The 103,242-nt window shown below is 69.2% G+C and carries 86 protein-coding genes and 3 pseudogenes; 45 read left to right on the forward strand and 44 right to left on the reverse strand.

From position 1 onward, the window contains the following. Positions 1 to 201 precede the first annotated feature (201 nt). The 4 genes and pseudogenes from ACWCP8_RS25115 to ACWCP8_RS25130 all read left to right on the forward strand — a co-directional run bounded on the left by ACWCP8_RS25115 (position 202) and on the right by ACWCP8_RS25130 (position 1,735). Positions 202 to 441 (forward strand): DUF397 domain-containing protein, encoded by a 240-nt coding sequence (locus tag ACWCP8_RS25115; RefSeq protein ID WP_356003035.1) that lies wholly within the window; start codon positions 202 to 204, stop codon positions 439 to 441. Between the two features lie 8 nt (positions 442 to 449). Next, positions 450 to 692 (forward strand): annotated as a pseudogene (locus tag ACWCP8_RS25120) (tyrosine-type recombinase/integrase); the annotation flags it as partial. 276 nt (positions 693 to 968) lie between these two features. Further along, positions 969 to 1,609 (forward strand): annotated as a pseudogene (locus tag ACWCP8_RS25125) (FAD-dependent oxidoreductase); the annotation flags it as partial. Further along, on the forward strand, positions 1,607 to 1,735 hold the full coding sequence (locus tag ACWCP8_RS25130) for a hypothetical protein (RefSeq protein ID WP_451118381.1): 129 nt from the start codon (positions 1,607 to 1,609) through the stop codon (positions 1,733 to 1,735). The pseudogene ACWCP8_RS25125 and the gene ACWCP8_RS25130, both read left to right, overlap by 3 nt. A 21-nt stretch (positions 1,736 to 1,756) precedes the next feature. Here ACWCP8_RS25130 and ACWCP8_RS25135 read toward each other — a convergent pair whose 3' ends face one another. Beyond that, a complete protein-coding gene (locus ACWCP8_RS25135) occupies positions 1,757 to 2,350 on the reverse strand; it encodes a DUF1707 and FHA domain-containing protein (protein ID WP_352264857.1) in 594 nt (197 codons plus the stop codon). A 201-nt stretch (positions 2,351 to 2,551) separates the two neighbouring features. Here ACWCP8_RS25135 and ACWCP8_RS25140 point away from each other — a divergent pair, with 201 nt between their 5' ends. Both ACWCP8_RS25140 and ACWCP8_RS25145 read left to right on the forward strand, forming a co-directional pair. Continuing rightward, positions 2,552 to 3,511, forward strand: coding sequence for a GNAT family N-acetyltransferase (locus tag ACWCP8_RS25140; protein WP_451118268.1), 960 nt, complete (start codon positions 2,552 to 2,554; stop codon positions 3,509 to 3,511). A 178-nt stretch (positions 3,512 to 3,689) separates the two neighbouring features. Beyond that, positions 3,690 to 4,601: a GNAT family N-acetyltransferase gene (locus ACWCP8_RS25145; protein ID WP_352264854.1), complete on the forward strand. Its 912-nt coding sequence runs from the start codon at positions 3,690 to 3,692 to the stop codon at positions 4,599 to 4,601. Here ACWCP8_RS25145 and ACWCP8_RS25150 read toward each other — a convergent pair. Next, complete coding sequence (locus ACWCP8_RS25150; RefSeq protein ID WP_352264853.1) at positions 4,573 to 5,703, reverse strand: alpha-L-fucosidase; 1,131 nt, start codon at positions 5,701 to 5,703, stop codon at positions 4,573 to 4,575. The two genes, ACWCP8_RS25145 and ACWCP8_RS25150, sit on opposite strands and share 29 nt — an antisense overlap. Positions 5,704 to 5,811: 108 nt before the next feature. On the opposite strand from ACWCP8_RS25150, the gene ACWCP8_RS25155 reads away from it, so the two are divergent. After that, positions 5,812 to 7,038 carry an MFS transporter gene (locus ACWCP8_RS25155; protein ID WP_451118271.1) on the forward strand — a complete coding sequence of 409 codons (1,227 nt, stop codon included), beginning with the start codon at positions 5,812 to 5,814 and terminating at the stop codon, positions 7,036 to 7,038. On the opposite strand, the gene ACWCP8_RS25160 is transcribed toward ACWCP8_RS25155, so the two are convergent. Beyond that, positions 7,027 to 8,397 (reverse strand): GH1 family beta-glucosidase, encoded by a 1,371-nt coding sequence (locus ACWCP8_RS25160; protein WP_382829862.1) that lies wholly within the window; start codon positions 8,395 to 8,397, stop codon positions 7,027 to 7,029. The two genes, ACWCP8_RS25155 and ACWCP8_RS25160, sit on opposite strands and share 12 nt — an antisense overlap. A gap of 158 nt (positions 8,398 to 8,555) precedes the next feature. On the opposite strand from ACWCP8_RS25160, the gene treZ reads away from it, so the two are divergent. From treZ to ACWCP8_RS25175, 3 genes are all read left to right on the forward strand, one after another. After that, positions 8,556 to 10,316, forward strand: coding sequence for a malto-oligosyltrehalose trehalohydrolase (gene treZ, locus ACWCP8_RS25165; protein ID WP_451118273.1), 1,761 nt, complete (start codon positions 8,556 to 8,558; stop codon positions 10,314 to 10,316). Positions 10,317 to 10,660: 344 nt separating this feature from the next. Then, positions 10,661 to 12,289, forward strand: a complete 1,629-nt coding sequence (locus ACWCP8_RS25170) for an IS200/IS605 family accessory protein TnpB-related protein (protein ID WP_451118275.1) — start codon at positions 10,661 to 10,663, stop codon at positions 12,287 to 12,289. After that, entirely contained in the window at positions 12,256 to 12,468 is a 213-nt protein-coding gene (locus tag ACWCP8_RS25175) for a hypothetical protein (protein ID WP_451118277.1), read from the forward strand. Before ACWCP8_RS25170 ends, ACWCP8_RS25175 begins: the two co-directional genes overlap by 34 nt. Position 12,469: 1 nt before the next feature. Here ACWCP8_RS25175 and ACWCP8_RS25180 read toward each other — a convergent pair whose 3' ends face one another. Next, positions 12,470 to 13,597, reverse strand: coding sequence for a M24 family metallopeptidase (locus tag ACWCP8_RS25180; protein ID WP_451118279.1), 1,128 nt, complete (start codon positions 13,595 to 13,597; stop codon positions 12,470 to 12,472). Between the two features lie 71 nt (positions 13,598 to 13,668). Next, positions 13,669 to 14,304: a nucleoside/nucleotide kinase family protein gene (locus ACWCP8_RS25185; protein ID WP_352264844.1), complete on the reverse strand. Its 636-nt coding sequence runs from the start codon at positions 14,302 to 14,304 to the stop codon at positions 13,669 to 13,671. A gap of 77 nt (positions 14,305 to 14,381) precedes the next feature. Here ACWCP8_RS25185 and ACWCP8_RS25190 point away from each other — a divergent pair, with 77 nt between their 5' ends. After that, on the forward strand, positions 14,382 to 14,771 hold the full coding sequence (locus tag ACWCP8_RS25190) for a VOC family protein (RefSeq protein ID WP_451118281.1): 390 nt from the start codon (positions 14,382 to 14,384) through the stop codon (positions 14,769 to 14,771). Positions 14,772 to 14,895: 124 nt separating this feature from the next. Here the strand turns inward: ACWCP8_RS25190 and ACWCP8_RS25195 are convergent, their stop codons facing one another. Continuing rightward, positions 14,896 to 15,363 (reverse strand): winged helix-turn-helix transcriptional regulator, encoded by a 468-nt coding sequence (locus ACWCP8_RS25195; protein WP_352264842.1) that lies wholly within the window; start codon positions 15,361 to 15,363, stop codon positions 14,896 to 14,898. A 94-nt stretch (positions 15,364 to 15,457) separates the two neighbouring features. On the opposite strand from ACWCP8_RS25195, the gene ACWCP8_RS25200 reads away from it, so the two are divergent. Continuing rightward, positions 15,458 to 15,952 (forward strand): PaaI family thioesterase, encoded by a 495-nt coding sequence (locus ACWCP8_RS25200; protein WP_352264840.1) that lies wholly within the window; start codon positions 15,458 to 15,460, stop codon positions 15,950 to 15,952. Positions 15,953 to 16,118: 166 nt separating this feature from the next. Here ACWCP8_RS25200 and ACWCP8_RS25205 read toward each other — a convergent pair whose 3' ends face one another. The 4 genes from ACWCP8_RS25205 to ACWCP8_RS25220 all read right to left on the reverse strand — a co-directional run bounded on the left by ACWCP8_RS25205 (position 16,119) and on the right by ACWCP8_RS25220 (position 20,861). Then, on the reverse strand, positions 16,119 to 17,033 hold the full coding sequence (locus ACWCP8_RS25205; protein WP_451118284.1) for a LysR family transcriptional regulator: 915 nt from the start codon (positions 17,031 to 17,033) through the stop codon (positions 16,119 to 16,121). A 109-nt stretch (positions 17,034 to 17,142) separates the two neighbouring features. Next, a complete protein-coding gene (locus ACWCP8_RS25210; protein ID WP_352264837.1) occupies positions 17,143 to 18,336 on the reverse strand; it encodes a glycine C-acetyltransferase in 1,194 nt (397 codons plus the stop codon). 38 nt (positions 18,337 to 18,374) lie between these two features. After that, complete coding sequence (gene tdh, locus ACWCP8_RS25215) at positions 18,375 to 19,403, reverse strand: L-threonine 3-dehydrogenase (RefSeq protein WP_451118286.1); 1,029 nt, start codon at positions 19,401 to 19,403, stop codon at positions 18,375 to 18,377. A 459-nt stretch (positions 19,404 to 19,862) separates the two neighbouring features. Then, positions 19,863 to 20,861 carry an ArsR/SmtB family transcription factor gene (locus ACWCP8_RS25220; protein WP_451118288.1) on the reverse strand — a complete coding sequence of 333 codons (999 nt, stop codon included), beginning with the start codon at positions 20,859 to 20,861 and terminating at the stop codon, positions 19,863 to 19,865. A gap of 325 nt (positions 20,862 to 21,186) precedes the next feature. On the opposite strand from ACWCP8_RS25220, the gene ACWCP8_RS25225 reads away from it, so the two are divergent. Next, positions 21,187 to 21,309 (forward strand): hypothetical protein, encoded by a 123-nt coding sequence (locus tag ACWCP8_RS25225; protein ID WP_352264832.1) that lies wholly within the window; start codon positions 21,187 to 21,189, stop codon positions 21,307 to 21,309. An 82-nt stretch (positions 21,310 to 21,391) separates the two neighbouring features. Beyond that, positions 21,392 to 25,150: a S8 family serine peptidase gene (locus ACWCP8_RS25230; protein WP_451118290.1), complete on the forward strand. Its 3,759-nt coding sequence runs from the start codon at positions 21,392 to 21,394 to the stop codon at positions 25,148 to 25,150. Positions 25,151 to 25,410: 260 nt separating this feature from the next. Here ACWCP8_RS25230 and ACWCP8_RS25235 read toward each other — a convergent pair whose 3' ends face one another. Next, on the reverse strand, positions 25,411 to 26,628 hold the full coding sequence (locus ACWCP8_RS25235) for an erythromycin esterase family protein (RefSeq protein WP_451118292.1): 1,218 nt from the start codon (positions 26,626 to 26,628) through the stop codon (positions 25,411 to 25,413). Between the two features lie 58 nt (positions 26,629 to 26,686). Between ACWCP8_RS25235 and ACWCP8_RS25240 the strand changes: the two genes are divergently transcribed. After that, a complete protein-coding gene (locus tag ACWCP8_RS25240; protein WP_451118294.1) occupies positions 26,687 to 27,436 on the forward strand; it encodes a TioE family transcriptional regulator in 750 nt (249 codons plus the stop codon). Positions 27,437 to 27,723: 287 nt separating this feature from the next. Here the strand turns inward: ACWCP8_RS25240 and ACWCP8_RS25245 are convergent, their stop codons facing one another. Beyond that, entirely contained in the window at positions 27,724 to 28,356 is a 633-nt protein-coding gene (locus ACWCP8_RS25245; RefSeq protein WP_352264825.1) for a helix-turn-helix domain-containing protein, read from the reverse strand. Positions 28,357 to 28,500: 144 nt separating this feature from the next. On the opposite strand from ACWCP8_RS25245, the gene ACWCP8_RS25250 reads away from it, so the two are divergent. Continuing rightward, the gene (locus tag ACWCP8_RS25250) at positions 28,501 to 29,508 is read left to right on the forward strand and encodes an alpha/beta fold hydrolase (protein WP_352264823.1); all 1,008 of its coding nucleotides are present in this window, start codon (positions 28,501 to 28,503) and stop codon (positions 29,506 to 29,508) included. Here the strand turns inward: ACWCP8_RS25250 and ACWCP8_RS25255 are convergent. The 4 genes and pseudogenes from ACWCP8_RS25255 to ACWCP8_RS25270 form a co-directional block, all read right to left on the reverse strand. Next, positions 29,499 to 29,705, reverse strand: a pseudogene (locus ACWCP8_RS25255) (Tn3 family transposase); the annotation flags it as partial. The gene ACWCP8_RS25250 and the pseudogene ACWCP8_RS25255 sit on opposite strands and share 10 nt — an antisense overlap. 517 nt (positions 29,706 to 30,222) lie before the next feature. Next, positions 30,223 to 30,519, reverse strand: coding sequence for a hypothetical protein (locus tag ACWCP8_RS25260; protein WP_451118296.1), 297 nt, complete (start codon positions 30,517 to 30,519; stop codon positions 30,223 to 30,225). A gap of 294 nt (positions 30,520 to 30,813) precedes the next feature. Next, entirely contained in the window at positions 30,814 to 31,686 is an 873-nt protein-coding gene (locus tag ACWCP8_RS25265) for an alpha/beta fold hydrolase (protein ID WP_451118298.1), read from the reverse strand. Between the two features lie 96 nt (positions 31,687 to 31,782). Next, entirely contained in the window at positions 31,783 to 32,340 is a 558-nt protein-coding gene (locus ACWCP8_RS25270) for a Uma2 family endonuclease (protein WP_451118300.1), read from the reverse strand. Positions 32,341 to 32,713: 373 nt separating this feature from the next. Here ACWCP8_RS25270 and ACWCP8_RS25275 point away from each other — a divergent pair, with 373 nt between their 5' ends. Next, entirely contained in the window at positions 32,714 to 35,050 is a 2,337-nt protein-coding gene (locus tag ACWCP8_RS25275; protein ID WP_451118302.1) for a helicase C-terminal domain-containing protein, read from the forward strand. A 22-nt stretch (positions 35,051 to 35,072) separates the two neighbouring features. Here the strand turns inward: ACWCP8_RS25275 and ACWCP8_RS25280 are convergent, their stop codons facing one another. After that, positions 35,073 to 35,537, reverse strand: coding sequence for an ATP-binding protein (locus ACWCP8_RS25280; RefSeq protein ID WP_352264814.1), 465 nt, complete (start codon positions 35,535 to 35,537; stop codon positions 35,073 to 35,075). A 155-nt stretch (positions 35,538 to 35,692) separates the two neighbouring features. Here ACWCP8_RS25280 and ACWCP8_RS25285 point away from each other — a divergent pair, with 155 nt between their 5' ends. From ACWCP8_RS25285 to ACWCP8_RS25295, 3 genes are all read left to right on the forward strand, one after another. After that, positions 35,693 to 36,547: a helix-turn-helix domain-containing protein gene (locus ACWCP8_RS25285; RefSeq protein WP_451118304.1), complete on the forward strand. Its 855-nt coding sequence runs from the start codon at positions 35,693 to 35,695 to the stop codon at positions 36,545 to 36,547. Further along, positions 36,544 to 36,729 (forward strand): DUF397 domain-containing protein, encoded by a 186-nt coding sequence (locus tag ACWCP8_RS25290; RefSeq protein WP_451118306.1) that lies wholly within the window; start codon positions 36,544 to 36,546, stop codon positions 36,727 to 36,729. Before ACWCP8_RS25285 ends, ACWCP8_RS25290 begins: the two co-directional genes overlap by 4 nt. Before the next feature lie 243 nt (positions 36,730 to 36,972). After that, positions 36,973 to 39,393: a GTPase-associated protein 1-related protein gene (locus tag ACWCP8_RS25295; protein ID WP_451118376.1), complete on the forward strand. Its 2,421-nt coding sequence runs from the start codon at positions 36,973 to 36,975 to the stop codon at positions 39,391 to 39,393. A gap of 31 nt (positions 39,394 to 39,424) precedes the next feature. On the opposite strand, the gene ACWCP8_RS25300 is transcribed toward ACWCP8_RS25295, so the two are convergent. Next, positions 39,425 to 39,949, reverse strand: coding sequence for a hypothetical protein (locus ACWCP8_RS25300; protein WP_352264810.1), 525 nt, complete (start codon positions 39,947 to 39,949; stop codon positions 39,425 to 39,427). Between the two features lie 195 nt (positions 39,950 to 40,144). On the opposite strand from ACWCP8_RS25300, the gene ACWCP8_RS25305 reads away from it, so the two are divergent. The 3 genes from ACWCP8_RS25305 to ACWCP8_RS25315 all read left to right on the forward strand — a co-directional run bounded on the left by ACWCP8_RS25305 (position 40,145) and on the right by ACWCP8_RS25315 (position 44,082). Then, positions 40,145 to 42,526: a hypothetical protein gene (locus tag ACWCP8_RS25305; RefSeq protein WP_352264809.1), complete on the forward strand. Its 2,382-nt coding sequence runs from the start codon at positions 40,145 to 40,147 to the stop codon at positions 42,524 to 42,526. Positions 42,527 to 42,738: 212 nt separating this feature from the next. After that, positions 42,739 to 43,506 (forward strand): SDR family oxidoreductase, encoded by a 768-nt coding sequence (locus tag ACWCP8_RS25310; protein WP_352264808.1) that lies wholly within the window; start codon positions 42,739 to 42,741, stop codon positions 43,504 to 43,506. A 114-nt stretch (positions 43,507 to 43,620) separates the two neighbouring features. Beyond that, positions 43,621 to 44,082 carry a hypothetical protein gene (locus tag ACWCP8_RS25315; RefSeq protein ID WP_451118309.1) on the forward strand — a complete coding sequence of 154 codons (462 nt, stop codon included), beginning with the start codon at positions 43,621 to 43,623 and terminating at the stop codon, positions 44,080 to 44,082. 39 nt (positions 44,083 to 44,121) lie between these two features. Here the strand turns inward: ACWCP8_RS25315 and msrB are convergent, their stop codons facing one another. From msrB to ACWCP8_RS25335, 4 genes are all read right to left on the reverse strand, one after another. Next, on the reverse strand, positions 44,122 to 44,529 hold the full coding sequence (gene msrB, locus ACWCP8_RS25320; protein WP_352264804.1) for a peptide-methionine (R)-S-oxide reductase MsrB: 408 nt from the start codon (positions 44,527 to 44,529) through the stop codon (positions 44,122 to 44,124). 10 nt (positions 44,530 to 44,539) lie between these two features. Continuing rightward, complete coding sequence (gene murC, locus ACWCP8_RS25325) at positions 44,540 to 45,934, reverse strand: UDP-N-acetylmuramate--L-alanine ligase (RefSeq protein WP_382829759.1); 1,395 nt, start codon at positions 45,932 to 45,934, stop codon at positions 44,540 to 44,542. Positions 45,935 to 45,973: 39 nt separating this feature from the next. Beyond that, positions 45,974 to 46,426, reverse strand: coding sequence for an indole-3-glycerol phosphate synthase (locus ACWCP8_RS25330; protein ID WP_451118312.1), 453 nt, complete (start codon positions 46,424 to 46,426; stop codon positions 45,974 to 45,976). A gap of 150 nt (positions 46,427 to 46,576) precedes the next feature. Next, a complete protein-coding gene (locus ACWCP8_RS25335) occupies positions 46,577 to 47,341 on the reverse strand; it encodes a pyrimidine reductase family protein (RefSeq protein ID WP_451118314.1) in 765 nt (254 codons plus the stop codon). Positions 47,342 to 47,377: 36 nt separating this feature from the next. Between ACWCP8_RS25335 and zapE the strand changes: the two genes are divergently transcribed. From zapE to ACWCP8_RS25350, 3 genes are all read left to right on the forward strand, one after another. Further along, on the forward strand, positions 47,378 to 48,469 hold the full coding sequence (gene zapE / locus ACWCP8_RS25340; RefSeq protein ID WP_451118316.1) for a cell division protein ZapE: 1,092 nt from the start codon (positions 47,378 to 47,380) through the stop codon (positions 48,467 to 48,469). A gap of 39 nt (positions 48,470 to 48,508) precedes the next feature. Then, positions 48,509 to 48,934, forward strand: coding sequence for an OsmC family protein (locus ACWCP8_RS25345; RefSeq protein ID WP_030979282.1), 426 nt, complete (start codon positions 48,509 to 48,511; stop codon positions 48,932 to 48,934). A 127-nt stretch (positions 48,935 to 49,061) separates the two neighbouring features. Continuing rightward, complete coding sequence (locus ACWCP8_RS25350) at positions 49,062 to 50,441, forward strand: alkaline phosphatase PhoX (RefSeq protein WP_451118318.1); 1,380 nt, start codon at positions 49,062 to 49,064, stop codon at positions 50,439 to 50,441. A 199-nt stretch (positions 50,442 to 50,640) separates the two neighbouring features. Here the strand turns inward: ACWCP8_RS25350 and ACWCP8_RS25355 are convergent, their stop codons facing one another. From ACWCP8_RS25355 to ACWCP8_RS25370, 4 genes are read right to left on the reverse strand one after another with little or no spacing between them, the layout of a single operon-like run. Beyond that, positions 50,641 to 50,835, reverse strand: coding sequence for a hypothetical protein (locus ACWCP8_RS25355; RefSeq protein ID WP_352264793.1), 195 nt, complete (start codon positions 50,833 to 50,835; stop codon positions 50,641 to 50,643). A 14-nt stretch (positions 50,836 to 50,849) separates the two neighbouring features. After that, positions 50,850 to 51,518: an ABC transporter gene (locus ACWCP8_RS25360; RefSeq protein ID WP_356000879.1), complete on the reverse strand. Its 669-nt coding sequence runs from the start codon at positions 51,516 to 51,518 to the stop codon at positions 50,850 to 50,852. Next, positions 51,515 to 52,393, reverse strand: coding sequence for an ATP-binding cassette domain-containing protein (locus tag ACWCP8_RS25365; RefSeq protein ID WP_451118378.1), 879 nt, complete (start codon positions 52,391 to 52,393; stop codon positions 51,515 to 51,517). The genes ACWCP8_RS25360 and ACWCP8_RS25365 overlap by 4 nt, the downstream gene beginning before the upstream one ends. Next, positions 52,390 to 53,067: an AIM24 family protein gene (locus ACWCP8_RS25370; RefSeq protein ID WP_352264790.1), complete on the reverse strand. Its 678-nt coding sequence runs from the start codon at positions 53,065 to 53,067 to the stop codon at positions 52,390 to 52,392. The genes ACWCP8_RS25365 and ACWCP8_RS25370 overlap by 4 nt, the downstream gene beginning before the upstream one ends. An 82-nt stretch (positions 53,068 to 53,149) precedes the next feature. On the opposite strand from ACWCP8_RS25370, the gene ACWCP8_RS25375 reads away from it, so the two are divergent. From ACWCP8_RS25375 to ACWCP8_RS25395, 5 genes are all read left to right on the forward strand, one after another. Then, positions 53,150 to 53,917 carry a peptidyl-tRNA hydrolase gene (locus ACWCP8_RS25375; protein ID WP_451118321.1) on the forward strand — a complete coding sequence of 256 codons (768 nt, stop codon included), beginning with the start codon at positions 53,150 to 53,152 and terminating at the stop codon, positions 53,915 to 53,917. 163 nt (positions 53,918 to 54,080) lie between these two features. Next, positions 54,081 to 54,818, forward strand: a complete 738-nt coding sequence (locus tag ACWCP8_RS25380; RefSeq protein WP_356000919.1) for a DUF4142 domain-containing protein — start codon at positions 54,081 to 54,083, stop codon at positions 54,816 to 54,818. A 113-nt stretch (positions 54,819 to 54,931) separates the two neighbouring features. Beyond that, a complete protein-coding gene (locus ACWCP8_RS25385) occupies positions 54,932 to 56,305 on the forward strand; it encodes a DUF692 domain-containing protein (RefSeq protein WP_451118323.1) in 1,374 nt (457 codons plus the stop codon). Between the two features lie 5 nt (positions 56,306 to 56,310). Beyond that, on the forward strand, positions 56,311 to 57,324 hold the full coding sequence (locus ACWCP8_RS25390) for a TIGR04222 domain-containing membrane protein (protein WP_451118325.1): 1,014 nt from the start codon (positions 56,311 to 56,313) through the stop codon (positions 57,322 to 57,324). Positions 57,325 to 57,425: 101 nt separating this feature from the next. Next, the gene (locus tag ACWCP8_RS25395; protein WP_451118327.1) at positions 57,426 to 58,214 is read left to right on the forward strand and encodes a TIGR04222 domain-containing membrane protein; all 789 of its coding nucleotides are present in this window, start codon (positions 57,426 to 57,428) and stop codon (positions 58,212 to 58,214) included. A 300-nt stretch (positions 58,215 to 58,514) separates the two neighbouring features. Here ACWCP8_RS25395 and hemQ read toward each other — a convergent pair whose 3' ends face one another. After that, positions 58,515 to 59,228, reverse strand: coding sequence for a hydrogen peroxide-dependent heme synthase (gene hemQ / locus ACWCP8_RS25400; RefSeq protein WP_313939704.1), 714 nt, complete (start codon positions 59,226 to 59,228; stop codon positions 58,515 to 58,517). Between the two features lie 4 nt (positions 59,229 to 59,232). Further along, entirely contained in the window at positions 59,233 to 60,708 is a 1,476-nt protein-coding gene (gene hemG / locus ACWCP8_RS25405) for a protoporphyrinogen oxidase (RefSeq protein WP_451118329.1), read from the reverse strand. 127 nt (positions 60,709 to 60,835) lie between these two features. Between hemG and ACWCP8_RS25410 the strand changes: the two genes are divergently transcribed. The 3 genes from ACWCP8_RS25410 to ACWCP8_RS25420 all read left to right on the forward strand — a co-directional run bounded on the left by ACWCP8_RS25410 (position 60,836) and on the right by ACWCP8_RS25420 (position 63,566). Further along, positions 60,836 to 61,828: a DUF4349 domain-containing protein gene (locus ACWCP8_RS25410; protein ID WP_451118331.1), complete on the forward strand. Its 993-nt coding sequence runs from the start codon at positions 60,836 to 60,838 to the stop codon at positions 61,826 to 61,828. Between the two features lie 46 nt (positions 61,829 to 61,874). Beyond that, positions 61,875 to 63,257 carry an FAD-dependent oxidoreductase gene (locus ACWCP8_RS25415; RefSeq protein WP_451118333.1) on the forward strand — a complete coding sequence of 461 codons (1,383 nt, stop codon included), beginning with the start codon at positions 61,875 to 61,877 and terminating at the stop codon, positions 63,255 to 63,257. Positions 63,258 to 63,332: 75 nt separating this feature from the next. Next, positions 63,333 to 63,566: a hypothetical protein gene (locus ACWCP8_RS25420; RefSeq protein WP_451118335.1), complete on the forward strand. Its 234-nt coding sequence runs from the start codon at positions 63,333 to 63,335 to the stop codon at positions 63,564 to 63,566. 38 nt (positions 63,567 to 63,604) lie between these two features. Here the strand turns inward: ACWCP8_RS25420 and hemE are convergent, their stop codons facing one another. Further along, the gene (gene hemE / locus ACWCP8_RS25425) at positions 63,605 to 64,678 is read right to left on the reverse strand and encodes a uroporphyrinogen decarboxylase (protein ID WP_352264778.1); all 1,074 of its coding nucleotides are present in this window, start codon (positions 64,676 to 64,678) and stop codon (positions 63,605 to 63,607) included. Between the two features lie 92 nt (positions 64,679 to 64,770). On the opposite strand from hemE, the gene ACWCP8_RS25430 reads away from it, so the two are divergent. The 6 genes from ACWCP8_RS25430 to ACWCP8_RS25455 all read left to right on the forward strand — a co-directional run bounded on the left by ACWCP8_RS25430 (position 64,771) and on the right by ACWCP8_RS25455 (position 72,450). Beyond that, the gene (locus ACWCP8_RS25430; RefSeq protein WP_352264776.1) at positions 64,771 to 65,430 is read left to right on the forward strand and encodes a DUF3000 domain-containing protein; all 660 of its coding nucleotides are present in this window, start codon (positions 64,771 to 64,773) and stop codon (positions 65,428 to 65,430) included. Between the two features lie 258 nt (positions 65,431 to 65,688). Next, positions 65,689 to 66,351 carry a helix-turn-helix transcriptional regulator gene (locus ACWCP8_RS25435; protein ID WP_024488613.1) on the forward strand — a complete coding sequence of 221 codons (663 nt, stop codon included), beginning with the start codon at positions 65,689 to 65,691 and terminating at the stop codon, positions 66,349 to 66,351. 117 nt (positions 66,352 to 66,468) lie between these two features. Beyond that, positions 66,469 to 67,746, forward strand: coding sequence for an HRDC domain-containing protein (locus ACWCP8_RS25440; protein ID WP_451118338.1), 1,278 nt, complete (start codon positions 66,469 to 66,471; stop codon positions 67,744 to 67,746). A gap of 294 nt (positions 67,747 to 68,040) precedes the next feature. Then, positions 68,041 to 69,261 carry a thiolase family protein gene (locus ACWCP8_RS25445; protein ID WP_451118340.1) on the forward strand — a complete coding sequence of 407 codons (1,221 nt, stop codon included), beginning with the start codon at positions 68,041 to 68,043 and terminating at the stop codon, positions 69,259 to 69,261. Next, the gene (locus ACWCP8_RS25450) at positions 69,258 to 71,387 is read left to right on the forward strand and encodes a 3-hydroxyacyl-CoA dehydrogenase NAD-binding domain-containing protein (RefSeq protein ID WP_451118342.1); all 2,130 of its coding nucleotides are present in this window, start codon (positions 69,258 to 69,260) and stop codon (positions 71,385 to 71,387) included. Before ACWCP8_RS25445 ends, ACWCP8_RS25450 begins: the two co-directional genes overlap by 4 nt. 139 nt (positions 71,388 to 71,526) lie before the next feature. Next, positions 71,527 to 72,450 (forward strand): endonuclease/exonuclease/phosphatase family protein, encoded by a 924-nt coding sequence (locus ACWCP8_RS25455; protein ID WP_451118344.1) that lies wholly within the window; start codon positions 71,527 to 71,529, stop codon positions 72,448 to 72,450. A 31-nt stretch (positions 72,451 to 72,481) separates the two neighbouring features. Here ACWCP8_RS25455 and ACWCP8_RS25460 read toward each other — a convergent pair whose 3' ends face one another. From ACWCP8_RS25460 to ACWCP8_RS25475, 4 genes are all read right to left on the reverse strand, one after another. After that, positions 72,482 to 73,990 (reverse strand): hypothetical protein, encoded by a 1,509-nt coding sequence (locus ACWCP8_RS25460; RefSeq protein ID WP_451118346.1) that lies wholly within the window; start codon positions 73,988 to 73,990, stop codon positions 72,482 to 72,484. 82 nt (positions 73,991 to 74,072) lie between these two features. Beyond that, entirely contained in the window at positions 74,073 to 75,542 is a 1,470-nt protein-coding gene (locus ACWCP8_RS25465; RefSeq protein ID WP_352264767.1) for a hypothetical protein, read from the reverse strand. Further along, complete coding sequence (locus ACWCP8_RS25470; protein WP_451118348.1) at positions 75,535 to 79,326, reverse strand: bifunctional glycosyltransferase/CDP-glycerol:glycerophosphate glycerophosphotransferase; 3,792 nt, start codon at positions 79,324 to 79,326, stop codon at positions 75,535 to 75,537. The genes ACWCP8_RS25465 and ACWCP8_RS25470 overlap by 8 nt, the downstream gene beginning before the upstream one ends. 324 nt (positions 79,327 to 79,650) lie before the next feature. Then, positions 79,651 to 80,634, reverse strand: a complete 984-nt coding sequence (locus ACWCP8_RS25475; RefSeq protein WP_451118350.1) for a hypothetical protein — start codon at positions 80,632 to 80,634, stop codon at positions 79,651 to 79,653. A gap of 395 nt (positions 80,635 to 81,029) precedes the next feature. Between ACWCP8_RS25475 and ACWCP8_RS25480 the strand changes: the two genes are divergently transcribed. Continuing rightward, positions 81,030 to 82,130, forward strand: a complete 1,101-nt coding sequence (locus ACWCP8_RS25480) for an LCP family protein (protein ID WP_451118352.1) — start codon at positions 81,030 to 81,032, stop codon at positions 82,128 to 82,130. 39 nt (positions 82,131 to 82,169) lie between these two features. Next, on the forward strand, positions 82,170 to 82,577 hold the full coding sequence (locus ACWCP8_RS25485; protein ID WP_451118354.1) for an NTP pyrophosphohydrolase: 408 nt from the start codon (positions 82,170 to 82,172) through the stop codon (positions 82,575 to 82,577). 1 nt (position 82,578) lies between these two features. On the opposite strand, the gene ACWCP8_RS25490 is transcribed toward ACWCP8_RS25485, so the two are convergent. The 9 genes from ACWCP8_RS25490 to ngcE form a co-directional block, all read right to left on the reverse strand. Continuing rightward, positions 82,579 to 84,090 carry an amino acid permease gene (locus ACWCP8_RS25490; RefSeq protein ID WP_451118356.1) on the reverse strand — a complete coding sequence of 504 codons (1,512 nt, stop codon included), beginning with the start codon at positions 84,088 to 84,090 and terminating at the stop codon, positions 82,579 to 82,581. 192 nt (positions 84,091 to 84,282) lie between these two features. Then, a complete protein-coding gene (gene dxs / locus ACWCP8_RS25495) occupies positions 84,283 to 86,211 on the reverse strand; it encodes a 1-deoxy-D-xylulose-5-phosphate synthase (protein ID WP_451118358.1) in 1,929 nt (642 codons plus the stop codon). A gap of 175 nt (positions 86,212 to 86,386) precedes the next feature. Further along, positions 86,387 to 87,685 carry a sugar ABC transporter permease gene (locus ACWCP8_RS25500; RefSeq protein WP_327243776.1) on the reverse strand — a complete coding sequence of 433 codons (1,299 nt, stop codon included), beginning with the start codon at positions 87,683 to 87,685 and terminating at the stop codon, positions 86,387 to 86,389. Next, positions 87,682 to 88,470 carry an ATP-binding cassette domain-containing protein gene (locus ACWCP8_RS25505; protein WP_030979331.1) on the reverse strand — a complete coding sequence of 263 codons (789 nt, stop codon included), beginning with the start codon at positions 88,468 to 88,470 and terminating at the stop codon, positions 87,682 to 87,684. Before ACWCP8_RS25505 ends, ACWCP8_RS25500 begins: the two co-directional genes overlap by 4 nt. 231 nt (positions 88,471 to 88,701) lie before the next feature. After that, entirely contained in the window at positions 88,702 to 89,769 is a 1,068-nt protein-coding gene (locus tag ACWCP8_RS25510; RefSeq protein WP_451118361.1) for a sugar ABC transporter substrate-binding protein, read from the reverse strand. 123 nt (positions 89,770 to 89,892) lie between these two features. Beyond that, positions 89,893 to 91,092: an ROK family transcriptional regulator gene (locus ACWCP8_RS25515; protein ID WP_356000847.1), complete on the reverse strand. Its 1,200-nt coding sequence runs from the start codon at positions 91,090 to 91,092 to the stop codon at positions 89,893 to 89,895. Positions 91,093 to 91,290: 198 nt separating this feature from the next. Then, positions 91,291 to 92,208: a carbohydrate ABC transporter permease gene (locus ACWCP8_RS25520; RefSeq protein ID WP_451118363.1), complete on the reverse strand. Its 918-nt coding sequence runs from the start codon at positions 92,206 to 92,208 to the stop codon at positions 91,291 to 91,293. Beyond that, positions 92,208 to 93,131: a carbohydrate ABC transporter permease gene (locus tag ACWCP8_RS25525; RefSeq protein ID WP_352264751.1), complete on the reverse strand. Its 924-nt coding sequence runs from the start codon at positions 93,129 to 93,131 to the stop codon at positions 92,208 to 92,210. The genes ACWCP8_RS25520 and ACWCP8_RS25525 overlap by 1 nt, the downstream gene beginning before the upstream one ends. Before the next feature lie 50 nt (positions 93,132 to 93,181). After that, positions 93,182 to 94,630 (reverse strand): N-acetylglucosamine/diacetylchitobiose ABC transporter substrate-binding protein, encoded by a 1,449-nt coding sequence (gene ngcE, locus ACWCP8_RS25530; protein WP_451118366.1) that lies wholly within the window; start codon positions 94,628 to 94,630, stop codon positions 93,182 to 93,184. Positions 94,631 to 95,132: 502 nt separating this feature from the next. Here ngcE and ACWCP8_RS25535 point away from each other — a divergent pair. Then, positions 95,133 to 98,981, forward strand: a complete 3,849-nt coding sequence (locus ACWCP8_RS25535; RefSeq protein ID WP_451118368.1) for a GH92 family glycosyl hydrolase — start codon at positions 95,133 to 95,135, stop codon at positions 98,979 to 98,981. Positions 98,982 to 99,129: 148 nt separating this feature from the next. Here the strand turns inward: ACWCP8_RS25535 and ACWCP8_RS25540 are convergent, their stop codons facing one another. Then, on the reverse strand, positions 99,130 to 99,777 hold the full coding sequence (locus ACWCP8_RS25540) for a histidine phosphatase family protein (RefSeq protein ID WP_451118370.1): 648 nt from the start codon (positions 99,775 to 99,777) through the stop codon (positions 99,130 to 99,132). Positions 99,778 to 100,036: 259 nt separating this feature from the next. Between ACWCP8_RS25540 and ACWCP8_RS25545 the strand changes: the two genes are divergently transcribed. After that, positions 100,037 to 100,999 carry a hypothetical protein gene (locus tag ACWCP8_RS25545; RefSeq protein WP_451118372.1) on the forward strand — a complete coding sequence of 321 codons (963 nt, stop codon included), beginning with the start codon at positions 100,037 to 100,039 and terminating at the stop codon, positions 100,997 to 100,999. Positions 101,000 to 101,075: 76 nt separating this feature from the next. Here the strand turns inward: ACWCP8_RS25545 and hemC are convergent, their stop codons facing one another. Then, positions 101,076 to 102,011, reverse strand: coding sequence for a hydroxymethylbilane synthase (hemC, locus tag ACWCP8_RS25550; RefSeq protein WP_352264744.1), 936 nt, complete (start codon positions 102,009 to 102,011; stop codon positions 101,076 to 101,078). A gap of 453 nt (positions 102,012 to 102,464) precedes the next feature. Here hemC and xylA point away from each other — a divergent pair. Next, a partial coding sequence (xylA, locus tag ACWCP8_RS25555; RefSeq protein ID WP_451118374.1) for a xylose isomerase occupies positions 102,465 to 103,242 on the forward strand: 778 nt, incomplete at its 3' end.

Below are 103,242 nucleotides of genomic sequence, written 5' to 3' on the forward strand. Positions count from 1 at the left end.
TCACTGCAGTGGCGGTGCGGCCATTCGGGTGAGGGCAGGGGCGGGGAGCGGCCACCGAAGTACCAAGCGTCGCCCGCTCTGTACGGCCCGCGCCTTCAGGGCGGCGGGGCGGACAGCCGGCCAGGAGGGCGAGATGCACATCAGGACCATCAGAGTGATGCTGATACGGAGAACGTCCATCCGATAGCAACAGGAGATCCCATGATGGACGCAGCAAAGACTGAGCTGTACGCAAGAGACCTGACTGATGCGGACTGGGTCACGAGCAGCTACAGCAACAGATGGGACAAGACGTGTGTGGAGGTCGCAGACCTCGGCGGCGGAGCGGTTGCGGTCCGCGATTCACACAACAGGGAACTGCCGCCGCTGCGATTCACCGCAGAGGAGTGGGCGGCGTTTCGACTGGGCATGCGTGACGGCGAATTCGGCCAGAGACCTTGAAAGATGCCGATACTGATCTCACTCTGCCCGTCACCGGATGGGGGGCGGCCCTGCTGCACCGCACGCGCCCCAGCGTCGGGAAGCAGTGGACCGACTCGGGGGAGAGCCACGACGACCGCGGGCTGAAGAACCGGCCGGCCGAGGACGTGCGGCGGGTGCCGATTCCCCCGCAGCTGGTGGCCATATTCCGGGAGCACCTTGACACCTTCGGGACGGCCGGTGACGGGCGCCTGTTCTTCAGCGAGCGCGGGTGAGGTGTTCGCACACCGACCTCGGCTTCGCCGCAATCCGAGCGCGCGTCAATGAGCGTGATCACTCGTACTCGCGCAGCAGGTCCTCGATCCGGCGGTTCGCGCTTCTCGCTTCTCGCTTCTCGCTTCTCGCTGAAGAAGAGCCGTCCGTCGCCCGCCGTCGAAGGTGGACAGGCCGACCGACGGGCGAGTCCGGTGGCAGCAGAGCCGATGCGGCCGTGATCGGGTTTTCGCACAGCTTCCCCAGGTCGACCGCGTAATTGGCAGCGTTGACGAGTGGGCCTGCTCCGCTTTGACGAACTGGTGATCCGCGACGGCACCGGTGGCCACTCCCCCGCTCTGCAGGCCGCCTCCCTCGGGCTGAAGGTGCTCCTCGCCGAGCGCGACAAGGTCGGCGGTACGTGTCTGCACCGCGGCTGCATCCCCAGCAAGGCGATGCCGCACGCCGCGGAACTCGTCGACGGCATCGCGGAGGCGTGCGAGCGGTGGGGGGTGAAGGCGACCGTGGACTCGGTGGGCTGGTCGGCGCCGGTCGCCACCCGGGAAGACATCGTCTCCCGCAACTACAAGGCGCGGAGGGCCACCTGACCCATGTGGGGGTGGAAGTGGTGTACGCAGCGCCGAGTTGACCGGACAGCGCAGTGTCCGTGCCGCCGGGCACGGGGACATCGGCGTGCGCCGCGGCATCGTTCTCGCGACGGGGTCCCGGCCGCGCATGCTGCCGCGGTCGGCCGCCGACGGCCGTCGCGTCGTCACCGGCGACGACGCACTGTTCGCCCCGGGGCTGCCACAGCCCGTGCTGGTGCTGGGCGCTGGGGCGATCGGCGTCGAATACGCCTCGTTCCACCGGTCGATGGGCGCCGAGGTCACGCTGGTGGAGGCCGCCGACCGGCTCCTGCCCCTGGAGGATGCCGGTGATCGTCGGCCGGGATGCCGAACCGTCCGACGTGGCGCACCACATCCACGACCGTCCGGCGCTCTCCGAGGCGGTCGGCGAGGCCGTCCTCACCCTCGCCGCACGCGGCCTCCACCAACAGGCCTGATCCGCGGCTGCCCGGTCGGCGTCAGACCGGACGCCCGGGAATCCCGGGGGACTCGGGGGGCTTGAGTACGGGCGCGGAGAGCCGGAAGGTGATCCGGCCGAAGCTCACCTGGTCCCCGTCGCGCACCGACACCGCCCCGGTCACCCGCTGCCCGTTCACACACGTGCCGTTGGTCGAGCCGAGGTCGCGCAGGATCCATCGGCCGCCCTGCACCGTGAGTTCGGCGTGCATCCGCGAGACGGTCTCGTGGGTGAGTCGCAGTCCGTTCGCCGGGTCGCGGCCGATGAGCACGGGGTACGGGGTGGGCGCGGGCAGCAGCAGCTTCGGCAGCCGCTCGGCCTGCCAGGCCCTGCGCACCCGGGCGGGGAACCCGGAGACCGCGCCCACCACCTGGAACAGCCTTCGTGTCCAGCGGCCTTCGGTCCGCAGGTCGGCGGTGAGTGCCTCCAGCTCTTCCGAGCGGTGGGCGGACAGAGCCAGTTCCATGCGCCGCATGAACGTGTCATGGGACAGCTTGCCCTGGGCCGCGCCTTCTCTGAGTACACCGAGAACACGGTCGCGCTGGGCGTCGGAGACCCGCGCGGGATACGTGTGGAACTCGAAGGAGGACGTCACAGGACCGATTGTCGGGCCGACCGCCCCGGAGTGTCCAGAAGAAGCCTGCTTTCCGCCCGCCTGACCTGCGCGGAACGGCTGCGCAGAACGCCGTGCCGAAAGTCGGGGGCGATGTCCGGCGAACGTTGCTACCGTCTGCCGCCGCGTGCCGTGCCGTGAACACCGGGTGGCCGGCACGCCTCAAGCAGATTTGGAGACTTGGTGACCCCTGCACCACTGGAGCTGACCGTCCGTCCGCTCACCGGGCCCGACGAACTCGGGCTCTTCCGCCGTCTGTCGTACGTCCTCGACCACGAACTGGCCGACGACCTCGCCGTCGGGCGCCGCCGCCCGGAGTGGCTGTGGGTGGCGCTGCGCGGCGACCGGGTGGTGGCGCGGGCCGGCTGGTGGAGCCAGGGCGGAGACGTACCGCTGGCGCTCGACTTCTTCGACGTCGACGACACGCTGCCCGAGCCCGAGCGCACCGAGACAGGCCTGCGGCTGCTGGAGGCGGCGACGGCAGCCGTCGTTCCCGCCGGGGTCCCTCGGCCGGAGTACGGACGTTTCGTACCGCCGGACTGGCGCGAGGACCCGGTGGCCCTCGACATCGTCGAGGCCCGGATCCGGGTGATGGAGCGCACCGGTGCGCGGATGCTGGTCGAGCGGCTGCGCCTGGAGTGGCGGGCGGGTACGCCGGTCCCGGCCGACACCGGCCGGCTGCGCTTCCGTCCGGTGGCCGGGCGCGAGGATCTGCTCGCGCTGATGACCCCGGTGATGGAGGGCACTCTCGACGCGCACGGCCAGCAGGATCTCGCGTCGGGCCTGTCCGCGCGCAAGGCGGCGGAGAAGCACTACGACGAGGAACTCGCGGAGTACACCACCCCTCGGGAGTGGTGGCGGATCGCCGAACTCCCCGGCGGTGAGCCGGTCGGGTTCGTGATCCCGGCCCGCAACAACTACAACCCGATCATCGCGTACATCGGCGTGGTGCCGGCGCAGCGCGGTCGCGGCCATATCGACGAGCTGCTCGCCGAGGGCACGCGGGTACTCGCCGCGCAGGACGGCGTGGAGCGGATCCGGGCCGCGACGGACCTCGGCAATGTGCCGATGGCGAAGTCGTTCGAGCGCCTGGGGTACGTCAACTTCGAGAGGGCGTTCAACATGATCTGGGACCCGGCATAAATCGGTGGACCGTGCGCCGCGGTGCCGGTTACGGTGGTCACCCGCCCGAGGTTCGAGGAAGGAGGCGAGAGCAGTGCGTACCAGTACCACTTCATTCCCGCGCTCCCGTCCCGTTCGCCGGGCGGTTTCGGTTTCGGTCTGACCGGGAGCGCATCGCTTCTTCCGGAGGACTTTTTCCATGACCGATCTGGTCGTTCGCGCGCTCACCGAGAGCGACGCACATCTTTTCCACACCCTGCAGGACCCCGGTCTCGTCGGCCGCGCCGCCTTCGGCCACAGCTATGCCACGGTGCGCGAGGGCGGCGAGTACCGCCCCGAGTGGACCTGGATCGCTCTGCGCGACGGTGTCGTCGTGGCCAGGGCGGCCTGGTGGTCGGGGCCCGACGACACCGAGCCGGTGCTGCTCAACTGGTTCGACTTCGCCGACGGCGAGGACGAGGCGGGCAGCGAACTGCTGCGCCGTGCAGCGCTGTACGCCGAGTACGAGCTGATGCTGCCCGCCGACTGGCGGGAGCGGCCCGATGTCACGTCCGCCGCCGGGGCGAGGATCGCCGCCGCGCGCGCGGCCGGTATGAAGCCGCTGGTGGAGCGGTACCGGTACGAGTGGACGCCGGAGTGCGGGCTGCCCGAGCGGCCCGGGCGGCTCACGTTCCGCCCGGAGCCGGACGACACGGTGATCCTGGATGTGCTGCGCCGGGTCCACTCCGTCACGCTGGACGCCCACGCCCGGCGGGCTATCGAGGGCCCCGGCGGACTGGAGCAGGCGGCGCAGGAGGAGCTCGACTTCTTCCACTGGTGCCCCTCGCCGCGCTCCTGGTGGCAGCTGGCGTACACCCCCGACGGCGAGGTGGCCGGCATCCATGTGCCGGCCCGTAACCCGGGCGGTCCGTGCATCGGCTTCATCGGCGTCGTACCCGAACAGCGCGGCCACGGCTACGGGTACGACCTGCTCGTCGAGTGCACGCACTTCCTGGCGGCCGAGGGCGCCGAGTTCATCGCGGGCGCCACCGACCTGGGCAATGCGCCGATGGCGGCCGCGTTCGCCCGGGCCGGCCATCGGGTCATACAGGAACGCATCCATCTGGTGTGAGGTCCGGTGTGAGTTCCGCCAGCCAGTCGAGGCGGAGCTGCTGCGCGGCGGGGATGGTCGCATCCTCGCCGCGCGGCCCCACATTGAGCAGCAGGTTGCCCCCCGCGGCGGCCGTCCCGGTCACCAGCGTGGTCAGCGCGGTACGGCTGAGGAAGGCGTCGGGCGGCGAGTTGCGGTTGTGGCCGAAGCTGTGGTCGATGCCCCGGGTGATCTCGTGCGGGTCCGGCCCGATGTAGCGGGCGAATTCGGGTGTGCGGAAGTCGTAGTACGGGGGCTTGCGCGGCACGAAGCCCTCGCCCTGTGCGACGGTGCGGCGCTCCCACCGGTTGTACAGGGGCTTGGCGCCGGGCAGTCGCAACGCGCTCCACAGCGGTGCGCGGGGGAACAGCCGGTCGTTGACGACGCCGTTCGGGACGGTGAAGCGGTAGTACTCGATGAGCCGCTGCACGTCGGTGCGCGAGCCCGGCCAGGCGATGTCGTTCCACAGGATGTCGGGCCGGTAGCGGCGGATCAGCTCGCGCATCTGGGCGGCGGCGTACGCGGGGTAGCTGCCGCGCGGCACGGCGGAGACCATGTCCGCGCCGGTGCCGATGGGCCGGTCGTCGAAGGTCCAGTCGAGTCCGCCGGAGTAGTAGATCCCGAACCGCAGGCCCTCGGCCCGGGCCGCTTCGGCGAACTCGCCGACCACGTCGCGGGTGGTGTGCCAGCCGGTGCGGTGCGGGTTGCGGACCTCGGACGGCCAGAGACAGAAGCCGTCGTGGTGCTTGGTGACGAGGACGGCGTAGCGGGCGCCCGCGGCGCGGAAGCTGCGGGCCCAGGACGCCGGGTCCCAGCCCGCCAGGGCGTCGTTGAAGTCCTGGCCGAAGGCGGTGTACGGGCGGGTTCCGTAGGTCGCCCGATGGTGGGCGGAGACGGGGCTGCCGGGGAAGCGGAGCGCGTTCTCGTACCACTCGGCGTACGACGTCCAGCCGAGCGGCGTACGGCGGCCCGCGAGGGGCAATCGGTCCGCGGGAACGTACGGCGGGGCCCAGCCCGGTACGGACGCGGGTGTCCAGTGCACAAAGATCCCCAGCTGGGCCCGGGACCACCACGAAGCAACCATGGCGCGAAGTATTGATCACTGAGGGGGGCGTTCGTAAGATCCGGGCACCTCCGGGGCACCTCCGACCGTGATGGCTACGCGCACGACCGAGCTGATGGCGAGCGGCCGATGACCGTGGACGACACCCGAACGGAACCGCAGTCCCGCGTCGGCGGCGGCTGGATCAGTGGTCTGGTGCTGGCCAACCTGGGCCTGTACATGGCTTTCCTCACTCCGATCCAGGTGCTGCTGGCCGAGCAGATCGACGATCTGACGACGACCGGCAAGGAGGTGGCGCTCGGCTGGGCGACCGGTGTCGGGGCGTTGGTCGCGGTGGTCGCCAACCCGGTCGCCGGTGCGCTGTCGGACCGGACCGGCGGGAGGTTCGGGCGCCGTCACCCGTGGATCGTGGGCGGGGCGCTGGTGGGGGCGGTCGGTCTGGTGGTGACGGCGGCGCAGACGACCGTGGTCGGGGTGGCGCTCGGCTGGTGTCTGGCGCAGCTGGGGCTGAACGCGATGCTGGCGGGCACGAATGCGGTGGTGCCGGACCAGGTGCCGGTGCGGCAGCGGGCGGCGGTGTCCGGGTTCATCGGGATACCGCAGACGCTGGGGCTGGTCCTCGGCGTGCTGCTGGTGTCGGTGGTGGTGACCGGGATCGCCTCGGGGTATCTGATGCTGGCGGGTCTGGTGGTGCTGTGTGCGGTGCCGTTCGTGCTGCTGACCCGCGATCCGGCGGTGCCCGGGATTCCGGGGCCGGCGGTGCGGCTGAAGGACTTCTGGGTGAGTCCGCGGCTGCATCCGGACTTCGGCTGGGCGTGGCTGACCCGGTTCCTCGTCCAGCTGGGCAATGCGATCGGCACGCTGTATCTGCTGTATTTCCTCAAGGACGCGGTGCATTACCCGGACCCGGACATGGGTGTGCTGTATCTGACGCTGCTCTACACCGGCGGTGTGGTGGTGACGGCGGTGGCGGGCGGCATCGTCTCGGACCGGCTGGGCAAGCGGAAGATGATGGTCAGCGTCTGTTCGATGGTGATGGCGGTGGGTTCGCTGCTGCTGACGTTCTGGCACACCTGGCCGGCGGCGATGGGCGCGGCGGTGCTGCTCGGGCTCGGCTACGGGATCTATGTGGCGGTCGACCAGGCGCTGATCACCCAGGTCCTGCCGGCGGCCGAGGACCGGGCCAAGGACCTGGGGGTGATCAATGTCGCCAACTCCGCGCCCCAGGTGCTCGGTCCGGCGCTGGCCGCCCCGATCGTGGCGTACGCGGGTGGCTACGCGGGGCTGTACCTGGCGTCCACCGTGGTGACGGTGGTGGGCGGGGTGCTGGTGTGGCGGATCAGGTCAATCCGCTGACTCCGCGGGCCGTGCGGCCTTCTGGCTGCGGATGACGTCGCGGTACCAGGCGTACGACTCCTTGGGGGTCCGGCGCAGCGTCTCGTAGTCGATGTGGACGAGGCCGAAGCGCTTGCTGGCGCCCTCGATCCACTCGACGTTGTCGGTCAGCGACCAGGTGAAGTAGCCGCGGACGTCGACGCCCGCGTCGATCGCGGTGCGCAGCGCGCCCAGGTGGCCTTCGAGGAAGGCGATCCGGCGGGTGTCGGTGACGGCCTCGTCGACGGCGCAGCCGTTCTCGGTGATGTAGAGGGGAGGGAGCCGGTCGCCGTAGCGGGCCTGCAGCTGGACGAGGGTTTCGCGCAGTCCGTCGGGGACGACGGGCCAGCCGAAGTCGGTCTTCTCGTAACCCTCGATCTCGCGGATGCCGAAGGGGAGTTCGGCGGGCATCCCGAAGCCGGAGAACGTTTCGAGTGCGTCCGCCCTGGGGGCGCCGACGAGGGTGGGGTTGTAGTAGTTGACCCCGTACCAGTCGAGCGGGGTGGAGATCGTCCTGAGGTCGTCCTCGACCGGTCCGGGCATCAGCGCGGCGAAGTTCTCGTCGGGGTAGCGGCCGGTGAGGATCGGGTCGGCGAACATCCAGTTGGTGAGGGTGTCGTACAGCTCGGCACCGAACCGGTCCTCGTCCGACTCCCCCGCGGTCCAGACAGGGGTGTGCGAGATGGCGACGCCGATCTCGGTGGCGCCGGCCGCCCGCAGCGCGCGGACGCCCAGACCGTGGGCGAGGAGCTGGTGGTGGGCGGCGGGCAGCGCGTCGAAGAGGAGGGTGCGGCCCGGGGCGTGCTCGCCCAACGCGTAGCCGAGCATGGTCACTTCGGCGGGTTCGTTGATGGTGATCCACATGGGTACGCGGTCGGCGAGCCGCTCGGCGACGATGCCCGCGTACTCGGCGAAGCGGTAGGCGGTGTCCCGGTTCAGCCAGCCGCCCGCCTCGTCGAGCGGCAGCGGGGTGTCCCAGTGGTAGAGGGTGGGGGCCGGGGTGATGCCGTGGGCGCAGAGTTCGTCGACGAGCCGGTCGTAGAAGTCGAGCCCTGCCGGGTTGACGGCGCCGCTGCCGCCCGGCACCACGCGCGGCCAGCTGACGGAGAACCGGAAGGCGTCGGCGCCGAGGCCGGCCAGCAGGGCGACGTCCTCGCGGTAGCGCTCGTGGAAGCCGGTGCCGCGGCTGGTGTCGGTGCCGTCCTTGATCCGTCCCGGCTGGGCGGCGAAGGCGTCCCAGCCGGAGGGGCCCTTGCCGTCGGCGTCGGCCGCTCCTTCGGTCTGGAAGGCGGAGGCAGAGGCTCCCCAGAGGAATCCCGGCGGGAACGTCGGCACAGTCATCTCGGCCTCCAGCAGCCGTACGTATGAGCCAGAACCTGGCAGGGCAATGATCAGAACCAGACCTTAATCGCCAGTAATGGGCTCGATCCAGTGTCGTGGGCCGGTGATCGCGACTTCTGCCGACCAAGGGGCCGAGGCGACGAGACGAGGAGCGATGCATGCTGTTCGAGGTATGGGCACCTGAGGCGGACTCGGTCCGCCTGCGACTGGCGGGCGCACTGCGGCCGATGACGCGTGACGAGGTACGAACGGGCTGGTGGACGGCCGATGCGGAGGCCGCGGACGGCGACCGGTACGGCTTCGTCCTCGACGACGGCCCCGTGCTTCCCGACCCGCGTTCGCGCCGCCAGCCCGACGGCCCGGACGGCGAGAGCGCCGTCGTCACCCAGGAGGCGTACCCCTGGCGCGCCGCGTGGACGGGGCGCGGGCTGCCGGGCGCCGTCCTGTACGAGCTGCACATCGGTACGTACACCGAGGAGGGCACCTTCGATGCCGCCGCGGCGCGCCTGCCGCACCTCGCCGAGCTGGGCATCACGCATGTGTCCCTGATGCCCGTCTGCCCGTTCCCCGGCACTCACGGATGGGGGTACGAGGGGGTGTCGCTGTGGGCCGTGCACGAACCGTACGGCGGCCCGGAGGGACTTAAGCGCTTTGTCGACACGGCGCACGGGCTCGGTCTTGCGGTGGTCCTCGACGTGGTCCACAACCACCTGGGCCCGTCCGGCAACTACCTCCCGGCGTTCGGCCCGTACTTCACCGAGACCCATCACACGCCGTGGGGCGCCGCGGTCAACCTCGACGCCGCCGGCTCGGACGAGGTCCGCGCGTATCTGCTCGGCAGTGCGCTCGGCTGGCTGCGCGACTACCGGCTCGACGGGCTGCGGCTCGACGCCGTCCACGCACTCGCCGACACCCGGGCCCTCACCTTCCTGGAGGAGCTGTCCACGGCGGTCGACGCACTCGCCGCGGAACTCGGCCGTCCGCTGACCCTGATCGCCGAGTCCGACCTCTGCGACCCGCGCACCACGACGCCGCGCGCGGAGGGCGGAATCGGTCTGCACGCCCAGTGGAACGACGACTTCCACCACGCCCTGCACACGGCCCTGACCGGCGAGTCCCAGGGCTACTACGCCGACTTCGCCACCGCCCCGCTGGCCGCCCTCGCCAAGACCGTGACCAGCGCCTTCTTCCACAACGGCACGTACTCCGGCTTCCGCGGCCGCACGCACGGCCGCCCTGTCGACACCGTCCGCACCCCGGCCACCCGCTTCGTCGGCTACGCACAGACCCATGACCAGATCGGCAACCGGGCGCTCGGCGACCGGCTCTCCGCCACGCTCTCCCCCGGTCTGCTGGCCTGCGCGGCGGCACTCGTGCTGACCGGCCCGTTCACCCCGATGCTGTTCATGGGAGAGGAGTGGGGTGCCCGCACCCCCTGGCAGTTCTTCACCGACCACACCGATCCGGCGCTCGCCGAAGCGGTACGCAACGGCAGGCGGCGGGAGTTCGCGGCGCACGGCTGGGCGGCGGACGACATCCCGGACCCGCAGGACCCGGCCACCCGCAACCGCTCCTGCCTGGACTGGACCGAACCGGAACGCGAACCGCATGCCCGCCTCCATGCCTGGTACCGCGAGCTGATCGCGCTGCGCCGCACCATGCCCGATCTGTCGGATCCCGATCTGGCCGCGGTGAAGACCGCCCACGACGAGCAGGGGCGCTGGCTGGCGTACCGCAGGGGTGACCTGCGGATCGCGGTCAACCTCGACGAGAAGCCGGCCACGATCCCCCTCGGCGGCGGACGGAACCGGACCGGCATGGGCAGCGTGCTGGCCGCCTGGGAACCGGTGGCGGCGCCGGACGCGGACGGGCTGCTGCATCTGCCGCCGGAGTCGAGCGTGGTACTCGCCGACGACTGACGCGGCGCGGCACAGGACGCGGAACGGCAGGAGAACGGGAGCGACGACTGGCGGCTCCGCGACAACGAGGAGACCTGGGGCGTCGTGGACGCCGTCGTCGCCGTCGTCGAGGAGGCCGGCCGCACACCCGCCCAGGTCGCGCTGCGCTGGCTGCTCGGACGGCCAGGGGTTGCGAGCTGCTGTCGGTTTGCTGCATTGAAGCTAGTGATGGTGCGCGGGAGCGAGTCCTGTGGGTGGGTTTGTGGGGGTGGGAACGGGGGTTCTGGGGCCGAATGGGTGACCTTGGCGGCCGCTGCTCGTTGGGCTGGGTGGCAGGGGGGCGGCCTTGAGGGCGGGGTGATGTGGTGGGCGGCTTGCGGGAGCTGGTCGTGTCCTTCGTGGTGTCCGGGCCTTGCGGGGTGGCGGTCCGGGACCGTCTCAAGCACCTGACCGCCCAGGACGAGAGGGTGCTGCGTGCGGTTGCTGCGCATCAGGGTGCGCTGGCGTCCGGTGATCTCAAGGCCCGCTGTGCGGATGGTCTGGAGCACGGTGCGGAGACCTGGGCGGCGCGTAAGCGGCAACTGACGAAGGTGTCGTCGTCGCGGATCGCCGGGACCATCACCAAGGCCACCCACGATCAGTGGGCGCTCGCGCGCCGTTGCCAGGCGGCGCACATCCAGAAGCTGGCGGCCGGGATCGAGATGCTGCGGCACCGGCTGTCCCTCCCGCTCGGGGAGAAGGGCACCAAGCGCGCGGCGGGCGGCTACCGGTCGAAGAGCGAGTGGTTCCGCAAGTCCCGCCGCCTCGCGGCCCTGGAAGACCGGCACACGGCTGCTGTAGCCGAGTGGCAGGCCGGACGGGTCCGGGTGGTACGAGGCGGCAAGCGTCTCCTGAACACCCGCCACCACCTCACCGAAGCCCGTCTCACCAAAGACGAGTGGCGACAACGGTGGGAGGCGGAACGCTGGTTCATCGCCGCCGATGGTGAGTCGGGGAAGCGGTTCGGGAACGAGACGATCCGCGTCACCCCAGACGGCGAAGTGTCGGTCAGGCTGCCCGCCCCGCTCGCGCACCTGGCCAACGCCAGGCACGGCCGGTACACCCTCACCGCCCGTATCGCGTTCGCGCACCGGGGCGCGGAGTGGGCCGACCGCATCGAAGCCAACCGGGCCGTGGCCTACCGCATCCACCTCGACACGGACCGCAGACGCTGGTACCTCACCGCATCCTGGCAACGCCCCGCCGTACAGACCATCCCGCTGGACACCGCCCGCGCCCGGGGCATGATCGGCGTCGACACCAACGCCGACCACTTCGCCGCCTACCGGCTCGACCAGCACGGCAACCCCATCGGAGGGCCCCGGCAGTTCTTCTACGACCTGTCCGGCACCGCCGACCACCGAGACGCACAGATCCGCCACGCCCTGACCCGCCTGATCAACTGGGCGGTGCGTGCCGGTGTCGCCGCGATCGGCATCGAAGACCTCGACTTCACCACCGAAAAAACCCGGGAGAAGCACGGCCGCCGCAAGCGGTTCAGGCAGCTCATCTCCGGCATGCCCACCGGCAAGCTCAAAGCCCGGCTAGTGTCGATGGCCGCTGAACAGGGTCTTGCGATCGTCGCGGTCGATCCCGCCTACACCAGCCTGTGGGGTGCCCAGCACTGGCAGAAACCCCTGACCACCCCACACCGAAAGATGTCCCGTCACGATGCCGCCGGTATCGCGATCGGACGACGCGCCCTCGGACACCCGATCCGGCGACGGACGGCACCGCCCCCACACGACCAGAGCGATCGTGCGGGGCATCGGACCGCCCAGGCCGAACCAGGCAACCGGGGACGTGAGGGAACCCGCCCACCCACCACGGACCGGCCCCCCGGAGGGCCGCCGCCGAACGGGAAGCGAACGCGGGGGACCAGCGCATCCAACACCGTTCGGGATGCGCCCAGTACGCACCGGTGGGTCCAGGACTCACTCATGCGCACTGGTTAGGAACGGTCACCGCCCCGATCATCGGGGCCCGTACCGTCGAGCAGCTGACCGACAATCTCGGCGCCGTGGGCTGGGAACTGACGGCCGACCAGACGGCGAGGCTCGACGGGGCGAGCGCGCGCCCGCTGCCGTATCCGTACGCAACCCTGGAGCGCCTCAGCAACCGCGGCGGCTCGTGAACTACTCGACGACCGCCAGCTCGCGCGCGGTGGTGTTCAGCCGCCGCCCGCCTTCGTCGGTGACGGTCACGATGTCCTCGATGCGCACGCCGAACCGGCCCGGCAGATAGATCCCGGGCTCCACGGAGAAGCACATCCCGGGCACCAGCAGCTGCTCCTCGCCCTCGATCATGTACGGGGGTTCATGGGTGGTGACACCGATGCCGTGACCGGTGCGGTGGATGAAGCGCTCGCCGTAACCGAATTCGGTGATGACGGCGCGGGCCGCCCGGTCGATCTCCTGGCAGGCGATGCCGGGCCGGACGGCACGGCAGCCGGCCTCCTGCGCCTCTCGCACGATGTCGTGCACCCGCTGCTCCTCGGCGGTGGGTTCGCCGACATGGACCGTGCGGGAGGTGTCGGAGCCGTAGCCGTGCTTGAGGCCGCCGAAGTCGAGCACCACCATGTCGCCGCGCTCGATGGTGCGGTCGCCCGCCTCGTGGTGCGGGTTGGCGCCGTTCGGGCCGGATCCGACGACGGTGAAGTCGACCTGCGAGTGTCCGAACTGCTTGAGCAGTGCGGCGAGATCGGCGGCGACGTCGGTCTCCTTGCGGCCGGAGAAGCGGACCTTCAGGATCTCCTCGTACGTGGCATCGGCGGCGGCCCCCGCCGCGGCAAGCCGTTCCAGCTCGGCCGCGTCCTTGACCGCCCGCAGCATCGGCAGGGCCTCGGTGAGGGAGACGTACGAGGTGCCGGGGAGGAACTGCTGCAGCCCGAGCAGGTGCATCGCCCAGGCGTTGTCGCTGATCCCGAACCGGCCGTCCGCGTCGAGCAGCGGGGCGGCCACGGCGTACGGGTCCTTGCCGTCGGTCCAGTCGCGCAGGGTCAGGGCCGGGGAGCCGACGGCCTGCTCGGCGTCCGGCGCCTCCAGGGTGGGGACGACGAGCACCGGGTCCTCGCCCGCCCTGAGGACGAGGAGAGTGAGGCGTTCGGTGTTCACGGGCCGGTAGCCGGTGAGATGGACGAGGTCCGGGCCCGGTGCGACGAGGACGCCTGCGAGCCCGGCTTCGGCGGCGGACTCGGCGGCCCGCGCCATCCTCGTCCGGTAGTCGTCGGCGGTGAACGGCACGGGCTGGTTCGGGCTGGACATGCGGAACCTCCTGGCGAAGCGATACGGCACACAGCATCCTGCCCGGCGGCGGGGACAGGCGCGAGCGCGGGTCAGGCGGCGGGTCGCAGTCGTACGACGAGGTCGGCGCGGTCCCGGCCACGGTCGACGAGCCGGGCATTGGTCTCGTCCGACTCGGCGACCCAGCGCTCGGCATACGGCCGGGGCTTGCCGAACCTCACATGGCGATCGACGAGTCGGCGGACCCTGACGTCCGGGTCGAGATCCAGGAACCAGACCTCGTCGAGCAGCCGGCGCACCGGCGCCCACGGCTCGTCGTCATGGAGGAGGTAGTTGCCTTCGGTGACGACGAGCGGGATGTCCGGGGGTACGGGAATGGCCCCGGCGATCGGCTCCTCCAGGGCGCGGTCGAAGACGGGGGCGTAGACGGGTCCCTGATCCCCGGGCGTGCGCAGGCGTCGGAGCAGGGCCGCGTATCCGGCGGCGTCGAAGGTGTCGGGCGCGCCCTTACGGCCGGCACGGCCGAGGCGGTCCAGTTCGGCCTGGGCGAGGTGGAAGCCGTCCATCGGGACGAGGACGGCGAGCCCGCCGAGCCCGCCGACCAGCCGTGCGGCGAGCGTGGACTTCCCGGCGCCGGGCGGCCCCGCGATGCCGAGGAGGCGGCGGCGGCCGGGGACGGCGAGCCGGCGGGCGCGGGCCGACAGTTCACCGAGGTCACTCGTCTGCATGCCGCGCATTGTCCCGGCACGAGCGGCACCCCGATAGTGTTACGTATAACTGAACTCCGTACCCTCGAGGAACCGCCATGTCACACATCGCCCTGGTCACCCTGGTCGTCCGCAACTACGACGAGGCCATCTCCTTCTACACGGACGCCCTCGGCTTCGAGCTCCTGGAGGACACCGACCGCGGGGACGGCTCCCGCTGGGTCGTCGTCCGGCCGCGCGGCGCGGCAGCGGGAACGGGGCTGCTGCTGGCCCGCGCGAAGGACGACGACCAGCGGAGCCGCGTCGGCGCACAGACCGGCGGCCGGGTCGGCTTCTTCCTGCACACCGAGGACTTCGCGGCCGACCATGCGCGGATGCAGGCAGCCGGAGTGCGCTTCCTGGAGGAGCCGCGCCACGAACCGTACGGCTCGGTCGCGGTCTTCGAGGACCTGTACGGCAACCGCTGGGACCTGCTGCAGCCCGCGTGAGCCGCCCCGAGATGTTCCCGCCGCCGCGAACTCCGGCGAGATGGGATCAATCCGTCGCTGCGGCCGGGCCCCGGAATGCAGGCGCCTTCGACCGCCACGAAGGGATCAACTCACGTGCAGGTACTCAGCCGTGAGGCCTGGCCCCAGGTCCGGGCAGGACCGTGACCTCGGCCGGGGTGAGCGCGCCGTGCTCACCGGAGCACTCGACCACGACGTGCACCGGGGCACCGCAATCGCTGTGCCGGATGTCCAGGACCGGCCCCTCGGCATCCGCGACGTAGGTCTCGCCCCACTGCCTGAGTGCCACGAGAACGGGCCACAGATCCCGGCCCTTGCGGGTCAGGCGATATTCGTGCCGGGTCCGGCTGCCCTGCTCCTGATACGGGACGGTCTGCAGGACCCCGGCCGTGACCAGCTTGCGGAGCCGGCCGGCCAGGACCGCCTCCGAGAGCCCCATGTGCCGGCGGAAGTCGTCGAAGCGGCGCACTCCATTGAAGGCGTCACGCAGGATCAGCAGCGTCCACTTCTCGCCGACCACGTCGAGGGTGCGCTGGACCGTGCAGTTCTCCGTGCTCATCTCCAGCCACTTCATCCCGTCATGCTAGCCCGCCTGGCTTCGATATTGACAGTCAGCTGCTCCGAAAGCTAACTTCATCGAACAAAGCCAGATGAGGAGGATCAGCCGCATGGGACGGTCACGTACATACGAATGGGAAGATCCGGCGGTCTCGGCGGCCGCCGTCGGACAGACCACGGGTCTGGAGTTCCTGCGCGAGATCGCCACCGGACGGCTGCCCGGCCCTCCGATCGCCGCCACCCTGGACATCACTCTCGACGAAGCCGAGCACGGGCGTGTGGTGTTCTCGCTGGTCCCGGGCGAGGAGCACTACAACCCCATCGGCAGCGTGCACGGCGGGGTCTACGCCACACTGCTCGACTCGGCCGCCGGTTGCGCGGTCCAGTCCACCCTGCCGTCGGGCATGGCGTACACCTCGCTCGACCTGACCGTGAAGTTCCTGCGCCCCGTCACAGTCGACACCGGCAGGATCCGCGCCGTCGGCACGGTCACCAGCAGCGGCCGCCGCACCGCCCTCGCCGAAGCCCGACTCCTCGACGAGAAGGACCGCCTGCTCGCTCACGCCACGAGTACGTGCATGCTGTTTCCGCTGCCGGCGTCCTGACCCCCTGAGGGCCTCAAATGCCTTGGGCCGAGCCCTATGCGGCGGGGCGAAGACCTTCATGAGCCCGCGAGGTGGCGGGCCGACAAGCCGGAGCCGACTGCGCAGACGACGCGATGCAAGCCCGCCCGGCGATCGAGGGCAGAGCCCGTCGCGGGCACACCCCCACTCAGCCCGCAGGCAACCGCACTGCCGCCCCCTGCAAAGCATCGAGCACCGGTCTGATCAGTGGGTGGCCCTCCGCCCCGTGCCGTACCGCTGCGAACACCCGTCGGGTCGGTGCGCTGCCCTCGACCGGCCGCACCACCACGCCCGCAAGGTCCATGCCGCGCAGCGCCCACCTCGGCACCAGTGCCACTCCGGCCCCTGCCCCGGCCAGCGCCACCACCGCCCGGAAGTCGTCCGAGGAGTGCTCGAGTCTCGGCTGGAAGCCGGCGAATTCGCAGGCCAGGACCACCACGTCATGGCACGGGTTGCCGGGATACTGACCGATCCACGGGTCCTTCTCCAGGTCCGCGATCGTCACCTGGTCCTGGTCGGCCAGCCGGTGGCCCATCGGCAGCACCGCGTCGAACGGCTCCGAGTACAGCGGTACCCGGGTCAGCCGCTGGTCGTCCTCGTCGGGCGCGCCCCGGTATTCGACGGCGACCGCCACATCCACCTGCCGGTCGAGCACCATCGGCACGCTCGCGTCGCCCTCCGCGTCCTGGACCCGGACCCGGATGCCGGGGGCGGTCAGCGTCAGCTCGGCGATCGCGGGGGCGAGCACCAGGCCGATGCCCGTGGCGAACGCGGCGACCGTGACCGTACCGGCGTCCCCCGCGCTGTACGCGGCGAGCTCGGCCTCCGCCCGTTCCAGTTGGGCAAGGACCGCGTTGGTGTGGGTCAGCAGGATCTCGCCGGCGGCGGTGAGCCGGACGCCCCGGGCGCTGCGGTCGACCAGCCGGTGGCCGGTCTCCTGTTCCAGCGCGGCGAGCTGCTGGGAGACGGCGGAAGGGGTCAGATACAGCGCGGCGGCTGCCGCAGTCACGGTGCGGTGGTCGGCCACCGCACGGAGAATACGCAGCCGCCGTGCATCGATCATGCGATCCATTGTCCCAGGTCCCGCGGGATGTCCGGGCCCTGGACGGGGGCGGGGAAGCCCGGGATCGCCGGAGGCCCGGGACCGCCGGTCCCGGGCCTCCGGCACGGTCCTACTCGCTCAGCGCGGCCCGCGCGTCGACGAATGCGTCCACCGCACGGTTCACATCGTCCGTGGAGTGCGCGGCGGACAGCTGCACGCGGATGCGTGCCGCGCCCTGCGGGACCACCGGGTACGAGAACCCGATCACGTACACACCGCGCTCCAGGAGCAGCTCCGCCATCCGGCCTGCCTTCGCCGCGTCCCCGATCATGACGGGGGCGATGGCGTGGTCGCCGGGCAGGATGTCGAAGCCTTCCTCAGTCATCCGGGTACGGAAGAGCGCGGTGTTGGCGTTGAGCCGCTCGCGCAGGTCACCGGCGGACTCCAGCAGGTCGATGACCTTCAGCGAGGCCGCCGCGATGACCGGGGCGAGGGAGTTGGAGAAGAGGTACGGGCGGGACCGCTGACGCAGCAGCGCGACGATCTCGGCGCGGGCCGCGACGTAGCCGCCGGACGCACCGCCGAGCGCCTTGCCGAGGGTGCCGGTGATGATGTCGACACGGTCCATGACGTCGTGCAGCTCGGGGGTGCCGCGGCCACCGGGGCCGACGAAGCCGACGGCGTGCGAGTCGTCGACCATGACCATGGCGTCGTACCGGTCGGCCAGGTCGCAGATCTCGCGCAGCGGGGCGACGTAGCCGTCCATGGAGAACACGCCGTCGGTGACGATGAGCCGGCGCCGGGCGTCGGACGCCTCCTTGAGCTGCTTCTCCAGGTCGTCCATGTCTCGGTTGGCGTAGCGGAACCGCTTGGCCTTGGAGAGGCGGATGCCGTCGATGATGGAGGCGTGGTTGAGGGCGTCGGAGATGACCGCGTCCTCCGGGCCGAGGACGGTCTCGAAGACGCCGCCGTTGGCATCGAAGCAGGAGGAGTAGAGGATCGTGTCCTCCTGGCCGAGGAACGACGAGAGCCGCTGCTCCAGCTCCTTGTGGACCTCCTGGGTGCCGCAGATGAAGCGGACCGAGGCCATCCCGTAGCCCCAGCGGTCCAGCGCCTCGTGGGCGGCGGCGATCACGTCGGGGTGGTCGGCCAGGCCCAGGTAGTTGTTGGCGCAGAAGTTGAGCACCTCACCGGGGCGGCCACCCGCGGTGACGGCGACGGTCGCGGACTGCGGGGTGCCGATCACACGCTCGGGCTTGTGGAGTCCGGCGGCCTTGATCTCTTCGAGGGTGGTGCGCATGTCGTCGCGTACGGAGTCGAACATGAGGGGTGTCTCCCGGCTCGATAGCTGGATACGGGTGGTCAGGAGGTCCAGTCGAGGATGACCTTGCCGCCGAGTCCGCTCGCCGCGTCGTCGAAGGCCGCCTCGAAGTCGCGGTAGCCGTACCGTCCGGTGATCACCGGGGCGAGGTCGAGGCCGCCCTCCAGCAGTACGGACATGGCGTACCAGGTCTCGTACATCTCGCGGCCGTAGATCCCCTTGATCGTGATCATCGAGGTGACGATGCGCGACCAGTCGACGGCGAACTCCTCGGACGGCAGTCCGAGCATGGCGATCCGCCCACCGTGCGTCATGTTCGCGATCATGTCGCGCATGGCCTCGGGGCGGCCGGACATCTCCAGGCCGATGTCGAAGCCCTCGCGCAGGCCGAGCTTCTGCTGACCGTCGGCGATGGTCTGCTCGCCGACGTTGAGCGCGAGGCTGACGCCGACCTTCTGGGCCAGGTCGAGCCGGGCCTCGCTGACGTCGGTGATCACGACGTTGCGGGCGCCCGCGTGCTTGGCGACGGCCGCGGCCATGATGCCGATCGGGCCGGCGCCGGTGATCAGGACGTCCTCGCCGACCAGCGGGAACGACAGCGCGGTGTGCACGGCGTTGCCGAACGGGTCGAAGATCGCGGCGATGTCGAGGTCGACGGGGACCCGGTGCACCCACACGTTGGAGGCGGGCAGCGCGACGTACTCGGCGAATGCTCCGTCCCGGCCCACGCCGAGTCCCAGGGTGGAGCGGCACAGGTGGCGGCGTCCGGCCAGACAGTTGCGGCACTTTCCGCAGACCAGGTGGCCCTCGCCGCTGACCAGATCGCCGACGGTGATGTCGACGACGCCGGCGCCGGTCGCGGCGACCTCGCCGACGAACTCGTGACCGAGGACGAGCGGCGTCTTCACAGCCTGCTGGGCCCAGCCGTCGTAGTTGCGGATGTGCAGGTCGGTCCCACAGATACCGGTACGGAGCACCTTGATCAGCACGTCCGAGGGGCCGATCTCCGGCTCGGGAACATCCATCAGCCAGAGCCCGGGCTCGGCCTTCTGCTTCACGAGTGCCTTCACGGCTGCGGCTCCCTGTACGTGGTACGTGGTGATTGCCCCGGGCCGGGGGCATGCCTGAGGCAGCCTGCGGCCCGGGGAAAGAGGAGGGACGACATGGGCAGCGCGCGCGGTGATCGGCTGCCGCGCACCATCCTCTGCCGTCACGGAGAAATCTGCCGTACCCCGCGCTCCAGGTCCATCGAGGTTTTCTTAAGCGCAGCCGCAGCTCCGCTTCATGCCTGCACCGGACGGAGGGGCCGGCCGCCCTGTGGAACGGGCGGCCGGCCCCTGGAACCGAGCGGGCGATCAGTCGCCGATCGCCCGCGGCAGGTTGTCGCGGCCCGGCACCTCATCGCGTGAGGGGACCCGGTCGTCCCCCGGTTGCTGCTTGGCCCATCCGGTGGACGCGGGGGCGCGTGCCCCGGCTGTACCCCTCGCCGGCATCACCGCCGCTGGAGCAGCCGCAAGGTCGAGAAGAACTCACCCTCCCTCCGGGGTGTTGAGGAGTGCCAGGCCGAGGGGGGTGAGGCTGTGAAGCACGGAATTTCGGTGACGGAGAGAGTGGATCAATCCGGCTTCGCGAAGAACGGATGCGTGTTCGCTTGCGCTCGCAGGTGCGATGCCTGCACGAGCGGCCAATTCCTTGGTGGAACAGCCTTGGTGCTCCGCGATGGTGGTGAGCACCGTGGTACGCGTGCGGCCCAGAAGCGTCGACACACCGGGGGAGCGAGCCTGACCAGGTGCGGAAGCACGGGTGGTGAGCTCACGGGGGCGCTGGTCCTGGCCGGCGGGATAGCTCACGGAAACGGGCCGGCCGTCGGTGACGATGGCGCGTGTGCAGAACATCGACGGAATGAACAAGAACCCTTCCCCTTCCAGGTAGAGGTCACGATCGGCTCCGTTCGCCATCCGGACTTCCAGAACCGGCGGGTTCCACCGCATCCACTGGGGGTTGGCCTGGGTCAGCAGCTGCTCGACACCGCCGGTGAGCAACTGCTGCAAACGCAGGGTTCGATCGACCGCCAAGTGTTCCGTGAACTGGTCCCAGTGCGGACCGAGCAGGCATGCGTGGAGATGGCTGAGTCCTGTGCAGAGCTCAGCGAACAAAGATGCATCGTCTGCCAGGTGGCGAGTCCACTCGGGGAGAGAAGGATGATGATGCGCTGTTTCCAGCAGACTCGCCCTCACCCGCTCGCGAGGCGTGCTGCGTACCTGTTCCAAAAGGTCTTCGACAGCGCCCACTTTGGTGGGGCTGAGGAAGCCTGGCGAATATCCCACAGCAGGCATGAGGGTCAGGACCATGCGCGCTTGGGCAGACAGCTGCGCGCGAGCATGGTGCCGCCAGGCGTCGAGTCGGGCGGGCTGGCTGCGGCTCTGCAGGGCTCGCGCTGCAAGTTCCAACTCGTGCAGCGGCATCGGCGCCTCAGCCACACGAGTCCGGGCCAGATCCTGCACCGTGAAGTGTATGCGGTAGACCATGACAGCCTGAGCCGATCCTTCCGGAATGTCGTTCTTCGGTCCAGGCCGAATCACATCGAGTTCGTAGCGTTCGCAGGTGATGCTGAGCCCGCAGTCAGCAGGAGTCGACGGCGCACGGGTACCTGAGCAGCCACGAGTTGGTCATGCAGTCGAATGACCGACGCAACCCTGGGCCCGGCACACGGTCGACACACGCACTCCCAGGTGGTGGCGGAGGACGCCCGACAACGTACGCGCTCTTGCTTTTTCACCTCACTCGAGGGGTCTCCTTGCGCAGCATTCCCATGCCTCGACCAGGGGCAGGCCGCGCGGCGACGCCGCTCCGGTGGAGATCACCGACACGGTCGGCCTCGTCGGCCGGCCGCAGGGGCTACGGATCGCCGTGCGCCCCGAACCGGCGTACCCCAAGTACGCCAAGGATCTGAAGTCGAGCCGAAAAACACCATAACGAGATCAGGCCTCATTTGGCGCAACCTGACGATGTGTAATACATCGGAAAAAATGGTTGCCATGTCCATAAAGGAATCAGTATGCCCTCCATACCCGCCCGCAGACGGGCGGCGCTGGCTATCGGTGTCGTGCTGGCCGTATTCACGGCTCAGCAGGCGGTGCCTGCCACCGCAGCACCGGGGACCAACACACAGGACCGGTCCTCCGCCAGCACTGCGACACACCAGCCGACCTCACGTACCGTCACCTTGCTGACCGGCGACAAAGTCACCGTCAACACTGCCGCCGACGGCAAGGTCACCCGTTCCGTACAGGGTGCGGACGGTCAGCTCACCGGCGCCACGACCTACAAGGTCGGCAAGGACACCTACGTATACCCGGACGCCGCCGTTCCGTACCTCGCCGCCAAAAAGCTGGACCGCGAGCTCTTCAACGTCACCAAGCTGCTGGCGGACGGCTACGGGGACGAGCAGAGCAGCAGCCTGCCCCTGATCGTCACCTACACCGACGCTGCCGTCCGCGCGCGGACCCAGGCCGTGCCCTCCGGCGCCACCAGGACCCTCGCCCTGAGCAGCATTCAGGGCGCGGCGCTGTCGGAGCACCGGACGAAGGCAGCAGACTTCTGGTCCTCGCTCACCGGCGGGACCGCGGCGGCCGGCGGTCGCAGCGCAGGGGCCAAGCCCCAGCTGCGCAACGGGATCGCGAAGGTCTGGCTGGACGAGAAGGTCAAGGCCGACCTGGCCGACACCACCGCGCAGATCGGCGCACCGCAGGTGTGGGCGGGCGGTGACACCGGACAGGGTGTCGACGTGGCCGTGCTGGACACCGGTGTGGACACCCAACACCCCGACATCGTCGGTCAGGTGGCCGCGAGCACGAGCTTCGTGCCCGACCAGGACGTCGAGGACCACAACGGTCACGGCACTCACGTCGCCTCGACCATCGCCGGCACCGGCGCCGCCTCCGACGGCAAGGAGAAGGGCGTCGCCCCCGGCGCGCGCCTGCACATCGGCAAGGTGCTGGACAATGACGGCTCCGGCCAGGAGTCCTGGGTGCTGGCGGGCATGGAGTGGGCCACCCGCGACCAGCACGCCAAGGTCATCAGCATGAGCCTGGGCGCCGGGCCCAGCGACGGCCACGACCCGATGAGCGAGGCCGTGAACCAGCTCAGCGCCGAGACCGGCGCGCTGTTCACCATCGCGGCCGGCAACGGCGGCCCGCACACCGTCTCGACGCCCAGCGTCGCCGACGCCGCGCTGTCCGTCGGCGCGGTGGACACCTCCGACCGGCTCGCCGAGTTCTCCAGCACCGGCCCTCGCCAGGGCGACGCCGGGCTGAAGCCGGAGCTGACCGCACCGGGCGTCGACGTACTGGCGGCACGCTCGCAGTACGCCGCCGACGGCGCGGGCTATTACCAGACGCTGAGCGGGACCTCGATGGCCACCCCGCATGTCGCCGGCGCCGCCGCGCTGCTCGCCGAGGCCCACCCGGACTGGACCGGGCAGCAGCTCAAGGACGGCCTGGTCAGCACCACCAAGGAGACCTCCCAGTACTCGTCGTACGAGGGCGGCAGCGGCCGCCTCGACGTCGCCGCCGCCGTCAAGGGCACGGTGTTCGCCACCGACAGCGTGTACGGCGGCTACCGAGCCTCCACGGCGCCGGCCGACGACAAGTCCGACAAGCAGGTGACCTACACCAACACCGGGGACAGTCCGGTCACCCTCGACCTGGCGGTCCAGGTTCCCGGTGCCGCCACCGGCGCGTTCACCCTGTCGGCACCTCAGGTCACCGTCCCCGCGCACGGCAGCAGCAAGGTAACCCTCACGACCGACTTCGGCCTCGTGAAGGCCGACACCATGACCTCGGGGCAGATCCTCGCCACCGATGTGTCCGGTGCGCTGCTCGCCCATACCATTACCGGCGCCTACAAGCAGGCCCCGCGCCACACCCTCACGCTCAACGGCAAGGACCGCAGCGGCCGCCCGATGGCCGGCGATGTGTACCTGATCAGCGACAAGGTCTTCATGGGGCCGCTGCAGCTGGACGACTCGGGCACCGGCACGGTGGAGGTGCCTGCCGGCACCTACCTCGTGAGCCTGGAGAGCGATGTCGAGGGCGCTCACGGGCCGCACTCCAAGGGCAAGGCGATCCTGACTGTTCCCGAGGTGGCCGTCGACCAGGACACCACGGTGGACCTGGACGCCTCCAAGGCCAAGCAGGTCTCCGTCCGGGCCCCGCAGGAGACCACCCTCGCCGAGACCCGCATCGACCTCTACCGGGGGTTCGACAGCGGGAACTGGCTGTCCATGCAGCGGTGGCCCAACAGCGGGTACGACAGCGTCTGGGCCCTGCCCACCAAGCCGGTCACCACGGGCACCTTCGGGTTCGGCGGCAACTGGCGCCTGACAGAGCCGGCCCTGAAGGTCACGTCCGGTACGCGTAACTTCGACGACCTGATCGTCGCGCGCGGACAGACCCCGCTCCAGGAGGGCACGCGCCAGTACACGGCCGTCTATGCCGGGGAGGGCGGCGCCGCCGCCTACGCCGGTATCGACGCCGTGGGCAAGGCCGTCGTGGTCCGGCGCAGCGATGCCGTCGGGCCGGCCAAGCAGGCCGAGCAGGCAGCCAAGGCCGGGGCGAAGGTGCTGCTCGTCGTCAACGACGGTGACGGACGCCTGGACCCGTGGGGCACCGACCTGGACAATCCCTGGGCCGAGACCGGGAACCCGCCGCCCCTGACGGTGGCCTCGCTGACCGCGGACGAGGGCGACGAGCTGATCGGCCGGATCCAGAAGGGCGGGAGCACGGCGCTCAAGGTGACCTCCCACCCGACCACGGACTACCTCTACGACATCAGCCACCACGAGGCCGTCATCCCGGCGGACCCGACCTACCGGCCGCAGAGTGGTGACCTCAACCGGGTGGATGTCTCCTTCCGCAACAACCGGCCTGCGCGGGGCATGGAGTTCCGTTCCGCCGTGTGGCTGGGCTTCTCCGGAGCCAACCTGTTGCCCACCCCCGCCCAGGCCGAGCGCACCGACTGGGTGTCGCGCGACACGGACTGGGTGGAAGAGGCCAATGTCAATCAGCAGCTTCAGATCAGCAGTGACTCCGTGAAGCGGTACCCGACCGGCACGACCTCCCACCTGGAGTACTTCGGGCCGATCCAGCGTCCCCGGTCGAACGCCAACTACGTGCCTGTGCGTGTGGGCGACGATGTCCTGGCAGTGATCCCGGGCTGGGCCGACTCCGGATCCGGACACGTCGGCAGGACCCTCAACAACACCGGTGTGCGTAACAGTGTGCAGATGTACCAGGGCGACCTCATGCTCAGGTACTCCACGACCGACACCATCGGCAGCCCTCGGTACCCCCTCACGCTGGACAGTCCCGACAAGCAGTCCTACCGCCTGGTCTCGGAGAACATGCGGGGCTTCTGGGAGAACGACTACTCGGTCACGACCAGGACCGAGTGGGGCTTCACCTCTCAGCGGCCCGACCCCGGTACCTACGCTGTTCTGCCGCTGATCCAGCTCGACTACGCGGTCGAGGATATGAACGCCGCCGGCAAGACAGGCCGCCGAGCCGCTATCACCGTCACGCCCTCGCACCTTCCGGGCGGCCCCAGCTCCGACACCATCAAAACGGTGAACGTGGACGTCTCCTACGATGACGGCGTCACGTGGCAGCACCCGGCCCTGACCCGCACCGCCCAGGGCTGGAGCACCCAGCTGAACGCCCCCGCCAAGGCGCGGTACGTGACGCTGCGCACCAGCGCCGGCGACACCGAGGGCAACACTGTCAAGCAGAGCATCACCCGGGCCTTCGGCCTGAAGTGAGTGCCCACCCGGTCAGCTCTCGCTGACCGGCACGGGGGCGGGGCCGCATCCAGCGGCCTCGCCCCCGCTTCGTTGCCGTTGCGGAGAGACCGAACACTCGCGCCGGTCCGCCGGGCCGCGACAACACCCCGGAGTCACTGCGACCTCGATGCCGGTGCGCCGGGGGCGGCCGGCGCTGAGCGGTCGTATTCGCCGTTGGCGGCCGGGACGCCTGCCGCGCATCCGAGGCGCTCCAAGAGGCCGGACTGCTGATGGTGGCATTAGCTCTGCGGGACGTCCTTGACGAACACGATGCCGTCGCTGTCCGCCAGGTGGGCCGGGTCGAACGCGGCGTAGCCGAACCAGGGGGATACGCGGGGCGCGGGCCGCGTGTCGCCGAGGGCGGTGGCCAGCCGCGGGGCGTCGATGACGCAGCGGTCCTCCGGGAGCGCGTACAGGAGTCCTTCGACGGTGTCCGGCGGCGGTGTGTCCACTCCCCGATGCCGGATCGTGCCGAGGACTGTGGCCACGAAGGCGTACTCCTCACCGAGTTGGGCGCTCACCAGCGCACCGGCGCTCCACCACTCCAGCGGCATCCCACCCATCCGCATCGTGCTCTTCTCCCGCTGGAGATGGGAGTTGTGGGCGTGGACGAGTGCCGGGCCCCGAGCCGCGACGGCGAGGAGGTTGTGGGCCATCATCTGGTCCCGCACACCTACCAGCCGGGTCATGCGGGCCGGTGAGGTGTCGGCCATCCAGTAGTGGTAGCGCAGCAGACCGAGGGCAGTGCGCCCGTACAGTCGCGCCCGGTCCCAGTCGTCCCACGAGGTCGCCGTGATCAGGTGGGGCGTCTGCGCGTCGAGCAGTGCCACCAGATCGTCGGCGAGCAGCCGCAGTTGGCCGGCCTCGGCCGACTGCCCCGTGGACCGGGACGGGTCCATCATCGCGGCGGGATCGGTCCACCGGTCGTCGGCCCCGAGCAGGCGATCGAGCGTGTCCGCGGTGCAGGGGAGCAGGTCCGCGTCCACCCGGGCTGCGAGGTAGCCGTGGAGTGCGGTGAGGGCCTGCCGGGGGCTCGCGGCGTGGGTGATCTCCAGCGGGCCGTCGAAACCGGCGAAGCGGAGCCGCTCGGACGCGGGCCGGCCGTCGTCGTCGGCGCGGACGTTGTAGGCGCGCATCCAGCGCACGAGCTCGCGGTTGGCCGCGGAGGTCCCCCAGCCGTGGCTGATCCCCTGCTCCACGACCTCTTCGAGAGTGCCCGTGCCCGAGGTGACGTAGTCGTCCACGACCAGGCCCATCATGCAGTCGCTCTCGATCGCGATCGTCCGGTAGCCCTCCTGCTCAACAAGCTGCCGGAAGAGCTCGTTCCGCAGGTCGAGCAGAGCGTCCTCGCCGTGAGTGGGCTCGCCCAGGGCGAGCAGCCGAGGCCGGCCCGGGAGCATCCTCATGACGGCGGCAGCCTCGACGGCATGGGCAGTGTCCTTGATGTCGGTAGCCATGCCTTCAACGGTATCGTTGAACCTTCGGTTGAAACTTTCCCGCGATATCGTCGGCCCCATGGGGAGAAACCTTCAAAGCAGCAATCGGCTCAGGCCGGTTGATCTGGCGCGCGGGCACGGTCTGTCCACGCAGGCGATCAGGAACTACGAGGAGGCCGGCATCCTTCCGGCCGGCGGTCGCACACCCCACGGCTACCGCACCTACACCTCGCTGCACGCGGGGGCCCTGCGCGCGTTTCTTGCCCTGGTACCCGGCCACGGCCACCGGACGGCGACGTCGATCATGCGGGCCGTGAACCAGGGCGCGGTCGACGGTGCGTTCCGCCTCATCGACGAGAGCCACGCCCAGCTCCTCGACGACCGCCAGACCCTCCAGGCCGTGGAGAGCGCCCTCCGCGACCTGGAGCCCACCACGGCGCCCGAGCCCGGTGCGGGGTCCGAGCCGGCCGCGGTGTCCGGGCCCGGCGGCACGTTCATCGGGCCGCTGGCGGACAAGCTCGGAATCCGGCCCGCGACGCTGCGCAAATGGGAGCGCGCCGGGCTGATGCGCCCGCACCGCGACCCGCGGACCGGGTACCGCGTCTACGACGAGGCCGACGTACGGGACGCCCGGCTGGCCCACCAGCTCAGGCGGGGCGGCTACCTGTTGGAGCAGATCGCCCCGCTGATCGCCCAGGTACGGGCGGCCGGCGGGCTGGAGCCGCTGGAGGCCGCACTGTGCGACTGGCACGGCCGGCTGTCCGCCCGCGGGCGCGCGATGCTGACCGGAGCCGCAGAGCTGGAGGCGTACCTCCGGGAGCACGGATGAGACTTCGGCCGCCTGCCGGCCGAAGAGAAACAGGAGTCACCACCGGTACCGTCCCGGCTGACCCGCCGGACAGATCGGGGAGCCGGAACGCGTACCGGAGTGTGATGCCGCACGGCGTCGGCATCCTGGCGGCGAGGAAGGCGGAAGGCCCTGGAGTCCGCTCGGCCCGAGCCGCCCAAGGAGCCGACACTCAGAGCGAAAAGGCTCCTCGCCCATGCCGTATTGGTAGGCCTCGCCGACGACCCCGCGCTCACCATCAACTCGTAACAACGGTCCGATCCTCTACCTCACCTACTCGCACCCGGTTCCGGTTGGCCTGGTGCGATGGCGTTGGCGTCGGTGTGCGGTCGCAGGCGTTCGCCTTGGGGCCCGAACATGATCAGGTATTCGACCGGTCCGTCAGGTCCGGCGTTCGCGACTCCGTGAGGGGTGCGGGTGTCGAACTCGGCGACTTCCCCGGCGGTGAGGACGAGGTCGCGTTCGCCGAGGGCCAGCCATAGCCGTCCGTACAGCACGCACAGCCATTCGTACCCTTCGTGGGACTCCTGCCGCGGCCGCAGGGGCTGCTCGCCGGTGGCGGGCAGGACGTGCTTGTGGGCGTGCAGCCCACCGACGTACCGGGTCAGCGGCAAGACCGCCTTGTCCTCCCCCGGACGCCGCGGCGCGGAGGTACGCGCTCCGGCCGCCGTGGCGGATGCGGTGCCGACCAGTTCGTCCAGCGAGACGCCGTACGCCTTCGCCAGATGCAGCAGCGCCTCCAGGGTCGGCTTGCGCCGGCCGGTCTCGATCCGCGACAGCGTGCTCAGCGAGATGCCGGTCGCACGGCTGACGTCGGTGAGCGTGGCACCGCGCCGCTCGCGCACGGCCCGCAGCCGGGGGCCCACGGTCGCCAGCGTGTCGGCTGTGCCGTCGTCCGTCATCGTCGCCCCGCTCCTTCCAGCCGGGCCGCGTCCACCGCCCTGTCCTGCAAGTTTGCCCGAATGGCAAGGAGAGTCGCGTCTCTCGGCCGCCGCACCGCATGATCGGTGCGTAATCGCGGCCGCCCGTGAACCCGAGGAGAAGCCATGCACCAGCCCACGCCCTCCGCTGACCTGCGCCACCGCACCATCGAGGCACCCGCCGGGCGGCTGCACCTGGTCGAGCAGGGCACCGGGCCGCTGGTCGTGCTCGTCCATGGTTTCCCCGAGTCCTGGTACTCCTGGCGCCGGCAGCTCCCGGCACTCGCTGCGGCGGGGTACCGGGCCGTCGCTCTAGACGTGCGTGGCTACGGCCGCTCCTCCAAGCCGGCCGCGACGGACGCGTACCGGATGCTCGCCCTGGTGGAGGACAACGTCGCGCTCGTGCGCGCCCTGGGCGAGGAGACAGCGGTGATCATCGGGCACGACTGGGGCTCGAACATCGCGGCGACCTCCGCCCTGCTCCACTCCGAGGTCTTCCGTGCCGTCGGGCTGCTGAGCGTCCCCTACGCCCCGCCCGGCGGGCCCCGCCCCACCGACGTCTTCGCGCAGATGGGCGGCGACGAGGAGTTCTACGTCTCGTACTTCCAGGAGCCCGGCCGTGCCGAGGCCGAGATCGAACCCGACGTCCGGGGCTGGCTCGCGGGCTTCTACGCGGCCCTGTCCGCCGACACCATGCCGACGCAGGCCGAGTCCGACCCGCACTTCGTGAACCGCACCGGCGGACAGCTGCGCGACCGCTTCCCCGGCGGCCGGCTGCCCTCCTGGCTGACCGAGGGCGACCTCGACGTGTACGCCGGGGAATTCGAGCGCACCGGCATGACCGGGGCACTCAACCGCTACCGCAACATGGACCGCGACTGGGAGGACCTCGCCCCCTACAGCGGCGCCACCGTCAAGCAGCCCTCCCTGTTCATCGGCGGCGGCCTGGACGCCTCCACGACCTGGATGGCCGACGCGATCAACGCCTACCCGGCAACACTCCCGGGCCTGGCCGACTCGCACATCCTCGACGGCTGCGGCCACTGGCTCCAGCAGGAACGCCCCGACGAGGTCAACCGCCTCCTGATCGACTGGCTCGATTCCCTGACGTGGCCGGAGTCACGGAAGGTGTAGCGGCCGAGCACGTTCAGGTTGGCGTGGCGCAGCGGGGAGAGCCTGGCGACGTCCTCCTCCAGAACCTGGTACTCGCGCTGATCGGCGGGCAGCGCACGCAGCTGCTCGACGGCGGTGTCCAGGTAGCGGGTGGTCCACAGCACCGCGGCGTTCAAGACCAGTGCGAGAGCTCCGAGCTGGTCCTCCTGGCCCTCGCGGGCCATGACAGATGTCGCGGACGAGCTTGTGCCGCGACTCCACTGTCCGGGCAACGTTGAGCCTGACGGATGCGGAGGAGGGCGGACGTCGAACTGCCCTTTCCGGGGGACGGTCAGCTCAGGCCGATGTGGGACATCGGCATCCGCACCGCCGACGGAGAACGAGGGCTGAGCATCGCAAGGCTGGAGCCTCCGCGACCCCTTCTCGTGGAGACCTGAAACGCTATCCGAGAAACGGGAGCTGTTGGTATCCGTAGAGCGGGTGCCGCTCTGAGGTGAGTTTGAACCAGGCGAGCTCACCGAGCTCGCTGAGAACCTGCATGGGGCGCCGCGCCAGTGATGGCATTCTGGTTCCAATCCTGAGCCAATTCCAACAGGTCCGCTCGGTATTCAGGACCTCCTGATCCCACACCGCACACGCCAACTTCTTTGGCGGCTACTCAGGTATTTAATTACGCACTCGCCGACGAGAGAGCCGGCCATTTCCAGCAAAAGAGGGAAGTGGGTTGCAAGCAGATCAAGAGAAGAGTGATTTATCGGTAATGCTCACTTCAGGAAAGATGCATACCCTGAGCTCACCAGTGGTGTCTTGAGTCTCGAATTCAGTCAGAAGCTGCGCCTCTCCACCCTCCTCGACGATACGCAAAAGCGTTGCACCCCCCCTGAACAGTTTCAGGATATTCCTACCGGATGAGGTACACCAAGAAACGCTGACCGACTGGCCGACCGAGTCGAACGAGAAGGTCAAATCTTCGCCAGTGACGTCACCCAACTTCAAGGTCCGCTGAGTGTCACCGGTAATTTCAGCCTCCACCCCAGAGCGTTGACGATGTCCTGAGGATCCGGAGTCACGAATTCTTTATGCACGAAATTTCCTTAGAGGGGAGTAATACGTTAACTGCGGAAGATCACCGTCGAAAGCCGAAGGTTCCCATCAAGCAATTGCCGCGAGCGATGTGCACGCCCGCGTCGGTCACCTGCGCGAACTGACCAGGACTCCGTGACGAGGACAGCCGAGAGACCGTTTCGCCCGGCCCGGGCACTCGTCCGCTCGGGCGGAGTTCGGGGCACACAGCGGTGATCGGGGTCGTGTCGCCAGAACCCGCGCTCAATGCTTCTGCAGGAACGACCTGATGTGATTGCTGAGTTGCTGCGGCTGGTCCTCGGGGATCAGCGTGTAACTGTCGGCGATCTCCACCAACTCCCCCTCGGGCAGCAGTTCGGCGAGCCGACGGCCGTGCGCCGGCGGCATGACCTTGTCCTCGGCCGCCCAGACGACCAGCGCCGGTCGGTGGAATTCGCCCAACCTTTCGGCCCATCCCATGAGTTCGGCCTTCGACGGCACCCCAAGAACGTACTTTCGAAGGTCGCGACGGATCTCCGGGTCGGTCCACAGCGGCCGGAACCACGCATCCATCACCTCGTGTGGCACCGGCCGCCTGCTCATCCGGCCCCAGGTCATCGGCAGCCGTCGCATCGGCTTCAGCTTCAGCAGGTTGAAGGCGATGTTCAGCCCGCCGGGCATCTTGGCGAAGGCGTAAAGATTGGAGCCGGGCAGTCCGGGCGGGAAGTTGTCGAAGGCCTCGCAGGAGGTGATGACGAGCTTCCCGATCCGCTCATCGCGCCCGTCGGCGACGAGAGCCTGTGCCCCGCCCCAGTCGTTCATCACCAGGGTGACGTCGGTGAGGTCGAGCGCATCGAGGAACTCCGCAACCAGCCGGGCCACGCCGAGGATCGACAGGTCGGCGTCCGGCTTCATGGGGCGGCGGTGGCCGCCGAGTGGCAGGGTCGGGACAACACACCGGTGGTCGGAGCGCAGATCGGCGACGACGTGCCGCCACAGCGAGCCGTCCATGGCGACTCCATGCAGCAGGACGACGACGGGCCCGTCACCGCCGGTGTCCCGGTACTCGACCGGACCTGCGGAGAGCTGGACCTGGGACGCTTGTGGTACCGGCGATGTGCGGGACTGTTCAGCCATGCCGTGTGCACTCTCCTCGGTTGCCGACGGGCAGGGTGGCGTGCAGCCCCGAACCTACGCCCGTGGCGTACGCGGAACCGCACGCCTACGCTGCGCTCACAGCTCGCCCGTATCCAGGTCCAGGTCGAACGGCCCCGGAAGGTGCAACACGGTCCCGAACGGGTGCGGTCCGTCCACCCGTGTGTACCCCAGGCGTCCGGGCTCGGCGAACAGGGTGACGCTACGTTCCACCCGGTCGACCAGCAGGTACAGCGGCGCCCCGTACTCGGCATACCGTTTCCGCTTCACGACCCGGTCCGTTTCCGCGTCGGACTCGCTGGTCACCTCAACCACGAGCAGCGTCTGATCGGGAAGCAGCGCACCCGCACCCTTCGCGTCCGCAGCCGGTACGACGGCGATGTCGGGTACATACCAGTTCGACGAGCCGGGCAGGTCCAGATTCCCCGACCCGGTGACGCATCCCAATTCGCGAGCGCGCGGCTTGATCTGGTCGCGGATCACCTCGGCCGTGGCCTCGTGATCCCAGGTGGGCGACACGGGCTCGATGAACCCTTCGACAATCTGGGCACGATCGCCCCGGATGTACTGGACGGCATACTTCAGAGCACGTTCCGGGTCGATGCCTCGGCTGTAGTCGACAGGCTCGGCGGCCATGCGCCCAGAGTGCCCCATTTTCGATCGCCACGACAAGCAGAACCGGCCGGTGAGTGCGGTCACCACGATCAATACAGTCGAAGTCCGTCGTCACGCCGTCATGTTTGTCAAGCAGATCTGGGCAGGTCTCTCGCCACCGTTAGGATTCGTACGGCGAACGGGTGTTGCCCCTTGCGCGAGGCGGTCATCGGCCCTCTCCGCCGACAGCGCCCGGTCGGCACGTCACATCGGCCAGATCCGAGCAGGTGAACTTCCCATGGGCGACGCCTTTGGTTCCAACAGCCCCCTGCACCTCGTTGGTCCTCGGGCGTCTCGCAGACCGGTTGCCCCGGACAGTAACGACGGGCCGGACGGGTCCGATCCGGTCGGATGGTTGCGGAGTCTGGGGGCGCAGCAGCTGCGACGACTCCTCGATGCACGACCCGACGCAGCGGTGGCACCGGACCCGCGGTCGCTCGGCGAGCTCGCGGAGCGCCTTCAGCGCATCGGGTCGGTGGTGGATAGCCTCAACAAGCTGCCGCTCCCTTGTCTGCAGCTGGCCCAGGCGCTTGCGGCCCTGCCGCAGCCGGCCTCCCGCACGGCCCTGGAGACGTTGCTCGGCACGGACGCCCAAGGCATCTCCGCCGCGCTGGACACCCTCACCGCCCATGCCCTCGTCTGGCCGGACCTGGCAGGCCGACTGCACATGACTCCGGCGCTGCGGGGCGCGTGGGAGTCCCCGCTCGGTCTCGGTCAGGGCGTGGCCGAGCTGTTGGCCGCCGTCCCGTCGGCAGAGCTCGGTAGGACGGCCGCCAGACTGGGCCTCAAGCCCGGCACTCGGCGGCAGGACCGTCTCGACGCAATCGTGGCGCATCACCAGAACCCGCACACCATGCTTGACCTTCTGGCCTCGGCGCCGCCGGGCGCCCGCGAGGCGCTGACCCGGTTCCTCGACCCAGAGGAGTATCACGGAGCCGACCGGTCGGGGACCGGCGAACGCTGGCTGCTGGAGCGGGCGTTGATTGTGATGGACCAATGGGGGCACGGCCCCGTTCACGTGCCCGCCGAAGTGAGGATCGCGCAGTACGGTCCGGACTGGCACGCCTCGTTCGACCCGCAGCCGCCGAAACCGGCCCTTGCAGCGGTGACCGAGGACGAGATCGAGCGTGAGGCCGCAGCCGCGAGCACCTCCTTCGCCGGCCAGGCCGCGGTACTTCTCGCCCGGTGCGCGGAGCGCCCTGTGGCGGCCCTCAAGTCCGGAGGCGTCGGCGCACGTGAACTGGCCCGTCTGGGCAAGGACAGCGGGTCCGAGGAAGCGGTGGTGCGGCTGGTGCTGGAGTGTGCGTACGCGGCCGGCCTGGTCGAGTACGAGGACACGGTCCTGGCCGTGACCGATGCGTATGACGTGTGGGCCTCATGGGAGCCCGCGGAACGGTTCGTCCTGCTGCTGCGTGCCTGGTGGCTGCTCGGACTCACCCCGACCGGATCCCGCGACGAGGACGGCAAGGCGCTGCCCGCGGTACGCCGGGCGGCACACTGTACCGGGTGTGAGACGGCACGGCAGGGAGTGCTGAACGCCGCGGCCTCCCTTCCGCCCGGCCATGGCGCGCGGGCGGTCACCGACCTCGGCTCGTCGGTATCGTGGTTCCGTCCGCTCGCCGACGAACTCCCTGATGACGCCACCCCATTTGCCTCGGTGACCCGGGAGGCCGAACTGCTCGGGACCGTCGCCCGGGGCGCGCTGACCCCACTGGGCGCGGCCCTGCTGGGCCGGCACTCGGCAGCCCTTCGCGACCACGCCCGACGGCTGCTGCCCGATGCAACCGACCGCGCCCGCATCGGCGCCGACCTCACCGCCGTGGTGACCGGCACTCCGACTGCCCGGCTGGCCACACTCCTGGACTCCCTTGCCGACCGGGAAACCCGGTCGGCCGCCTCGGTCTGGCGGTTCAGCCCTGCATCGCTGCGCCGAGCGCTGGACGCGGGTCACACCCCTGACCGGATCGAGGCAGATCTCCGCGAGGTGACGGACACCGCTCTGCCCCAGGCACTGAGCTACCTGATCACCGACGCAGCCCGACGCCACGGCCGCATCCGGCTCGCCCCGGCCGCCTGTGTCCTGGTCAGCGAGGACACAGCGCTGCTCGTCGAGGTGGCCGCACATCGCGAGCTGACCCACCTGGGGCTGCGTTCCGTCGCCCCGACCGTGCTTCTGTGCCGCGCGGAGCCCGACGCAGCACTGGCAGCCCTGCGCGCTGCCGGATACTCGCCGGTGGCAACGGCCGACGACGGGGCCGTTCGGGTGGAGCGGCCGGGCCGGCGGCGCGTGTCCCAGCCCGCCGCCGCGACCGACAGCCCCACCGTGCCTGCAGCCCGCAGAAGGCCGCCGGACGAGGGCCGGACCGCCGATCTGGCGGCCCGGCTGCTGGCGGCCCCCGACCATGCGCCGCAGCCATGCCCCGGTAAGGGAGTCCCTTACGGGACCGACACCGAGGAGATCCTGGACGGCAGTACCGATGCGCTGCCCCTGGCCGACGTGCGCCAGCTCGCGTACGCCATCGACGAGGGCGAGCCCATCACCATCGAGTACATCGCGGCGTCCGGGGGCCGGACCGTCCGCACCGTGAGCGAACTCGACTTCGATCCGCCCTATCTCTACGGCTACTGCCATCTGCGCCAGGACAACCGGGTGTTCACCCTCTCCCGCATCCAGGCCGTCCTGCCGGCCTGAGTCCAGAACGCCGCCGCCTCGGTCAGTACAGCAGGTCCAGTTCGGCGCGGACCGTCTTGCCGGGCTGTACGCGCTCCAGCACCGCCCACCGGTCGGCCAGCGCCTCGACCAGGATCAGCCCGTGCCCGCTGCCGGAACCGGGCGGTGGCGCCACCACCTCCCCCGGCCCCGGCGGACGCCGGTCGCCCCGGGTGTCCGTGACCTCGATCCGCAGGACGCCGAGCGTGCGCCCGTCGCCCGGCGCGTGGACGATCCTCAACTCGAAGTCCCGCCCCGGCACCCGGCCGTGCGTCACCGCATTCGCCGCCAGCTCGGCAACGATCAGCGCGGCGGTCTCGGACGCGTCACCGCCGTACGGGACACCCCAGTCGTTCAGTTGGTGCAGGGCAAGCTTTCGGGCGAGCCGGGCGCCGCGCGGCGTGGAGCTGAATCGCTGAACGAACACACGGACGGTAACGGGGAATTGGGGGGCAAACGGTACTTCCATGCGCCCACCGTGGCGAACGCCAGGCCCCTTCCACCAGCTCAGGAACTCGTACGCTGAGTCACCGTACGAGTGCAACGGGTCGACAGTACGCGTAACAGTCAGTGACCATGGGTGAGTTACGGACCGGGGCAGGTGGGCACGGGAGGTGGCCGGACATGACGGACGGCGCGGGTGGCACGGGCGGCACGATGGGTGCGGACGGGGAGCCGGAGCCTTCGGACGGTCTGAAGGCGTTCGGCGAGGTGGTCAAGGTCTTCCGTAAGCGGGCGCGGCTCACGCAGGAGGAGTTCGCCCCCAGGGTGCGGTACTCGGTGCCGACGGTCGCCTCGATCGAACAGGGGCGCCGGTTCCCACCGCCCGCGTTCGTGGACCGGGCGGAGGAGGTACTGGATGCGTTCGGCGTGATCAAGGCTGCGGCGAAGCACTTGTCGCGGCAGCGGGGGTTGGCGAAGTGGTTCCGCCACTGGGCGCACCTGGAGACGGATGCGATCAGTCTCAGCACGTACGAATGCCGGGTGGTCCCGGGGCTGCTGCAATCCGATACCTACGTCAGGGCGGTCTTCGAAAACCGCGTGCCGGCATTGAGCGATGACCAGATCGAGGTGCAGCTCTTAGCTCGCACTGAGCGCCAGCGGCTCCTGCGGGAGGGACCTCACACCGAGTACAGCTTCATCATCGAAGAAGCCCTGTTCCTGCGCCGCACAGGCGGCAAGGAGACCACCAAGGACCTCATCGACCACGTACTGCGGTGTGCAGAACTGCGTAACGTCGAGCTTCAGGTGATGCCTCTGCAACGGGAGAACCACGCCGGACTGGAGGGTCCCATTCAGCTTCTTGAGACGCCGGACCACAGACTTCTCGCATACTCCGAGGGGCAGCGCACCGGCCACCTGATCTCTGATCCGGATGACGTAAGTGTGTTGCAGAGGCGGTATGCCAAGATGCGCTCGCAGGCTCTCACCCATGAGGACACGGTGAGTCTGCTCGAGCGAATGCGAGGAGCGCTATGAGCACGTCCGAACCGGCCTGGTTCAAGAGCACCTACAGCGGTGGCGACGGCGACTCCTGCGTAGAGATCGCTACCTGCCCCGACACCGTCCACGTCCGGGATTCCAAGATCGAAGAAGGACCTCAGCTCACCCTCTCCCCCGCCGCCTGGACCGGCTTCGTCGCGTACGCCGCCCAAGCCTGAGGTTGCGTACGGCAGGTACCTCGTCCCGCTGGACCGACCGGCCCGGGACAGTTGCACAGATCACGTTTCGGCAGCGTGCCTGCGGCCCCGCCGCACCTTGATAGCGTCGCTCCCGCGATTGCGGACCGTTCCCCGCCGGGGTCGTCGCCGCGCCCGTACGGCCGGTCCATGACGGAAGGCCGACGAGGGCGGGGCGTGCTGGCGCACGGGGACGTATGTGGCAAGGACGAAGAGGGCCGACGCATGAGCCTCGCGCAGTTGCACTACACCTCTGCCTCGGCGGGGGAAGACGGGGTCGGCGCACGGTTCACGGCGGTCGGTGGCGGCATACCCACGCCGGTGCTGACCGAGGCGGAGCAGCTGCTGGGTTACGAGCCTCCGGCCGGGGCGCCGTACCATCCGACCGCCCCTGAACTCCGGTCCTTTCCCGAAACGTTCAGCTTCAGCGCACTCTCCGACGGCGGCCATCTGCTGAGCCGTACCGTGGCACTCGGAGGTTCCGGCGCCGGTCACTTCCACGCGCATGCGGTGCATCTTCCGTCCGGCACGCGCCTGCCGGGCGACGCGCTCCCGATCACGGCGTGGCGGTCGCCGAGCTGGGCATCGACCACGCCCGACGGTGGTACACCGGACCGCATATCGGCCCTCCCCGCCTCGGCCGCCTTCGGGCAGGAGGCGCTCAACGACTTCGCGGTCTCCCGCAGCCCCTGGCTCGCGACGGTCTTCGCCGATCTGCGCAGGGTGAGCGAGAAACCTTCGTCGGCGCAGATCGTCCTCGTGGAGCGGCAGAGCGCGGATGTGGCCCGGTGGATCGCGCTGGCCGGAGCCGTGCTCCCGCCGGAGGACGCACACCGGCTGACGTTCACCACGTACACCCGCCGCCCGTCGCACTCCCCGCACCAGGTGATCGGCGTACTGCCGGACGACGCACACGAGCTGACCGGCCCGGGCTTCCGTGTGCACGCATGCGCCGGCCACGCTCCGAAGGGTCCGGTGGACGATGCCTGGGCGGAGACGGTGGCCCGGATCTGGCGCAGCCGCGCGCCGGAACTGTTCCGGGCAGCTGCCGGGCTGCCCGGCGAACCCTTCGCCGCCGGACCGCTCGCCTTCACCGCACTGCACGCAGGCATCGCGCTCGGTCCCAACGGGCGTGCCGCGGCCGCCGATTGGGCTGCCGAGAGGCCGTACGCGCTGGACGAGCAGCAGGTGCAGCGGCTGACCACCGCGCTCGCGGCACCGGCCGACGACCGTACCGCCGCCGAGTCGGCGTCGGTGGCCCGGCTGCTGGCGGCGCTCGAAGGACGTGCCCCTGCCACCGCCACGGCACCGCTCGCCGCACTGCTGGTGACGGAGGCGGTGCGGCGCAGCGACACCATGCTCGCACTCCCGCCCCGCTCGGCGTTCGCCGAACCCGCCGCCGTGAAGCAGCTGGCCGAGGATCTCGGTCCGGACCTGCTCGCCGAGCTCACCTCGGAAGCGACGGAATCCACGGTCGGGGAGACCATCGGGCGCCAGGTGCAGCTGCTCCGGATCGCCCGGCTGCTCGACATGGATCTGACGGACCAACTTCCCTCCGTAGCCCGGCACATGGCCCGGACTCTGCTCGCGGCTCCGGCCCCGGACAGCTGCCACGCACTGCTCGACCTCCTGGACGAGCAGTTCGACGTCCGCACGGCGCTTCTCGGCGAACTCGACCAACTCGCCCTGATCGCACCCTCCGACGCCGAGGAACTTCTCACCCGCGTCGCCCTCCCCTTCACCGGCGCACAGGCGCTGCCGCATCTGCGGATGTGCGCCGAGGCGCCCCGTGCGAAGGAGCAGGGCTCCGATCGCATCATGGCGCTGCACACGGTGCTGCGCGCCGCCGGGTTCTCGCCCTTCGCCGAGCCGCTGGTACTGCGTACCGCCGTCGGGCTGATCTGGGGCGATGCCACCCCGACGGCGGGCGAGGCAAGGCTCCTCCTCGGCGAGTCCGGCTCCGATTCCCACCGGACGGCCGGTACGTGGTCACACCTCGTCGCCGCCGCACTCTCCGCGCCTTCCGACGACGCGGAGGCCGCCGAACTCGCCCACGACCTGCTGCGCTGCTTCCCCCAGGAGATCGACGCACGGGCCCGCGGTGCACTGCGGCTGCTGGAGTTCGCCCGCGACATCAGGTCCGGCGAGTCGGCGCCCGGCTGGCCCGACCGCGCAAAGGCTCTGCGCGCCCGCGCCGAGCCGGTGGAACCCACCGTGCTGGAGCACGCCTACGGCACCCTTGCGCACAGCCTGCTCGCACCGGACCGCCCTGAGGCGGAGCTGTACGCATTCGTGTACAGCGACGACCCGGATCTGATCGCGGCCTACGGCAGGGCCGCCCGTCACGACACCGTCCTGGCCCGGCTGCGGGCCGAACCGGCTTACGTGGCCGACTGCTTCACCGTCTGGACCTCCCATCCGCACGCGGGCCGGGCCTGGAACGAGACCCGGGCCGCACTGCTGGAGGAGGTGCTGCGTCCAGTGGTGCGCGACCTGGCCGGCAGCGAGATCGCGGCGGTGGAGAAGGCCGCCGAGCGGACGGGCAGCAGCCGCACGGCGGAGGCGTTCCGGACCTGGCGCCGCCGGCCGGGCACCCTCGGCAGGCGACTGGGAAGCCGGCTGGCGGCACGGGTGCGGCGGTCCTAGCCGGGTCCAGGCCTCGCTGCGGATCCCCCGGCTACCCCTCGTCGTCCTCGACGTCCTCGTCGGAGTCGCCCAGCACGTCGGAGAGGTGCTGGGCGATGGGGTTGCCCAGCTCGTCTTCGGTGGTGAACAGTCCGTGCACGGCGCCCATCGGATAGATGGCCTCCTCCGTGCCCTCTCCGGGCAACCCCACGCAGGGGTCGTCGATGACCCCCGACGGATCCGCCTCCCCGAACAGGGATGGCAGTTCGGCGCCCTTCACGGCGAACGGCTCGAACTTCCACACCGCCCCCTGGGTGCGGCGGACCACTTCCCCGATGTACCAGCACGCCCCCTGAAGAAATGCGTCACGTCGCGCGGTGAGGGTCTCCGCGTCGTTGTCGTACCGGCTGCGGATGAGATCTTCCAGCGCGTCCAGGGACTGGGGGGAGAAGTCCCATGCCTCGGGGGTGCTGGTGGTCTCGGCCCAGCGCTCGAAGCTCTGAGCGCGTTCGGCCAGCCACGCCGACAGGTCGGGGTGGGTCTGCGGGTCGATGCTGTGGTCTGCGCGATCAGCCATGTCGCCCACTCTAGACAGCCTCTCGGACAGTGGAATGAACTGTCTTTCCTGTCACGCCAGTTGACACGCCGAACCTCAACAACCCGTTGTATCAGCCGGCACATGAAGCTCTAGGGTGTGGGGCTGGACGGTGGCAAGCACGGGGGCCCCACCGTCCGCCTCCATGTCCCATGAGCCCCCCACAGGGACAGACACGTGAGTACCTCCATACGATCACGCTTACGGCTCCGGCTGGCCGCTTGCTTCGCCACGGCTGCCGCAGCCGGACTCATCGTCACCGGCCTGCCCGCCCTACAGGGCACGGCCGATGCCGCACCGGGCAAGATCCGCTGCGACGAGAAGTTCCTCGGCCGCAAATACAACATGGACGAGGCCCGCGGCATCCAGGGCAAGAACACCCCGTACAGCCAGAACCCCGAAAACACCTGGGGCGACTACTTCTTCGACAACCCCTCCCACGCCTTCGACGGGATGCCCACGCCGGACCAGGCCAAGCTGAACGCCGCCGGCAAGACCGACGCGGACGTCCAGAAGTGGAAGAAGAAGTACGCCCAGACCGGTGACCCGCAGTACCGGGCCCTGGAGATCTACGCCCGCTTCCACAAGCAGCTCGTCGGCAACGGCCCTCGGAAGATGAAGGATTTCCGCCTCTGGATCGACCAGAGGGTCATCGGCAACGAGGCCAACCAGCGCAAGGGCGACGGCTTCGAATCCCGCGTCGTCAAGCAGTTCAAGCTCGTCGGACCGGACTGGATCTGCCAGAAGGAAGTGCCGGTCTTCGACAAGAACGGCAAGGCGGTCATCAATCCCAGGACCGGCGAGCAGGCGGTCCGCAAGTACGACGCCTACAACGCCAAGACCAAAGAGTTCGTCGAGTTCAAGTCCAACGGCAAGCACATCGCCGAACAGCTCCGCTGGGACAAGCATGTCCTGCGCAACAAGGAGTACGCCGACCACAAGCTCCGACTGATCACCGGCGACGAGACCACCGGCAACACCAAGCGCCAGTACGCGTCCCTGAACCGGCAGCTCCAGAGCGAACGCGGCACGAACCTCCCCCAGGCCACCATCCGCGAGCAGCGTGCCAACGGCCACGCCCGCTGGAAGCCGAACAAGTACACCCGCTACGACAAGGTCTTCAACCCCGACCCGCGCCGCGCCGGCTCCTACGGCCCGCTGCATGACGACGTGTGGCGCTCGGCGAAGACCCCTGAGCAGGCACGCAAGCTCCAGCACCAGTACAACCAGGTCAACACCCGTGGCGGCTTCGGACGTCCCGGGGGCATCGACTTCTCCACCCTGGAGCTTCAGTACGTCGGCAACCCGACCAAGGGCAAGGGGCTCGACTACTCCTTCAAGGCCGACATGGTCGAGGACGAGGACAAGAACCCCGGCTGGGGCGGTGAGCAGCGCCTGCAGCTCTCCTCCGATGCGATGTTCGCCTGGCTCGCGCTGACGCCGGACAAGTTCTGGGTCAACCTCAACCCGGACCAGCCCGACAAGATCATGGACAAGACGTTCGGGAAGACCGACGCCGGACGTGTCCTGCTTCAGGCCGACCTGGAGATGAAGCACGACTACGCGCGTGACATGGACCCGCGCAGCGGCATCGGCAAGCAGTACTGGGATGCCATGACGGCCGCGAACATCCCCTGCGGGCACCAGATCCGGCTGTGGATCGTTCCCAAGACCGCCAAGGTCCGCGCCGACGCCAACGGCCTGTACATCCTGGATGCGCCGCTGAAGGTCAACGCCGAGCCCCAGAAGGTCAACTACCCCAGCCCCAACGGCAAGTGCGATCTGACCGAGGACCAGATCGACACCTCGCAGCGTCTGGTCGAGCAGTACGTGATCCCCGACGTCGAGAGGAAGGTCAACAGCGGGAGCGCATACGCCGACCTGCGCCGCGTCTACAACGCCCGTGTCGCGGCCGAGTACGTCCGCGCCCAGGACAAGGGCCACGTCACCGACTTCCGGTCCCTCATCAACAGCAACGACGTGGCCCGGTGGCCGCTGCGGGGCAAGGCCAGGACCTGGACCCCGAAGCAGACGTGGGACGACTACATGAAATCCTACACGCAGGGCGACTACAGCTACCCCTGCCAGGTCGACGGCCAGAACAAGACCTGCATCATGGGCGGCGTCGACTTCTCCAAGGCCCCGAAGCGCAACATCTCCAAAGTGGAGTTCAACCTCCAGCACCCCAGGACGGACACCACCACCAAGACATCCAGGACCACCACGGTCACCTACCGCAACAGCAACACCGTCATGTTCGGCGGTTCCAGCTCCGGCCAGGTCGACAACGGCGGCGGGGACAACACCCCGGGCCCGAAGCCGACCGACACCGGCAAGCCGACCAGCGAGCCGACCCACACGCCCACCACCCCGGCACCGGAACCTTCCGACAGCCGCACCACCGTCCCCACCGGCGCTCCGAAGGACCCGGACGGCGACCTCGCCGACACCGGCTCCGACACCCCCATCGGTCTGATCGCTTCCCTCGCCGCGGCACTCGCCGTCGGCGGAGCGGGCCTGACCTGGTGGATGCGCCGCCGTAGGGCCGCCGGCAGCTGACCGGTCACACCCCACACCGGGACGCGCACAGCAGAGGCCCCGCCCCCTCCAGCCAGGAGAGGGCGGGGCCTCCTCCTGACCGGCCCTGCAGTACTTCGGCAGCTGTCCGGTCACGGTTGGTCGTCGGCGGTGCGCCATCTCTGTGAGGGCCGATCGTGGACCCGGGCCCAATTCGGTTGGCATCAGCGCGCCCATGCCGTGAACTTTGGCCCATGACATTCACAACTGAGGCACGACGCACGGCGATTGTCACCGGCGCGGCACGCGGCATCGGTGCCGCGGTGGCCAGGCAACTGGCCCACGACGGCTTGGCGGTCGGCGTGATCGACCTGGACGAGGCGGACTGCGCGGGCACGGTGGAGGCCATCAGGGCCGACGGCGGGTCGGCGGTGGCGGTTGCCGCCGATGTCGCGGACGAGGCCGCGGTGACCGCCGCCGTCGCCCGGGTCACCACCGAGCTGGGTCCGCCGACGGTGCTGGTCAACAACGCCGGTGTCGGTCCCCGTGCCGACCTCGTGGAGATGACCACGGAGCAGTGGGACACGGTCCTGGGGGTCAATCTTCGCGGCCCGTTCTTCGTCACCCGGGCCGTCACCCCACACATGATCGCGGCCGGCTGGGGGCGGATCGTCACCATGTCGAGCATCTCCGCGGTCGGCGACGCCGCCCGTGTCGACTACGCCAGCGCGAAGGCGGGTCTGGTCGGCTTCACCAAGTCGCTCGCCCTGCAGCTCGGCAGGCACGGCATCACGGCCAACGCCATCGCCCCGGGCTTCGTGGTGAGCGACATGACCAGGACCTCGGCCCGCCGGCTGGGCCTCGGCTTCGAGGAGTTCCAGCGCAACGCGGCGCAGTCCATTCCGGTCGGGCGAGTGGGTCAGCCGGAGGACATCGCCCATACGGCGTCCTACCTGGTGAGCCCGGGGGCGGGGTTCGTCTCCGGCCAGGTGATCTACGTGGCGGGCGGGCCGGTGGACTGAGACGGCCGGGCATGTGTCACGCGCCGCCCTGGGCGCCGGGTACCGTGGGACGTACCGATCTCGTGGACCTCCTGGCGGGCTGCGTGACTCCCCGTAGGAACAGATGAGGAATCGATGACGACGAACCGCGGACGCAAGGACGTCATCCGCGACCGGATGGCCGCCACAGGCGAGTCGTACAACGTCGCCGCCCGCAATCTCAAGGCGATGAAGGACATGGGCGCCACTCGTGACGCCGTTCTCACCCAGCGCTGGCACCCGGCGGACTCGCTCGATGTGCCGTGCCCCTGCGGCGGGACGTGCGAGCCGGGCGAGACGTGCGAGCGCTGTCACGCCCGGCACCGGCACGTGGCGCGCTACCCCGGCAGCGTCACCGACGTGCAGACGTGGGTGGACCGGTACGACTGCCTGGGCTGCTCGTCCTCGTACACGCTGACCGTCGTCCTGCGCGGCCGCCCCTGGGGCGTCGCCGAGACAGTGGTTCAGGGCGGGGCGGCGGAGCCGGTGGTCAGGGCGCGGGTGTTCCCCGGCGTCGCCCACCCGCTGCTGCGCCCCGAGACCTCCGAGGACGACTGACCGGCTGCGGGCGGATGCGCCCCGCAGCCGGGCGTCGCATCAGCTCTCGTCCGGTGCCAGGCGCAGCGAGATCGAGTTGATGCAGTACCGCTGGTCGGTCGGCGTGGGGTACCCCTCGCCCTCGAAGACGTGCCCCAGGTGCGAGCCGCAGCGCGCGCACCGCACCTCGGTGCGGACCATGCCGAGGCTGCGGTCCTGGATCAGCTCGACCGCGTCCGTGTCCTTCGGGTCGTAGAAGGACGGCCAGCCGCAGTGCGACTCGAACTTCGTGTCCGAGCGGAACAGCTCGGCGCCACAGGCCCGGCAGGAGTAGACGCCGGCTGTCCTGGTGTCGGTGTACTCACCGACGAAGGCCGGTTCGGTGCCGGCCTGGCGCAGGACTGCGTACTCCGCGGGCGTCAGCTCCGCGCGCCATTCCTCGTCCGGCTTCTCGATGTCGTACGACACGGTGGCTCCCTCAGCTCGACAGGTGGTCCAGGATCTGCGGGCCGAGGTCCGTGACGTCGCCCGCCCCCATGGTGAGAACGAGGTCGCCGGGCTTCGCCATTCCCGCGATGACCTCGGGGACCGCCGCCGTGTCGTGGACGGCGGTGACGTCGGCGCCGGCCGCCTTCGCCGCGTCGATGATCAGGGTGCTGGTGACGCCCGGGATCGGGTCCTCACGGGCCGGGTAGATGTCCAGGACCACGGAGGCGTCGGCGAGGGCGAGGGCCTGGCCCATCTCCGTACCGAGCTCCTGGGTGCGGGAGAAGAGGTGCGGCTGGAAGACGACCAGGAGGCGCGCGTCGGAAGCGGCGCCGCGCATCGCTTCGAGGTCGGCGGTCATCTCCGTCGGGTGGTGCGCGTACGAGTCGATGACCTGGACGCCCGCCGCCTCGCCCTTGAGCTGGAGGCGCCGCTTGACCCCGGTGTACTTGCCGAGCGCGGAGGCCAGATTGTGGGCCGGAATCCCCAGTGCGACACCGGCGGCCAGGGCGGCGACCGCGTTGTGGGCGTAGTGGCTGCCCGGTACGGAGACCGTGAACGTGAGGAACTTGCCGTTCAGGACGACCGTGACTTCGCTGGTCAGACCGCGGGGGGTGATCTTGTGGACGCGTACGTCGGCAGTCTCGGACTCGCCGTACGTGACGATGTCGAGGGAGGAGAGGTCGCGTACGCGCCTCGTCAGCTCGACCGCGCCGGACTGGTCCGCGGAGACGACCAGGGTGCCACCGGGGACGATCTTCCCGACGAACGTCTCGAAGGAGTCGTAGATCTCGTCCATCGAGGCGTAATTCGCGTGGTGGTCCAGCTCCACGTTGAGAACGATCGCGACCTCGGGGTCGTACTTCTGGAAGCTGCGGTCGCTCTCGTCGGCCTCGGCGACGAAGATGTCGCCCTCGCCGTGCGTCGCGTTGGTGCCGGGGCCCGCCAGGTCGCCGCCGATGGCGTACGACGGGTCGAGGCCCAGCTCGGAGAGGGCGACGGCCAGCATCGACGTGGTGGTCGTCTTGCCGTGGGTGCCGGCGACGGCGATGGCGCGCAGGCCCTGCATCAGCGAGGCGAGCGCGTCCGATCGGTGCACGACGGGGATCGACAGCTCGGCGGCGCGCAGCAGCTCCGGGTTGTCGGCGCGGATGGCGCTGGAGACGACCACGCAGGACGCGTCGTCCGCCAGATGACCGGCGGCGTGCCCGATGTGGACGGTCGCGCCCAGTGCCCGCAGGGCCTCGGCCGAGCCGGACTCCTTGGCGTCGCTGCCCGCGACCGTCGCGCCGCGCCGGGCGAGGATCTTCGCGATGCCCGACATTCCGGCGCCGCCGATGCCGATGAAGTGCGGTCGTTCCATGGCGGCAGGAATACCGGGTGCCATGCGCGTATCTCCCAAAAGTTGTGGTGCGACGCCCCCAGCCTATTCGCTGTGCGCGAAGAGTTTGAGCACAGGTACGCCGACCTTGTGCCGGGCCCTGGACGCCCAGTCACGGTGGAAGAACTCCTCCACGTAGTGCGGGGCGGTCAGCACGATGACCTCGTCGGCCCCCGCCTCGTCGACCACGGACTTCAGCTTGTCCAGCGGGTGGTCCTCGACCACCTGTCCGACCGCTTCGGAGCCCGCCTTGCGCAGCGCGGCGAGCGAGACCTCGAGGGCCAGCTCGGCGGCCTGCCTGGCGTCCTTGCCCTCGGGCTCCCCGAGCTCGCGGGCCGCTTCCTTCAGCTCGCCTACCGCCACGTCGTCGATGGCGCGCAGCAGTACGTCGGCCTGGTCACCGCGCGGCTGCATCAGTACGACGAACGAGGTCCCCTCGTCCCCGTGGAGGGTGGTGACGAACTCGACGTCCTCGGAAGTGAGGGGCTTCTCGATCATCAAAACGCTGGTGAACACCACAGGCGCCCTTCTGTTCCATCGACCGTCGCAGGCCGCTGCCGAAACCATCCTTCCCCGTGCCGGCACGGGGAACTGCGAGAGCTATTGTGCCCACCGGAAGCTAACCGGAACGGGATATTCCGATGATTGTCAGATTCGACGGTACCGAGTGAAGAGGAACCCGGCCTCCTCCAGCAGCGACGCCAGGGTGAATCGTTCCGGCACCGCCACCGCCGGACCTCCGGCGATCCGCTGGGCGTCCCCGGCGGTCAGCATCGGCGAGAGGGTCAGACACAGCTCGTCCAGCACCCCGGCAACAATGAACTGACCGAGCAGCCGGGGTCCGCCCTCCGCCAGCTGCCGCTTGAGCCCGCGATCCGCGAGTTCCCGTACGGCCCTGGCGGGGTCCACCCGGGAACCCTCCCCCGCGGTCACCACCTCGGCGCCCGCCTTCCGGGCCGCTTCGATCCGATCCGGCGGCGCGCCGTTGCCGGTGAGGACGAGGGTCGGGACGAGCGGCGAGACGAACAGCGGAAGCGAGAAGTCCAGATCCAGGCTGCTGCTGACCACGGCGATCGCCGGTGCGGGCCCCTGGCCGGCCGCCGCCCGCCGTGCGGCGAAGGCCTCCCGGGCCCGGGCCGGCCGGTAACCCTCCATGCGCACGGTCTCCGCACCCACCACGACGACATCGGCCAGGCCGCGCAACGTACCGAAGATCCGCATGTCCGTCTCGCAGGAGATCGGCTGCGAGCGGCCGTCGTGCTGGGCGGCACCGTCGAGCGTGGAGACCATGTTGGCGCGCAGCCACGGGCCGTCCCCTTCGGGGTACGCATAGGCGTCGGCCAGCTCGTCCAGACTCCACTCCCCTGCTTCGGCAGCCGGTGTCTGGTCGGTCACAGGAAAGAGGCGTCGCATTCGTGCAGTCTCGCACGGCGCTTAAGCTTGACAGCTGTGTCGTCCTCCACCGCCGTGCCTGGGCAGAGTCCCATAGCCGAAACGGCCCCGCTGTCCTTGTGCGCCCTTGAGCCGCACGTCCCTGCCGACCGTCTGGTCGCCGAGATGGTGCCGCCGCCGCGCTTCGACTCGGTGCGCTTCGACACGTACGTCCCCGACCCCGACCAGCCCAGTCAGGTCGAGGCGGTCAAGGTCCTCAGCGGGTTCGCGACCGGGCTCGGCGGAGCGCACGCGACCGGTACCGGCAAGCGCAAGTGGTTCGGCAGGAAGGCTGCGCCTGTGGCCGGACCGCTCGGCGTGTATCTCGACGGCGGTTACGGCGTCGGCAAGACGCACCTGCTGGCCTCGCTCTGGCACGCCACGCCCGCCGCCCCGTCGCTCAAGGCGTTCGGCACCTTCGTGGAGCTGACAAATCTGGTGGGCGCCCTGGGCTTCCAGCAGACCGTGCAGACACTCGGTGGGCACCGGCTGCTCTGCATCGACGAGTTCGAACTCGACGACCCGGGCGACACCGTCCTCGTATCGTCGCTGCTCAGCAGGCTGGTCGAGGCGGGGGTGGCGCTGGCCGCCACCTCCAACACGCTGCCCGGCAAGCTCGGCGAGGGGCGCTTCGCCGCCGCCGACTTCCTGCGGGAGATCCAGGGCCTGTCCTCGCACTTCCGCCCGTTGCGGATCGACGGCGAGGACTACCGGCACCGCGGGCTGCCCGAGGCCCCCGCCCCGTACTCCGACCAGCAGGTCACCAGGGCGGCGTACGCCACCGAGGGCGCGAGCCTGGACGACTTCCCCTCGCTGCTCGACCATCTGGCCCGCGTCCATCCGAGCCGGTACGGCGCGCTGACGGACGGCATCCGGGCGGTCTGCCTCACCGACGTGCAGCCGGTGCCGGACCAGTCGACGGCGCTGCGGCTCGTGGTGCTCGCCGACCGGCTGTACGACCGGGAGATACCGGTGCTCGCCTCCGGGCTCCCGTTCGACCGGCTGTTCAGCGACGAGATGCTGAACGGGGGGTACCGGAAGAAGTACTTCCGGGCGATCTCCCGGCTGACGGCGCTGGCGCGCGACGCAAAGGGACTGATGGCGCAGTAGGTTCGGATGCGGTAACTCCATCATCCGAAGGGAACCAGCATGGCAACCACGCGTCAGGCGCACACGGTCTGGGAAGGCAACCTGATCGAGGGCGAGGGCGTTGTCACCTTCGACTCCTCCGGCATCGGGGACTACGCGGTGTCGTGGCCGTCCCGCGCGGAAAAGGCGAACGGCAAGACCAGCCCGGAGGAGCTCATCGCGGCGGCGCACTCCAGCTGCTTCTCGATGGCGCTGTCCAACGGTCTGACCACGGCCGGCAACGCGCCGACCCGGCTGAACACCCAGGCGGAGGTCACCTTCCAGCCCGGTACCGGCATCACCGGCATCCACCTCACCGTGCAGGGCGAGGTGCCCGGTCTCGACGAGGCGGGCTTCGTCAAGGCCGCCGAGGACGCCAAGGCGAACTGCCCGGTCAGCCAGGCGCTCACGGGCACGACGATCACCCTGACCGCTTCGCTCGTCTGATCCCACGGGCCACGGCAGGCCCACGACGCGTCACCAGGCACAGTGACCCGCATTGGTTCCCGCGCGGCGATACGCGTGGTACACACATGCGGGTCACTTCTCCTGTCCGCCAGCAGGGAGTTGCCTCATGTCATCTGCACCCGCACGACGACTCGCAACACGCCGACAGGTCCTGGCCGGCAGCGGCGCGACCGCTGTCTCGATCGCCTTCGCCGGGGCCTTCTCCGAACTCTTCGAGGGCACCGCTGCCACCCGTGGCCACAGCGGCTACGGACCGCTGGTCCCCGACCCGGACGGCCTGCTCGATCTGCCGAAGGGGTTCCGCTACCGGGTGCTGTCCCGGGAGGGCGACCGGCTCCGCTCCGGCGAGGGCCCGGTCCCCAGCAACCACGACGGCATGGCCGCCTTCGCCGGCCACCGGGGCCGCGTCCACCTCGTCCGCAACCACGAGAACCGGGTCACCGCGAAGATCGCGGTCCCCGCCGTCGACGGCCTCACCTACGACCCGATGGGCAAGGGCGGCTGCACAGCACTGGAGCTCGACAGCCGCGGCGCCGTCCTCGGCGAACGCGTGGCCATCGCCGGCACCGCGGTGAACTGCGCGGGCGGCCGCACCCCTTGGAATACTTGGCTGACCTGCGAGGAGACCGAGGACCGGGCCGGCACCAACGGCTACACCAAGGACCACGGCTTCATCTTCGAGGTGGACGGCGCCGACCCGCACCGCACCGGAGCCGTGCCGCTCACCGCGATGGGCCGGTTCCAGCACGAGGCGATCGCGATCGATCCGAACAACGGGATCGTGTACGAGACGGAGGACGCGTTCGACAAGCCGTTCGGGCTCTTCTACCGCTTCCTGCCGGAGAAGCCACTGGGCGGTACGGGCTCCTTGCGGGCCGGCGGCGAACTGCAGGCCATGCGGGTGCCCGGCGTCCCCGACCTCTCCGTCATCCAGGAGACCGGTGCGAGCTTCGACCGGATCGAGTGGGTCCCCGTACCGGATCCGCAGGCCGCGGGGACGCCCATCCGGCTGCAGGACTTCGGCCCGAAGGGCATCACACACGCCCAGAAGCTGGAGGGCTGCTACTGGGGCGGCTCGTCGGTCTACTTCGTCTCCAGCTTCGCGCAGAGTGCGGCGGGCTCGGCGGCCGACCACTTCGGCCAGGTGTGGCGGTACGAACCGAAGCGCCGCCGCCTCACCCTGGTGGTCGTTTTCGGCCCCGGTACGGATGTTCAACTGCCCGGCGAGTCCCCCGACAACATCTGCCTGGCGTCCGACGGCGGGCTGATGGTGTGCGAGGACGGCAACGGCGCCCAGCATGTGTTCGGTGTGACGCGGAGCGGCGAGGTGTACGCGATGGCGCGCGGCCGGCAGAACATCGGTACCCCCCAGAAGCCGGAGTGGGGCGAGTTCGCCGGGGTCACGTTCGCGCCGGACGGCGGAACGATGTTCGTGAACTGCTACACGCCCGGGACGACGTTCGCCGTGACGGGCCCTTGGCGCTGATGCGACTGATGCGACTGATGCGCTGAGCAGTACGGGGGCAGCGGGCGGCACCGTCCGCCGCCCCCGTACCGGATCGGTCTGCGGCGCCCACCAGTTGGTGAAGGCCCCTCGGGGCCTCCCGTGGCCGGGTCGGTCAGCGCCGGGGAGGAGTGGCGGTCGATGTCGCCCGCAGAGTTCTTCTGCACCCACACCTGGCTCGTCAGCCCGAGCAGGCCGTGCGCTGCGCCTCCTGCCACTCGCAGACCGGGCAGAGCGTGATCCCCTTGACCGACTCCGGATACTCGGTCGGTTCCCGGCACAGCACGCACTCGGCGTACGGAGGTCCCGATTCCGGCGCCCCGGAAGCCACCGGCACCGGCCTCGCGCCGGGCGTCTCGCAGTACGACTCGTCCATGCCCACGAGCCTAGTCACCCGCGCAACGAAGTGAGCCGGCAGACGACCGCCCCCACCGCGGCGGCCACGGCAGCGGCGCAGATCAGCGGCAGGACGGGGAGGTGGACCGCCCCGGTCAACGATCCGGTGACCAGCCCCGTGACCGCGTACTTCGCGGGCGAGCCGCTGGTCACCAGGGACAGCAGGGCGGCGAGCGCGGTGGTCGCGATCGACCAGCCGCGGCGGTGCAGCACCGGGCGCGTGCACAGCGCGCCGACCGCCGCTCCGAGCAACGCGCAGCAGGCGGCGGCGAGCAGCCCGGCGAGTCCGGCGGGCAGCAGCGGGACGCGGACGGTGTGGTCGGCGTTGGCCGGATCGCTGATCAGCAGCACGATCGCGGTGGCCGCCGTGCCCAGCAGTCCGGCGCAGCCCACGGCGGTGAGCAGCGACGCCAGATGGACCTTCGGCTGCCCGGTCACGGCGGCGGCGACGGTCCGGGCGGCGGGCGGTTCCTGGGTGGCGCAGAGCTGGACGAGCCAGGCGGTGACGGGCAGGAGCGCGGCGGCGGCGTAACCGAGCGAGTCGAGCACGGGCTGCCCCGACTGGACTCCCACGGCGAGGAAGACCGCGTACAGGAGGACGGGGGCGAGCCAGCGCTGGGAGCGGAGCAGCAGGGCGGCCTGGTAGCGGATCAGCGCGGTCATGGGAGCTGGGACGGTTCCGTTCGGGGCGTCGGTTCCAGTGCTGCCGCTGCCGACAGCTGCCGGATGTGCCATGGCGGGCGGGCCGTCAGCAGGGCGCGCAGCAGTGCGTCCGAGTGCACGGCCGCGACCGTGAGCCGCAGGGTGCCGTCGGGTCCGGGTTCCTGCGCGGGGGCGCCCGGCAGCCCAGCCGGAAGGGTGGCCCCGGAGGCGCCCGTGACCTCGATCCGTACCCGCGGCCCGGTCTCGTACGCCGCCTCCCGCGCCGTCACGGGGACGAGCCCGAGCCCCTCGACCCGGTGGGTGGCGTGGATCACGCCCGCCAGCCGGCGCGAATCATGGTCGACGAAGACGACGGTGGCTCCGGCCGTGACCCGTTCCGCGACGGCGCGGTCCAGTTCGTCGCGGGCCGCGGTGTCCAGGCCGGTCCATGCCTCGTCCAGGACCAGGAGTTCCGGTTCGGCCAGGAGGGCCTGGGCCACGGCGACCTTCTGGCTGGTGCCCTTGGAGAGTTCCGACAGCGGTGTACGGGCGTGGTCGGCGGCCCCGAACCGGGCCAGCCATGTCTGCGCCCGCCCGGTCGCCTCGGCGGTGCGCAGGCCGTGGATCCGGCCCAGGTGGACGAGGTACCCGGCCGCGGTGAAGGGCAGCGCCGCCGGGAAGCGCTCGGGGACGTAGGCCGTACGCGGCCTGCGGCCGGTGATCCGCCCCTCGGTCGGGGCGTCGATCCCCGCGAGCAGCCTCAGCAGGGTCGATTTGCCCGATCCGTTGGCGCCTTCGATCCGGACCAGGGTGTGCGCGGGCAGGTCGAGGTCGACCCCGCGCAGCACCCACGGTCCGCCGAGGCCGTAGCGACGGCCCACCCCGGTCAGGTTCAGTTGGCCGATGCCTTCTCGGGCTTGAGCTCGCTGGGTCGTACGATCACGAACCCCTCGCCGTCCAGCCTCAGTTGGACGGCCTCCCCGGAGCCGCCGCGGATCATCGAGCCGAAGCTCTGCGAGCGGTGCAGCGACGTGGCCAGTTGGCTGCTCCAGCCGACCACGGCGTCCGTGTCGACGCACACCGGCTGATGAGGCGTGACCGGGATCACTATGGGATGCCCCTCACACATCAGGCCGAGCTTGCCGTAGCCGCTGAAGACGCTGTTGAAGATTCCGCCGCCGGTCATCCCGGCACCCTTCACCGTCTTGATCTCGTACGAGAGCGTGGCGTCGAAACACAGGACGTTGCGACCGTTGATGGTGAGGACGTCGCCCTGCTCCATCTCCACGATGAAGCAGTTGGCGGCCTCGTGGGCGAACCACGCCTCGCCCTGGCCGCGGACCGCCATCAGCGGCAGCCCCTCTCCGGTGACGGCGCGCTTGAGCATGCCGCCGAGGCCCTGCCCCTTGCGCTCGAACTGCAGATCGCCGCGGAAGGCGACCATCGATCCCTGGCGTGCGTGCATCTCGCCGTTGACGGCGTACTTGATGGACTTGGTGTTCTGCAGGGTCATTCCGGGGGCGGTTGCCGGCTTGACCATGTTCTCGCTGGAAAAGAGATCGCTCTTCATGCGGTGCATCCTCACCCGGAGCGATTCATTCCGCCAAGGAGCCGGGAAACCCGGGAGAGGGACGGCTGGCAGACTTGGACGAGTGAGCAGCAATGACACCTCCCCTTCCCTGTCCCAGCCGGACGCCTCGGCCCGGTCGGGCGCCACGTCCACGTCCGTCTCCCCCTTCCAGTCCGAGCGGAACAGCCGGGACGACGCCCCGCAGTACGTACTGCCGCTGGTCGTGCACATCGAGAAGACCGACCCCCCGGCCCGCACCGACGCACTGCGCACCGCCGCCCGCGCCGTCCTCGTGATGCTCTCCGACGAGCGGTCCGTCGACGAGGGCGAGTGGGCGCAGGCCATCCACGACTGGCAGGACGCCCGGATCCGCAAGGTCGTGCGCCGGGCGCGCGGCGCGGAGTGGCGCAAGGCGTCCGCGCTTCCCGGCATCACTGTCACGGGCGAGAGCGCCGAGGTGCGGGTGTTCCCGCCGGTGCCGCTGGACGGCTGGCCGAAGGAGCTGGCCAAGCTCCAGGTGTCGGGCACGGACCTGGACGACCCCGAGCCGCCCGCCGCACCCGACCTGTCCGGCCCGGTGCTGTGGCTGAACCCGGAGCTCGGTATGTCCGCGGGCAAGGAGATGGCGCAGGCCGGGCACGGCGCACAGCTCGCCTGGTGGGAGCTGTCGGAGACGGAGCGCAAGGCATGGCGCGAGGCCGGGTTCCCGCTCTCCGTCGCCACCCCGGACCCCGCACGCTGGGCGGAACTCACCGTGAGCGGACTTCCGGTGGTGCGCGACGCCGGCTTCACGGAGATCGCCCCGGGGTCCTGCACGGTGGTCGCCGACCATCCGGCGCTGCGTCGCTGAGCGTCCGGCATGCGCCGTTGAACGCTCCGGTGCGCCGCTGCGTATCTCCCGATACTGCCCCACCGGCACTACTGACCAGTATCTTGAACGACCAGTCAGGCGCCGGTCGTTGGGACCGGCGGCTGATTCGACGCCGTCACACCTCGGCCCGGGAGAAACCTTGTTGCGACGCATCAACGGAACGGCCCTCATCATCGCGGCACTTGTCGCCACGCTCGGCGCGCTCGCCTATCCCGTCTGGTCCTACGCCGACCGTTCCGGCACCGGTCAGGCCAATCTCAACGCGTCGTCCGTCGCCACCCAGTGGGGTCCGCTCTCCGCGACCGACCGGGACTTCCTGGTGAGGGTGCGCTTGGCCGGTCTCTGGGAGCTCCCCGCCGGACAGCAGGCCATCGAGCGTGCGCCGAGCGAGGCGGTCAAGGCCGCCGGGGACCATCTGGTGGTCGGGCACACGGATCTGGACCGCCGGGCCCGGGACGTGGCCGCCAAGCTCGGGGTGGAACTGCCGAACCAGCCGACCGAGCAGCAGCAGGGCTGGCTGCGCGAGCTGACTGCGGCGAGCGGCGAGGACTACGAGCGCAAGTTCGCCAATCTGCTGCGGGCCGCGCACGGCAAGGTCTTCGCTCTGGTCGCCCAGGTCCGGGCCACAACCCGGAACTCGCTGATCCGTCAGCTGGCGACCGACACCAACCAGACCGTGCTGGACCACATCAACATGCTGGAGGGCACCGGCTTCGTCGACTACGACGCGATCGCCCGCGACGCGGCGGCCGGGGCGACGGCCAGTCCGACCGGGCCGCCCCCGCCGGCCGGCGGGGCGGTGCCGCCCCAGCCGGTGCCCGCGGAGCCGACCGGGGACCAGTCGTTCACTTCGCGTCCGTCCACCATGCCGATGCCCTGATCCGGCCCGGCCGGGGCCGCAACCTCAAATCCTGCTCTGAACGTCCCCCTCTTCGGATTGGCCCCCGCCCGACGGGGCCATTAACCCTGCACGGAGCGGAGGAGGGGGACACCATGGAGCTGGGCATCGGTATCGGCTGGCGGCCGGAAATAGCGGACGCGGTGGAGGCACTGCCGGGGATCGACTGGGTGGAGGCGGTCGCGGAGAACCTCTGCACCGACCATCTGCCCGACTCCCTGGTACGGCTCCGCGCGCGCGGCGTGACCGTCGTCCCGCACGGCGTCGCGCTGGGCCTCGGCGGGGCCGATCGCCCCGACCCCGGCCGACTCGCCGACCTCGCCGCCCGGGCCGCGCTGCTGGGCACGCCGCTGGTCACGGAGCACATCGCGTTCGTGCGGGCCGGGGGGCCGCGCACCGCGTCTCCGAGGCTCGAAGCGGGCCACCTGCTGCCCGTACCGAGGACCTGGGAAGCGCTGGACGTCCTGTGCGAGAACGTGCGGATCGCCCAGGACTCGCTGCCGGTGCCGCTGGCGCTGGAGAACATCGCGGCGCTGATCGCCTGGCCCGGCGAGGAGCTGACAGAGGGCCAGTTCCTGGCGGAACTGGTCGAGCGCACCGGAGTCAGACTGCTGATCGATGTCGCCAACCTGCACACCAACCATGTCAACCGTGGCGAGGACCCCGCAAAGGCGCTGGACGAACTGCCGGTGGAGGCGATCGCGTACGTACATGTGGCGGGCGGCATCGAGAAGGACGGCGTCTGGCACGACACGCACTCACACCCGGTGACCCGGCCCGTCCTGGACGTACTCGCCGAACTCCGCTCCCGGATCGCCCCGCCCGGCGTTCTGCTCGAGCGCGACGACGACTTCCCTCCGGCGGAGGAACTGGTCGGCGAACTGACCGCTGTCCGCGCCACGTTGGAAGCGGCAGGGAAGGCCCGGTCGGGCTCCACGTCCGAGGCGGGAGCGAACGGCTACGGCGGCGTTACCCCGGCCGCCTCCCCCGTCGCGCCCGCGGATGACGCCACCACTGCCGCCACCAGCACCAGCACTACCGGCACCGGTGTCGCCACCGATGGGGCGCGCGACCGCGCCGCCGTCGCGCAGACCGCCTTGCTCTCCGCACTCGTGGCGGGCACCCCCGCCCCCGAGGGCTTCGACCACCGTCGCCTGGGCGTCCAGAGCCGTGCGCTGGCCGCCAAGCGGGCCGACGTCGTCGCCAAGGTGGCGCCCGAGCTGCCCGGGATCCTCGGCGACGGCTACCGGGACGCCTTCCTCTCGTACGCCAGGACCCGCCCCATGTCCGCCGGATACCGGCGCGACGCACTGGACTTCGCCGAGCAGCTGCTGATCAACGGCCGGCCCGCTGACGACGCCGCCCGGCGTCGGCTGACCCACTGGTGGCAGGACCGTGCGGCCGCCAGGCCGCCCCGTCGCACCACCCGGCTGGTACGGGCCGCCCGCGCCGCGATCGCCGGAAGGTGACCGGAATGAACATCGTCGCTCTGCTCGTGACGCTCGGCGTCGTCGCCTCCTCGACGCTCCTGATCGTGGGGCTCTCAAAGGCCCGGCGCGGACCCGGTGGTCCTGTGCACGACCTCTACGAAGTGGCCTTCCTGAACGGCGGGCCCGGCAGGGTGGTGGACACCGCGCTCACCGCGCTCCAGGCGGACGGACGCCTGGCGGTCGGCGGCCCCGGCATCGTCGCCATCACGCAGCCGGTCGCCCACGACCCGGTGGAGAGGGCCGTAGTCCAGGCGCACGCCGCCGCCCCCAGCGGCGCGCTGCACACCCTGCGGGACGCGGCGATGCGGCACCCGGCCGTGCAGGAGGTCGGCGACGGACTCGCGGCTCGCGGTCTGCTGGCCGCGCCGGAGGCCACCGGGAAGTGGCACCGCTGGGGCTTGTTCCAGGGTTTGGGCTGCCTGCTGGCCATTCCGGCGTCCTTCGCGGTGACGGTGGCCCAGTTCCTGACGGATGACGATCCGACCGGCTTCTCCGTCCCCTTCATCGTCAAGGTGCTCCCTGCCCTGGTCGTGGGCATCCCGATCGGGTTCGTCTGCGCGGGCGTTGCTCGTGCCCGGATCACCGGGGCGGGCAGGAGGGCGGCCCAGCAGTACCGCGCCGCCCACGTCGGCACCGCGGAGCCGGCCCATCTGGTGGCGACGCTCGGACTGCGTGCACTGCCCGATCCCGTACTGCGGACGCAGCTGGTGACGGCGGCGCGGATGCGGACGACCGCCGGGCGGCGGCCGATGTCGCCCTCGCACCCCTCCTCGTCCTCCACCGGCAGCGGCGACTACCTCATGGCGACGGCGTGGTGCGCCGGTTCGGGCCCGGCCGACTCCGGCTGCGGAAGTTCCAGCGGAACCCCGGGCGGCGGAGGTGGCGGCGGGTGCAGTTCGGGAAGCAGCTGCAGTTCCGGCTCCAGCTGCTCCAGCAGCAGTTGCTCCAGCAGCAGTGGTTCGAGCTGCGGCGGGTCGAGCTGCAGCAGCAGCTCCTGAACGGGCGGCCGGGCTCCACTGCCGCTTCGGTCTCCTCGATGCACGTCCGTATGTTGGAAAGCCGTGGCGCTCCACCGTCCGCCTCGCATAGAAATCCCGACATGCTCTGGGTTCTGTTTCTGCTGGTTGCATGGGGGGCTGCGGCCCTCTCCTGTCTCAGGCTCTGTCTGGCCGCCTCGACCGTCGACCGGGCGCGGGACCCCGGAGACGTCGAACTGACCCTGTACGAGACCGCGTTCCTGACGGGCGGTCCGCACCGGGTCACCGACCTCGCCCTCGTCACCATGCATCTGCGCCGCCGCCTGCTGCTCGCCCACACCGGCTGGGCCACCGTCGTCGACCCCGAGGGCCGGGACGAGGTCGAGCGCACGGTGATCCGTGCCATCGGCCCGGAGGGGCAGTCGCCGATTCCTCCGATACGTTCGGCGACCGCCGCCGCCGATGCCGTACGCGCCCTCGCCGACCGCCTCGTCCGGGCGGGGCTGGCCCTGCCCGGCGGTGAACGGACCGACATCGCGTCGGCGGTGCGCGCGGTACGCGGATCAGCCCTGCTGGCGGCCGTGATGGCGGGTGCCGCGCTGCTGCTTCCCGGACAGGGACGGGGGTTCGGCAGCCCGGCGGCGGCCGAACTCGTCTGGTTCGGGCTGCCGCTCGTCCTGACCCTCGGCGCTCTGGCCATCGCCCGGATGGAGATCCATCCGTACAGCTCCTGGGCCTCGCCCACCGGGCAGCGGCTGCTGGACTCGGTCGCCGCCCCGGCGGGCGGCGCGGATCACGACGTCCTGACTGCGGTCGCCGTACGAGGTGTCCGTGCCGTCGACGATCCGGCGCTGCGCGCCGCGCTCTCGGGTGGCGGCCACCCGGCACATCCCCCGCACCGGGGTCATTGAATACAGCGCGGCCGGGGTCGACGTCCCGCCGGGACGACGCCCGGCACATGAGCAGGCCGGCCTTCGAGAGGCCAGGCCTGCCGTGCTCCCAGGGAGCAGGTAAGCGGCCCGCGCCGGGGCGGGCCGAAGACGGGCGGGGAAGGACGTGTCACTCCCCCGCCCGTCCCGGGAACGCCGCAGGTCAGGGCCTACGGCGCGCCCGGAGCCGAACCCGGTGTCGCTGGAGCGGCGGGCAGCGCACAGCCGTGCGCCGGCGCCCGCCGTCTGATCTTCCGGGTTGGGGTGGTCGGAGCCCGCTCGCTACGCGAGCCCGGCCACCAGGTCTGCGACGGACTTCCTGCGGCCCGTGTAGAAGGGGACCTCCTCGCGGACGTGCATCCGCGCCTCGGAGGCCCGCAGGTGACGCATGAGGTCGACGATGCGGTAGAGCTCGTCGGCCTCGAAGGCGAGGATCCACTCGTAGTCGCCGAGCGAGAAGGAGGCGACGGTGTTGGCGCGGACGTCGGGGTAGCCACGGGCCATCTTGCCGTGGTCCGCGAGCATCCGGCGGCGGTCCTCGTCGGGCAGCAGGTACCAGTCGTAGCTGCGCACGAAGGGGTAGACGCTGATGTAGTTGCGCGGCGTCTCGTCGGCCAGGAACGCCGGGATGTGCGCCTTGTTGAACTCGGCGGGGCGGTGCAGCGCCATGTTCGACCAGACCGGCTCCAGCGCCAGGCCCAGCTTGGTGCGCCGGAAGAGGTTGTACGCCTCCTGCAGCTCGTCCGCCGTCTCGGCGTGCCACCAGATCATGACGTCGGCATCGGCACGCAGGCCGGAGACGTCATAGGTGCCACGGACGGTGATGTCCTTGGCTGCGAGCTGGTCGAACAGCTCCTGGACCTCGTCGGCGTAGCCGGCGCGGTCGGCGGGGAGCACATCACGAAGCTTGAAGACGGACCACAGCGTGTAGCGGATGACCTCGTTGAGGTCCTTGGCCTTCTTGCCGGCGTTGGGGATCTTCTCAGGCGCACTCATACGGCTATTGTCCCGCCTCGCTCCGTGTGCCCTGAACCAGGGTGGGAGTGGCAATGATCTCTCCCGCGAGATCGGCGGCGATCTCGTCCGCGGCCCGGTGGGCACTGGCGATGCAGGCCGGGATGCCGACGCCGTCGTACACCGCTCCGCAGACCCGCAGTGCCGGCAGCTTGGCGACCTCGTCGCGGATCCGGGCGACCCGCGTCAGATGGCCGACGGGGTACTGGGGCAGGCCGCCGATCCACCGGGTGACCTCGGTGTCCACCGGCTTCGCGGCGAGTCCGGTCGCCTCGGCGAGGTCGCGCAGCGAGACGTCGACGAGTTCGGTGTCCTCGCGGTGCAGATGGTCCTCCTCTCCGTACCGGCCGACGGAGGTGCGCAGGACGAACAGGTCGGGGGCTGCGTCGGCGACCCACTGCCACTTGTGGGTGGAGAAGGTGGAGGCCTTGATGGTGCGGCCGTCGACCGGCGGTACGAGGAAGCCGGAGCGCCCGTCGAGGGCGCCCGTGGCAGCCACGTCGGAGCGCCGGAACGCCAGGGTGACCAACGCCATCGACGCGTACTCGACGCCCGCCAGCTCGACGGAGGCGGCCGGGGACTCGGCGGCGAGCAGCGTGGAGGCGGACCAGGCAGGGGTGGCGAGGACGATGCCGTCGGCGGTGATCACCCGGGTGTCGGTGCGGATGTCCCAGCCGTCGGTGGTACGGGTCAGACCCAGCACGGGCGTGGCGGTGAGGATCTCGCCGCCCCCCGCGCGCACGGCGTCGGCGACCGCATCCGGCAGGGTGCCGATGCCTCCGTCGATGCCCTGGAAGACCGGGCCGGTCTGCCGGCGGACCGCCGCCTCCTGCTGGATCCGCCGTACGCCGTCGAGCAGCGAGCCGCCCTCCCGGGCCACCTCGAAGAGCTGCGGTACGGCGGCACGCATCGAGAGCCGGTAGGCGTCGCCCGCGTACACCCCGCCGAGCAGCGGTTCCACGAGCCGGTCGACGACCTCCCGGCCCAGCCGGTCGGCGACGTACGCACCGACCGCGACGTCTTCGCCGACGTCGGTCGGAGTGAGGTGCCGCTCCTGCGCGATGCGGGCGAGACCCTCCGGCGACAGCACCCCGCCGAGCGCGGCCGGGTCGCCCGGCACGCCCATCACATGGCCCTTGGGCATCGGCCGCAGTTCGCCGCGCGTCCAGACCGCAGCCGTGGCCGTGGCCGGCGGCTGCAGCCGGTCACCGAGCCCGACGGCGCGCGCCAGGTCGACCGCCTCCGGCCGTCTGGCCAGCATCGACTCCGCACCCAGATCGACCTGGGTGCCCGCGATCCCACCGGTCATGAGCTTGCCCCCGAGCCGGTCGGTCGCCTCCAGGAGGGTGACCCGCAGACCGGTGCCCAGGAGCCGGTGGGCGGCGGCGAGTCCGGCGATGCCGCCGCCGATGACGACGACATGACCCGTACCTGTGTCCACGCGGTTTGTTGAACGCTGCATGCCTCCACTCTCTCAAATCTCTTCCGAGTCCCGAACGTGACCGCTTCGAAACTGGTAACGGGCAACCCGAACCCCGGTCCCGAACGTCGAACCGGCACCATCAACCACCCGCCCAGGGGGAGCAGTTATGCAGCCAGGACGCCATCCGGACCGCTCGTCCGCCCACCGTTCGCGCACGGTCCTCGCCGCCGGGGCGCTCGCCGCACTCCTCGCACTGAGCGGCTGCGGGGCGAGCGACAGCGCGGACAGCAAGAGCGCGGCAGGAGACAGCGCCAAGTACGCGGCCCCCCGCGCGGAACGCGACGCCGCCGCCGGGGCGGCGGACCAGGGGTCCGCCGAGAGCAGCTCGGCGGAGAAGAAGAAGCCCTCCGCGCTGTCCGCCCCCCATGTCATCCGCAAGGCCTCGCTCTCCGTGGAGGTGAAGAGTGTGCCGAAGGCGGTCGCGGCCGCCCGTGCGGCGGTGGAGAGTGCGGGCGGTCTGGTGGCGAGCGAGTCCACCGAGCGGCTCGACGCCACGCATGAGGAGTCGCACATCGTGCTGCGGGTGCCGCAGGGTGAGTACGACGCCGTGCTGCAGGAGCTGGCGGGTGGCGGGAAGCTGCTGTCCCGGACGACGTCGGCGAAGGACGTCACCGATCAGGTCGTCGATGTGGAGAGCCGGATAGCCACCCAGCGGGCGAGCGTCACCCGGGTGCGGAAGCTGATGGACCGGGCCGACAAGCTCGCCGATGTGGTCACTCTGGAAGGGGAACTGAGCAACCGTCAGGCCGAGCTGGAGTCGCTCCTCGCCCAGCAGGAGTCGCTGAAGGACCGCACCACGCTGGCGACGATCACACTCAGCCTCTCCGAGCCGGAGTCCCCGTCGAACAGCAAGGACGACGACGATCCGGGGTTCCTGGACGCGCTCGGCGGCGGCTGGCACGCGTTCGTGACGATGGTGCGGTGGATCGCGATGGCCGTGGGTGCGGCGGCGCCGTTCCTGGCCGCGGCGGCGGGGCTGCTGCTGCTCGGGCGGCTGCTGCGCACCTGGCTCGCCCGACGCAGGGTGCCCCAGGAACCCCAGGCATCCCAGCCGGACGAGCAGGCTCCCGCAGCACCGGAGGCTCCGTCCGCCCCCTGAGCGTCGTAGCGTGGACCTTCGGAGTTGACGCTCGAAGGGACCCGGCATGACAGCGGAGCGACTGGTGGTCATCGGCGGGGACGCGGCGGGCATGTCCGCCGCGTCCCAGGCCCGCAGGCTCAAGGGACCGGAGGAGCTGAGCATCGTCGCCTTCGAGCGGGGCCACTTCACCTCGTACTCGGCCTGCGGCATCCCGTACTGGGTCAGCGGCGACGTGGCGGACCGGGACGACCTCATCGCCCGTTCGCCCGAGGAGCACCGGGCCCGCGCCATCGAGCTGCGGATGCGCACCGAGGTGACGGAGATCGATGTCGCCGGGCAGCGGGTGCGGGCGCTCGACCGGGAGAGTGGGGAGACCTACTGGACCGGCTTCGACAAGCTGGTGATCGCGACGGGGGCCCGGCCGGTGCGTCCGGCCCTGCCCGGAATGGACGCGGCGGGGGTGCACGGCGTGCAGACCCTGGACGACGGCCAGGCGCTGCTGGACTCCCTGGACCGGGCGCCGGGGCGGCGCGCGGTCGTCGTCGGCGCCGGATACATCGGTGTCGAGATGGCGGAGGCGCTGCTGAAGCACGGCTTCCAGGTGACGGTCCTCAACCGCGGCGAGCAGCCGATGGCGACGCTCGACCCCGACATGGGGCGCCTGGTCCACGACGCGATGGACGGGCTGGGCATCACGACGGTGAACCGGGCCGAGGTCACCAAGATCCTCACCGGAGCGGACGGCCGCGTGACCGCGGTCGCCACGAACGACGCGAGCCACCCGGCGGATGTGGTGGTGCTCGGCATCGGTGTCGAACCGGAGACGACACTGGCCCGCGCGGCAGGCCTGCCCGTCGGCCCGCACGGCGGTCTGCTCACCGATCTGTCGATGCGGGTCGTCGGACACGACAACATCTGGGCGGGCGGCGACTGCGTCGAGGTCCTCGACCTGGTGGCGGGCCGCACCCGCCATATCGCGCTGGGCACCCATGCCAACAAACACGGCCAGATCATCGGGGCCAATGTCGGCGGCGGCTACGGCACGTTCCCGGGGGTGGTGGGCACCGCGGTCAGCAAGGTCTGCGATCTGGAGATCGCCCGGACGGGGCTGCGCGAGAAGGACGCCCACTCGGTGGGGCTGCGGTTCGTCACGGCGACGATCGAGTCGACGGGCCGGGCAGGTTACTACCCGGGCGCCCAGCAAATGACAGTGAAGATGCTCGCGGAGTACCGCACGGGCCGGCTGCTCGGGGTGCAGATCGTGGGCCGGGACGGGGCGGCGAAGCGGGTGGACATCGCCGCGGTCGCGCTCACCGCAGGGATGACGGTGGAACAGATGACGACGCTCGACCTCGGGTACGCCCCGCCGTTCTCGCCGGTCTGGGACCCCATTCTGGTGGCGGCGCGGAAGGCGGTGACGGCGGTACGGCGGGCGGGCACCGCCTGACGTTCATCCGGCACCGGTGGCGACGCCCGCGCCTCCCCGTTCTACGATGCCCGCATCGTAGAACGGGGAGGCGTCATGTCCATGGCCGGAATCCTGCTGTCGGCCGTGGTGGCGGTCGGCGCGCTGGCCATCGGCATCGCCCTGCAGGACTGGCGCCCACGCCCCCGCCGGTCCGACCGGGCCGGGCGGACCTGCCCGGACTGCGGGGACCTGCGGATACGGGCCGTCGGCCCCGGCAACCGGCTGAACGGCATGCTGGAGTGCCGCGCCTGTCACTGCGTCTGGTCCCCGAACGCCGCCGGGGGCTGAGCCCGGACCGGTACGGGCGCCCCAGGGCGGGAAAGCCCTCAGCGAGCGGTCTGCGTGTGTACGTACTCGACGAGCCGCGTCAGCGCGTCCGGGTCGGTCGTCGGCATCACACCGTGGCCCAGGTTGAAGACATGGCCCTCCAGACCGGCGGCCGCGTCCAGCACCTCGCGCGCCTTCGTCTCCACCGTCGCCGTCGGCGCGAACAGCACCGCCGGGTCGAGGTTGCCCTGAAGCGCCTTGCCGGGTCCGACCCGACGCGCACCCTCGTCCATCGGGACCCGCCAGTCGACGCCGACGACATCCGCGCCCGCCTCGCCCATCAGCCCGAGCAGTTCGCCGGTGCCGACACCGAAGTGGATGCGCGGGACACCGTACGGGGCGACGGCGTCGAAGACCTTCGCGGAGGCCGGCATCACGGAGCGGCGGTAGTCGGCGGGGGCGAGCGCACCGACCCAGGAGTCGAAGAGCTGCACGGCCGAGGCGCCCGCCTCGATCTGCACCTTCAGGAACGCGCCGGTGATCTCGGCCAGCCGGTCGAGGAGCTCGGCCCAGAGCTCCGGCTCGCCGTACATCATGGCCTTGGTGCGCTCGTGGTTGCGGGACGGACCGCCCTCCACGAGGTAGCTCGCGAGAGTGAACGGCGCACCGGCGAATCCGATGAGCGGCGTCGGGCCGAGCTCGGCGGTGAGCATGCCGATGGCTTCGGTGACGTAGTGGACGTCCTCCGGCGTGAGGTCGCGCAGCCGGGCCAGATCGGCGCGGGTCCGGATCGGGTCGGCGATGACCGGGCCGACACCGGGCTTGATGTCGAGGTCGATCCCGATGGCCTTGAGCGGGACGACGATGTCGCTGAAGTAGATCGCCGCGTCGACCTTGTGGCGGCGGACGGGCTGCAGCGTGATCTCGGTGACCAGCTCCGGCATCATGCAGGAGTCGAGCATGGCGATGCCCTCGCGCACCTTGAGGTACTCGGGCAGCGACCGCCCTGCCTGACGCATGAACCAGACCGGCGTGTGCGGCACCGGCTCGCGGCGGCATGCCTTCAGGAACGCCGACCCATGGGTGGCGGAGGTCTTCGTCTGCTGGCCCGAGGGGCGATCGTTGGCACTCACGCACAGAATCTTCGCATGAAGCGGTAAGGAGCCGGGTCCGCGCAGGGTGTCCCTCCCTGCACGAGGCTCCGGTTCCGCCTACTCTTCCCCGCATGGCTCCGGCTCAGGGACAATTTTCCGAACAATCCGATGGCGCTGACAGCAAGGACAGTGCGGAGGGCAGTTCCGTCCCGCCCGCGTTCCGGTCGGCGGTGGAAGCGTTGCGCTCGGCGCGGCTCCGCCCCGAGCTGGAAGTGGAGCCGACTCGGCCGCCTCAGCGTCTCGCTCCGTACGCGTACGCCGTGGAGGCGGCGGTCGTCGAGGGCGAGAACGATCTCGCGGACGGCCGCCTCGTGCTGCTCCACGATCCGGCCGGCCACGAAGCCTGGCACGGCACGTTCCGTCTGGTGACGCTGGTCCGCGCCGAGCTGGAGCCGGAGATGGCTTCCGACCCGCTGCTGCCGGAGGTGTGCTGGTCCTGGCTGACCGGTGCGCTGGAGGCGCGCGGCCTGTCGTACGGGGAGGCGGGCGGCACGGTCACCCGGGCAGGTTCGCACTACTTCGGTGCGCTGTCCGAGCGGCGCCCGGCGACGCAGATCGAGATCCGGGCGTCCTGGACCCCGCGCGAGGGGCGGGGCGGGGCGCCGGACACGGCGGCGCATCTGGTGGCGTGGGGGGATCTGCTGTGCCAGATCGCCGGTCTGCCGCCGTCGGGTCCGGCCGACGCGGCGGTGGTGACGCTGCCTCAGCGGCGCGGCCCGCAGGTTCCGTAGCCGGCCGTTTCGCCGCTACACCTTTGATGCAGTCCGAAACGTATCGGCAACAATCCGTCACAGGCTTCACCCGGATACCGGCATTTTTTTCGTACAATCGATCGCCCGTCCGATTTGCCCGAATTGTTACTCACTAAATCGTGATCTTCCTCTAAAGGAGGACGGGTCTGCTGCCGAAGAGGTCAATGACCCTTCAAGCACGGTTCGCCCCGGCTTCATCCCCGAGCCGGCCCGTCCCGCCACTCCCCAGGAGGCCTGGTGTCCGTTCTCCTCGAGCAGCCCGCAAGCCTGGTCGCCTACCGCCCGAACAAGCCGACGGCCATGGTCGTCGTGGCCGACCCGCGCGTCCGTTCCACCGTCACCCGCCATCTGTGGGCACTCGGAGTACGTGACGTCATCGAGGCGTCGTCCATCGCGGAGGCCCGTCCCCGCGTCGGCAACCCGCGCGACATCTGTGTTGCCGACGTCCATCTGCCCGACGGTTCCGGGCTGACCCTGCTGTCCGAAACCCGAGCCGCCGGCTGGCCGAACGGCCTCGCCCTCTCCGCCGCCGATGACATCGGCGCCGTACGCAACGCCCTCGCGGGCGGCGTGAAGGGCTATGTCGTCACCGGCACACGCACCAATATCGGCCACCCCACCCGTCCCGGCGTCGCTCCCATCGGCGCCAATGCCGCCCGTATGCACCGCCGGCCCCCCGGCACCCCGAGCCACCCGGGCGGCTACCGCGAACTGTCCGGCCGCGAGGTGGAGGTCCTCCGGCTGGTCGCCGAAGGGCAGTCCAACAAGGCCATCGGTGTCTCCATGGGGCTTTCCGCCCTGACCGTCAAGAGCCACCTCGCCCGCATCGCCCGCAAGCTCGGCACCGGAGACCGCGCCGGAATGGTCGCCGTGGCCCTGCGCACGGGCATCATCCACTGACCCGCACACCCCGGCCGGCCAGCAGAACGATGCGGACCGGCTGGTTTACATTCATCGGCGCCCGTCGACGGAACGTTCCGTCGACGGGCGCCGTGCATACACAGATACCCTTGACACGTGACCGACGCCCAAGAGACCGCAGCAGACACTTCACTGCGAACCACCGGGGGCGCTCCCCCGGACGACGTCGCCCCGGCGCCGATCCCCTTGCTCGAACCTCGCGAGGGCATTCCCCCGGTGGTGGCCTCCAACGACGCCCTCGCCCAGGTGGTCGCGGCTTTCGCCGCGGGCACCGGCCCCGTCGCCGTCGATGCCGAACGCGCATCCGGCTACCGCTACGGCCAGCGCGCCTATCTCGTACAGCTGCGGCGCGACGGCGCGGGCAGCGCCCTGATCGACCCGGTCGGCTGCCCCGACCTGACGTCGCTCGGCGAGGCGCTGCGCGGCAGCGAGTGGATCCTGCACGCCGCCACCCAGGACCTGCCCTGCCTGCGCGAAATAGGGATGGCTCCCACCGAACTCTTCGACACGGAGCTCGCCGGACGGCTGGCGGGCTTCCCGCGGGTCGGCCTCGGCGCGATGGTCGAGAACGTGCTCGGCTACGCGCTGGAGAAGGGGCACTCCGCCGTCGACTGGTCCACCCGCCCGCTGCCCGACCCCTGGCTGCGATACGCCGCGCTCGATGTCGAGCTGCTGATCGATCTGCGCAACGCCCTGGAGGAGGAGCTCGAACAGCAGGGCAAGCTGGAGTGGGCGCAGGAGGAGTTCGACGCGATCGCCTCGGCACCGCCCGCTCCCCCGCGCAAGGACCCGTGGCGCCGCACGTCCGGTATGCACAAGGTGCGCCGCCGCCGTCAGATGGCGGTCGTACGGGAGCTGTGGAACACCCGTGACCAGGTCGCGCAGCGCCGGGACATCTCGCCCGGCAAGGTCCTCGGTGACGGCGCGATCATCGAGGCGGCCCTCTCCCTCCCGCCGAACACCCAGGCGCTGACCACCCTGCCGGGCTTCGGCCACCGCATGGGCCGGCGTCAGCTGGAGCAGTGGCAGGCGGCCATCGACCGGGCCAAGGCGCTCCCCGAGGCCGAGCTCCCGCAGCCCGGCCAGCCCCTCCTGGGCCCGCCGCCGCCGCGCTCCTGGGCGGACAAGGACCCGGCGGCCGCCGCCCGGCTCTCGGCGGCCCGCGCCGCGGTGTCGGAGCTGGCCGAACGGCTGCACATGCCGCAGGAGAACCTGATCACGCCGGACACCGTGCGCCGGGTCTGCTGGGAGCCGCCGAAGAACCCGACGCCGGACGCGGTCGAGGACGCACTCACCACGTACGGGGCCCGGCGCTGGCAGATCGCACAGGTCGCGCCGCTCCTGCTGCGCGCCCTGACGTCGGCGACGGCCTGAACCTCGCACCTCCCCTTCCCGCACGACTTTCCCTGGACGACGCTGCACGACATCGTGCGACGAAAACGCCTTCGGCCGACCGGTCGGGGGCGTTTTCGTCTGCCGGAGTGCGGCCGCAGAGCGGTCGGGGACGATCGGAATCGCGCCAGCTTGTCCCCGCCCCGGCATGTGACGTTCGCCGCTCCCGCCGTGAGGGGTGGGCAGTCTGGTTACCCGCAAGTAGCATGATGGTGGCGGCGCGCTTCCGGGCGTGCCGCGCAGCAGTGCCATCCCGCACCCTGGAGGAGAGCCATCGTGCCTCGTACCATCCGGGACGTCGTCTTCGTCGACGGCGTCCGCACCCCGTTCGGCAAAGCGGGCCCGAAGGGCATCTACCACGAGACCCGCGCCGACGATCTCGTCGTGAAGGCCATCCGGGAGCTGCTGCGCCGCAACCCGGACCTGGACCCGGCCCGTATCGACGAGGTCGCCATCGCCGCGACCACCCAGATCGGCGACCAGGGCCTGACGCTGGGCCGGACCGCCGGAATCCTGGCCGGTCTGCCGCAGTCCGTCCCCGGTTACTCCATCGACCGCATGTGTGCGGGCGCACTGACCGCCGTCACGTCGACGGCCGGTTCCATCGCCTTCGGCGCGTACGACGTCGTCGTCGCCGGTGGCGTCGAGCACATGGGCCGCCACCCGATGGGCGAGGGCGTTGACCCGAACCCGCGCTTCGTATCGGAGAAGCTGGTCGACGAGTCCGCCCTGTTCATGGGCATGACTGCGGAGAACCTGCACGACCGGTACCCGCAGATCACCAAGCTCCGCGCCGACGAGTACGCAGTCCGCTCGCAGGAGAAGGCCGCCAAGGCGTACGCCAACGGCAAGATCCAGCAGGACTTGGTGCCGGTCTCCGTGCGCCGCACCAACGCCGAGGCAGGCGAGACGGGCTGGGGCCTGGTCACCGCCGACGAGCCGATGCGTCCGGGCACCACGCTGGAGTCCCTGGCCGGTCTGAAGACCCCGTTCCGCCCCCACGGCCGCGTCACCGCCGGTAACGCCGCGGGCCTCAACGACGGCGCCACCGCCTCGCTGCTCGCCGCCGAGGACGTCGCCCGCGAGCTCGGTCTCCCGGTCAAGATGCGCCTCATCTCGTACGCCTTCGCCGGTGTCGAGCCCGAGGTCATGGGATACGGCCCGATCCCGTCGACGGAGAAGGCCCTCGCCAAGGCCGGTCTGTCGATCGGTGACATCGGCCTGTTCGAGATCAACGAGGCGTTCGCCGTCCAGGTGCTCGCCTTCCTCGACCACTACGGCATCGCCGACGACGACGCGCGCGTCAACCAGTACGGCGGCGCCATTGCGTACGGTCACCCGCTGGCCTCCTCCGGTGTGCGTCTGATGACGCAGCTGGCCCGTCAGTTCGAGGAGCAGCCGCAGGTCCGCTACGGCCTGACCACCATGTGCGTCGGCTTCGGCATGGGCGCGACGGTCATCTGGGAGAACCCGAACTTCGACGGAGGCAACAAGTGAGCACCACCACTGAGCTTCTGAAGGGCGCAGCCGAGCTGTTCCCGGGCGAGGTCGTCACGCAGGCGCACGTGCGCCACCTCGACCTGCCGGCGGGCGCGGGCAGGTTCGCCCTCATCACGCTGGACAACGGCCTGGACCACACCAAGCCGACCACCTTCGGACCGCAGTCGCTGGCGAACCTGAACGCCGCCATCGACCAGGTCGAGAAGGAGGCCGCCGAGGGTGCGATCACCGGTATCGGCATCACCGGCAAGCCGTTCATCTTCGCGGTCGGCGCCGACCTCAAGGGCGTCGAGCTGCTGAAGAACCACGACGACGCGCTCGCCATCGGCAAGGGCGGCCACGACGTCTTCCGCCGCCTCTCCGGCCTCGCGGTCCCGACGTTCGCGTACTACAACGGCGCGGCGATGGGCGGCGGTGTCGAGGTCGGTCTGCACTGCTCGTACCGCACCGTCTCCAAGGCGCTGCCCGCGTTCTCGCTGCCCGAGGTCTTCCTCGGTCTGGTCCCCGGCTGGGGCGGCTGCGCCCTGCTGCCGAACCTGATCGGCGCCGACCGCGCGGTCTCGGTGATCATCGAGAACTCGCTGAACCAGAATCGTCAGCTCAAGGGCAAGCAGGTCTTCGAGCTCGGGATCGCCGATGCCCTCTTCGAAGGTGCGGACTTCCTGGAGCAGTCGCTGATCTGGACCGCGAACGTGCTGAACGGCACGGTCACGGTGGAGCGCCCCGAGGTCGACCGCGGTGACGCCTGGGACCAGGCCGTCGCCCGTGGCAAGGCCATCGCCGACTCCAAGGTGCACGGCGCCGCCCCGGCCGCTTACCGCGCGCTGGAGATCATCGCCGCGGCGAAGGACGGCGACCTGAGCGCCGGCTTCGACGCCGAGGACCAGGCCCTCGCGGACCTGATCATGGGCGGCGAGCTGCGCTCCGGGATCTACGCCTTCAACCTGGTCCAGAAGCGCGCCAAGCGCCCGGCCGGTGCCCCGGACAAGAACCTGGCCCGCCCGGTCACCAAGGTCGGCGTGGTCGGCGCCGGTCTGATGGCCTCGCAGCTGGCGCTGCTGTTCCTGCGCCGCCTGGAGGTGCCGGTCGTCCTGACCGACATCGACCAGGAGCGCGTCGACAAGGGTGTGGGCTACGTCCACGCCGAGATCGAGAAGCTGCTGGGCAAGGGCCGGATCAACCAGGACAAGGCCAACCGCCTCAAGGCCCTGGTCTCCGGTGTGCTGGACAAGGCGGAGGGCTTCTCCGACGCCGACTTCATCATCGAGGCCGTCTTCGAGGAGATCGGCGTCAAGCAGCAGGTGTTCGCGGAGGTCGAGGCGGTCGCCCCGGCGCACGCGATCCTCGCCACCAACACCTCGTCCCTCTCGGTCACCGAGATGGCGTCGAAGCTGCAGCACCCGGAGCGGGTCGTCGGCTTCCACTTCTTCAACCCGGTCGCGATCCTCCCGCTGCTGGAGATCGTGCGCGGCGAGAAGACCGACGACGCCTCGCTGGCCACGGCGTTCGGTGTGGCGCGGAAGTTGAAGAAGACCGCGGTGCTGGTGAAGGACGCCCCGGCGTTCGTCGTCAACCGCATCCTCACCCGCTTCATGGGCGAGATCCAGAACGTCATCGACGAGGGCACCCCGGTCGAGGTCGCCGAGAAGGCGATCGAGCCCCTCGGCCTGCCGATGTCCCCGCTGGTCCTCCTCGAACTGGTCGGCCCGGCCATCGGTCTGCACGTGTCCGAGACCCTGAACCGCGCCTTCCCGGAGCGTTTCACCGTCTCCGAGAACCTCGCGGCGGTCGTCAAGGCCGGCAAGCGCGGCTTCTACGTATACGACTCCGGCAAGCCAGAGCTCGACCCGGAGGTCGCCGCTCTCCTCAAGCAGGGCGATGTCGTCCTGCTTGAGGAGCAGGTCCGCGACCGCGTCCTGGACGCGGTGGCGCAGGAGATCGGTCTGATGCTGGACGAGGGCGTCGTCGCCGAGGCCCAGGACATCGACCTCTGCCTGATCACCGGTGCGGGCTGGCCCTTCCACCTGGGCGGCATCACGCCGTACCTGGACCGTGAGGGCGTCTCGGAGCGGGTGAACGGCAAGAAGTTCCTGGCGCAGGGCGTAGCGAGCGTTCCGGCGTAAGTTGGCAGGCCTGCCTGCGTGACAGGCCGGTCGTAGGACCGGACGGACCGTACGGGATCATGTCCCGTACGGTCCGTGCGCGTTCGGGCCGACGAAGCGTCCGGGCGGGAAGAATCCGGGCAGAGGGAGAGGCCGCGTCATGCCGCGTCGTCCCGGGATACTGACGAAGGTCTCCGCCGCGGCACCGCGCTCGCGGACCCCGTGGCTGACCCCGGTGGCCGCGGCCCTGGTCGCTCTCGTCGTGGTCACGCTGTCCGGCCGGCCCGGCGTCACTCACGCGCCCCTGGCGGACGCCGTACCGGCAGAGCTGCGGATCGCGACCTGGAACATGTGCGGCGTACGGCAATGGAACTGCGAGGACACCGGGAGCAGCCGGCGGAAGATCGAGGCGCTGAAGCGGCTGGCCGCTGTCGACGGCGCGCAGGTGATCATGCTGCAGGAGGTCTGCGCCGGGGATCTCACCTCGGCGCGGAAGGAACTGGGCAACGGTTGGCGCAGCACCTTCCGGGCGTACGCCTACCGCGACGCCCGGGGGCGGCAGGCCGATGTCCGGTGCGCGGAGCAGCGTCAGGGACAGGCGGGCTTCGCGATCCTCGCCTCGTCGCCGCTGTCCCGTGTCTCGGTGGTGCCCTCGCGGCAACCGGCCGTCGGGCTGCGCAGGGGTATCCTCTGCGCCACGGTCGCCTCCCACGGCGTCCAGGTATGCAATGCACACCTGACTCTGCCCGGCGGCGACCGGGCGCATCCGGACTGGGAATACCGTGACGACCAGCTCTCGTCGCTGGTGGGCGCGGCGGACGCGCGCACGGTGTTCGGCGGGGACCTGAACAGTGCGCCGCCTTCGGCCGGGAGCCAGGACAGCTGGATCTGGCCGTACGACATGTACCGCGGCTACCGGGAGTGTGACCAGGGGTCGGCCTCCTCACGCGGCGGCCGAGCCACTCATCTCACCGGTCACAAGGTGGACTACCTGTTCACCGCACTGCCGCGAACGCATTGCTCGGTACGGGCGACCGCGGCATCGGACCACCTGGCGCTCGTCATGGGGGTCAGGGCCGGCTGACGAAGCGGCGGGTCCCCCTGCGGGCGCGGCGTCAGTAGCCGGAAGTCAGGTGCTGCGCCGGCGCCGGTGAGGCGTAGGCATTCACGACACTGAAGGTGACCGCGGTCCGCTGGGACTTGTTGCCGCCCATGTCCACCGCATGGCACTCCACGGTGTGCGGCCCCTCGGTCCAGGACCAACCCGATTCCCACGACCAGCTGCTGTCCGGGGCCACCGGTGCCATGCCGAGCGGCATACCCTCCTCCACGAACTCCACATGCACCGCGCCCGGCGCATACCCCATGAGGCCGATGACCGGGCCCGGAACCTGCTGACCCGGAGCCGGTACCGAGATGACAGGGGCCGGGGCCGAGGGACCGGCCGTCTGCTGCACCGGCAGCTGTCCGCCGGACGCCATGTGCGGGCCCGGTGACGGGGAGCCCTGCGCCTGGACGGTGAAGGCGACCTCGGTCGCGGGTGAGGCGAAGCCGGTGGTGTCCACCGCGAAGATGCGGACGACATGCTGCCCCTTGGACCAGGGCCTACCCAGCTCCCAGGACCAGCTGCCGTCGGGCGCGGCCTGGGGCGAGCCCAGGAACTTTCCGTGCTCCCAGATACTCACCCGCACAGCGCCCGGCGCGGAGCCGGTAAATCCGACCGTGGGCGTATGGACCTGCTGGCCGGGCGACGGGGTGAAGACCATCGGGGCGGGGAACGACGGGCGCACCTGGGACGTCGCCTTCAGGTAGCCATCGATGGCGGATCTGTCGGCGTCGGGCTGCTCGCGGCCGTTGCCGACGAAGCCGAGACGCGGTGCCATGCCGTCGATGAGGAAGTTGATGAGCCCCATGAGCATGGGCACGTTTCTCCTGGTCACATCGGTGTGATCGGAGATGAAGGGAGAGTCGCTGAAGATGAAGTTGAAGTTCTCGTAGCCGTTGAAGAGGCCGAGGAACGGCTCCACCTGCACCGGGTACTGCTCGTCCTGCGGCGAGGAGAGCACGTAGATGTTGGCCCCGCGGTTCGCCCCGGCGCGGACCAGGTCGGGGATCGCATTGTCGAGGACGCGGATGTTCGTCTCCGTGACCTGGCCCATCATGAACTCCGCGACCGACGGGTGCTTCTCCAGATAGGTGCCGATCAGGAACTGCGGGACGATCGAGACAATGTTCCGGAAGCCGTACTTCAGGCCGAAGTAGAGCGCTGCGCTGCCACCCTTGGAGCCGCCCCACATGGTGCACTGGTCCGGGGTGAGGCCCAGCGAGTTCATCACATTGGATATGAGGGTGATGACGGACCGCTCCAGTTCGAAGTCCATCCCCTTGCACAGGTAGTAGCTGTTCTTGCCGTCGAACTGGTCACGGATCCACAGGATGTTGGACCGGAGATTGTCGAAGACCCCGTTCGACCACCCGTAGTCGTCGGGCGCGGCAAAGTTGGCGAAGACGACCACCAGGTGCTGGTTGCCCTTCTTCGCATGGGCGAACCTGTACTGAACCGGGTACTTCCCGGAGGCTTCGATGCCACTGTGCGGGGCGCCGCCGGAAGGTGCGTTGGACATGGTTCGGGAACTCCGATCTCGTGGGGGTCCTCACACGGCATCGGCGCGCTCGGCACGCCTCCGCACGGTGCGAACGGCGGCGTCAGTAACGCGGCTCGACATACGAGGCGTTCGCCGGCACCGCAAACGTGTTCACCACGGTGAAGGCGTGCAGGCTCCGCGGGGACTCGTTGCCGGCCGCATCCACCGCAACGTACTCGACATTGTGCGGGCCCTCGGGCCAGGCCCAGCCCGCCTCCCAGGACCAGCTTCCGTCGGGCCCGACCGGCGCCACACCCAGAGGGGTGCCGTTCTCGCGAAAGGACACCTGGGCGGCGCCCTGCGCGTACCCCATGAATCCCACCGCCGCACCCACCACATGCTGGTGGGCCACCGGGGCGGTCACGACCGGTGCGGCCGGCACATTCGGTGTCGGTACGAAAGCGGGGTCCAGGGCGGTGAAGACCACTTCGGTGCGCGCGCTGTGGAACTTGTTGGCGTCCACTGCGAAGAGCCTGATGACGTGCTTCCCCCTGGCCCAGGTCTTCTCCGGTGCCCAGCTCCAGCTGCCGTCGGGGAGCACCTGCGGCGAGCCGAGGTACTTGCCGTTCTCCCACATGCTGACTCGTACAGCACCCGGGGCGCTTCCGACGAAACGGACGGCGTTCCCCGGCAACTCCTCATGGGACACCGGCGTCGAGACCACGGGCGCGGGGAACGTATCGCCGCGCATCTGGGAGGTGGACGAGAGATAGGCGTCGATGGCGGACGTGTCGCGCTCCGGCTGCTCCTGGCCGTTGCTCACCACGCCTATGCGGGGAATGATTCCGTCGACGAGGAGATTGAGGAGTCCCATCATGGTCGGGAGATTCCGCAGGGTGACTTTTCCGTGACTCGCGATCAGGGGAGAGTCGTTATAGACGAAATTGAAGTTCGTGTATCCCTGGAAAAGCCCGAGGAAGGGTTCGACATGGCGTGTGTACTGCTCGTCCTGAGGTGACGAGATCAGATAGATATTGGCATCGCGATACGTCCCCGCCCGCACCACGTTGGGGAGCACGGAGTCGAGGATGTGCACCTTCTCGTCCGTCACTTCGCCCATCATCAACCGGGCCGCACCGGGCATCGATTCCTTGACGAAGGTGCCGATCCTGAACTGGGGCACACTCGCCACCACGTTCCGGAAGCCGTACTTCAATCCGAAGTACAGCGCTGCCGTGCCGCCCTTCGAACTGCCGAACATGGTGCAGTCGTCCGGTGTCAGAGCAAGTGCGTTCATGACGCGGGAGATGAGTTCGATGACGGACCTCTCGAGCGAGAAGTCCATCCCCTTGCACAGGTAGTAGCTGTTCTGGCCGTCGAACTGGTCACGGATCCACAGGATGTTGGCGCGGGTCTTGTCGAGCACTCCGTTCGCCCATCCCCACTCACCGGGGGCATTGAGGTTGGCGAAAACGACGACCAGATGCCGGTTTCCGTTCTTCGCGTGGGAGAACCTGTACTCGATGGGAACGGACCCGGAGGCTTCGACACCGCTGAACACGGGACGCCCGTTCGGGGCTGCGTTAGACATGTACGGAGTCCACTTCCTGCCTGTACGGCTCGGCTGTAGCGCTGCTCATCAGCTGCCGGGGCACCACGCCGCGGCCATGGAGGGCCCGCTCCCTCGCCTGGGCGGAGTTGTAGCCGGAGCTGTAGGGCGTCACCGTCCCGACGGCCGGCGCCATCGCCTGCGAGGCGTCCAGGTCCCCGCCGGCGACCAGAATCCGGTCGGCGAGCCTGGCCGAGGCGTAGCCGTCGTCCAGGTCGCAGAACTTCTCCTGGAACCACCGGTAGCGGTCCGCGTAGCCCTCCTGGATCCGGTCGATGTCCCCGATCGCGGAAATCAGCTCGGCGGATTCGAAGACCAGCGGCCCCGGGGCGCTCTCCTCGAAGTCGAAATAGAAACCACGCAGCGTGTCGCGGTAATGGTCCAGGTCGTAGGTGAAGAACAGGATCGGGCGCCCCGTGTTGACGAAGTCGAACATCAGGGACGAGTAGTCCGTGATCATCACGTCGGCTATGAGCGAGAGATCGGCCATGTCCGGATAGTCGGAGACGTCGTAGACGAAGCCGTCCCCGGCGCCCGGAACCGGATCCACCACATTCGGATGGCGACGCACCATCAGCACATGGTCCGTACCGAGCCGCTCCCGCGCGTCGTCGAGATCGATACGGAAGTCGAACTTGTACTTTCCCGGTGCGTAGAACTGGTCGTCCCGCCATGTGGGGGCGTACATGATGACACGCTTGCCCGGAGGTAGCCCGATGCGCCGACGGATCTCCATCGCCCTGCGGCCCGTGTCGTGACGCCTCAGGATGTCGTTGCGCGGATAGCCGCACTCGACCATTTCTCCGGGAAACCTGAAGGCTCTCTCGAGGATCGGAGTGGAGAAGCTGTTGGGCGATACGAGCATGTCCCAGTTCTGGACTTCCTTCTCGACCCGCTCCAGATACCGCTGGTCCGCGAAGTGCACTGATTCGATGTCATGGCCGATGCGCTTGAGCGGCGTTCCGTGCCAGGTCTGGACGACGACCTGCTCCGGACGCTTCTGGAACCAGTCCGGGAGGTGGTTGTTGGCGACCACGTAGCGCGAAGTCGCCAGGGCCTCGTACCACTCCGGCGACCACATGCGCACACGTCTGGCGGTCGGAGGAACCTCGACCTGGTCGTCGCGCACCACCCAGAGGTGCTCCAGCGCGACCCCGCGCCGGACCATCTCCTCGTGCACCGCCCGGGGGCTGTCCGAGTACTGCGTTCCCTTGAAGGCGTCGAAGAGCACGGCCGGTCGAATGTCCTGACGCCGAGCCTGTGGGTATGCCCTGGTCCGCAGCAGTTTCTGCCGGTATGGACCTCGAGCTTCCTCGGGCATCGCGGACTGCACGAGCATCGAGAGCCTGTCGTAGGCCTCGGCCTGGAGTTCGTACCCTCGGTCGCCCTGCTCCATGTTCTGGGGCATGGAGGCGATGAGCTCCTGCTCGATCTTGATCATGAGGTCCGGGGAGCGGTCGTCCGGGGCTACGACGGAGGGGTCCTGACGGCGCAGGAAGAAGTCCCAGCGGCCCGCGGCGAGAGGGATGTCGCCGGCCAGCGTCCTCATCGCGGCGGGGGTGAGGACACAGCGGAACCTGTTTCCGTCCCACTGGATCGGCACAGCCCGTTCGGCGCCATGAGCACGGGAGCGGACGACCACGTGGGCGGCGACCCGCTCGGCGGGACCGAGCAGGTCGGCACAGGAGTATCCGCAGACGAGCTCCAGCGCGCCGTCCTCGAGCCAGACACCGTCCGAGAGGAGGGGCAGAGCAGCGCGTTCGAACAGCACCACATAACCCGAACCGTTCCGGTGAACGACGATCTCGCGGTCGCCATCCTCCGTCTGCAGAGATGCCGGCATGCGGTAGTGGCCGTCCTGGGCCTCCTCGGCCATCACCGGGTAGAGCGGCGCCTTGCGCCCCTCCATGTGCACGGTGACCTTCCAGCCGTTGCTGCCCATGGTCCACGCCTGCGGTACGGCATCGCCCGTGGCGCGCGACCCGGGCACCACATTGGCCAGTGGGACACGGGTGACGAAGGTGCACCAGCCCTCGCCGCCGGGCTGGAAACTCAGCCAGGAGTCATGGCGGCCCGCACCATTCATGCTGGTGACACGGAACTTGCCCCACTCGGGAATCTTCGGACCGAGATAGACGCCGCCGATCTCCAGATGCTCGCCGACGACGCGGTGCCTCGTGATGCGGCACCGGACGACCTCGACCCGGAGCTTCAGACTGCCCTGCACGAACAGCGGGACGATGCGGGTGTTCTTGTCGACATACCGGTACGGCGGATTGGCCGCCGTGCCTGCGCCACCGCGGCCGATGCTCTTGTAGCGGAACAGCCCGCGGCTGAACACACCGGCTGCGACATCCCAGGTTCCCTCGACCCACTCGCCCTTCTTTTTCAGCCGGGTGGTGTCGAAGCGGCTCTCGAAGCCCGCCCAGTCGTAGCAGTAGCGGTTCTGGTTGGAATACTCGGTCGCCTGGGGGTAATACGTCGTTTTGGCCAGATTGACGAGAGTGCTTCCGGTCTTCTTGTTGCGCAACGCCAGCATTTTCGTTGACATGTGCCGCTTGTGCACATTGATGAAGCGCACATAGGCGGAACCGGTCAGCGTCAGCCACTCGCCGTTCCACTGCACCCCGGTGGCCGAGCTGTAGGGCGACAGTTCCTTGTCGAGCCGGTAGTCACGCTTGTAGAGACCCGTCTTGCGGTTCCCCAGATGCGGATAGTTCAGGTACCGGTGCAGTCCGCGGCGTACCGGAAGCGGTCCGCCCTTGCGCTCGAACTCTATGACGTCGAGCAGTTCATCGAGCTGACCCTGGTGAACGAGGAGCCACTTGACACGCGCGTCCGCGGGGAGTTCTTCGATGATGTCCTCGTCCGCCTCGCTCAGAAACTCCTGGGCCCAGTGCATGAAGGCATCGCGATATTCCTCGTCGGCGTCGGGAAGCACCTTCAGATGGAGCATGAGGTCCGACTTGAGGCAGGCGACGTCGTACTTGCGCTTGTGGTCCCTGAACGACCGCGACCGGTGCTGTCCGAGGAAGCGGCTCACGGACTGCACGGCGGCGACCCGGTCGCGCAGATTGCTGAGCTCGGTGTGCCGCTGGGTGATCGAAGGGGCGGCGCCGCCTTCCCGGCGGCGCCAGAAGTACACGATGTCGGTGATGACATCGACCTTCTGGGCCCGGAAGTGGGCGAACATGTTCACCCAGGAGTCCTCGTACATGACTCCTTCGGGGAACTGAATGAAGTGATAGTCCCAGAAGGAACGGCGGAACACCTTGTTCCAGACGGTTCGGTCGTAGATCAGCGCCTCGAACCGGGTGATGTGAGTTCCACGGCGGTCGCGCTGCATCGGCCCCTTGTGAAGAGGAGACTGCCACTTCGTCGTGGAGTTCATCATCTGGACATTGCCCGAAACGAAATCCGAACCGGACTCCGTGAGAGTGCGGATGAGCAACTCATAGGCGTATTCCGGAATGACGTCGTCGCCATCGGCGAAGACCAGGAACTCACCCGCCGGATGCATGGCGCGAAGACCTGTATTGCGAGCGTGGCCGGGGCCGTGCGACTCCTGGCGTATCAACCGGAAGCGGGGGTCCCGTGCGCAGAATTCCTGAGCGATCTGGGTGGACTGATCGGTCGAGCCGTCATCAACCATGATGACTTCGAACTCACGGAACGTCTGGCGTGCGATGGACTCCAGGCACTCGGCAAGGTAGATCTCAACGTCCTGAAACGGGACGATGACACTCAGGCGCGGCCCGTCGACCATGCTTCACACTCCAGTTCACGGCAGCGGAGCGCGCCTGCGCCACCACCAACATCCAACTCTGCGCACCGCCTTCGCCGAGCCATGGGGGCCCAGGGTCGGACCGAACCGGCCACTGGTCGCTCAACTCTTGAAACTGTTGCGTCAGACGCAAATCTTAAGTGAACATTAAAGGATGTCAACGCGCAGGTTCCGTAAGGGCCCACGAAACACTCTGGACATCTGAGAGTGATTGAAGTCATGGCGCTCGCCGTACAACCCTTACGGGATGTCATGAATGCGCCGTATATTGCCTACTGAGTGTGAAGGAGGGCCGGTCGGCCCTTCTCAGAGGGTCTGCCACTCGGCGAGCGTCAGTCCCGGGCCGTCCGTCTGCCGGGCCACTCGGGGTTCCCCACTCTCGTCGATCACGGCAATGACCACCCTGCCGAAGGCATCCTCGGCCAGCGCCGGCGTGCCCGAACAGGACATTCCGGTGTCCGACCACCACATGCCGTTGCTCTCGCCCTCGGTCACTCCCACACCGATCACCGCCGTGCCGTTCGCCCCCCGGTGAGCCAGCAAAGTGCAGTCGTAGCCGTCCACGAACGCGCGCGCCGTCGAATGGGGACCGTCGCCCGGCGCCCCGCCGAGCGGCATCGGCCATCCTCCGGCCCGGTACGCCACCACGCCGAGGCCTGCGGGATCGGTCCAGTAGTAGGTGGCCCGGTCGGGCCCCGTCTCCAGACCGGCCGCCGTGCCGGGGCATACCGCGAACCGTGAGGGCTGGGCTTCGCCCCACGGCCCGCCGGGCTTCTGCTGACTCCAGTGCGCCGTACCGAGCTGCGTCGACGCGAAGATCTCGACGCGGTCCATGGAGAGGGCGACGATCGCCGGAACCGACTCGATGCCGCTGCCGCCGAGGTCCTCCCAGGCACGCCATTTACCGTCGGGCTGCTCACGGCGGAGAGCAAGACCGCCGTGAGCGTTCGGCAGACAGATGTGCACTACGCCCGACGGCGTCACCACACCGACCGGCACCCCGATCCCACGGGCCGATTCCGCATCCTTGTGCGGGTTGCCGAGGGAGCGCCACTGCGACACCGGGCGGCCCGTCTGGTACTGGATGGCATACATGATGTCGGCCACCGCCGACTTGCCGGCAGTACATCGCTCGCGGCGGGCGATGAAATGCACATAGCCGTTGCTGTCCTGCACGAGAGCCAGGTGGGTCAGATGCGGCGCCGCGAAGAACTCGGGACGGGTCCACATCGGACCACCGGGCCGCTCCTCGGTCCATCGCTGCAGACCGCCCTGGGCCGAGGCGTACACAGTGAGCCGGCCGTCCTTGCCCCGGGTGAGCCATGCGCCCCGAAGCGCATGAGAGCCAGCGGAAGCCCTTGAAGTCTCACGAGTGCCGTGCTCCAGCATGGGTCTGCAGCCACCTTCCAGAACTGACATCCGACGACTCGCGCAATATTTCGAATCTGCCACATCTTAAACCCCCGTATCCAAGGGCGTTCCAAAGCTGTGGCCTGTCACAACGAAGTCTCTCCGCAGATCCAGCAGTCGCCGGTCCAACGCACACAGCTCCACGTCACTCGTACGCACATCCGAGGGACTGTCTATAGTGCACAGTCACCAGGAAAAGACGGACCGGCTCCTCCCCCCACCCGAGTCCACCCCACCCAGCCCTTCCGGGCGACGAGACAAGGGACTCGAGCAGGATGAGCCACGACGCCATGCCCCCGGGCCCGCGCGCCTCCCGACGAGCAGGAACTCCGCAGCAAGGCCGCAAGAAGGACCGAAAGCGCCGCCGCGGCCTGAAGATCACCCTCAGTATCGTGCTTGTGCTGCTCCTCGCCGCCGGTGGCACCTTCTGGTGGCTGTACAGCAGTCTCGACGGGAACATCAAGGGCGTCGACATCAACAAGGCGCTCGGGGACGACCGCCCGGAGAAGCTGCCCACCAGCGGTCAGAATCTGCTGGTGCTCGGCTCCGACTCACGTGCCGGTGCCGAGAACAAGGAGCTGGGGGGCGGCGGCAGCGTCAGCGGCGCCCGGTCCGACACCGCGATGGTGGTGCACATACCCGAGGGCCGGCAGCAGGCCGTCGCCGTGTCCATTCCGCGCGACACCCTCGTCACCCGGCCCGAGTGCACCAAGGCCGACGGCTCGACGACGCCGTCCGCGAACCGCGTGATGTTCAACTCCGTCTACTCGCAGGTCGGTCCGGCCTGCGTGGTCAAGACCGTCGAGAAGATGTCCGGGGTCCGGATCGACCACTACCTGGAGATCAACTTCGCCGGGTTCAAGGATCTGGTGGACGCCATCGGCGGGGTCACGGTCGATGTCCCGCAGGACATCCACGACACGTCGTCCGGTCTCGACCTCACGGCGGGCCCGCACAAGCTCGACGGCACCCAGTCCCTCGCGTACGTCCGCACCCGGCACGGCATCGGCGACGGCAGCGACCTGGGCCGGATCGGGCTCCAGCAGCAGTTCCTCCTCGCACTGCTGAGTGAGGTCAAGTCGCAGGATCTGCTGGGCAGTCCGACGAACTCGTACAAGATCGCCAACTCGGCCACCAAGTCGCTGACCACCGACTCCGGGCTCGCCTCGCTGAAGTCCCTTGCGGAGTTCGCCCGGTCGATGAACGGCGTGGACCCGAGCACGATGGAAACGATCATGCTTCCGGTCGCGTACGACAAGCAGGACCCCAACCGGGTGGTGGCGGCCCAGCCGCAGGCCGGTGACCTCTGGAAGGCGATCCGCAAGGACGGCACGATCCCGGAGTCCGCGAAGAAGTCCCCCGCCACCGGCGGCTGACGGACCGTGCGGCGGCCGGGTGCATGACACCCTTTTGGCATGCTGACCGAACGGACCCTGGTGATCGTGGACGCGGCCAATGTGGTCGGGTCGGTGCCGGACGGTTGGTGGCGGGACCGGCTCGGGGCGGCCGAACGGCTGCGGGACTCCCTGGCCCCGTTCGCCGCGGCCGGCCTGCCCGGCCACCCCGGCCCCGTCGAACTGGTGCTGGTCGTCGAGGGCGCGGCCCGTGGCATCGCGTCGGTGCCGGGGGTACGGGTGGAGTCGGCGCCAGGCAGTGGGGACGACCGGATCGTCGACCTCGTCGCCGCCGAGGCGGCTCCGCCTGCGGACCGCGACTGTGTCGTGGTGACGGCCGACCGGGAGCTGCGGCAGCGGGTCGAGGCGTACGGGGCGCAGTGCGCAGGCCCCCGTACCGTACGGCCACTGCCGCCCCACAAGAACTGACCTACGGTCGGCCGACGGCGTCATTGATGCGGCTGTGCCGACGCCCGTACGAGAAGTAGATGATCGCCCCGAGGGCCATCCAGATGGCGAACCGGAGCCACGTCTCCGCCGGCAGGTTGAGCATCAGCCACACCGAGGCGGCCACCGAGAGGATCGGGAGCAGCGGCACCCACGGGGTGCGGAACGCGCGATGCAGATCAGGACGGGTGCGGCGCAGCACGAGAACACCCAGGGCGACAACCACGAACGCGAAGAGCGTGCCGATGTTCACCAGCGTCGCCAGCTCGTTGATGCTGGTGAAACCGGCAACGATCGCGATGATCACTCCGAGCAGGATGGTCGGGCGGTACGGGGTGCCGAACTTCGGGTGCGTCTTGGAGAAGAACCGCGGAAGCAGCCCGTCACGGCTCATCGCGAAGAACACCCGGGTCTGACCCAGCAGCAGAATCATGCACACCGTCGTGAGGCCGACCGCGGCTCCGAAGCTGATGACGCCCGCGTAGAAGGGATGCCCGACGGCCTTGAAGGCGTCGGCCAGCGGGGCGCTCACGGACAGTTCGGTGTAGTGCTGCATGCCGGTGACCACCAGCGACACTGCGACGTAGAGCACCGTGCAGATGAAGAGCGAGGCGAGGATGCCCCGCGGCATGTCGCGCTGCGGAAGCTTGGTCTCCTCGGCGGCGGTGGCCACGACATCGAAGCCGATGAAGGCGAAGAAGACGACAGAGGCGGCGGTGAAGATGCCCAGCACGCCGAAGTTGGTGGGTGCGTAGCCGAACATCAGCTGGATCAGCGGCGCGTTCAGTCCCGAGCCGGACGTCTGCGGCTCAGCCGGCGGGACGAAGGGTGAGTAGTTGGCGGCCTTGATGAAGAAAAGCCCCGCGATGATCACGATCAGGACGACGGCCACCTTGATGGCGACCACAACGGTCGTGACCCGGGCGGAGAGCTTCATGCCGAGCACCAGGATGGCGGTCAGGACGAGTACCAGGACGAAGGCCAGGATGTCGAAGCCGAATCCTGTTGCCGCATCCGGCCCGGCGATCACGTCGGGCATGTCCCAGCCGACGTTGTCCATCAGCGAGCGGACGTAGCCGGACCAGCCGACGGCCACCACCGCTGTGCCCAGGGCGAATTCCAGCACGAGGTCCCAGCCGATGATCCAGGCGATCAGTTCACCCAGCGAGGCGTACGCGAAGGTGTACGCGGACCCCGCGACCGGAACGGTGGAGGCGAACTCGGCGTAACAGAGTGCGGCAAGGGCGCAGACGATAGCGGCGGCCACGAAGGCGAGTGCGGTGGCAGGCCCCGCCGATTCCTTCGCCACTTTGCCGGTGAGTACGAAGATGCCGGTGCCGATGATGACGCCCACTCCGAAGACCGTGAGGTCCAGCGCGGAGAGGGACTTCTTGAGAGCGTGCTCCGGCTCCTCGGTGTCACGGATGGACTGTTCCACCGTCTTGGTCCGGAACAGCCCGCCTTGGGTGGGTGGTGTGTCCTGCTGCGCAGTCACCGGCGTACCTCCACGCACTCGTCGTGAACGCCATGATTGGGACATCACCGGGGGCGCAGGGCCCCACGTCGAGCGATTTCACGCGAATGGGCCGGTCGGGCCACTCGTACAGGGTGGTCCGACCGGCCCATTGGCCGTATCGCTCGTCGCTCGTTCGGACCCGTGCGGGCACGGGTCCGTGTGTCGGGCAGGTCAGTCCCGGGCGGGCTCGATCACGGAGTGCGTGCGGGCGTCGCTGTCGTAGCGGCCGTCCAGCTTGGCGACGAGACCGGTGACCTGACGGGCGATGTCGGGCGCGGTCAGCCCGATCTCCGCCATGACCTCCTTGCGGGAGGCGTGGTCGAGGAAGCGCGGCGGGATACCGAAGTCGCGCAGCGGTACGTCGACTCCGGCGTCGCGCAGCGCCTGGGCGACGGCGGAGCCGACACCGCCGGCCCGGCTGTTGTCCTCGACGGTGACGACGACACGGTGCTGTTCGGCGAGCGGGGCCATGGCCTCGTCGACCGGCTTGACCCAGCGCGGGTCGACGACCGTCGTCGTGATGCCCTGGGCGTCCAGCAGATCGGCGATCTCCAGGCACATCGGGGCGAGCGCGCCGACGGAGACCAGGAGGACGTCCGGGCGGGCGGTGTCGGCCCTGCGGAGCACGTCCATGCCACCGACCCTGCCGACGGCCTTGACGGACGGGCCGACCGCACCCTTGGAGAAGCGGACCACGGTCGGGGCGTCGTCGACCTCGACGGCCTCGCGCAGCTGGGCACGGACCTGGTCGGCGTCGCGCGGGGCGGCGATCCGCAGGTCCGGCACGCACTGCAGGATCGACATGTCCCACATGCCGTTGTGCGAGGCGCCGTCGGTGCCGGTGATTCCCGCCCGGTCCAGGACGAACGTGACACCGCACTTGTGCAGGGCGACATCCATCAGGACCTGGTCGAAGGCCCGGTTGAGAAACGTGGCGTACACCGCGAAGACGGGGTGCAGTCCGCCGGTGGCCAGGCCCGCCGCGGAGACCGCGCCGTGCTGCTCGGCGATGCCGACGTCGTAGATCCGGTCCGGGAATTCCTTCTCGAACTTGGTGAGGCCGACCGGCTGGAGCATGGCCGCGGTGATCGCGACGATGTCCTTGCGCTCCTTGCCGAGCTTGACCATCTCCTCGCCGAAGACCGAGGTCCAGTCGAGGCCGGAGGTGGCGATGGGGAGGCCGGTGTCGGGGTGGATCTTGCCGACGGCGTGGAAGCGGTCGGCCTCGTCGAGGAGGGCGGGGGTGTAGCCGCGGCCCTTCTCGGTGAGGCAGTGCACGATGACCGGCCCGCCGAAGCGCTTGGCCCGCTGCAGCGCGGACTCCAGGGCCTCGATGTCGTGGCCGTCGATCGGGCCGACGTACTTCAGGCCGAGGTCCTCGAACATGCCCTGCGGGGCGATGAAGTCCTTCAGCCCCTTCTTGGCGCCGTGCAGCGTCTCGTACAGCGGCTTCCCGACGACGGGGGTGCGCTCCAGGATGTCCTTGCCGCGGGCCAGGAAGCGCTCGTAGCCGTCGGTGGTGCGCAGGGTGGCGAGGTGGTTGGCAAGGCCGCCGATGGTCGGGGCGTAGGAGCGCTCGTTGTCGTTGACGACGATGACGAGCGGGCGGTCCTTGGCGGCGGCGATGTTGTTCAGCGCCTCCCAGGCCATACCGCCGGTGAGAGCGCCGTCACCGATGACCGCGACGACATGGTCGTTCTTCTTGAGCACCTCGTTGGCCTTGGCGAGGCCGTCGGCCCAGCCGAGGACGGTGGAGGCGTGCGAGTTCTCGATGATGTCGTGGTCGGACTCGGCGCGCGAGGGGTAGCCCGACAGGCCGCCCTTGCTCTTGAGCTTCGAGAAGTCCTGGCGACCGGTGAGGAGCTTGTGTACGTAGCTCTGGTGGCCGGTGTCGAAGAGCACCTTGTCCTTCGGCGAATCGAAGACCCGGTGCAGGGCGATGGTCAGCTCGACCACACCCAGGTTGGGGCCGAGGTGGCCGCCGGTCTTGGAGACTGCTTCGACGAGGAAGGTCCGGATCTCCTCGGCAAGCTGTTCCAGCTGCTCAGGACTGAGCCGGTCCAGGTCGCGCGGTCCCCCGATGCGGGTCAGCAGGGCCACCCGTGCCTCCTTGCGTTTGAGCTGGTCGAGCGTGCCGGTCCGCTGAGTCTAATGTTCCGTCCGGGGCCGAGGTCATCGGGAGGTGTTTTCCGGTGCGGATCGGCGCGTGCGTACATACGTACACGCAGGTGCCCGGCACCACGAAGGGTGCCGGGCACAGGCGCGGGTTCCGCGGTCAGGCGCGGCCCGCCGTCTTCTGGGTCTTGCGCGAGACCGAGTCGATGATCACGGCGATGAGGAGTACTCCACCGGTGATCATGTACTGGATCGCGTTCGACGACAGGTTCATCTGGTTGAGGCCCTGGACGATCGACTGGATGACCAGGATGCCCAGCAGCGCGGACCAGACCTTGCCGCGTCCGCCGAACAGGGACGTACCGCCGATGACGGCTGCGGCGATGCACATCATGAGCTGGTTGCCGCCACCGAGCGAACGGTCGGCGCCGCCGGTCGCGGAGGCCAGGAAGAGACCGCCGACCGCACCGAGCGTGCCGGAGATCATGAACACCGAGATGCGGATCCAGGACACGTTGATACCGGCACGACGCGCTGCCTCGATGCCACCGCCGACCGCGAAGATCTGACGGCCGTAGGTGGTGCGGCGCAGAACGAAGTCGGTGATGACCAGGATCGCGAGGAAGATCACCAGGGAGAGCGGGAGGCCCTGCTCCTGGTTGAACGCGTACGCGGCGAGGAGGCACAGGACGGCGATCAGCACGGTGCGCAGGATGATCTCGCTCTGCGGGCGGTGCGGCAGCTCTGCGGCCTTGCGGCGGCTCGAGTCGCGCAGCTGCGCGAGGTAGAAGGCGACGATCACGACCACGGCGAGACCGTAGGCGGCGGCGACGTCGGCGAAGTAGTAGCTGGTCAGGTCGCGGACGAAGCTGCCGAGCGGGGTGGTGATGGTGGACTTGTCGCCCATCACCCAGGTCTGCAGACCGGCCCAGCCCAGGAAGCCTGCCAGCGTCACGACGAACGCGGGCACGCCGATCTTGGCGAAGACGATGCCGTGGAAGGCGCCGATGACCGTGCCGGACAGGATGCCGACCACGATGGCGAGGGAGTCGGGCATGTCCGTGCCGAGCACGGCCCACACCGAACCCGCGAGACCCGCGACGGAACCGACCGCGAGGTCGATCTCGCCGAGCAGCAGTACGAAGACGATGCCCACGGCCATGATGCCGGGGCCCGCCGCGTACAGCGTGATCTGGTCGAGGTTGTACGAGGTGAGGAAGTTTCCGGTCTCGACCTGGAAGACGATCCCGATGACGATCAGGCCCACCACGACAGGCAGCGAGCCGATCTCGCCCGAGCGCACCTTGCGCTTGAACTCGGTCCAGTAGCCCTTGAAGCCCTGCTCACGGATGAGCAGGCGGGGGTCGACGACCTTGACTGCGCCGGCCGCTGCTACGGGAGCCTCGGTGGCCTTTGCCTGGGCCGGGACCTCGGCCGAAGTCTTGCTGATCTTGCTCACTTGGATGCCTCCGCGCTGCGGGACTTGCGACGGGTCACGGCGTTGTCCGTGGCGCCCGTGATCGCGGCGATGATTTCTTCGTGGCTGGTCGTCGCCACAGGGAAGATGCCGTTGTTGTGGCCGAGTCGCAGCACGGCGACCTTGTCGGCGACAGCCTTCACATCGGCCATGTTGTGGCTGATGAGGATGACGCCGAGGTTCTGCTCGCGCAGCCGCTCCACCAGGTCGAGGACCTGTGCGGTCTGCTCGACGCCGAGGGCCGCGGTGGGCTCGTCCAGGATCACGATCTTGGGGTTGCCGACCAGGGCACGGGCGATGGCCACGACCTGGCGCTGGCCGCCGGAGAGCGCGGCAACCGGGATACGGACGCTGGGGATACGGATGGAGAGCGTGGACAGGAGGTCCTGTGCCCGCTTCTCCATGGCGACCTCGTCGAGGACGCCACCCTTCTTGATCTCGCGACCGAGGAAGAGGTTGGCGACGACATCCAGGTTGTCGCAGAGCGCAAGGTCCTGGTAGACGGTGGCGACGCCGAGGTTCTGGGCGTCGTGCGGACGGTTGATGTCCACCTTCGCGCCCTCCCACTCGATGACGCCCTCATCGATGGGGTGCACGCCGGCGATCGTCTTGACCAGCGTGGACTTTCCTGCACCGTTGTCGCCGACCAGGGCGACCACTTCTCCGGCGTGGACTTCGAGATCGACACCGGAGAGGACCTGGACCGCTCCGAATCGCTTGAAGACCCCACGCAACGCCAGCACGGGCGTCTGTGACACGTGAACCATCTCCTTCGCCGCCTGACCGGCGGGGATGTGCCGCCTGACCGGCGGAGACGCCGCGCCACGAGGGGCAGCGTCGATGTACTGGAAGTACTGGGGGAAGAATGTCCGGCACCCGGCCGGCAGCGGGGTGTGGGCCGGCCGGGGCCGGACAGTCATGGGGCGGGCAGACTCCGCCGTGCGGCGCGGATCAAACCCGTACGCGCCAGGGCCTGTTGGCCCTGGCGCGAGGAGGGACTACTTGATGCCCAGTGCGGTGCACTTGGCGGCGATGTCCTTGACGCAGATCGTGGAGGCCTGGTAGATGCCGTCCTTGACCACGGTGGACTCGATGTTGTCCTTGTTCACCACGGTCGGCTCGAGCAGCGTGGAGGGAACGCCGTCCGTCTTGCCCGAGGCGCCGATGTCCTTGCCCTGGAGCAGGTTGACAGCGAACTGGGCGGCCGTCGGGGCGAGCTGCTTCGGCGACTTGTAGATCGTGAAGGTCTGCGTACCGGCGATGATCCGCTGGATACCGGGGAGCTCGGCGTCCTGGCCACCCACCGGGATGTCCTTGATGCCGGCGTTGCTCAGGGACGTGATGATGCCGCCCGCCATGCCGTCGTTGGCGGAGTAGACCGCGTTGATCTTGCCCTTGCCGACCGAGGAGATCGCGGCGGTCATCTTCTCGCCGGCGATCTTCGGGTCCCACTCGCCGGACGCCTCGTAGGCAATCTTGATCTTGCCGTCGAGGGCCTCGTGAGCACCCTTCTTGAACAGGCCGGCGTTCGGGTCCTTCTCGTCACCGTTGATCATGACGAGGTTGGAGCCGGCCGCCTTGGAGCCGAGGGCGTCGAGGACGGCCTGGCCCTGGAGCTTGCCGATCTTCTCGTTGTCGTGGCTGACGTAGGCGTCGGCACCGACGATGGCGCGGTCGTACGCGACGACCTTGACGCCCTTCTTGTGTGCGTCGGCAACCCACGCGGCGGACTTCTCGGCGTCGACCGAGGAGATCGCGATGACCTTGATGCCGTCGGCTATCTGCTGCTCGAACTGCTGCTTCTGCTGGCCGACATCACCGGCCGCGTTGTTGTAGACAACCTCGCAGTCCGCGCAGTCCTTCTTGACCGCTTCGATGAACAGCGGCTTGTCCAGCGTCTCGTAGCGAGCGGTCTTGTTCTCCGGGAGCAGCAGACCGATCTTGGTCTTGCTGCCCGAGTCCGCCGAGCCCTTCTTGTCGTCGCCCGCCTTGCCACAGGCTGCGAGGGAGACGGCCATCGAAACTGCGGCCGTGCCTATGACGATGCGTCGCGTCATTGCGTTCATTGCGGGTGTGCCTCCCTGACGAGGCCGCAGCGTTGCGGCCGAGGTGGCTGGAAGTCAACTCGGCCGTGAAGCCGACGTCAAGGAGTAAATCCTTAACGAGATGACAACGGTGCCATTCGTTATCTAAGTGAAGGCAGGGGTCGCCGTCGGGAGAGTGCTCTCCAAAAGGGTCGAATCCCCCATCTCGCTCAGTACGAGAGCCAGCGCACCCAACACCTCCGCCCGGGCTCCCAGCGCCCCGGGAAGGACCGAGAGCTGCCGTGCGGCACTGGGAATGGCGTAGCGCGACACCGAGTCGCGGATCGGCGCGAGCACCAGCTCGCCGGCCTCGGCGAGGGACCCGCCGAGGACCACTCGGCTCGGGTTGAGCAGGTTGCACAGGTTGGCGACACCGCTGCCGATGTGCCGACCGACGTCCCCGATCACCCGGCGGCAGCCCGGATCGCCCTCCCGGGCCAGCTGGACCACCCGTTCCATGGTGAGATCGGGCCCGTGGCTCGGCCGGAGCAGGGGCAGCACGTACCGCGCGGCCGTGAAGGTCTCCAGGCAGCCCCGGTTGCCGCAGCGGCACACCGGGCCCGATTCGTCGAGCGTGATGTGCCCGATCTCACCGGCCGTGCCGCCCGGCCCCCGGTAGATGTGCCCGTCGATCACCAGACCGGCGCCGACACCGCTCGCGACCTTGATGTATGCCAGGTCCTTGACGCCCCGGCCGCTCCCCCAGACCATCTCGCCCAGCGCCCCGAGGTTGGCGTCGTTGTCGACGTACACCGGCACGCCGAGCCGCGCGGCGAGCTCCTCGCTCGGGTTGATGCCCGTCCAGCCCGGCAGGATCGATGTGGAGCCCAGCGTGCCGGACTCCACATCGATCGGGCCGGGAACGCCGAGGCCCACTCCGATCACCTTGCCCGGGCTGATCCCGGTCGTCTCGATCAGCCGGTTGACCAGCTGTTCCGCCCGTCCGAAGCCCTGCGCCGACGAGGCGTCGACGTCCAGCGGCTCGGACTCCTCGGCGAGCACCTGGTGGGCGAGGTTGCCGACCGCCACCCGCAGATGCGTATGGCCGAAGTCGACTCCGATCACGATGCCCGCGTCACCGCTGAGCGAGACGCTGCGGGCCCGGCGCCCGCCCGCCGAGGTGGGGGTCACCTCCACGGTGCCGCCGTCCTTCAGTTCGCGAACGATATTGGAGACCGTTGCCGCGGAGAGGCCCGTGCTTCTGGCGATCTCCGCCTGGGTGAGCGAACCCGCCATACGCACGGCACGCACGACCCGCTCAAGGTTGGCGCGATGCAGAGATGTCTGCGACCCCGGAGTCTCCATCGACTCTCTCACTCCTGCCATTTTCTCCAACATGTGAACTCTAAGCTGACGTTTTGGGGCGCTCCCCGTCAAGACCTTGAGCAGTGGGAGCCTCGGATGAGCGGGCTGCCCCGGACGGGACGGCCGCGGAAAACAGACAAAACCGCCCGCCGGCACAGGGCCGGCGGGCGGTTTCGTCTGCGTGCGAGGGCGGGGCCGCTACTTCACCGCTCCCGCGGTCAGGCCCGCGACGACCTGACGCTGGAAGATGATGTAGGCCGCAAGGACCGGCAGCATCGCCATCACCAGACCGGCGAAGAGACCGGACCAGTCGCCCTTGTAGCCCTGGCTGTTGGCCAGTTCGACCAACCCCTGGGAGAGCACCCGATATTTCGGGTCGGTGTTGAGCACCGTGGGCAGCATGTACTGGTTCCACTGCCCGAGGAAGTTGAAGATACCGACGCTGATCAGGCCGGGCTTCGCCATCGGCAGCATCACCTGGAAGAACGTCCGGGTGTGCGACGCCCCGTCGAGCATCGCCGCTTCCGCCACCGAGGTCGGCAGCGTCCGGAAGAACGAGGTGAGGAAGAAGACGGTGAACGGCAGCGAATACGCGATGTAGACCAGGATCAGTCCGTGTCGCGTGTTCAGCAGGCCCATGTTATTCATCACGAAAAACAACGGAACCAGCGCCAGGATGATCGGGAAGCTCATCCCGCCGATGAACAGGTAGTACAGGAAGCGGTTCCCCGGGAAGTCGAACCGCGCCAGCACGTAGGCCGCCATGGAACCGAGCAGCAGCGTGCCGACGAGCGAACCGCCCACCACGATGACTGTGTTGAAGAAGTAATCGCTCATGTGCGCCTGGCTCCAGGCGCGCGACCAGTTCTCGAAGTGAAGCTTGTCGGGCAGCGCCCACGGCGTCGACAGGATCGAGTCGTCCGTCTTGAAGGACGCCATCACCGCCCAGAGCAGCGGCATGACGACCAGGATCGCCCAGATGATCAGCACGCCGTGCGAGAAGACGTTGAGGACGCTGCCCTCGCTGCTCTTCTCCTTCTTGCCGGCGGGTACGGACGCCTTGGACACGGGCACGAGGTCCGCCGCAGGCGCGGGAGGGGTGTCAGTGGTCTTCATCAGAACTCCAGCCGCTCGCGCCGGCCCAGTCGCATCACGATGGCAGCGAAGGCCATGGTGACGATGAGCAGTCCGACACCGATCGTCGTTGCGTATCCCGCCTGGCCGTCACGGAAGGCCGTCTGGTACACGTACAGCGGCAGAACCGTGGTCGAGTAGTCGGGACCACCAGGACCCACGGTCATGACCTGTACAGCAGTGAACGCCTCCACGCCGAGCGCCAGGATTCCCATGTAGACCCAGCCCGACTGCACCGTGTCCCAGAGCAGCGGCAGGGTGATCCGGAAGAACGTCGTGAAACGGTTGGCACCGTCGAGGAGCGCCGCCTCGTAGAAGTCCTTCGGGATGGACGCCATGCCGGCGGAGAACAGCACGACGAAGAATCCGACCGTCGACCAGATCAGCACCGACATGACGCAGATGAGCGCGAGGCTCGGATCGCCCAACCAGTCCGGCTGGATGGAGCCGAGACCGATCCCCTTCAGCGTCGCGTTCAGCATCCCGTCGCGGGGGTTGAATGCGAACTGGAAGAGCAGGGCGACAATGACGATCGAGAGCACCTGCGGGAAGAAATAGGCGATCTTGTAGAAGCCCGAGCCCCGCACGCCGGCGACCGTGGCGTTCTTACGCCGCCGGCCGCCGACATTGAGCATGAAGGCGAAGAAAAGCGCAAGACCCAGCGTCACCAGCGGCAGCAGCAGCACAAGCAACACGCTGTGCTGCAACGACTTCCAGAAGATGTCGTCCTTCAGCATCCTGGTGTAGTTGTCGAAGCCGACCATCTTGAAGTCCGGGCTCAGACCTGTCCAGTCCGTGAACGAATAGTAGATGGACTGGATGAACGGCCAAATGACGAAGACCGCGTACAACGCCAGTGGGGCGATCAAGAACCCCACAATGAACCGGTACTTGCCGTGCTGCATCGTTTACCGACCCCGATCTTTCCGCGGGTGCCGCCGCTGGTGACGGTTGCTCACTGGTGCTTGTAGTGCTTGATGGACTGGTCCTTGGCCGCCGCGTCGGCGAAGCCCTGGATCTTCTTGATGGCTTCCGCCGGGGTCGCGCGGCCCGCCATCATCTCGCCGATGCCGGCGACGCCGATCTGCTCCTTCTGGAGCTTCACGTACCAGTCCTGCAGGCGCGGGTTCACCACGTTGTCGCCGGCCTTCGTCAGCGCGTCGACGCCGGCCTGCATGGCCGTGGACAGGGTCAGACCGTCAGTGCCACCGTTGAAGGCGCTCAGGGACTTGACCTGCTTGGTGAAGTTCCTCGAGGACTCCTCGGAGAGCATGATGCGCAGCTGCTCCATGCCGCCCTCGGGGTTCTTCGCCTTGGCCGGGACGACGAAGGGCTCTCCGCCGGAGGCCCAGATGGTGCCGAACGGCATCTTGTCGGACGAGTCCAGGCCGGACGGCGCCGAGACCATCATCTTGAAGTCCTTGGGCGTGGTGGGCGCCGCCTCGTTCTCCACCCACGAACCGTTCGGGATGAAGAGCGCCTTGCCCTTGGTCCACTCGGTCTGCGACTGGATGTGGGTCAGACCCGGGGTGCCCTTGAGGATGTACCCCTTCTTGTACAGCTCGTAGTACGCCTCGAACGCCGCCTTGACCGCGGGGTCCTTCCAGGCGTTCGGCTCCAGGTTGTCGATCTTGTCGAGAACCTCCCGGCCACCGATCTTGGCGATGAACGGGTAGAGCGAGAACGGCAGGTAGTAGGGGTACTTACCGGCGTACGTCCAGCCGGCGATACCCTTCTTCTTCGCCTTCGCGCAGAGGGCGAGCATGTCGTCCCAGTTCTCGGGGTACTGCGCGTCGAGGTTCTCGAGCGCGGTCTGCGAGTACCAGACGCCGTAGACCGTGTACGCGTAGTACATGATCCAGACCGGGTCGCCGTCGAACTGGCCCATCTCCAGGACACCGGGGCGCAGCGTGTCGCGGACCTTCTTGCTCGGGTCGTCGATGGACGGGGCGTCCATCAGCGGCGTCAGGTCGAGCAGTTGCTTCTTGCCGACCAGGACACCCATGTCCATCTGCTCGGCGCCCGAGTTGTCGATCAGGTCCGGCGGGGTGCCGCCGTTGAAGCGCGGCTGCAGCTGCGACTGGATCTTCTGGGTCGCGGAGTGCTTGACCTTCGGGGCCTTCGGGAAGGCCGCGTTGTACTTCTTCTCCGCGTCGATCGCGTACTGCTGGCCGAAACCGCCATCGAAGATGACGACGTCGAGGGCAGCGGTCTCGTTGACGCCGAGCGGGTTCTTGGCGCTCGTCTTGCCCTTCTTGACCGAGTCGTCAGTGCCGCTGTCGCTACTCGCACACGCCGACAGGAAGCTCATCGTCGGAACGGTGATCAAACCGAGTGCGGCAGACCGCTTGATCACGTCGCGACGGCCAAGGCCCTCATTCTTGTGGGCGGAGGTGGATCCCATGCTCAAGTCCTCGCCTTCTCCAGGACTCAGGCGGTGTGTACCGGTCGCCCGTCGAAATTCGCCTCAGGCGAAGGGCCCCGCCACCGCGGTCAGTTGCGCTTGGGTCGTGCTGATTTGCAGGCTAGCCAGATGCAGTGGGGGATTCCGGAGATCGAACCGATGGATGCAGCGATGGCGTCCCCCGGCCGTTCCCCCCGGCCCCCCTTGTCCGCGTCCGCGTAGAAAACGGCGGGGCAGACGCCGACAGGTATAGTCCACTTGCAGCCAACTGAGCAAGATCGAATGCAGGTTTGAGCGGCAGTCTTTCCCGAGTTGAGACCTCGCGGATACATGGGCACCGCACGCCCTCGTCCGGGTGTAACGATTTCCGCAATACGGTCGATTCACCCGCGCGTTCCCGTCCAACACCCTTGACACATCACGTCACTTGCCTCCCTACTGGATCCTGCACATCGCTCTGACAACGTTGTCCAGTGCGCTTCCTCGGGAGGAATGGCTCGGCATGCAGCCCCGACATGGTTCTCGTAAGAGACAAAACCGTACGGCCGCACTCATCGCGGCTTCACTGGTCCTGGTGGTGACCGCCCCCACCACGGCCGCCGCACAGTCGGCGAGGTTTGCCGAAAAGGGTGAAACACCCACGGGTGACCGGACATTCAGCTCATCGTTCGAAGCGAACGAAAAACAGCCGGACTGGCGCAATACCGTGGAAGAGGGTCCGGACGGGAAGAAGCGGGCATCGGGTATCGACGGCGGCTTCTCCGCCGGAATACCGGGCAATGTCACCGACAAGGTCACGGATCTGCGCGCCAGCGGCGAGAACACCGGCGGCGGCGAGGTGAAGGAGAACCTGGTCGACGGGGAGTCCTCCTCGAAGTGGCTGACCTTTGAACCCACCGGCTGGATCGAGTTCGACCTCGTCGAACCGGTCAAGGTCGTGACATACGCGCTTACTTCGGCCAATGACCACGACGAGCGCGACCCGAAGGACTGGACCCTTCAGGGCTCCGCCGACGGCAAGACCTGGAAGGACCTCGACTCCCGGACCGACCAGTCCTTCTCCGAGCGCTTCCAGACGAAGTCGTACGACTTCTCGAGCGACACGGCCTACCAGCATTTCCGCCTGGACATCACGAAGAACAAGGGCGCCTCGGGCATCACCCAGCTCGCCGACGTCCAGTTCTCCGACGGCAACACCAGCACCCCCGCCCCCGAGGAGATGCGCAGTCAGATCGACCGCGGCCCGTCCGGCTCGCCCACCGCCAAGGCCGGCGCGGGCTTCACCGGAAAGAAGGCTCTGCGGTACGCGGGTACGCACAAGCCGGACGGCCGCGCGTACTCGTACAACAAGATCTTCGACGTCGACACCGCCGTCACCCGGGACACCGAACTCTCCTACCTCGTCTACCCGCAGATGGGCGAGACGGACCTCTCCTACCCCGCCACCCATGTCTCGGTCGACCTGGCCTTCACCGACGGTACGTATCTGAGCGATCTCGGCGCCACCGACAGCCATGGCGGTCAGCTGACCCCGCAGGGCCAGGCCGACGCCAAGCGGCTGTACGTCAACCAGTGGAACAAGGTCGCCTCGCGCATCGGCACGGTCGCGGCAGGAAAGACCGTCGACCGGATCCTGGTGGCGTACGACTCCCCCAAGGGCCCGGCGAAGTTCCAGGGCTGGATCGACGACATCAAGCTCGCCCCCAAGGCCCCCGAGCAGCGCCGCGCGCACCTGTCCGACTACGCGTCGACGGTCCGCGGCACCAACTCCAGCGGCGGGTTCTCGCGGGGCAACAACTTCCCCGCCACCGCGGTCCCGAACGGCTTCAACTTCTGGACGCCTGTCACCAACGCCGGCTCGACGAGCTGGCTGTACGACTACCAGCGCGCCAACAACGACGACAACCTGCCTACTCTCCAGGCGTTCAGCGCGAGCCATGAGCCGAGCCCCTGGATGGGCGACCGGCAGACGTTCCAGCTGATGCCGTCGGTGGCCAAGGACGAACCGGACGCCTCCCGCACGGCGCGCGCGCTGCCGTTCAAGCACGAGAACGAGACGGCGAAGCCGCACTACTACGGTGTGACGTTCGAGAACGGTCTCAAGGCCGAGATGACACCGACCGACCACGCGGCGCGGATGCGGTTCACGTACCCCGCTGACGACGCGTCCGTCGTCTTCGACAACATCTCCAACGACGGCGGGCTCACCCTCGACCCGGGGACCAGCTCCTTCACCGGTTTCTCCGACGTGAAGAGCGGCCTCTCCACCGGCGCCACCCGGCTCTTCGTCTACGGCGTCTTCGACGCCCCGGTCACCGCGAGCGGCAAGCTCAAGGACGGCGGCGGTGACGACGTGACGGGCTACCTCCGCTTCGACGCCGGCAAGGACCGTACGGTCAACCTCCGCCTGGCCACCTCGCTGATCAGCATCGACCAGGCGAAGCAGAACCTCGCCGCGGAGATCCCCGCGTCCCGTTCCTTCGGCCGCGTCGAGGACCAGGCACAGCACGCCTGGGACGACATCCTGGGCAAGGTGGAGGTCGAGGGCGCGGACGCCGACCAGCTGACGACTCTCTACTCCAGCCTGTACCGCCTGTATCTCTACCCGAACTCGGGCTTCGAGCAGGTCGGCGGCAAGGACCAGTACGCCAGCCCGTTCTCGCCGCAGATCGGCCCCGACACCCCCACCCACACGGGTGCGAAGATCGTCGACGGCAAGGTGTACGTCAACAACGGCTTCTGGGACACGTACCGGACGACGTGGCCCGCGTACTCCTTCCTCACGCCGAAGAAGGCCGGCGAGATGGTCGACGGCTTCGTCCAGCAGTACAAGGACGGTGGCTGGATCTCCCGCTGGTCCTCCCCCGGTTACGCCGACCTGATGACCGGCACCTCGTCGGACGTCGCGTTCGCGGACGCCTACGTCAAGGGCGTGAAGTTCGACGGTGAGGCGGCGTACGAGGCAGCCCTGAAGAACGCCACGGTGGTTCCGCCGTCGTCGGGTGTCGGCCGGAAGGGAATGGAGACGTCCCCGTTCGCGGGTTACGCGAACACGTCGACGCACGAGGGTCTGTCCTGGTCGCTGGAGGGCTACCTCAACGACTACGGCCTCGCGCAGATGGGCCAGGCGCTCTACAAGAAGACGAAGAAGGAGCGGTACAAGGAGGAGTCGGAGTACTTCCTGAACCGGGCTCGCAACTATGTCGAGCTGTTCGACTCCAAGGCGGGCTTCTTCCAGGGCAGGGACGCCAAGGGCGACTGGCGGGTCGCCTCCGACAAGTACGACCCGCGCATCTGGGGCTACGACTACACGGAGACGAACGGCTGGGGCTACGCGTTCACGGCCCCGCAGGACAGCCGCGGCCTGGCGAACCTGTACGGCGGCCGGGACGGCCTGGCCAAGAAGCTCGACACGTACTTCTCCACCCCCGAGACGGCGGGCCCTGAGTTCGTCGGCTCGTACGGCGGTGTCATCCACGAGATGACGGAGGCGCGTGACGTACGGATGGGTATGTACGGCCACAGCAACCAGGTCGCGCACCACGTCACGTACATGTACGACGCGGCGTCGCAGCCCTGGAAGACCCAGGAGAAGGTCCGCGAGATCCTCGGCCGTCTCTACACGGGCAGCGAGATCGGCCAGGGCTACCACGGCGACGAGGACAACGGCGAGCAGTCGGCCTGGTACCTCTTCTCCTCGCTCGGCTTCTACCCGCTGGTGATGGGCAGTGGCGAGTACGCGATCGGCTCTCCGCTCTTCACGAAGACGACCGTCCACCTGGAGAACGGGCACGACCTGGTGGTCAAGGCCCCGAAGAACAGCGCGAAGAACATCTATGTGCAGGGCCTGAAGGTCAACGGCAAGAAGTGGACGTCCACGTCGCTGCCGCACGACCTGCTCGCCGAGGGCGGTGTCCTGGAGTTCGACATGGGCGCCGAGCCGTCGGCGTGGGGCACGGGCAAGGACGCGGCCCCGACGTCGATCACCAAGGACGACCAGGTGCCGTCGCCGAAGAAGGACGTGCTGAAGGGCGAGGGCGCCCTGTACGACAACACGTCGGCCACGACGGCAACGGTGAACGGCCCGGTGGAGCTGCCGGTGCCCGCATCGACGAAGGCGGTCCAGTACACGCTGACGTCGGGCGCGGCGGCGAAGGCCCCGAAGGGCTGGGTCCTGCAGGGCTCGTCGGACGGCACGACCTGGAAGGACCTGGACAAGCGGTCGGCGCAGTCGTTCGCGTGGGACAAGCAGACGCGGGTGTTCTCGGTGAGCACGTCGGGAACGTTCGAGCACTACCGCCTCGTGCCCGAGGGTGAGGGGACACTGGCGGAGGTGGAGCTGATCTCCTGACCTCTGCACTCCTGTGAACGGCCGGTACCTCGGGTGAGGTGCCGGCCGTTCGTTCATCCCACGGTGCAGACGAACTCGCTCGTCGCGTGGCGTTCGTGACTGCGCCCGTGCGGCATCGCCGTCAGGAGCGGCGCGTACCGGCCCCGTCTCACTCCGGCGACTGCGCCGGCTCCGGCGCTGCCGCGCGGAAGAGACTCTCGGGAAGAGCCAGGTTCCAGGCGGTGATGACCGGATTCCCGTGCTCGGTGCCGAGCCGGGAGACGGCCCCCGTGGCGAGCTGGAACAGTGTGCCGCCGGACGGCGTCAGCCCCAGATAGCGAGCGGTGAATACGCGCAGGAAGTGGGAGTGCGCAACGAGGGCGATGTCCGCGTCCCCCAGTGATTCGGCGGCCTCCCGAATCTCGGTGAGCACCCGGTCGGCCCGCTCCCCCACCTGAGCCGGCGTCTCCCCGGGATGCGCGGCGGAGCCCGGGGCGACCCCGTCGGTCCACAGGTTCCAGGACGGCCGGGTGTGGTGGATCTCGGCGGTGGTCACGCCCTCATAGCCGCCGTAGTCCCATTCACGCAGATCAGGGGTGATACGGGGGGAGGCAAGCCCGGCAAGTTCGGCGGTGCGCCGGGCACGCAGGGCCGGGCTGACCAGGGTGAGTCCGATCTTCCGGTCGGAGATCAGCGGCACGAGAGCACGGGCCTGACGCTCACCGAGGGCTGTCAGCGGCAGATCGGTATGGCTCGTGTGCCGCCCGGACCGGGACCACTCGGTCTCGCCGTGCCGGATCAGAATCAACTCGCCCATGGGTGCCGTCCGCTCTCTGTTCTCCGCGCTGTTCGCGCCGCCTGCTGCGTAGCTTCGAAACTCGCTGATCCACGATCGCATTCCGGGCCGTCCACGCAGGGGCGGCCGGCAGGTCGTTTCGCGGCGCGGCCGCCCCGCATCCCGCTGTGTGCCGATCACGTGATCATCACGTAATGATGGGATGTCTTGTGCTGGAGGGGGGTGGCTCGTGAGATGTCTACGACAGTGGACGAGAGTGGGGCGGGGCATGCCGGATCCGGTGGACTATGTTGCGCGGCTGCGCGCGGAGCGCGAGGACGCGGGCCGGGAGGAGACGTTGCGGAGGGACCGGGCCCGGCGCCGGCTCAAGCGAGGGCTGGCCGGAGGCGCGGCGGCCGCAGCGCTGGTGGGGTTCGCGGTGTGGCTGGTCGGCAGCACGTCCGGAGAGCGGCCTGCCAACGAGCCATTCGCCGCCGGCCTGATGCCTGAGGGCACGTGGCCCGACGCGTGGCCGGCAACGACGAACATGCCGTTTCGGGGTTCGCACGCCGACGACTGGGCGACCGATGACACCGGTATCCAGGTGCCGGATGTCAAGGCCGTGAACGGAATACCGGAGGAGCAGGTTTTCGACGCGCTGAACCGGACCAAGGATTTCTTGATCGCGGCCAATCTGGATCCGGCCGTGCTCCATGGCGGATGGCCTGCCAAGGCCCTGGACATGCTTGACGCGCAGGACTCCTCCCGCGCCGGACTGATCCGCCATCTACGCAAACCGGGTGCGCAGGGCGGTGATCCCACCGAGATGTTCACCCGCTTCGACCCGGCAGAACTCCATGTGGTCGAGGACGGCATCAGAGTGCACGGCCGAATGACCTTCGAGGCCGGGAGCGAGCCGGGTCAGTTGCGCGTCCGAGCCGACTACACCTTCGTGTACGCGCTGGGAGCGGCACCGGGCGTCGAGCCGGGGCCGTGGAAGGGCACGGAGGAGGCGGCGCGCACAGTCGTGCGGCGGCAACTGGTCCTGGACCTCGACGAGCGAGCGGCACCCGGAAAGCTGGTTCCGGTCGAGTACCGGCGACTGCTCGGCAACCATGACTGCCGCACGGCGGACGGCTTCATCCACCCGTACTTCTCCAGGGAGGCGGCGCGGGCCGACCGGCCGTGGCCTGTCATCGACCCGTACGACTCCGGCAAGGACATCGCCGACGACCGGGACTGCATCGTGCCCTCGCGGACCTGATCAAACAGTTCCTCGGTCCGGGGCGGGGCCAGGGCGGGCCGGCGCTCACGGGCACCGGCTGGTGCGCCGGGCTGATTCAGTGCGGGATTCCGTCGATGAGTTCGCGGGCTCCCTGGCGCAGGAGGGCGACCGCGACAGACGTGCCGAGCGTGGCCGGGTCCAGGCGGCCTGCCCACTCGTGGGCGTTGAGGATCACCTTCCCGTCGGGCGTGAAGACCTTCGCCCGTAGCGACAGTTCGCCGGTGCCCTCGGTGCGGGCGTATCCGGCAATGGGGCTGTTGCAGTGGCCCTGCAGCACGTGCAGGAACATGCGCTCGGCGGTGGCCTCGCGGTGGGTGGCGGGGTGGCCGAGGCCGCTGATCGCGTCGATCAGCTCCGTGTCGCCCTCACGGCACTGGAGGGCAAGGATCCCGGCTCCGATCGGTGGGCACATCGCCTCGACCGACAGGACTTCGGTGATCACATCCGTGCGGTCGATGCGCTCCAGTCCGGAGACGGCCAGAAGCAGCGCGTCCGCTTCGCCCGCGGCGAGCTTGTCCAGCCGGCGGTTGGCGTTGCCCCGCATCGGCACGCACTGGAGGTGCGGGTGGGAGGCGGCAAGCTGGGCGCTGCGCCGTACGGAGGAGGTGCCGATCCTGGCTCCGTCGGGGAGCCGGTCGAGGGTGAGACCTCCGGGGTGCACGAGGGCGTCACGGATGTCGTCCCGTCGGAGGAAGGCCGCGAAGGTGGTTCCGGCGGGCAGCGGCCGGTCGGCCGGGATGTCCTTGACGCAGTGCACTGCGAGGTCCGCCTGGCCCGAGAGGAGGGCGGCGTCGACCTCCTTGGTGAACGCGCCCTTCCCTTCGACCTGGGCGAGATCACCCATCCACTTGTCACCGGTGGTCTTGACGGCCACGACCTCGGTGGCGGTACCGGGATGGAGGGCGGCCAGCTCGGCACGGACGCGCTCCACCTGGGCGAGGGCCATGGGTGAGTCGCGGGACACGATGCGGATGAGTTCAGGGGCGGACATGGCGCCCACGATAGACCGTCGGATGCAGGTTCCCGGGCGCACTGCGCGTACCCATGTCATCGCGGTGTCAAGCCAGTTGGAGCACTCGGGCAGGTGTGCGATCCGCTTCGGTGGCGTACCTGGCGCACCGTTCCGCGTCCGCCGGAGGCCGCCGGTGAAATTCATGGGCCCAGCAGCGGTACCGGGAGGCCTTGCTGCCGTGCGCCTCGATTTTGATCGTGCACAAAACAAATCTGGCGGAATTATCGAGACATAAGTGGAATGGTTCGCCTGTTCGTCCCATTTGAGTGCCGCCGGGAGCAGCCCGAAGCCGTCACGTTGCCCCTATGTGACTGATGTGTCACGGAGACGGGCTGGCGACGAGCGCCGCGATGCAGTATTAGTACTGTCAGTAAACAAATCGGTCGGTCGGCGGTGCAGCCGTCCGAGCCCTCGTCGACAAGAGGCAGATTCATGTCGGACCGCTTCACCCCCTCCTCCGCGGACAAGTTCACCTTCGGTCTCTGGACCGTCGGCTGGCGCGGCAACGACCCCTTCGGTGACGCCACCCGTCCCGCGCTCGACCCGGTCGAGTCCGTCGAGCGACTGGCGGAGCTCGGTGCGCACGGTGTGACCTTCCACGACGACGACCTGATCCCGTTCGGCTCCTCGGACAGCGAGCGGGCCGCGATCATCACGCGTTTCAAGGACGCTCTGGACCGCACCGGTCTGAAGGTCCCGATGGCGACGACGAACCTGTTCACCCACCCGGTGTTCAAGGACGGCGGCTTCACCTCCAACGACCGCGACGTGCGCCGCTACGCGCTGCGCAAGGTCATCCGCAACATCGACCTCGCCGTCGAGCTCGGCGCCGAGACCTACGTGGCCTGGGGCGGCCGTGAGGGCGCCGAATCCGGTGGCGCGAAGGACGTGCGGGTCGCGCTGGACCGGATGAAGGAGGCCTTCGACCTGCTCGGCGAGTACGTCGTCGAGCAGGGCTACGACCTGCGGTTCGCGATCGAGCCGAAGCCCAATGAGCCGCGCGGCGACATCCTGCTGCCCACCGTCGGCCACGCCCTGGCGTTCATCGAGCGCCTGGAGCGCCCGGAGATGTACGGCGTGAACCCCGAGGTCGGCCACGAGCAGATGGCCGGACTGAACTTCCCGCACGGCATCGCCCAGGCCCTGTGGGCCGGCAAGCTCTACCACATCGACCTCAACGGCCAGTCCGGCATCAAGTACGACCAGGACC

This window comes from Streptomyces sp. NPDC002206 (assembly GCF_053593595.1).

Coding starts and splice junctions, on each gene's coding strand:
- ACWCP8_RS25185 (WP_352264844.1), bottom strand. CDS start 14,304: ATGCAGACGAGTGACCTCGGTGAACTGTCGGCCCGCGCCCGCCGGCTC.
- ACWCP8_RS25205 (WP_451118284.1), bottom strand. CDS start 17,033: ATGATCGATGCACGGCGGCTGCGTATTCTCCGTGCGGTGGCCGACCAC.
- ACWCP8_RS25115 (WP_356003035.1), top strand. CDS start 202: ATGATGGACGCAGCAAAGACTGAGCTGTACGCAAGAGACCTGACTGAT.
- ACWCP8_RS25145 (WP_352264854.1), top strand. CDS start 3,690: ATGACCGATCTGGTCGTTCGCGCGCTCACCGAGAGCGACGCACATCTT.
- ACWCP8_RS25230 (WP_451118290.1), top strand. CDS start 21,392: ATGCCCTCCATACCCGCCCGCAGACGGGCGGCGCTGGCTATCGGTGTC.
- ACWCP8_RS25460 (WP_451118346.1), bottom strand. CDS start 73,990: ATGTCCAACGCACCTTCCGGCGGCGCCCCGCACAGTGGCATCGAAGCC.
- ACWCP8_RS25195 (WP_352264842.1), bottom strand. CDS start 15,363: ATGAAGTGGCTGGAGATGAGCACGGAGAACTGCACGGTCCAGCGCACC.
- ACWCP8_RS25210 (WP_352264837.1), bottom strand. CDS start 18,336: ATGTTCGACTCCGTACGCGACGACATGCGCACCACCCTCGAAGAGATC.
- ACWCP8_RS25250 (WP_352264823.1), top strand. CDS start 28,501: ATGCACCAGCCCACGCCCTCCGCTGACCTGCGCCACCGCACCATCGAG.
- ACWCP8_RS25290 (WP_451118306.1), top strand. CDS start 36,544: ATGAGCACGTCCGAACCGGCCTGGTTCAAGAGCACCTACAGCGGTGGC.
- ACWCP8_RS25395 (WP_451118327.1), top strand. CDS start 57,426: ATGCTCTGGGTTCTGTTTCTGCTGGTTGCATGGGGGGCTGCGGCCCTC.
- ACWCP8_RS25330 (WP_451118312.1), bottom strand. CDS start 46,426: ATGATCGAGAAGCCCCTCACTTCCGAGGACGTCGAGTTCGTCACCACC.
- ngcE (WP_451118366.1), bottom strand. CDS start 94,630: ATGGGATCCACCTCCGCCCACAAGAATGAGGGCCTTGGCCGTCGCGAC.
- ACWCP8_RS25350 (WP_451118318.1), top strand. CDS start 49,062: ATGTCATCTGCACCCGCACGACGACTCGCAACACGCCGACAGGTCCTG.
- hemC (WP_352264744.1), bottom strand. CDS start 102,011: ATGTCCGCCCCTGAACTCATCCGCATCGTGTCCCGCGACTCACCCATG.
- ACWCP8_RS25470 (WP_451118348.1), bottom strand. CDS start 79,326: ATGGTCGACGGGCCGCGCCTGAGTGTCATCGTCCCGTTTCAGGACGTT.
- ACWCP8_RS25200 (WP_352264840.1), top strand. CDS start 15,458: ATGGGACGGTCACGTACATACGAATGGGAAGATCCGGCGGTCTCGGCG.
- ACWCP8_RS25390 (WP_451118325.1), top strand. CDS start 56,311: ATGAACATCGTCGCTCTGCTCGTGACGCTCGGCGTCGTCGCCTCCTCG.
- hemQ (WP_313939704.1), bottom strand. CDS start 59,228: ATGAGTGCGCCTGAGAAGATCCCCAACGCCGGCAAGAAGGCCAAGGAC.
- ACWCP8_RS25520 (WP_451118363.1), bottom strand. CDS start 92,208: ATGAAGACCACTGACACCCCTCCCGCGCCTGCGGCGGACCTCGTGCCC.
- ACWCP8_RS25415 (WP_451118333.1), top strand. CDS start 61,875: ATGACAGCGGAGCGACTGGTGGTCATCGGCGGGGACGCGGCGGGCATG.
- ACWCP8_RS25180 (WP_451118279.1), bottom strand. CDS start 13,597: ATGTCCAGCCCGAACCAGCCCGTGCCGTTCACCGCCGACGACTACCGG.
- ACWCP8_RS25360 (WP_356000879.1), bottom strand. CDS start 51,518: ATGACCGCGCTGATCCGCTACCAGGCCGCCCTGCTGCTCCGCTCCCAG.
- ACWCP8_RS25370 (WP_352264790.1), bottom strand. CDS start 53,067: ATGAAGAGCGATCTCTTTTCCAGCGAGAACATGGTCAAGCCGGCAACC.
- ACWCP8_RS25465 (WP_352264767.1), bottom strand. CDS start 75,542: ATGTCTAACGCAGCCCCGAACGGGCGTCCCGTGTTCAGCGGTGTCGAA.
- ACWCP8_RS25285 (WP_451118304.1), top strand. CDS start 35,693: ATGACGGACGGCGCGGGTGGCACGGGCGGCACGATGGGTGCGGACGGG.
- ACWCP8_RS25240 (WP_451118294.1), top strand. CDS start 26,687: ATGGGGAGAAACCTTCAAAGCAGCAATCGGCTCAGGCCGGTTGATCTG.
- ACWCP8_RS25485 (WP_451118354.1), top strand. CDS start 82,170: ATGCTGACCGAACGGACCCTGGTGATCGTGGACGCGGCCAATGTGGTC.
- ACWCP8_RS25505 (WP_030979331.1), bottom strand. CDS start 88,470: ATGGTTCACGTGTCACAGACGCCCGTGCTGGCGTTGCGTGGGGTCTTC.
- ACWCP8_RS25455 (WP_451118344.1), top strand. CDS start 71,527: ATGCCGCGTCGTCCCGGGATACTGACGAAGGTCTCCGCCGCGGCACCG.
- ACWCP8_RS25510 (WP_451118361.1), bottom strand. CDS start 89,769: ATGAACGCAATGACGCGACGCATCGTCATAGGCACGGCCGCAGTTTCG.
- ACWCP8_RS25525 (WP_352264751.1), bottom strand. CDS start 93,131: ATGCAGCACGGCAAGTACCGGTTCATTGTGGGGTTCTTGATCGCCCCA.
- ACWCP8_RS25430 (WP_352264776.1), top strand. CDS start 64,771: ATGGCTCCGGCTCAGGGACAATTTTCCGAACAATCCGATGGCGCTGAC.
- ACWCP8_RS25355 (WP_352264793.1), bottom strand. CDS start 50,835: ATGGACGAGTCGTACTGCGAGACGCCCGGCGCGAGGCCGGTGCCGGTG.
- ACWCP8_RS25540 (WP_451118370.1), bottom strand. CDS start 99,777: ATGGGCGAGTTGATTCTGATCCGGCACGGCGAGACCGAGTGGTCCCGG.
- ACWCP8_RS25300 (WP_352264810.1), bottom strand. CDS start 39,949: ATGGCTGATCGCGCAGACCACAGCATCGACCCGCAGACCCACCCCGAC.
- ACWCP8_RS25235 (WP_451118292.1), bottom strand. CDS start 26,628: ATGGCTACCGACATCAAGGACACTGCCCATGCCGTCGAGGCTGCCGCC.
- ACWCP8_RS25220 (WP_451118288.1), bottom strand. CDS start 20,861: ATGGTCTACCGCATACACTTCACGGTGCAGGATCTGGCCCGGACTCGT.
- ACWCP8_RS25410 (WP_451118331.1), top strand. CDS start 60,836: ATGCAGCCAGGACGCCATCCGGACCGCTCGTCCGCCCACCGTTCGCGC.
- ACWCP8_RS25385 (WP_451118323.1), top strand. CDS start 54,932: ATGGAGCTGGGCATCGGTATCGGCTGGCGGCCGGAAATAGCGGACGCG.
- ACWCP8_RS25335 (WP_451118314.1), bottom strand. CDS start 47,341: ATGCGACGCCTCTTTCCTGTGACCGACCAGACACCGGCTGCCGAAGCA.
- ACWCP8_RS25420 (WP_451118335.1), top strand. CDS start 63,333: ATGTCCATGGCCGGAATCCTGCTGTCGGCCGTGGTGGCGGTCGGCGCG.
- ACWCP8_RS25310 (WP_352264808.1), top strand. CDS start 42,739: ATGACATTCACAACTGAGGCACGACGCACGGCGATTGTCACCGGCGCG.
- ACWCP8_RS25265 (WP_451118298.1), bottom strand. CDS start 31,686: ATGGCTGAACAGTCCCGCACATCGCCGGTACCACAAGCGTCCCAGGTC.
- ACWCP8_RS25315 (WP_451118309.1), top strand. CDS start 43,621: ATGACGACGAACCGCGGACGCAAGGACGTCATCCGCGACCGGATGGCC.
- ACWCP8_RS25190 (WP_451118281.1), top strand. CDS start 14,382: ATGTCACACATCGCCCTGGTCACCCTGGTCGTCCGCAACTACGACGAG.
- ACWCP8_RS25155 (WP_451118271.1), top strand. CDS start 5,812: ATGACCGTGGACGACACCCGAACGGAACCGCAGTCCCGCGTCGGCGGC.
- hemG (WP_451118329.1), bottom strand. CDS start 60,708: ATGCAGCGTTCAACAAACCGCGTGGACACAGGTACGGGTCATGTCGTC.
- ACWCP8_RS25515 (WP_356000847.1), bottom strand. CDS start 91,092: ATGGAGACTCCGGGGTCGCAGACATCTCTGCATCGCGCCAACCTTGAG.
- ACWCP8_RS25535 (WP_451118368.1), top strand. CDS start 95,133: ATGCAGCCCCGACATGGTTCTCGTAAGAGACAAAACCGTACGGCCGCA.
- ACWCP8_RS25480 (WP_451118352.1), top strand. CDS start 81,030: ATGAGCCACGACGCCATGCCCCCGGGCCCGCGCGCCTCCCGACGAGCA.
- ACWCP8_RS25280 (WP_352264814.1), bottom strand. CDS start 35,537: ATGGAAGTACCGTTTGCCCCCCAATTCCCCGTTACCGTCCGTGTGTTC.
- ACWCP8_RS25245 (WP_352264825.1), bottom strand. CDS start 28,356: ATGACGGACGACGGCACAGCCGACACGCTGGCGACCGTGGGCCCCCGG.
- ACWCP8_RS25295 (WP_451118376.1), top strand. CDS start 36,973: ATGAGCCTCGCGCAGTTGCACTACACCTCTGCCTCGGCGGGGGAAGAC.
- ACWCP8_RS25160 (WP_382829862.1), bottom strand. CDS start 8,397: ATGACTGTGCCGACGTTCCCGCCGGGATTCCTCTGGGGAGCCTCTGCC.
- murC (WP_382829759.1), bottom strand. CDS start 45,934: ATGGCACCCGGTATTCCTGCCGCCATGGAACGACCGCACTTCATCGGC.
- ACWCP8_RS25150 (WP_352264853.1), bottom strand. CDS start 5,703: ATGGTTGCTTCGTGGTGGTCCCGGGCCCAGCTGGGGATCTTTGTGCAC.
- treZ (WP_451118273.1), top strand. CDS start 8,556: ATGCTGTTCGAGGTATGGGCACCTGAGGCGGACTCGGTCCGCCTGCGA.
- ACWCP8_RS25345 (WP_030979282.1), top strand. CDS start 48,509: ATGGCAACCACGCGTCAGGCGCACACGGTCTGGGAAGGCAACCTGATC.
- ACWCP8_RS25270 (WP_451118300.1), bottom strand. CDS start 32,340: ATGGCCGCCGAGCCTGTCGACTACAGCCGAGGCATCGACCCGGAACGT.